Annotated in this window: 101 protein-coding genes and 1 other RNA gene (1 of these 102 cut by a window edge); 92 read left to right on the top strand and 10 right to left on the bottom strand. The window is 45.8% G+C overall.

All coding sequences use genetic code 11. The annotated features are described in order from the left end of the window. Positions 1–72: 72 nt before the first annotated feature. Positions 73–735, bottom strand: coding sequence for a DUF6198 family protein (locus ACO53F_RS01300; RefSeq protein ID WP_485137008.1), 663 nt, complete (start codon positions 733–735; stop codon positions 73–75). 226 nt (positions 736–961) lie between these two features. Between ACO53F_RS01300 and ACO53F_RS01295 the strand changes: the two genes are divergently transcribed. The 7 genes from ACO53F_RS01295 (at position 962) to eno (ending at position 9,055) form a co-directional block, all read left to right on the top strand. Continuing rightward, positions 962–1,432, top strand: coding sequence for an S-ribosylhomocysteine lyase (locus ACO53F_RS01295; protein ID WP_291428612.1), 471 nt, complete (start codon positions 962–964; stop codon positions 1,430–1,432). Positions 1,433–1,820: 388 nt separating this feature from the next. Then, positions 1,821–2,870, top strand: a complete 1,050-nt coding sequence (locus ACO53F_RS01290; protein ID WP_485137007.1) for a sugar-binding transcriptional regulator — start codon at positions 1,821–1,823, stop codon at positions 2,868–2,870. A 26-nt stretch (positions 2,871–2,896) separates the two neighbouring features. Then, entirely contained in the window at positions 2,897–3,898 is a 1,002-nt protein-coding gene (gap, locus tag ACO53F_RS01285; protein ID WP_298077025.1) for a type I glyceraldehyde-3-phosphate dehydrogenase, read from the top strand. 198 nt (positions 3,899–4,096) lie between these two features. Further along, complete coding sequence (locus ACO53F_RS01280; protein WP_070755291.1) at positions 4,097–5,287, top strand: phosphoglycerate kinase; 1,191 nt, start codon at positions 4,097–4,099, stop codon at positions 5,285–5,287. A 75-nt stretch (positions 5,288–5,362) separates the two neighbouring features. Next, on the top strand, positions 5,363–6,118 hold the full coding sequence (tpiA, locus tag ACO53F_RS01275) for a triose-phosphate isomerase (RefSeq protein WP_485137006.1): 756 nt from the start codon (positions 5,363–5,365) through the stop codon (positions 6,116–6,118). Then, complete coding sequence (gene gpmI, locus ACO53F_RS01270; RefSeq protein WP_306485983.1) at positions 6,118–7,647, top strand: 2,3-bisphosphoglycerate-independent phosphoglycerate mutase; 1,530 nt, start codon at positions 6,118–6,120, stop codon at positions 7,645–7,647. The genes tpiA and gpmI overlap by 1 nt, the downstream gene beginning before the upstream one ends. A gap of 109 nt (positions 7,648–7,756) precedes the next feature. Continuing rightward, on the top strand, positions 7,757–9,055 hold the full coding sequence (eno, locus tag ACO53F_RS01265; RefSeq protein ID WP_298077023.1) for a phosphopyruvate hydratase: 1,299 nt from the start codon (positions 7,757–7,759) through the stop codon (positions 9,053–9,055). A gap of 135 nt (positions 9,056–9,190) precedes the next feature. Here eno and ACO53F_RS01260 read toward each other — a convergent pair whose 3' ends face one another. Then, positions 9,191–9,754, bottom strand: coding sequence for a hypothetical protein (locus ACO53F_RS01260; protein WP_485137005.1), 564 nt, complete (start codon positions 9,752–9,754; stop codon positions 9,191–9,193). Positions 9,755–10,143: 389 nt separating this feature from the next. Between ACO53F_RS01260 and ACO53F_RS01255 the strand changes: the two genes are divergently transcribed. From ACO53F_RS01255 to nusB, 10 genes are all read left to right on the top strand, one after another. Beyond that, positions 10,144–10,929, top strand: a complete 786-nt coding sequence (locus ACO53F_RS01255; protein WP_485137004.1) for a sulfite exporter TauE/SafE family protein — start codon at positions 10,144–10,146, stop codon at positions 10,927–10,929. 67 nt (positions 10,930–10,996) lie between these two features. Then, positions 10,997–11,233, top strand: a complete 237-nt coding sequence (gene secG, locus ACO53F_RS01250; protein ID WP_083316232.1) for a preprotein translocase subunit SecG — start codon at positions 10,997–10,999, stop codon at positions 11,231–11,233. A 67-nt stretch (positions 11,234–11,300) separates the two neighbouring features. Next, on the top strand, positions 11,301–12,047 hold the full coding sequence (locus ACO53F_RS01245; RefSeq protein ID WP_485137003.1) for an alpha/beta hydrolase: 747 nt from the start codon (positions 11,301–11,303) through the stop codon (positions 12,045–12,047). Positions 12,048–12,086: 39 nt separating this feature from the next. After that, on the top strand, positions 12,087–14,684 hold the full coding sequence (rnr, locus tag ACO53F_RS01240; RefSeq protein ID WP_485137002.1) for a ribonuclease R: 2,598 nt from the start codon (positions 12,087–12,089) through the stop codon (positions 14,682–14,684). A 23-nt stretch (positions 14,685–14,707) separates the two neighbouring features. Then, positions 14,708–15,160: an SsrA-binding protein SmpB gene (gene smpB, locus ACO53F_RS01235; protein ID WP_268444934.1), complete on the top strand. Its 453-nt coding sequence runs from the start codon at positions 14,708–14,710 to the stop codon at positions 15,158–15,160. A 185-nt stretch (positions 15,161–15,345) separates the two neighbouring features. Continuing rightward, positions 15,346–15,561: a DNA-directed RNA polymerase subunit epsilon gene (locus ACO53F_RS01230; RefSeq protein ID WP_023390973.1), complete on the top strand. Its 216-nt coding sequence runs from the start codon at positions 15,346–15,348 to the stop codon at positions 15,559–15,561. Position 15,562: 1 nt separating this feature from the next. Continuing rightward, positions 15,563–17,281, top strand: coding sequence for a ribonuclease J1 (gene rnjA / locus ACO53F_RS01225; protein WP_070755307.1), 1,719 nt, complete (start codon positions 15,563–15,565; stop codon positions 17,279–17,281). 43 nt (positions 17,282–17,324) lie between these two features. Next, entirely contained in the window at positions 17,325–18,392 is a 1,068-nt protein-coding gene (locus tag ACO53F_RS01220) for a M24 family metallopeptidase (protein ID WP_485137001.1), read from the top strand. A gap of 22 nt (positions 18,393–18,414) precedes the next feature. Continuing rightward, complete coding sequence (locus tag ACO53F_RS01215; RefSeq protein WP_298078154.1) at positions 18,415–18,834, top strand: Asp23/Gls24 family envelope stress response protein; 420 nt, start codon at positions 18,415–18,417, stop codon at positions 18,832–18,834. A 10-nt stretch (positions 18,835–18,844) separates the two neighbouring features. Beyond that, positions 18,845–19,279 carry a transcription antitermination factor NusB gene (nusB, locus tag ACO53F_RS01210; RefSeq protein ID WP_485137000.1) on the top strand — a complete coding sequence of 145 codons (435 nt, stop codon included), beginning with the start codon at positions 18,845–18,847 and terminating at the stop codon, positions 19,277–19,279. A gap of 19 nt (positions 19,280–19,298) precedes the next feature. Here the strand turns inward: nusB and pdxR are convergent, their stop codons facing one another. Beyond that, positions 19,299–20,702, bottom strand: a complete 1,404-nt coding sequence (gene pdxR / locus ACO53F_RS01205; protein ID WP_485136999.1) for a MocR-like pyridoxine biosynthesis transcription factor PdxR — start codon at positions 20,700–20,702, stop codon at positions 19,299–19,301. 95 nt (positions 20,703–20,797) lie between these two features. Between pdxR and ACO53F_RS01200 the strand changes: the two genes are divergently transcribed. The 7 genes from ACO53F_RS01200 to sufB all read left to right on the top strand — a co-directional run bounded on the left by ACO53F_RS01200 (position 20,798) and on the right by sufB (position 27,548). Further along, positions 20,798–21,619 carry a bifunctional hydroxymethylpyrimidine kinase/phosphomethylpyrimidine kinase gene (locus ACO53F_RS01200; protein ID WP_485136998.1) on the top strand — a complete coding sequence of 274 codons (822 nt, stop codon included), beginning with the start codon at positions 20,798–20,800 and terminating at the stop codon, positions 21,617–21,619. Then, on the top strand, positions 21,616–22,179 hold the full coding sequence (locus ACO53F_RS01195) for an ECF transporter S component (RefSeq protein WP_298078159.1): 564 nt from the start codon (positions 21,616–21,618) through the stop codon (positions 22,177–22,179). The genes ACO53F_RS01200 and ACO53F_RS01195 overlap by 4 nt, the downstream gene beginning before the upstream one ends. A gap of 144 nt (positions 22,180–22,323) precedes the next feature. Beyond that, positions 22,324–23,094, top strand: a complete 771-nt coding sequence (sufC, locus tag ACO53F_RS01190) for a Fe-S cluster assembly ATPase SufC (protein ID WP_311465086.1) — start codon at positions 22,324–22,326, stop codon at positions 23,092–23,094. 8 nt (positions 23,095–23,102) lie between these two features. Further along, positions 23,103–24,410 (top strand): Fe-S cluster assembly protein SufD, encoded by a 1,308-nt coding sequence (gene sufD / locus ACO53F_RS01185; protein ID WP_485136997.1) that lies wholly within the window; start codon positions 23,103–23,105, stop codon positions 24,408–24,410. 29 nt (positions 24,411–24,439) lie between these two features. Further along, positions 24,440–25,660, top strand: coding sequence for a SufS family cysteine desulfurase (locus ACO53F_RS01180; protein ID WP_485136996.1), 1,221 nt, complete (start codon positions 24,440–24,442; stop codon positions 25,658–25,660). Then, positions 25,657–26,148 (top strand): Fe-S cluster assembly sulfur transfer protein SufU, encoded by a 492-nt coding sequence (sufU, locus tag ACO53F_RS01175; protein WP_485136995.1) that lies wholly within the window; start codon positions 25,657–25,659, stop codon positions 26,146–26,148. Before ACO53F_RS01180 ends, sufU begins: the two co-directional genes overlap by 4 nt. Before the next feature lie 5 nt (positions 26,149–26,153). Then, positions 26,154–27,548: a Fe-S cluster assembly protein SufB gene (sufB, locus tag ACO53F_RS01170; RefSeq protein ID WP_485136994.1), complete on the top strand. Its 1,395-nt coding sequence runs from the start codon at positions 26,154–26,156 to the stop codon at positions 27,546–27,548. A gap of 125 nt (positions 27,549–27,673) precedes the next feature. Here the strand turns inward: sufB and ACO53F_RS01165 are convergent, their stop codons facing one another. Next, positions 27,674–28,246, bottom strand: coding sequence for a hypothetical protein (locus ACO53F_RS01165; RefSeq protein ID WP_303886191.1), 573 nt, complete (start codon positions 28,244–28,246; stop codon positions 27,674–27,676). Between the two features lie 17 nt (positions 28,247–28,263). Then, on the bottom strand, positions 28,264–28,851 hold the full coding sequence (locus ACO53F_RS01160; protein WP_485136993.1) for a hypothetical protein: 588 nt from the start codon (positions 28,849–28,851) through the stop codon (positions 28,264–28,266). A 349-nt stretch (positions 28,852–29,200) separates the two neighbouring features. Here ACO53F_RS01160 and ACO53F_RS01155 point away from each other — a divergent pair, with 349 nt between their 5' ends. From ACO53F_RS01155 to brnQ, 25 genes are all read left to right on the top strand, one after another. After that, positions 29,201–30,958, top strand: a complete 1,758-nt coding sequence (locus ACO53F_RS01155; protein ID WP_485136992.1) for a DUF1002 domain-containing protein — start codon at positions 29,201–29,203, stop codon at positions 30,956–30,958. A 208-nt stretch (positions 30,959–31,166) separates the two neighbouring features. Then, the gene (locus ACO53F_RS01150) at positions 31,167–32,885 is read left to right on the top strand and encodes a septation ring formation regulator EzrA (protein ID WP_485136991.1); all 1,719 of its coding nucleotides are present in this window, start codon (positions 31,167–31,169) and stop codon (positions 32,883–32,885) included. A gap of 78 nt (positions 32,886–32,963) precedes the next feature. Then, on the top strand, positions 32,964–34,115 hold the full coding sequence (locus ACO53F_RS01145; RefSeq protein WP_485136990.1) for a cysteine desulfurase family protein: 1,152 nt from the start codon (positions 32,964–32,966) through the stop codon (positions 34,113–34,115). Continuing rightward, positions 34,112–35,326 carry a tRNA uracil 4-sulfurtransferase ThiI gene (thiI, locus tag ACO53F_RS01140; protein WP_485136989.1) on the top strand — a complete coding sequence of 405 codons (1,215 nt, stop codon included), beginning with the start codon at positions 34,112–34,114 and terminating at the stop codon, positions 35,324–35,326. Before ACO53F_RS01145 ends, thiI begins: the two co-directional genes overlap by 4 nt. 230 nt (positions 35,327–35,556) lie before the next feature. Further along, positions 35,557–35,790 (top strand): DUF1146 family protein, encoded by a 234-nt coding sequence (locus tag ACO53F_RS01135; protein WP_023390954.1) that lies wholly within the window; start codon positions 35,557–35,559, stop codon positions 35,788–35,790. A 61-nt stretch (positions 35,791–35,851) separates the two neighbouring features. Next, complete coding sequence (gene murA, locus ACO53F_RS01130) at positions 35,852–37,153, top strand: UDP-N-acetylglucosamine 1-carboxyvinyltransferase (protein ID WP_485136988.1); 1,302 nt, start codon at positions 35,852–35,854, stop codon at positions 37,151–37,153. Between the two features lie 13 nt (positions 37,154–37,166). Continuing rightward, positions 37,167–38,231 carry a rod shape-determining protein MreB gene (mreB, locus tag ACO53F_RS01125; RefSeq protein ID WP_485136987.1) on the top strand — a complete coding sequence of 355 codons (1,065 nt, stop codon included), beginning with the start codon at positions 37,167–37,169 and terminating at the stop codon, positions 38,229–38,231. 12 nt (positions 38,232–38,243) lie between these two features. Then, positions 38,244–38,444 (top strand): DNA-directed RNA polymerase subunit beta, encoded by a 201-nt coding sequence (locus tag ACO53F_RS01120; RefSeq protein ID WP_485136986.1) that lies wholly within the window; start codon positions 38,244–38,246, stop codon positions 38,442–38,444. A gap of 145 nt (positions 38,445–38,589) precedes the next feature. Further along, a complete protein-coding gene (locus ACO53F_RS01115) occupies positions 38,590–38,967 on the top strand; it encodes a hypothetical protein (protein WP_485136985.1) in 378 nt (125 codons plus the stop codon). Positions 38,968–39,148: 181 nt separating this feature from the next. After that, positions 39,149–39,580, top strand: a complete 432-nt coding sequence (gene mraZ / locus ACO53F_RS01110; protein ID WP_070755665.1) for a division/cell wall cluster transcriptional repressor MraZ — start codon at positions 39,149–39,151, stop codon at positions 39,578–39,580. A 13-nt stretch (positions 39,581–39,593) separates the two neighbouring features. Then, positions 39,594–40,535, top strand: a complete 942-nt coding sequence (rsmH, locus tag ACO53F_RS01105; protein WP_485136984.1) for a 16S rRNA (cytosine(1402)-N(4))-methyltransferase RsmH — start codon at positions 39,594–39,596, stop codon at positions 40,533–40,535. A gap of 39 nt (positions 40,536–40,574) precedes the next feature. Then, positions 40,575–41,036, top strand: coding sequence for a hypothetical protein (locus ACO53F_RS01100; RefSeq protein ID WP_485136983.1), 462 nt, complete (start codon positions 40,575–40,577; stop codon positions 41,034–41,036). Continuing rightward, complete coding sequence (locus ACO53F_RS01095) at positions 41,033–42,730, top strand: peptidoglycan D,D-transpeptidase FtsI family protein (RefSeq protein WP_485136982.1); 1,698 nt, start codon at positions 41,033–41,035, stop codon at positions 42,728–42,730. The genes ACO53F_RS01100 and ACO53F_RS01095 overlap by 4 nt, the downstream gene beginning before the upstream one ends. Positions 42,731–42,749: 19 nt before the next feature. Next, positions 42,750–44,240, top strand: a complete 1,491-nt coding sequence (locus ACO53F_RS01090; protein ID WP_485136981.1) for a UDP-N-acetylmuramoyl-L-alanyl-D-glutamate--2,6-diaminopimelate ligase — start codon at positions 42,750–42,752, stop codon at positions 44,238–44,240. 38 nt (positions 44,241–44,278) lie between these two features. Beyond that, positions 44,279–45,229 carry a phospho-N-acetylmuramoyl-pentapeptide-transferase gene (mraY, locus tag ACO53F_RS01085; RefSeq protein WP_485136980.1) on the top strand — a complete coding sequence of 317 codons (951 nt, stop codon included), beginning with the start codon at positions 44,279–44,281 and terminating at the stop codon, positions 45,227–45,229. Between the two features lie 21 nt (positions 45,230–45,250). Continuing rightward, positions 45,251–46,642, top strand: coding sequence for a UDP-N-acetylmuramoyl-L-alanine--D-glutamate ligase (gene murD / locus ACO53F_RS01080; protein ID WP_485136979.1), 1,392 nt, complete (start codon positions 45,251–45,253; stop codon positions 46,640–46,642). 17 nt (positions 46,643–46,659) lie between these two features. Then, entirely contained in the window at positions 46,660–47,772 is a 1,113-nt protein-coding gene (gene murG / locus ACO53F_RS01075; RefSeq protein ID WP_485136978.1) for an undecaprenyldiphospho-muramoylpentapeptide beta-N-acetylglucosaminyltransferase, read from the top strand. A 32-nt stretch (positions 47,773–47,804) separates the two neighbouring features. Continuing rightward, positions 47,805–48,983: a cell division protein FtsQ/DivIB gene (locus ACO53F_RS01070; protein WP_485136977.1), complete on the top strand. Its 1,179-nt coding sequence runs from the start codon at positions 47,805–47,807 to the stop codon at positions 48,981–48,983. 263 nt (positions 48,984–49,246) lie between these two features. Continuing rightward, positions 49,247–50,722, top strand: coding sequence for a cell division protein FtsA (gene ftsA / locus ACO53F_RS01065; RefSeq protein WP_485136976.1), 1,476 nt, complete (start codon positions 49,247–49,249; stop codon positions 50,720–50,722). A gap of 19 nt (positions 50,723–50,741) precedes the next feature. After that, a complete protein-coding gene (ftsZ, locus tag ACO53F_RS01060) occupies positions 50,742–52,025 on the top strand; it encodes a cell division protein FtsZ (RefSeq protein WP_485136975.1) in 1,284 nt (427 codons plus the stop codon). A gap of 117 nt (positions 52,026–52,142) precedes the next feature. After that, the gene (locus ACO53F_RS01055) at positions 52,143–52,397 is read left to right on the top strand and encodes a YggT family protein (protein ID WP_485136974.1); all 255 of its coding nucleotides are present in this window, start codon (positions 52,143–52,145) and stop codon (positions 52,395–52,397) included. A 4-nt stretch (positions 52,398–52,401) separates the two neighbouring features. Beyond that, positions 52,402–53,184, top strand: a complete 783-nt coding sequence (locus tag ACO53F_RS01050; protein ID WP_485136973.1) for a YlmH family RNA-binding protein — start codon at positions 52,402–52,404, stop codon at positions 53,182–53,184. Between the two features lie 31 nt (positions 53,185–53,215). After that, complete coding sequence (locus ACO53F_RS01045) at positions 53,216–53,902, top strand: DivIVA domain-containing protein (protein WP_303824952.1); 687 nt, start codon at positions 53,216–53,218, stop codon at positions 53,900–53,902. A gap of 257 nt (positions 53,903–54,159) precedes the next feature. After that, positions 54,160–56,943, top strand: a complete 2,784-nt coding sequence (gene ileS, locus ACO53F_RS01040; RefSeq protein WP_485136972.1) for an isoleucine--tRNA ligase — start codon at positions 54,160–54,162, stop codon at positions 56,941–56,943. 65 nt (positions 56,944–57,008) lie between these two features. Then, positions 57,009–58,346: a branched-chain amino acid transport system II carrier protein gene (gene brnQ, locus ACO53F_RS01035; RefSeq protein ID WP_485136971.1), complete on the top strand. Its 1,338-nt coding sequence runs from the start codon at positions 57,009–57,011 to the stop codon at positions 58,344–58,346. Positions 58,347–58,422: 76 nt separating this feature from the next. Here the strand turns inward: brnQ and ssrS are convergent. After that, a non-coding RNA gene (ssrS, locus tag ACO53F_RS01030) (6S RNA) lies at positions 58,423–58,612 on the bottom strand. Positions 58,613–58,659: 47 nt separating this feature from the next. Beyond that, positions 58,660–59,934, bottom strand: coding sequence for a replication-associated recombination protein A (locus tag ACO53F_RS01025; RefSeq protein WP_485136970.1), 1,275 nt, complete (start codon positions 59,932–59,934; stop codon positions 58,660–58,662). 151 nt (positions 59,935–60,085) lie between these two features. Here ACO53F_RS01025 and ACO53F_RS01020 point away from each other — a divergent pair, with 151 nt between their 5' ends. The 11 genes from ACO53F_RS01020 (at position 60,086) to ACO53F_RS00970 (ending at position 73,887) form a co-directional block, all read left to right on the top strand. Beyond that, on the top strand, positions 60,086–61,246 hold the full coding sequence (locus tag ACO53F_RS01020; RefSeq protein WP_485136969.1) for a cysteine desulfurase family protein: 1,161 nt from the start codon (positions 60,086–60,088) through the stop codon (positions 61,244–61,246). 19 nt (positions 61,247–61,265) lie between these two features. Beyond that, a complete protein-coding gene (locus ACO53F_RS01015; protein WP_023390931.1) occupies positions 61,266–61,601 on the top strand; it encodes a hypothetical protein in 336 nt (111 codons plus the stop codon). A 121-nt stretch (positions 61,602–61,722) separates the two neighbouring features. Next, the gene (mnmA, locus tag ACO53F_RS01010) at positions 61,723–62,850 is read left to right on the top strand and encodes a tRNA 2-thiouridine(34) synthase MnmA (RefSeq protein ID WP_485136968.1); all 1,128 of its coding nucleotides are present in this window, start codon (positions 61,723–61,725) and stop codon (positions 62,848–62,850) included. Then, entirely contained in the window at positions 62,843–63,259 is a 417-nt protein-coding gene (locus ACO53F_RS01005; protein WP_485136967.1) for a GNAT family N-acetyltransferase, read from the top strand. Before mnmA ends, ACO53F_RS01005 begins: the two co-directional genes overlap by 8 nt. Before the next feature lie 35 nt (positions 63,260–63,294). Continuing rightward, entirely contained in the window at positions 63,295–65,814 is a 2,520-nt protein-coding gene (gene recD2, locus ACO53F_RS01000; RefSeq protein ID WP_485136966.1) for an SF1B family DNA helicase RecD2, read from the top strand. 137 nt (positions 65,815–65,951) lie between these two features. Further along, complete coding sequence (locus ACO53F_RS00995) at positions 65,952–66,554, top strand: superoxide dismutase (RefSeq protein WP_298078205.1); 603 nt, start codon at positions 65,952–65,954, stop codon at positions 66,552–66,554. A gap of 398 nt (positions 66,555–66,952) precedes the next feature. Beyond that, positions 66,953–69,382, top strand: a complete 2,430-nt coding sequence (locus ACO53F_RS00990; RefSeq protein ID WP_485136965.1) for a hypothetical protein — start codon at positions 66,953–66,955, stop codon at positions 69,380–69,382. Beyond that, a complete protein-coding gene (locus ACO53F_RS00985; RefSeq protein WP_485136964.1) occupies positions 69,379–70,227 on the top strand; it encodes an ABC transporter ATP-binding protein in 849 nt (282 codons plus the stop codon). Before ACO53F_RS00990 ends, ACO53F_RS00985 begins: the two co-directional genes overlap by 4 nt. Positions 70,228–70,357: 130 nt before the next feature. Beyond that, entirely contained in the window at positions 70,358–71,479 is a 1,122-nt protein-coding gene (gene dinB / locus ACO53F_RS00980) for a DNA polymerase IV (RefSeq protein ID WP_070755346.1), read from the top strand. An 80-nt stretch (positions 71,480–71,559) separates the two neighbouring features. Then, positions 71,560–72,870: a DRTGG domain-containing protein gene (locus ACO53F_RS00975; RefSeq protein WP_023390923.1), complete on the top strand. Its 1,311-nt coding sequence runs from the start codon at positions 71,560–71,562 to the stop codon at positions 72,868–72,870. Positions 72,871–72,900: 30 nt separating this feature from the next. Further along, positions 72,901–73,887, top strand: coding sequence for a DHH family phosphoesterase (locus ACO53F_RS00970; RefSeq protein ID WP_485136963.1), 987 nt, complete (start codon positions 72,901–72,903; stop codon positions 73,885–73,887). A 232-nt stretch (positions 73,888–74,119) separates the two neighbouring features. Here ACO53F_RS00970 and zwf read toward each other — a convergent pair whose 3' ends face one another. Continuing rightward, complete coding sequence (gene zwf, locus ACO53F_RS00965; RefSeq protein WP_485136962.1) at positions 74,120–75,553, bottom strand: glucose-6-phosphate dehydrogenase; 1,434 nt, start codon at positions 75,551–75,553, stop codon at positions 74,120–74,122. A gap of 203 nt (positions 75,554–75,756) precedes the next feature. Here zwf and ACO53F_RS00960 point away from each other — a divergent pair, with 203 nt between their 5' ends. From ACO53F_RS00960 to recA, 3 genes are all read left to right on the top strand, one after another. Continuing rightward, positions 75,757–76,458 carry a YwaF family protein gene (locus ACO53F_RS00960; protein WP_485136961.1) on the top strand — a complete coding sequence of 234 codons (702 nt, stop codon included), beginning with the start codon at positions 75,757–75,759 and terminating at the stop codon, positions 76,456–76,458. A gap of 210 nt (positions 76,459–76,668) precedes the next feature. Beyond that, positions 76,669–77,823 carry a molybdopterin-binding protein gene (locus tag ACO53F_RS00955; protein ID WP_485136960.1) on the top strand — a complete coding sequence of 385 codons (1,155 nt, stop codon included), beginning with the start codon at positions 76,669–76,671 and terminating at the stop codon, positions 77,821–77,823. A gap of 96 nt (positions 77,824–77,919) precedes the next feature. Then, the gene (gene recA / locus ACO53F_RS00950) at positions 77,920–78,966 is read left to right on the top strand and encodes a recombinase RecA (RefSeq protein ID WP_070755352.1); all 1,047 of its coding nucleotides are present in this window, start codon (positions 77,920–77,922) and stop codon (positions 78,964–78,966) included. Positions 78,967–79,052: 86 nt separating this feature from the next. On the opposite strand, the gene ACO53F_RS00945 is transcribed toward recA, so the two are convergent. Continuing rightward, entirely contained in the window at positions 79,053–81,818 is a 2,766-nt protein-coding gene (locus ACO53F_RS00945; protein WP_485136959.1) for a YfhO family protein, read from the bottom strand. 182 nt (positions 81,819–82,000) lie between these two features. Between ACO53F_RS00945 and ACO53F_RS00940 the strand changes: the two genes are divergently transcribed. From ACO53F_RS00940 to ACO53F_RS00905, 8 genes are all read left to right on the top strand, one after another. After that, positions 82,001–84,106, top strand: coding sequence for a peptidoglycan D,D-transpeptidase FtsI family protein (locus tag ACO53F_RS00940; RefSeq protein ID WP_485136958.1), 2,106 nt, complete (start codon positions 82,001–82,003; stop codon positions 84,104–84,106). Between the two features lie 197 nt (positions 84,107–84,303). Next, positions 84,304–84,756: a flavodoxin gene (locus ACO53F_RS00935; protein WP_070755354.1), complete on the top strand. Its 453-nt coding sequence runs from the start codon at positions 84,304–84,306 to the stop codon at positions 84,754–84,756. Between the two features lie 27 nt (positions 84,757–84,783). Next, on the top strand, positions 84,784–86,025 hold the full coding sequence (locus ACO53F_RS00930) for an aminopeptidase (protein ID WP_023390912.1): 1,242 nt from the start codon (positions 84,784–84,786) through the stop codon (positions 86,023–86,025). A 19-nt stretch (positions 86,026–86,044) separates the two neighbouring features. Next, entirely contained in the window at positions 86,045–86,296 is a 252-nt protein-coding gene (locus ACO53F_RS00925; protein WP_023390911.1) for a hypothetical protein, read from the top strand. A gap of 39 nt (positions 86,297–86,335) precedes the next feature. Beyond that, on the top strand, positions 86,336–87,208 hold the full coding sequence (galU, locus tag ACO53F_RS00920; protein ID WP_291429099.1) for a UTP--glucose-1-phosphate uridylyltransferase GalU: 873 nt from the start codon (positions 86,336–86,338) through the stop codon (positions 87,206–87,208). 277 nt (positions 87,209–87,485) lie between these two features. Beyond that, the gene (gene galE / locus ACO53F_RS00915) at positions 87,486–88,514 is read left to right on the top strand and encodes a UDP-glucose 4-epimerase GalE (RefSeq protein ID WP_485136957.1); all 1,029 of its coding nucleotides are present in this window, start codon (positions 87,486–87,488) and stop codon (positions 88,512–88,514) included. A 14-nt stretch (positions 88,515–88,528) separates the two neighbouring features. Then, positions 88,529–89,473 carry an LCP family glycopolymer transferase gene (locus tag ACO53F_RS00910; RefSeq protein ID WP_485136956.1) on the top strand — a complete coding sequence of 315 codons (945 nt, stop codon included), beginning with the start codon at positions 88,529–88,531 and terminating at the stop codon, positions 89,471–89,473. Positions 89,474–89,486: 13 nt separating this feature from the next. Further along, complete coding sequence (locus tag ACO53F_RS00905) at positions 89,487–90,878, top strand: LCP family glycopolymer transferase (RefSeq protein ID WP_485136955.1); 1,392 nt, start codon at positions 89,487–89,489, stop codon at positions 90,876–90,878. Positions 90,879–91,019: 141 nt separating this feature from the next. Here the strand turns inward: ACO53F_RS00905 and ACO53F_RS00900 are convergent, their stop codons facing one another. Next, positions 91,020–91,367, bottom strand: a complete 348-nt coding sequence (locus ACO53F_RS00900) for a hypothetical protein (RefSeq protein ID WP_298078223.1) — start codon at positions 91,365–91,367, stop codon at positions 91,020–91,022. 190 nt (positions 91,368–91,557) lie between these two features. Here ACO53F_RS00900 and ACO53F_RS00895 point away from each other — a divergent pair, with 190 nt between their 5' ends. The 21 genes from ACO53F_RS00895 to ACO53F_RS00795 all read left to right on the top strand — a co-directional run. Next, complete coding sequence (locus ACO53F_RS00895) at positions 91,558–91,878, top strand: hypothetical protein (protein ID WP_454922956.1); 321 nt, start codon at positions 91,558–91,560, stop codon at positions 91,876–91,878. Then, complete coding sequence (locus ACO53F_RS00890) at positions 91,868–93,850, top strand: V-type ATP synthase subunit I (RefSeq protein ID WP_485136954.1); 1,983 nt, start codon at positions 91,868–91,870, stop codon at positions 93,848–93,850. Before ACO53F_RS00895 ends, ACO53F_RS00890 begins: the two co-directional genes overlap by 11 nt. Positions 93,851–93,854: 4 nt before the next feature. Beyond that, entirely contained in the window at positions 93,855–94,334 is a 480-nt protein-coding gene (locus ACO53F_RS00885) for a V-type ATP synthase subunit K (protein ID WP_070755362.1), read from the top strand. Positions 94,335–94,356: 22 nt separating this feature from the next. Further along, positions 94,357–94,935 (top strand): V-type ATP synthase subunit E family protein, encoded by a 579-nt coding sequence (locus tag ACO53F_RS00880; protein WP_485136953.1) that lies wholly within the window; start codon positions 94,357–94,359, stop codon positions 94,933–94,935. 15 nt (positions 94,936–94,950) lie between these two features. After that, a complete protein-coding gene (locus tag ACO53F_RS00875) occupies positions 94,951–95,964 on the top strand; it encodes a V-type ATPase subunit (RefSeq protein WP_485136952.1) in 1,014 nt (337 codons plus the stop codon). Further along, positions 95,954–96,274 carry a V-type ATP synthase subunit F gene (locus tag ACO53F_RS00870; protein ID WP_485136951.1) on the top strand — a complete coding sequence of 107 codons (321 nt, stop codon included), beginning with the start codon at positions 95,954–95,956 and terminating at the stop codon, positions 96,272–96,274. The genes ACO53F_RS00875 and ACO53F_RS00870 overlap by 11 nt, the downstream gene beginning before the upstream one ends. Positions 96,275–96,287: 13 nt before the next feature. Beyond that, positions 96,288–98,075 carry a V-type ATP synthase subunit A gene (locus ACO53F_RS00865; protein WP_485136950.1) on the top strand — a complete coding sequence of 596 codons (1,788 nt, stop codon included), beginning with the start codon at positions 96,288–96,290 and terminating at the stop codon, positions 98,073–98,075. Then, positions 98,062–99,444 carry a V-type ATP synthase subunit B gene (locus ACO53F_RS00860; RefSeq protein ID WP_023390898.1) on the top strand — a complete coding sequence of 461 codons (1,383 nt, stop codon included), beginning with the start codon at positions 98,062–98,064 and terminating at the stop codon, positions 99,442–99,444. Before ACO53F_RS00865 ends, ACO53F_RS00860 begins: the two co-directional genes overlap by 14 nt. 11 nt (positions 99,445–99,455) lie before the next feature. Beyond that, positions 99,456–100,079, top strand: a complete 624-nt coding sequence (locus tag ACO53F_RS00855) for a V-type ATP synthase subunit D (protein WP_314062828.1) — start codon at positions 99,456–99,458, stop codon at positions 100,077–100,079. Between the two features lie 164 nt (positions 100,080–100,243). Further along, the gene (racE, locus tag ACO53F_RS00850; protein ID WP_485136949.1) at positions 100,244–101,095 is read left to right on the top strand and encodes a glutamate racemase; all 852 of its coding nucleotides are present in this window, start codon (positions 100,244–100,246) and stop codon (positions 101,093–101,095) included. Beyond that, positions 101,067–101,669 (top strand): XTP/dITP diphosphatase, encoded by a 603-nt coding sequence (locus tag ACO53F_RS00845; protein ID WP_485136948.1) that lies wholly within the window; start codon positions 101,067–101,069, stop codon positions 101,667–101,669. Before racE ends, ACO53F_RS00845 begins: the two co-directional genes overlap by 29 nt. Then, a complete protein-coding gene (locus ACO53F_RS00840) occupies positions 101,666–102,220 on the top strand; it encodes a YfcE family phosphodiesterase (RefSeq protein ID WP_485136947.1) in 555 nt (184 codons plus the stop codon). The genes ACO53F_RS00845 and ACO53F_RS00840 overlap by 4 nt, the downstream gene beginning before the upstream one ends. Beyond that, positions 102,201–102,698 carry a cyclic-di-AMP-binding protein CbpB gene (gene cbpB, locus ACO53F_RS00835; RefSeq protein WP_298078239.1) on the top strand — a complete coding sequence of 166 codons (498 nt, stop codon included), beginning with the start codon at positions 102,201–102,203 and terminating at the stop codon, positions 102,696–102,698. The genes ACO53F_RS00840 and cbpB overlap by 20 nt, the downstream gene beginning before the upstream one ends. A gap of 21 nt (positions 102,699–102,719) precedes the next feature. Further along, positions 102,720–103,532 carry a mechanosensitive ion channel family protein gene (locus ACO53F_RS00830; RefSeq protein WP_485136946.1) on the top strand — a complete coding sequence of 271 codons (813 nt, stop codon included), beginning with the start codon at positions 102,720–102,722 and terminating at the stop codon, positions 103,530–103,532. Positions 103,533–103,609: 77 nt separating this feature from the next. Then, positions 103,610–104,158, top strand: coding sequence for a DUF948 domain-containing protein (locus ACO53F_RS00825; RefSeq protein ID WP_485136945.1), 549 nt, complete (start codon positions 103,610–103,612; stop codon positions 104,156–104,158). 10 nt (positions 104,159–104,168) lie between these two features. Then, positions 104,169–104,591, top strand: coding sequence for a YtxH domain-containing protein (locus tag ACO53F_RS00820; RefSeq protein WP_485136944.1), 423 nt, complete (start codon positions 104,169–104,171; stop codon positions 104,589–104,591). Between the two features lie 183 nt (positions 104,592–104,774). Further along, on the top strand, positions 104,775–105,518 hold the full coding sequence (locus ACO53F_RS00815; protein ID WP_485136943.1) for an MIP/aquaporin family protein: 744 nt from the start codon (positions 104,775–104,777) through the stop codon (positions 105,516–105,518). 147 nt (positions 105,519–105,665) lie between these two features. Beyond that, the gene (locus ACO53F_RS00810) at positions 105,666–106,934 is read left to right on the top strand and encodes a tetratricopeptide repeat protein (protein ID WP_485136942.1); all 1,269 of its coding nucleotides are present in this window, start codon (positions 105,666–105,668) and stop codon (positions 106,932–106,934) included. Between the two features lie 28 nt (positions 106,935–106,962). Continuing rightward, a complete protein-coding gene (locus ACO53F_RS00805; RefSeq protein WP_023390887.1) occupies positions 106,963–107,514 on the top strand; it encodes a YpiB family protein in 552 nt (183 codons plus the stop codon). Beyond that, the gene (locus ACO53F_RS00800) at positions 107,498–108,748 is read left to right on the top strand and encodes a CCA tRNA nucleotidyltransferase (RefSeq protein WP_485136941.1); all 1,251 of its coding nucleotides are present in this window, start codon (positions 107,498–107,500) and stop codon (positions 108,746–108,748) included. The genes ACO53F_RS00805 and ACO53F_RS00800 overlap by 17 nt, the downstream gene beginning before the upstream one ends. Next, on the top strand, positions 108,738–109,979 hold the beginning of the coding sequence (locus ACO53F_RS00795; protein WP_485136940.1) for an exonuclease domain-containing protein. Its footprint extends 1,245 nt past the window's final position; 1,242 of the gene's 2,487 nt are visible here — the first part of the coding sequence; the start codon lies at positions 108,738–108,740; the stop codon falls past the right edge of the window. The genes ACO53F_RS00800 and ACO53F_RS00795 overlap by 11 nt, the downstream gene beginning before the upstream one ends.

Below are 109,979 nucleotides of genomic sequence, written 5' to 3'. Positions count from 1 at the left end.
TCCTTTGGTTAGTCGTTCTTTTATTTATTGTCTAACTTTTTGGGGTCAGTACAAAGGATGGCTTTTGACATTTTAATCTCTAAAATAATGAGGCAAACTAGCGAAGACGCGTTTGTCGGCCCAACCAATCCAGGCGCCTTGGCAGAGCAGGGCGGCGATGGTGCCTAGGTTAACGGCATAGAGATGGCCGGAGAGGGTGAACATAATAATCAGCATGGCAATTGGGATGCTAAAGGTTAGGAGTTGCGCATGTACCGGGTTGCCATTGCAGAACTTGAAGCGGATGGTGTTAGTCAATTCATCGAGAGGATGAATAATCCAATTGACCCGTTGATAGATGGAAATGGCAATAGCAATCAGGAAGATTCCGGTGATATTCAAGACCAAGCGTAACCAAACCGGCAGACCAGGCAAGCCCAGCCAGCCCATACCTTGCACAAAAAATTGGACCAAGACGCTGAAAGGGAAGATGAAGACAAAATTTCCTATAATTAGAGGAATATCTATTTTCTTATCAATGATAATGTTCAGAATAATGCCTAGCAAGGCATTGCAGAGCAAGACGGTACCCAGTTGAATAGGAAAATAGTTAGAAATATTGACGGAGGCAGCAGTCCACATGGAAGAACCCATATTCATGGAGATGGTCAGGGCGTTGCCAAAGGTATTGAGTAAGATTGAGATAGATAGGTAATAAATTCTTTCCTGGAGAGTGAGTGGGCGGGGTTGAGACATTATTTAAAGTTCCTTTCTTGATTTCACAACCCTATTATTCTAGCATAATTCCCCCAATTTGCCTATCAGGAAATCCTCAAGCAGACGGGTTGAAGTTAGGACGCAAAATACCTATAATAGTAACTAGAAATGACCCGTATTTTATAGGAAGAAAAACTTCCTCGCTCCCTAAAAAGGGACTGACAAACGGATTTCTGGCTAAAGAAAGATAGAAAGAAGGAATACTATGGCACAAGTAGAAAGTTTTACCCTAGATCATAATGCCGTTAAGGCGCCTTATGTCCGCCTAGCTGGCACGGAGCGCCACGAATCTGGAGCCCTCTTGCAAAAATATGACATGCGTTTCTTGCAGCCTAACCAAGATGCAATCCCTACAGGAGCCCTCCATACTCTGGAACACTATTTGGCCATTAACTTACGCGATGAGTTGGAAGGGGTCGTGGATATCTCGCCAATGGGTTGCCGTACTGGCTATTACATGGTGATTTGGAATGAACACACGCCAGCAGAAGTGGCTCAAGCGCTAGCCAATGTTTTGAAGAAGGTTCAAGGCTTTACTGATATTCCGGCAGCCACCGCTAAGGAATGTGGGAACTACAAGGATCATTCTCTCTGGGGCGCCAAAGAATATGCCCGTTTGGTCTTAGAACAAGGTATTAGCACGGATCCTTTTGTTCGTGACCAAGTAATCCGTTAATTTATATCAAAAAGGACAGGTCTAGGCCTGTCCTTTTTATCTACTCCAATATAGGAATCAAAAAAATGTTGCCGACAGGAAAGATAGGGTAAGGTCTAGGTCCTAGTATGAGAGAGTAGGTCGTTAGCTTGCCATCCCTAGCCTGTTATAGGACACAAAAGGCGATGGTAGCGATATTTTCATGAAAGCATTTCCTATCAGTTGGTCGTTTTCCGACCATTTGAAACAAGATGAAAATTACATGAGAAATATAAATGTATGCGGTTTAACATTTGCATTATAGGAATAAGAATGGTATCATTAAAGAGGTTAGAGAAGGAGCAATTCTTCTTGAGACGGGAGTCTGAGAAGCTTTGCATGGTCAATCTTTGACCAAAGGAGGCAGATGATGCGAGATATGTTTTCTTTGATTGAGAAAGTCGTCCCGCAAGTCGGCCAAGAATTAGTACAGCGATTGCGCATAATGAAGACCTTGGCCCAACATCCCGAGCGGATTGGTCGTAAGACCCTAGCAGAGGAAGTGGCCCTATCAGAGCGTAGCTTGCGAACCTTGATGGATAGCTTGAGGTCTCAGGGCTTGGTGGATGTCAAGCAGTCGGGGATTCGGCTAACGCCTATTGGCTTAGATGTTTTGGAAGCCATGGAGCAAGCCTTAGACGATCACCATGAGTTCTTCGAGCTGGCTCAAGGAGTCAAGGAGAAGCTAGGACTGCAAGAAGTCTGGATTGTCAAAGGTGATGCCGATATCGACCCTAAGGTTGGGAGCCGACTAGGACGCAAGGTAGCAGAGTTTCTGGCCTTGAACCTAGAATCAGGACGTCAAGTGCTAGCCATGACCGGGGGAACTACCCTGGCTCAAGTAGCCCAAGAATTCACACCTCAGTTGGGAGAAGATAGAGACCTAGTCTTTGTACCTGCTCGTGGCGGGGTTGGGGGTTCTTATGACATTCAAGCCAACAATATTGGGGGCTTGATGGCTAAACAGACGGATGGTCAGTTTGTGCCACTCTTTATCCCTGAGAATATCGGGGAGCAAGTTTCGCAAGTACTACTCAACAATCCTTCTATACGTCATGCTGTTGAATTAAGTAAGACAGCCAATGTGCTCTTGTTATCGGTCGGTAATGCCAATGTGATGGCAGAACGACATGATTTAACGGCGGATCAGAAGCGATTATTGAAGGACCAAGATGCGGTTGGAGAAGCCTTCGGGGTATTTTTCAATCAAAGCGGCCAGGAGGTCTTACGTTTACCGAGATTTGGGATTCAATTCCAGTCTTTGCGTGAGGTGCCTCTCTTGATTACCGTAGTAGGCGGCGCTAGCAAGGCCCGCGCTGTAGAGGCTTACTACAAACTTATCCAACATCATGGCGTTCTAATCTGTGATGAAGGAATCGCAAACATGGTTTTAAGTGGGGCTAATACCCCGTTAAAATAAATTTTTCCTTAAGGAGGAAGTCAAATATGACAGTAAAAGTAGGTATTAACGGTTTTGGACGTATCGGTCGTTTAGCATTCCGTCGTATCCAAGATGTAGAAGGTTTGGAAGTTGTAGCAATCAACGACTTAACTGATGCTAAACAATTAGCACACTTATTAAAATATGACTCAACTCAAGGTCGTTTCAACGGTGAAGTTGAAGTATTAGACGGTGCTTTCCGTGTGAACGGTAAAGAAGTTAAAGTTTTAGCTAACCGTAATCCTGAAGAATTACCTTGGGGTGAATTAGGTGTAGATATCGTGCTTGAATGTACTGGTTTCTTCACTTCAAAAGAAAAAGCTGAATTACACTTAAAAGCTGGTGCTAAACGTGTAGTTATCTCAGCTCCTGGTGGTAACGACGTACCAACAGTTGTTTACAACGTTAACCACAACATCTTAACTGGGGATGAAACAGTAATCTCTGGTGCTTCATGTACTACTAACTGCTTGGCTCCAATGGCTAAAGCTTTACAAGACAACTTCGGCGTTGTAGAAGGTTTAATGACTACTATCCACGCTTACACTGGTGACCAAAACACCTTGGATGCTCCACACCCTAAAGGTGACTTGCGTCGTGCTCGCGCAGCAGCTGCAAACATCGTACCTAACACAACTGGTGCTGCTAAAGCTATCGGCTTAGTAATCCCAGAATTGAACGGTAAATTAGACGGGGCTGCACAACGTGTTCCTGTACCAACTGGTTCTTTAACTGAATTAGTAACTGTTTTAGAAAAACCTGTAACTGCTGAAGAAGTTAACGCAGCTATGAAAGCAGCAGCTAACGAATCTTACGGTTACACTGAAGATCCACTCGTATCTTCTGACATCGTAGGGATCACTTACGGTTCATTATTTGACGCAACTCAAACCAAAGTAATGACTGTAGGCGACAAACAATTAGTTAAGACTGTATCTTGGTATGACAACGAAATGTCATACACTGCTCAATTAATTCGTACCTTAGCTTACTTCGCAAGCTTATAATCATAAGTTTCATATACGAATGTCGAGCTTAGTCGCATGACACTCTAGGCGGGGAAGTGACAAGCTTCCTCGCCTTTTGTTTATTATCACCGCTTTGGTGTTGAGGTCAGTTGCATCAGCAGGTTGACCCATCGCCAGGAAGAGTCACAGCTGTCAATTGATAACAGCACCAAATCGCATGCCCAAGGAGGTTTTTATATGGCAAAAAAAATCGTAACAGATTTAGATGTAGCAGGTAAAAAGGTATTAGTTCGGGTGGACTTCAACGTTCCAATGAAAGACGGCGTCATCACCGACGACAACCGGATTGTTCAAGCTTTGCCAACTATCCAATACTTAATCGATAACAAAGCAAAACTCATCCTCTTCTCTCACTTAGGCAAAGTTAAAACTGAAGAAGACAAGGCTTCTAAGTCTTTAGCTCCAGTTGCAAAACGTTTAGGTGAATTATTAGGTAAGGAAGTAACTTTCGTGCCAGAAACCCGTGGGGCAGCTTTAGAAGCAGCTATTGACGGTTTAGCTGAAGGCGATGTCTTAGTATTCGAAAACACTCGTTTTGAAGACATCGACGGTAAAAAAGAATCTAAAAATGACCCAGAATTGGGCAAATACTGGGCAAGCTTGGGTGACCTCTTCGTCAACGATGCCTTTGGGACAGCTCACCGTTCCCACGCATCTAATGTTGGGGTGGCAAGCCACTTGGAAACTGCCGCTGGTTTCTTGATGGATAAGGAAATCAAGTTCATTGGTGGCGCGGTTGACAATCCAAAACGTCCATTTGTTGCAATCTTAGGTGGAGCTAAGGTCTCCGATAAGATTGGGGTTATTGAAAACCTCCTCGACAAGGCTGACAAAGTCTTAATCGGTGGTGGGATGGCTTACACCTTCTTCAAAGCAAAAGGCTACGAAGTAGGGCTTTCGCTCTTAGAAGCTGATCGCGTAGAATTAGCTAAAGAAATCATGGCCAAGGCTGGCGACAAATTAGTATTGCCAATTGACAACAAGGTGGCGCCAGAATTTAGCAATGATGCACCAATTACAGTGGTACCTTCAGATGCTATTCCAGCAGATCAAGAAGGTTTAGACATCGGTCCAGCGACTGTTAAACTCTTCTCTGACTACTTACAAGATGCTAAGACCGTTGTATGGAACGGGCCAATGGGTGTCTTCGAGTTCTCTAACTTTGCTGGCGGGACCATTGGGGTCTGCGAAGCAATTGCGCACCTTGAAGGGGCAACCACTATTATCGGTGGGGGGGACTCTGCGGCAGCCGCAGCTCAATTAGGCTATGCTGATAAGTTCACTCACATCTCAACTGGTGGGGGCGCGTCCTTAGAATACCTCGAAGGTAAGGAATTACCAGGGGTTGCTTCTATCTCAGATAAATAAGAATTCAATCAATCTGTGAAGGCCGGGGCTTCTTTCTAAGCCTCGGGGCCTTCCATAATCCTTAGGAGGATACTAATGAGAAAACCAATTATTGCAGGTAACTGGAAAATGAACAAAACCAACGAAGAAGCGAAAGCCTTCGTTGAGGCGGTTAAAGGTAAATTACCTTCCGCAGATCTTGTTGAAGCAGTTGTAGGCGTTCCAGCCTTAGTGGCTTCTGACGTTAAAGCAAGCTTAGCTGGGTCAGACTTAGGTTTGGCAGTACAAAACTGCTACTTCGAAGATGCAGGTGCCTTTACAGGTGAAACTAGCCCAGCATCACTCAAAGCATTAGGTGTTGACTATGTTATCATTGGTCACTCAGAACGTCGTGAATACTTCCATGAGACAGACCAAGATGTTAACAAGAAGGGCTTAGCAATCTTCCGCAACGGCATGGTGCCAATTATCTGCTGTGGTGAAACTTTAGAACAATACGAAGCAGGTCAAGCAGAAGAAGTTGTTGAAAAACAAGTAACAGCTGCTTTGGCAGGTTTCTCGGAAGATCAAGTGAAAGCTTCTGTGATCGCTTATGAACCAATTTGGGCGATTGGGACTGGTAAATCCGCGACCAAAGAAGATGCACAAAAAATGTGTGCAGCGGTTCGTTCAGTCGTAGCTAAGAACTTTGGTCAAGCAGCAGCAGACGCTGTACGTGTGCAATATGGTGGCTCAGTTAAACCAGAGAACGTGGCAGAATACATGTCATGTCCAGATGTTGACGGTGCCTTAGTCGGCGGTGCTTCTTTAGTACCAGAATCATTCTTAGCGTTATTAGAAGGTGTGAAATAATGTCAAAAGCTCCTGTAGCCTTAATCATCTTGGACGGCTTCGCTATTCGCGACGAAGTATTCGGGAATGCCGTTAAAGCAGCCAAGAAACCAAACTTTGACCGTTACTGGGAAACTTACCCTCATAACCAACTCAAAGCTAGCGGCGAAGACGTGGGCTTGCCAGATGGCCAAATGGGTAACTCCGAAGTAGGTCACTTGAACATTGGGGCAGGGCGTATTGTATATCAATCCCTAACCCGTATTAACATTTCCATTCGTGAAGGCCAATTCTACGAAATTCCTGAATTGGTTGAAGCGGTGAAAGCAGCCAAAGAATCAGGTAAAGCTCTTCATTTGATGGGCTTAATCTCTGACGGTGGGGTTCACTCTCACTATGAGCATCTCTTCGCCCTCTTGCGTTTAGCTAAGCAATATGGCCTTGAAAAAGTCTATGTTCACGGCTTCTTAGATGGTCGTGACGTGGCGCCATCTTCAGGTTTAGACTTCGTTAAGAAGACCGAAGAAGTCTTTGGTGAAGTCGGCGTAGGTCGCTTCGCAACCATTTCTGGTCGTTACTATGCTATGGACCGTGACAAGCGTTGGGAACGGGTGCAACTGGCTTATGACGCTATGGTTCACGGTAAAGGCGCTCAATTTGACTCTGCTGTGGCAGGGATTGAAGCTTCCTATAAGGAAGAAGTTTACGATGAGTTTGTTGTGCCATTTGTGGTCACTGAAGGTGGTCAACCAGTAGCTGAAATTGAATCTGGCGACTCTGTTGTCTTCTTCAACTTCCGTCCAGACCGGGCTATCCAATTAGGGACTGCCTTGTCTAACCCAGCTTTCGAAGGTTTCGACCGCGGCGACTATCCAAAAGACCTCAAGTTTGTGACCTTCACTGTATACAGCGATGATGTCTTAGCTGAGATTGCCTTCAAGAAGGAAGACCTCAAAAACACTATCGGTGAAGTCCTAGCCAATAATGGCAAACAACAATTACGGATTGCAGAAACTGAGAAATATCCTCACGTTACCTTCTTCATGAGTGGTGGCCGTCACGAGGAATTCCAAGGTGAAGATCGGATCTTGATCCCATCTCCTAAGGTCGCAACCTATGACCTCAAGCCAGAAATGTCTGCTTATGAAGTCAAGGATGCCTTAGTAGCTGCCATCAATGAAGATAAGTTGGATGCCATCATCCTTAACTTCGCTAACCCTGACATGGTAGGTCACTCTGGTATGTTAGAACCAACTGTCAAAGCCATTGAAGCGGTTGACGAGTGCTTAGGCGAAGTCGTTGACTTAATCTTAGCCAAAGGCGGTTCTGCCATCATTACAGCCGACCACGGGAACTCTGACGAAGTGGTGACTTTAGACGGTCAACCAATGACTGCCCACACAACTAACCCAGTGCCAGTTATTGTAACCAAGCCAGGAGTGGAACTTCGTTCAGGTGGCCGTTTGGCTGACTTGGCCCCAACCATGTTGGATTTATTAGGGGTTGCGCAACCGGTAGAAATGACCGGGGAATCCCTCATTAAGAAATAGGTTAAAAAGCAAGAAAATCTTTGCATTTTGCCACGAAAATCACTAAAATAGATAGTGGCAATACTCTTAAGTAATTAAGAGGCTAATCAACTTTAAAGGAGAGAACAATATGCCATACATTACAGACGTTTATGCTCGTGAAGTCCTCGACTCTCGCGGTAACCCAACCATCGAAGTAGATGTTTACACTGAAAGTGGTGCCTTCGGTCGTGGGATGGTTCCATCAGGTGCGTCAACTGGTGAATATGAAGCAGTTGAATTGCGTGATGGCGACAAATCACGTTACTTAGGTAAAGGGGTTTCTAAAGCAGTTGACAACGTGAACAACGTCATCGCTGACGCTTTGTTAGGCTACGATGTTTTAGAACAAAACGCCATCGACAAATTGATGATTGAATTAGACGGGACTCCTAACAAAGGGAAACTCGGTGCTAATGCAATCTTAGGTGTATCGATTGCTGTTGCTCGCGCTGCTGCTGACTACTTAAACGTTCCACTTTACAAATACTTAGGTGGCTTCAATACGAAAGTATTACCAACACCAATGATGAACATTGTCAATGGTGGTTCTCACTCTGACGCGCCAATCGCTTTCCAAGAGTTCATGATCTTGCCAGTAGGCGCACCAAGCTTCAAAGAAGCACTTCGTTGGGGGGCAGAAATCTTCCACGAATTGAAATCTATCTTACACAAACGTGGTTTAGTAACTGCTGTTGGTGACGAAGGTGGTTTCGCTCCTAACTTTGAAGGGACTGAAGATGGCGTAGAAACTATCTTAGAAGCTATCAAGAACGTTGGTTTGGAACCAGGTAAAGATGTATTCTTAGGTTTCGACTGTGCAGCTTCTGAATTCTACGAAGATGGCGTATACGACTACACTAAGTTCGAAGGCGACAAAGGTGCAAAACGTACTTCTGCTGAACAAGTAGACTACTTGGAAGAATTGGTTAACAAATACCCAATCATCACCATTGAAGACGGTATGGACGAAAACGACTGGGATGGTTGGAAATTATTGACTGACCGTTTAGGTTCTAAAGTTCAATTAGTAGGTGACGACTTGTTCGTAACTAACACTGCTAAATTGTCTGAAGGGATCGAAAAAGGGATTGGTAACTCAATCTTAATCAAGGTTAACCAAATCGGTACCTTGACTGAGACCTTCGATGCAATCGAAATGGCTCAAAAAGCTGGTTACACTGCAGTAGTATCTCACCGTTCAGGTGAAACTGAAGACTCAACCATCTCTGATATCGCTGTAGCAACTAACGCTGGCCAAATCAAGACTGGTTCATTGTCACGTACTGACCGTATCGCTAAGTACAACCAATTGCTCCGTATCGAAGACGAATTAGGCGAAGTAGCTCGCTACGACGGCTTGAAGTCTTTCTACAACTTAGGTAAATAATTCTTAAGTAAGCTTGAGACTAGGGCGTATGTCCTAGTCTCTTTTTTGTTGACTTAGGGATTGGCGACTCACTAGATAGAGGACAAGCAAGCAGCCAGCTCCAGACCTAGTGTCTGAAACTGGCTGCTTAAGTGCTTAGTTGTAGTAGTAAGAAGTGTTGTAGTTGTAGTCGTATTGATTGTAATGACCGTAGTTATAGTCATAATCATTGCTGTAGTAATAGTTGTAATTGTAATCATAGTTATAATCGTAGTTTTGACTATAGTCATAGCTGTAATCGTAGTTGTTGTCATGACTACTATTGTTGGAAGGTGCGTCTTCTGAATGGCTTTCGCTTGATTGGTAATCGTATGATTCTAGCTCATCGTCTTCGAAAACTGGACGTGGTTGGGAGACAGCGGGTGGAAGAGTTGCGGTAGTCATTACTTGACTGTCTTCAGGAGCCACAACAATAGGATCGAGTGGCTTGTAACCATTGGCCATCGTGTTTTTTGGTTTGGTCTCTTGGTTAGAGAAGCGAGGAACAAAACCTGGTAAGCCTTGGCTTGGTCTTGGTGGTAAAGTGGCAGTCGTCATCACTTGGTTGTCCAGGGGGTCTAAGACTAATGGGGGGAGTGCGCTAGCTTGGACATTAGCAGTAGCCAAAGCACAAGCAGCAAGAGTTGATAGCCCTAAAAAGCTAATAAGGGATTTTTTCATAGGATTCTCTCCTTTATATTTTGATGGACTGAGTATAGCATGATTGAAATCTATTGTAAACGTAAAAACTAAAGAAAATAATAAAATAGAAAACCTAATATATGTATATAAACAATAAAAATAGCAAGGTTTAAAAAGGTAGTTTTTGATACCTGAAGGATTGTAAAACTTGAATATCTCGAATTTTAAGTATAAAACTAATTATTAGAATTCAATGTGTAGGTATTTTATTTTAAATATAACCGATACAATATTTAGTCGTACGTTTTTCTAAGGATTTACTTTATAAAATAGCGGTACAATCTAGTTCTTTACTTGTGCAAAATAGCTGATAATTGTGTAAAATAGAAGTGGCGAGAAGTGATGAGGTCAGAGGAGCGCGAATAAGTGTGAGCGGAATAGGAGTACTATATTTTCTGATTATTGTAGTTGCCAATGCCGTAGGTAGCGTGTCGGGTATGGGCGGTGGTGTCATTATCAAACCGGTTTTGGACTTTGTAGGCCATGATTCGGTAGTGGCTATCTCTTTTTATTCGACGGTGGCAGTCTTTACTATGTCTTTGGTATCGACCATACGTCAAGTTCAAGCGGGACGTAAAATCCAGTGGCAGCAAGTAGCCTATCTGGCTTTAGGGTCAGTTTTGGGCGGCTACCTGGGTAATCAAACTTTTGAGTTTTTGCTTAAAAGAGTAGCGCAGGCCAGTCAGGTTACCCTGATTCAAATCGCAGTAACAGTGGTGCTATTAGTTTTTGCCATGGTTTACACGCGCTACGAAAATTTACATTGGTCCAAGCAAGGGGCACTCTGGTATAGTGCTGTAGGTTTATGTTTGGGATTTTTTGCCAGTCTATTAGGAATCGGCGGAGGACCTATTAATGTTTCCTTGCTTATGCTTGTTTTCGCTATGCCAATCAAGGAAGCAACCGTCTATTCTATTGCTACTATTTTTTGTTCCCAGTTAACCAAGTTGGTGACCATTGCCTGGGGGGCAGGTTTTGCTCGTTATGACCTATCGATTTTGGCATATATCGTACCAGCGGCTATCGTGGGTGGCTTACTAGGAGCACGGATGTCACGACTTCTATCCGATCAAGCTGTTCGCCGGGTCTTTCAATGGGTGGTCTTGCTAGTCATAGGGATTAATCTCTATAATGCCTTTCAATTATGGCATTAGGAGTTGTTAGCTTGCCTAATATGTGGTATTATAAGGGGTAGAGATTTTCGAAAAAGGAGGAAGTACCTTGTCAGAAGTATTGACTGTTGCCTTAGTCATCGTATCAATTATTCTAATTATGTTGGTCATTATGCAACCATCTAAAAGTAATGCAGCAAGCTCATTGTCAGGTGGTAGTGCCGAGAACCAAATGAGTAAGACCAAGGCCCGTGGTTTTGAGGCTTTTCTCATTCGCTCAACCGTGGTGTTTGGCGTCTTGTTCTTTGTGTTAGCCTTAGCACTTGCTTATTTCTCTTCTAAATAAGTTGCTTAAGTTTTAGATCTCTGACCTTAGACTCAGAGGTCTTTTTTCTTGAAAAGGAGGAATGATTATGCCCCTCTCTAAGGGTGCCTATTATATAGAAGCTCCGGGAGCTAGGCTTGGTATCATTCTCTGCCACGCCTACACAGGCAGCACGGCTGATGTAAGGCCTCAGGCTGGGCTACTGAATCGTCAAGGCTATGGCGTACTCTGTCCCCTATTTACAGGGCATGGGACGACAGATATCCAAGATATCTTGAATGCTGGACCTGAAATCTGGTGGCAAGACTTACAAGAGGCTCTAGCCTTTATGAAAGAACGCTACGAAAAAGTCCTGGTCTTCGGCCTATCTATGGGTGGAGTTATGGCCATGCGCGCCCTATGTGAGGCGGATAGTCAACTTCTTGGTGGGGGCGTCTTTAATTCGCCAGTAATTAGTCGGGATGGCCTACATTTAGAAAATCGCTTCATTGCCTTTGCCCGCTACTTGGCAGAAAAGCGAGGTGATTTGCCTGACTATTTACAAACAGAAGAAGCAGTTCGGACTGCCCACCGGCAACAGGTAGCGGACATTCAGTCTTTCGCTCGTGGTTTTGAAGACCAACTCGCTTCGATTGAACTACCTATTTACATTGTTCAATCGGCCCAAGATGAATTAGTAGACCCAGAGGCGGTCTATGACTTATTGGAGGCGCTGGAATCAGCTAAAATCACTTTCCACTGGTGTGAAGAGAACACCCATGTTATTACCACTAACCGCAATCGGTCAGACTTCGAAGCTAGCCTATTGCAATTTATCCAAGCATTTGATAACTAAAAAAATTTAATTTAAAACAAAGGAGGTGCATGAGACGCTATGAGTGCACTCACAAGCATTGAAAAAAGAATTTTATCCTATTTGAAGGATCAAGAAGCGGGGGCAACCGTGACGAGCCAATCCTTGGCCAAAGCCCTCAATTACGGCGGTACTAAGATGTATAAGAAACTGGTGCGTGCCATTAATTATTTAGAAAATATCGGAGAGTTAGAGCAGACCAAACGAGGTCATTATCGACTTAACTCCAAGGCTACCAGGACAGTAGTGGGAACCTATCGAGCCAATGCCCAAGGTTTTGGTTTTGTCACCTATGCCGAAGACCAACCTGATTTCTTCGTTCCTCGAGGCCGCGCCCTGAACGCCATGCAAGGGGACACGGTAGAAGTAGAAGTCCTGAAATTGGCTAATCCTCAAACTGGTAAAGGCTCTGAAGTTCAAGTCTTGCGCGTAATTGAACGCGCAGTGAGCCAGTTGGTTGGAGAATTCGTCGCTTACCCAAGCCAAGTTCGTCAGGAACGTCAGGCTCTGGGCTATGTCTTACCACAAGGTGATTACAGTGATGCCGTCCGGGTTGAAATCGATCCAGCTGGGATTCAGCCTGCTGACCATTCTATTTGTATCGTTAAGATCAGTCAGTATCCGACAGCAGAAGCGCCTCACATTTTACGAGGCCTAGTAGCTAAGGAAATTGGTCACCGGGATGAGCCCGGTGTGGATATCTTATCCGTTCTCTATCAATTCGGAATTCCTCATGAATTCCCAGAGGCAGTGAAAGAAGCGGCTGAGGCAGTGCCTCAGACCTTATCAGCTCAGGACCTTGCCAATCGGGAAGATTTGCGACAAGAGGTCATTCTGACGATTGACGGGGCAGATGCCAAGGACTTAGATGATGCCATCTCGCTTGACCGCCTAGAGAATGGCGATTATGTCCTAGGTGTTCATATTGCTGACGTATCCTATTATGTAGAAGAGGGGTCTGCCTTAGATTTGGAAGCTTACCAGCGCGGAACTTCTGTCTATTTAACTGACCGAGTCGTGCCAATGTTGCCACAGCGCTTGTCCAATGGGATTTGTTCCCTGCATCCTCATGAAGATCGCTTGACCCTATCTTGTCAAATGGTCATAGATAGCCAGGGACAGGTTAAATCCCATCGTATCTTCCGCTCAGTTATCCATTCTTCTTACCGCATGACCTATGATGATGTCAATGCTATCTTAGAAGGGGATGAGGCACTGCGTCAAAAATATGCGCCAATCGTGGATCTTTTAGAAGATATGAGCCAGCTCCATCATCTGCTCGAAGCCAAACGAATTAAGCGAGGTGCGCTGGATTTTGATGCGCCAGAAGCCAAGGTCTTGGTCGATAACCAAGGTCATCCGCTGGATATTCAATTGCGGGAACGTGGCTTAGCTGAACGTTTGATTGAATCCTTTATGTTGGCAGCTAATGAGACGGTGGCTAAACACTATATGACTCGCGACTATCCTATGATTTATCGGGTCCATGAGCAACCTGATTCAGAACGTATGCAACGATTCGCTGAGTTCATTACCGCTTTTGGTATTGTCCTCAGAGGTAAGGTAGAAACGATTGCGCCTAAGCAACTGCAACAAGCTCTTAAGCAAGTTGATGGGCAAGACTTTGAACAGGCTGTTTCCACTATGATGTTGCGTTCTATGAAACAAGCCCGCTATAGTGAAGAAGCCCTTGGTCACTATGGGTTAGCAACGGCTGAGTATACCCACTTTACTTCGCCTATCCGGCGCTATCCAGATCTGATTGTTCATCGCCTTATTCATCGTTATCTGGATAAGAAACCAAGTCATCAGGATAAGGCTCGTATTTTTGACCAGTTGCCAGGCATTGCTGACCAAAGTTCTAAAATGGAGCGTCGAGCAATTGATGCCGAGCGTGATGTGACTGCTATGAAGAAAGCTGAATACATGCTAGATAAAATCGGGCAAGAATTTGAAGGAGTCATCTCTTCGGTGACCTCATTTGGTATCTTTGTTGCCTTACCTAACACAGTTGAAGGTTTGATTAGTCTTAAGGACTTGACGGGCGACTACTATGAGTTCGATCAGGCCCATCTATTGCTAGTAGGGCAAAGAACAGGTCGAATCTTCCGGATTGGTCAGAAGGTTAAAGTACGTTTGGAAGCTGTGAATGTTGGCGAACGAGAAATTGATTTTAGCTTGCTTGAAGCTGAACCAGTGACTGGCTTAGATGTAGACTTAGTCCTACAACGTAGCAAACAAGCTAAGGTTGCTAATAAGTCGGCGAAAGGCAAGCATCAAGACAGACAGCGCAAAGACGAGTCAGCTAGAGCTTCCGCTAAGAAGAAGCGTGTGACTAAAGAAGGCAAGGCATCTGGCAATAAGGCTGGAGCAGGCAAGTCCAAGGGCTCAAAAGCCAATAAAGGTCGTCAAGAGGACAAGGGCAAAGCCAAATCTAAGTCTGCTAGCAAGCGTCATCGCAAGGAACTGTCTGAGCATCAAAGCAAGGATAGCCGTCAGGCTAAGAAGCAGTCTTTTGCAAGTGACAAGGCTAGCAAAAAATCAGCTAAGTCTACGGAAAGTAAATTTAAGCAATTTAAGATTAAACGCAAGCAACCTCAGGCTAACCGCCTAGGTTAGCTCCTGCGGAAAAGAGGTGACTGATGTCGCAAGATAAGCCTTTAGCTCAGAATCGCAAGGCGCGTCATGATTATGAGATTCTTGAAACCTATGAAGCGGGTATGGTCTTAACCGGGACAGAGATTAAGTCCATTCGCAAGGGCAAGATGAACCTTAAGGATGGCTTTATCTCCATTCGTGATGGGGAGGCTTGGCTTAAGCAGGTCCATATCAGCCCCTACGATCATGGTAATATTTTTAACCATGACCCAGAGCGGGATCGTAAGCTCTTGCTTCATAAGAAAGAGATTCAGACTCTACATCGCGAAGTCCAACAAAACCGGATGACCCTGGTACCACTGAAGGTTTATCTGGTAAGGGGCCGGGCCAAATTACTCTTTGGCCTTGCGCGTGGTAAGAACAAGTATGATAAGCGTCATGCCCTCAAGGATCAACAGGCCAAACGGGATATTGACCGCGCCCTTAAAATCAGATAAGCAACTGGGACCATGGGTCCCAGTTTTTTTGTGCCCATTGTCTTGTAAAGAGCTAGGTCGATAAGCTTTTATGTAAAAAAATGGTTACCATACTTTCCTATTAAGAGGGGATTGTGGTAGAATAAGATTGATAGAGTCTGCCTCGCTCAGGAGGCAACTAGATAGAGAAAGGAAGTTATTAATCAATGATTTTTAAAGTAACATATCAACCCAATACCCAACAAGTTCCTACTCGGGAAAATACCCAAACCCTTTATGTAGAAGCTGCTAGCAAAGGGGAAGCACGGGAATTGATTGCTAAGTATACACCATACAATGTGGAGTTCGTCCAAGAATTATCACCTGCTCATTTAGCTTATGAGCAAGAGTCCAACCCGGACTTCGAAGTGTCGGTGTTCTAGTATGGCAGTTAATTTAAAGAATAACGAAACCGGCGTCTTCGCCCTAGGGGGCTTAGGCGAAATCGGGAAGAACATGTATGGTGTACAGTTCCAAGACGAAATCATCTTACTAGATTGTGGGGTTATGTTCCCGGAAGATGATTTGCTAGGGATTGATTACGTAATTCCTGATTTTTCTTACATTATGCAAAACCAGAGTAAGGTCAAAGCCCTGATTATTAGTCACGGTCACGAAGACCACATCGGGGGTATTCCCTTCCTCCTGCAACAAATCAATGTGCCTATCTATGCCGGTAAACTAGCGGCTTCGCTGATTCGCAATAAGTTGCAAGAACGCGGACTTCTGCGTCAAGCTGAAATTCACGAAATTGATGAAGATGCGGTCATCCGTTTCCGCAAGACAACGGTAAGTTTCTATTTAACAACCCACAGTATTCCTGAAGCCTACGGGGTGGTCGTTAAGACACCTCCAGGCAATATCGTCTTTACAGGTGACTATAAGTTCGACTTCACTCCTGTAGGTAAGCCAGCAGACTTACACCGCATGGCTAAAATCGGGGAAGAGGGCGTCTTAGTCCTTTTAGGGGATTCCACAAACTCAGAAATTCCAACCTTTACCAAGTCGGAACAAGTGGTGGGACAATCTATTAAAAACATTATTCAGAAGGTAGAAGGCCGGGTTATCTTTGCAACCTTCGCTTCTAACGTTTCGCGTCTCCAACAAGTGGTCGAAACGGCCCAAGAAACAGGGCGTAAGATTGCTGTCTTCGGTCGTAGTATGGAATCGGCTATTAAGACAGGGCGGGAACTAGGCTATATCAAAGATGATGATGAGCTCTTTGTAGAGCAACGTGATCTCAACCGGGTGCCGGCTGAGCAACTCATCATTCTCTGTACCGGTTCACAAGGGGAACCGATGGCGGCCCTAAGTCGTATCGCCAACGGGACTCACCGTCAAATTCAAGTTCAACCTAACGATACAGTCATCTTCTCAAGTTCACCAATTCCTGGTAATACCATGAGTGTTAACCGAGTGATCAACCAACTCTGTGAAGTTGGGGCCCATGTGATTCATGGTAAGGTTAACAACATCCACACATCTGGTCACGGTGGTCAGCAAGAGCAATTACTGATGATGCGCCTCATGAAGCCTAAGTACTTTATGCCAGTCCACGGTGAATTCCGTATGCAAAGTATTCAAGCTGGCCTAGCCCAACAAACAGGGATTCCTAAGGAAAACTGCTTTGTTATGGAAAATGGTCAGATGCTAGCCGTAACCGCTGATAGTGCTCGGATTGCGGGCAAGTTTACGGCAAATAGCATCTATGTGGATGGGAGCGGCATTGGCGATATCGGACATGTCGTGATCCGCGACCGTCGTAACCTATCAGAAGATGGTTTAGTGGTGATTTCTGCCACTTTAGACTATGAAAACAAGCAGTTGGTTAGCGGACCTGACATTATGTCGCGTGGTTTTATCTACATGCGAGAGTCCAGCGACCTAATTCACTCCTTGCAGTCTAGCCTCAAGTCAGCCATTAACCGTGGCCTTAACGAAAATGGCAATAACGTGAGCGAACGCCTGATTCGCGAAATGATTATGGACACTATCGTGCCTCTAATTTATGAACGGACCGAACGTTCTCCAATGATTATGCCGGTCTTGTTGGACATCAATAAGGGTGTCCGCCGTCGAAAACAGCGAACCGAACAAGACTAAGCAAAGTCTAGACAGATAAGCTTATTAGAAAAGAGGAATGTTTATGTCACGTATTGAAAAAGTAAGAGCTCAGCTCGCTGCACAAGGATTAGATGCCTTGGTAGTGACTAACTTAAAAAATATTCGCTACTTAGCTAATTTTACAGGGACGACTGCGGCCTTGGTTATTACATCAGATCAAGCCATTTTCGTAACTGATTTCCGTTATGTGCAGCAAGCAAGTAAGCAAGCACCAGATTTTACCTTGTTACAAAACAAGAAGGAAATCTTCGCTGAAATTAATGACTTCTTAGTTGCTAATCAGATTCAAAAAGTCGGGATTGAAGCGGATGAAATGAACGTTTCTACTTATCTTCGCATTAAGGATTTTTTTGGTCCAGAAGTGGTACCAACTCAGGGCTTAATTGAGAAAATCCGCGAAATTAAGGACGCAGATGAATTGGCAACCATGAAGAAGGCCTGCGAAATTACGGACCAAGCCTTCAGTCATATTCTGACTTTCATTAAGCCTGGTGTCACTGAGATTGAGGTGGCTAACGAATTAGAACGTTACCTCAAAACCTTAGGAGCTAGTGCCATGTCCTTTGATACCATTGTAGCCAGCGGCTTACGTTCAGCAATGCCTCACGGGGTGGCTTCCGATAAGGTTATTGAAGAAGGCGATGTAGTCACCTTAGACTTCGGTTGCTACTATCAAGGCTATTCTTCCGACATGACCCGTACCATTGCGGTTGGTTCAATCGATCCAAAACTGGAAGAAATTTACCATATTGTGTTGGAGGCCCATAACTTGGTTAACCAAAAGGCTAAAGCCGGTATGACCGGGGCTGAATTGGATGCTATCGCGCGTGACTACATCAGTGAAAAAGGTTATGGCCAATACTTCGGCCATAGTTTGGGTCACGGTGTTGGTTTGGACATTCATGAAGCGCCAGGCGTTAATGCCAAAAATGACCAACCAGTGGAAGTTGGTATGGTCATTACCAATGAGCCCGGTATTTATATCGAAGGCTTAGGTGGTGTGCGGATTGAAGACGACTTAGTAGTTCATCCAGACCATGTAGAATTGCTCAACCGCAGTCCAAAAGAATTGATTATTTTAGAAGTTTAAACCTAAAAAGGAGGAAGCCCAGATGACCCAAGAAAACAGTCATTTTGAACCACAAACGGTGGCACCCTTAGGGGAAATTAACATCACTACTGGTGTCCTTGAAGCTATTGCAGCTAAAGCTGTAAGTGAAGTAGAAGGTGTCTACCAACTCCACAAGTCTTTCCAAACAGAGGTAGGTGGATTCTTTGGTATGAATCCTGATCGGGTTGGTGCTCGTGTTCGCCGCGACGATTCAGAAATTGCCATTGATGTTAAAATCGACCTTAAATACGGCTATTCTGTACCTGAAGTTGCCATGAAGGTTCAACAAAAAGTTAAGGAACAAATCTTCTTCATGACGGATTTAGTTGTTCAAGAAGTCAATGTCCATGTCGCTAGCATCCAAACGGAAGCTAGTCAGCCTGTGGATTATCTCCACTTAGATGAAACTGATGGTGAGTAGTGTGACCAAGATGAGTAATCGACACCAAGTTCGGGAGAAGGCTGTTCAGACCATCTTCCAACTTATCCGGCCTCAAGTGCCCGTAAGCTTAGACCAAGCTTGTGCCTTCGCTCTTGAAGCAGGTAACGACCCTGAAGCTGGCTTTGAAGGCTCTGATGCCTACTTGGACCGCCTGGTTCAGGGTGTCAACCAAACAGCTGAGGAGCTAGACCAACGTATTAGTCACTATCTATCTGAAGACTGGACTTTGGATCGCTTAGCGCGGATTGACCTAGCTATTTTGCGACTTGCCTTCTACGAACTTCTCTATGTGAGTGAGGACGAAGTGCCAAGCAAGGTAGCTGTCAATGAAGCAGTAGAACTAGCTAAGACCTTTAGTGATGACAAATCGAAGCAATTTATTAATGGTGTACTAGCAGGTCTTCTAAAAGACCTTAAGAACTAAACATAAAAAGACCACCAAACTAAGATTTGGTGGTCTTTTTATGTTGTCTCAGAGCTTGGTAGAGGTCGCTAATGAGCGTATCCACCTCATCCATTGGAAGGCCAGAAAAACTCAGGAAGATTTGTTGGTCGAAGCCAGTCTGGGCTTGGATAGAGAAGTCGGCTAACGTCTTAAGGCGAATACCCTCTTGAGCCAGTTGGGCTTGAAAAGGCTGGCTATGGAAAGCAAAACTCGGTTGAATTAATAGGTGGAGACCTGCATCAAGGCCAATTAGTTGGGCTTGGGGATCTTGCTTTTCAATGGCGTGAATCAGCCTATCACGCTTGCGTTTGTAGAAGCTCCGGGCTCGATTAAGATGGCGTTCTAAGTGACCTTGCTGGATAAAATCGTGAATAGCATACTGAGAGATGGTATTCAAGTTGACTGCAAATTGCTTTTCCTTCTGATAGAAAAGAGATAGAAGGGTTGCTGGCAATACCATATAGCTGATGCGGAGGCCAGGACTGAGAATGCGGGACAGGCTGCCCATATAGATTACTTGATTTCCTTGGTCTAATTGTGCCAGAGAGGGGACAGGTCGGCCAGTATATTTAAATTGGCTATCGTAGTCATCTTCAATAATCCAGCGATTAGGACTCTGCCTAGCCCAGTCTAAGATAGCTTGGCGACGGGGTAGAGGCATAACTGATCCGGTCGGAAATTGATGGGTAGGAGTGACGCTAAGGATGTCTAACTGGTCCAGTGGCGCTTCTTCGATAGCTAGCCCTAGTTGATCAAGTGGGCAGGCTTGAACCTGCCAGCCCATTTCTTTCAAAAATGGTAGCTGAGCGTGGTAGCCGGGATCTTCAATCCCAATTCGACGCTTAGGGGAAAGGAGTTGGACTAAAATCTGAAAGAGGGCCTGAGCATTAGGGCCTAGGATGAGTTGGTCTGGTTGACATGGAACGCCACGTTCATTGGCTAGATAGCTTGCCAAACTACTTCTAAGTGGCGCTAAGCCTTGAACAGAACTAGGCCCAAGCAAGTCAGGGGACTGTGAGTCAAATCGCTGAGTATAAAGTCTACGGAAAATTTCAAAGGGGAAGAGACTGGGGTCGGTTTCGGCCTTGGTTAAGTCATAGCGCCAACTAGGGCTAGGACTAGTGGTTAGGCTGGCTTGTTCCGAGGTCAGTTGGACTTGGAAACGCACATCGGCTACGAAGTAACCTTGACGTGGTCTGGTTTCTAGGTAGCCTTCGAGGCTTAATTGGTCGTAGGCATTAATGACGGTATTGAGGCTGATGCCTAAATCCTTGGCCAATTGGCGCTTGCTTGGGAGCTTTTGATGGGCAACTAAGTGGCCGGAATGGATTTGATTTTTAATAGCTTGATAAAGTTGACTATAGAGCGCTTCTTTCTTGTTTGAGTCGAGATGAATAAGCATAGAGTCCTCCAAGTGGTACTAGTCATTTGTAAGAAACTGGCACTATTAATGGTACCAGAAATAGGGTATGATAACAAGCAGAGGGAGGGAATTGAATGGCAAGTATTTTGGTAGTGAATGATATTCCTGGCACAGGCCAGGTGGCTGGTTTAACGAATTTGGCTGTATTGAATGCAGCTGGTTACGAGGTGACCCTCCTGCCTACAGTTTACTTAACCCACCATACCGGACGTTGGCCAGTCTACCGCGAGAGTTTGGATGCAGCCTTTTCCGCCTCTTTAATGGCTTGGCGACAGGTCAAGTTCCAGGCTATTGTGACCGGATATTTTGGCAATGCCAACCAGATTCACCAATTTGTTAACTGGTATAAACACTACCAAGCTGACACCTTTTTGGTGGTGGACCCCATCATGGGAGATCGTGGTCAGCTTTATACTGGGCTGGATCAGAATTATGTTGCGGCTATGCAAGAACTGGTTGCCTTAGCCGATTATGCCCTGCCGAATTTGACGGAGGCCTATCTCTTGGCTGGTCTAGATGCTGAGTTAGTTAAAACTCAGGAAGATAAGCAAGCTCTAGAGACTTTGGCTAATCTTGAATATAAGCAAAAGTCTTGGGTCATCACAGGGATTGAAGTGGATGACAAGATTGGGGTGGCTTTTGAGTCTAATCAAGAGGCTTGGACTCAGCGCCAAAATTGCCATTTGTTTGGCACGGGGGACTTCTTCACATCTTGTTTCCTGGCCTGCCAGGTAGGTGGCTTATCTCTAGAAGCGACATGCCAATGGTGTGTTGATTTAGTTGGACGGGCCGTAGAAAACCAAGGATTAGACCGAGCTCTAAGTCGCCAGGAGCTTTATTATCAGCCTTATTTACCTTTTATCAGCAAAACCTTAAGAAAAGAGGACTCATTATGAATCAAACAAAAACAGCCTTTCACCGTCGCTTAGTAGGCTATATCGAAATTGGGTTATTCGCAGCACTTATCGTTCTTGCGATTACTTATTTAAAAATCCAGATGCCGGGTAGAACTATGGTTCATGTCGGCAATGCCTTAGTTGTTTTGTCCGTCTTACTACTAGGCTTCAAGCGTGGTTCTATTGCTTCCTTTTTAGGTCTTTTCATCTTCGATGTGTTCAATGGCTTTGCTGCTTCTGTCGCCTTTACGCTTTTGGAAGCCGGCCTGGTTCTTGTCACGGTTAATGCAGTCTACACCTATGTATTTAAGAAACGTGACACGCGCTTTAACCTTGTTGCGGTTTCCGTTGTGGCTGGTTTAGTCAAGATTGTCAGTCGGCCAGTCTCCATTGTGGCGCAACAATTGGTTTTAGGATCTAGTTGGAATGCGGCCATGGCAAGAGTAGTCGAGAAGATGCCCGCCACCTTCTTCACTGCCATCGTAACGGCTATTTTAGTAGGGATTCTCTACTATCCAATGAAGCGTGTGATTGAACGTTTCCATCCAATTGGCGAATAGTGATTATGCTGAAGCTGGTTTTACCAGCTTCTTTTTTCTTGTTTAAATAAATGCACAAAAATCACAAAAGAAAGCGCATGAATTGCGTCTCAAGGCAAATAACGGTAGAATAAAGGAGACTATAAGGAAGGAATAGGTGACGATATGCCAGTATTAGAAATCAAGGATTTACATGTGGCCATTGAAGGCAAGGAAATCCTTAAAGGGGTTAACTTGACCCTCAAAACAGGAGAAATTCATGCGGTTATGGGACCAAACGGGACTGGGAAGTCCACCCTAGCGGCGGCCATTATGGGTAACCCTGCCTATCAAGTAACCCAAGGTGAGATTCTCTTAGATGGTGAAGATGTCTTGGAGATGGAAGTAGATGAGCGTGCCCGTGCTGGTCTTTTCTTGGCGGTGCAATATCCAAGCGAGATTCCAGGCGTTACCAACGCTGAGTTTATGCGCGCAGCTATTAACTCTCGGCGGGATGATAATAACAAGATGGGCGTCCGCGAATTCATCAAGAAATTGGATGAGAAGATGGCTCTCTTAGATATGCCAGAAGAAATGGCCGAACGCTATCTCAACGAAGGCTTTTCAGGTGGGGAGAAGAAACGTAATGAAATCCTACAATGCCTCATGATTGAACCTAGCTTTGCTATTTTGGATGAAATCGACTCTGGTCTCGATATTGATGCCCTTAAGGTGGTATCAAAGGGCGTCAACGCCATGCGGGGTGAAGGTTTTGGTTCCCTGATTATCACCCACTATCAAAGATTACTCAATTACATCACGCCCGATGTGGTCCACATTATGATGGAAGGGCGCGTGGTAATGACAGGCGATGCCGAATTAGCTAAACGCTTGGAGGCGGAAGGTTATAAGGGTATTAGTGAAGAATTAGGTCTTCACTACGACGAGAAAGCCTAGGTGATAGCATGACTAGCAAACATTATTTAGACCAGATGCAGGCTTTGGCTACTTTTGCCACCCTGCCTGACTGGTTCCGCGCTATTCAAAATCAAGCACATTCAGTCTGGCAGGATTTGCAGTTACCAGTGATTGAGCGGGTTAAGTATCATCGTTGGCCCCTCCTATCCCAAGAAGTAGTAGCGCCACAGACCTTAGAGGAACCGCTACTCTATGGTCTAGATGCAGCTTTAGCTGAGCAAGACCACCTGAGTGGGCAGATTGTGCATGTGGGTAATCATACTCTAGTGGAAAGTTTGGATCAAGACCTAGTCGATCAAGGGATAATCGTGACAGATTTGTTCCAGGCTCTTGCAGATTATCCTGATCTAGTTAAGGAACATCTCTTTTCGGTGATTGGTGCCCATGAAGACCAAATTGAAGCTTATCATACGGCATTCATGAATGGAGGGCTCTTCATCTATGTACCAAGAAATGTAGCTGTGACTTTGCCGCTTGAAGCTCTCTTGGTTCAAGACAGTCGCTATGATCAAGCCTTCAATAAACATGTACTGATTGTGCTTGAACAGGGGGCAAGTTTAGATTATGTGGAGCGCTTAGAAACTTATGGTGATAAACCAAACTCTGCCACCTATTTTGTTGAAGTGGTAGTTAAGGATGGCGCACAGATTAAGTATTCAGCTGTCGATACCCTAGGGGCCAAAAGCCATGCCTATATTAAGCGTTACGCCCAAACGGCACGCGACGCCAAAATTGATTGGGCCATCGGTGAACTTAATGACGGTAATGTCATCTTAGACTTAGACACCTACCTCAATGGTGATGGTTCTGAATCTCAAGTGCAGATTGTCGGTATTTCAACTGGCAAGCAAATCCAGGGCATTGATTCTAAGGTGGTCAACCGCGGTAATCATTCTGTCGGGAATATTCTGCAACATGGGGTTATCTTGGACCGGGCAACCTTGACCTTCAACGGGATTGGATTGATTGAAAAATACGCCAAGGGTGCTGACGCTCAGCAGGAAAGCCGAGTGCTCATGTTATCTGAGAAGGCTCGAGGCGATGCCAACCCTATCCTTTTAATTGAAGAATTTGAAGTGACTGCAGGACACGCGGCTTCTGTAGGTCAAGTAGATGAAGAACAACTCTATTACCTGATGAGCCGAGGCTTAAGCCGAGAAGCTGCTGAGTACTTAGTAGTACGAGGTTTTCTAGGCCCAGTTATTGTGCAAATGCCTTCGGCTGAAATTAGACGCCGGTTAGTAGAAATTATAGACCGTAAATTAAGTGGGTTAGAAGGTGGCCAGGAAGGCTAAACCTATTAAACACGGAAGGAGATTGTAAGATGCCAGCAGAGATTACTAGCCCATCGCCATGGGCTAAGGACTTTCCCATTCTCAAGCAAAAGGTCCATGGTCAAGACTTGATTTATTTTGATAATGCGGCGACCAGTCAGAAGCCACAGCTTGTCTTGGATCGCTTGGCTGATTACTATCTCCAAGACAATGCCAATATCCATCGTGGGGTCCATAGCCTGGCCAACCGAGCCACTCACGACTATGAAGCAGCCCGCCAGAGAGTAGCTGACTTCATGGGTGCCAAGCCGCAAGAAATTATTTTTACCAGTGGGACTACTGCGAGTTTGAATTTTTTGGCAGACCGTTGGATAGGACCAAGTTTACAGCCAGGAGACCAAGTTGGAGTGACCTACCTAGAACATCATTCCAATCTAGTGCCTTGGCAAGCCCTAGCTCAAGAGAAGGGGGCCGCACTCCAGTATCTCCCCTTGACGGAGGATCACCACTTGGATTTAGTGGCCCTGGAAGCTAGTGACTGGTCCAAGCTCAAGGTCATTACCATCCATCATGTCTCCAATGTCTTGGGCATTTCTCAGGACTTGACTACTTTAACAGCCTGGGCTAAACCACGAGGCATTAAGGTCATTGTTGATGGTGCTCAGGCGGTTGCCCATTTGCCAGTAGATGTGGAAAGCCTAGGAGTCGATGCCTACTGTTGGAGTGGTCATAAGCTCTACGGTCCGACTGGAATTGGCATTTGCTACCTCAAGCAAGAACATCATGACACTTGCCGGCCATTTTTCTATGGCGGTGAAATGGTCCATCAAGTAGGAGATTACCAAACAGACTATGCAGTCGCCCCACAGAAATTCGAAGGGGGAACGCCGCCTATTGCTCAAGCTATTGGTTTGGCAGCTGCCATTGAATGGTTGTCTGCTATCGGATGGCAAGCGATTGAAACCCATGAGAGTCATCTGATGCTAGAACTAGTAAGAGGCTTACAGGCCATTCCAGGTCTGGAAGTCTATGGCCATGGGCATGGTATTGTGACCTTCAATATTGCGGGTGTCCATCCCCATGATGCGGCGACAGCTTATGACTTAGAGGGCATTGCCCTGCGAGCAGGCCACCATTGTGCCCAGCCTTTAATGCGCCGCTTAGGTCAGGCAGCGACTCTGCGGGCCAGTGTGGCACTCTATAATGATGCGCAAGAAGTCGCACGTTTTATCGAAGTTACCAAAGCAGTGAAGGAGTTTTTCTGTCCATGAGTTTAAATCAATTAAATCTACTCTATCGCCAAGTCATTTTGGACCATGGGCAACATCCCCGTCATTTTGGTAAGTTAGACCATGCCAGTCAGGAAGTGGAACTATTCAATCCTACTTGTGGTGATGCCATTGTCTTGTCCTTAAAAATTGAAGATGACCGCATCCTTGATTTGGCCTTTAGTGGCCAAGGTTGTACCATTAGTATGGCTTCTGCCAGTATGATGTGCGAGGCTTTGTTGGGCAAACCAAAGGATCAAGCCCTAGCCATGATTGCGACTTTTCAAGCCTTGGTTGGTGGACCAGGACAAGTGGACGACCGTTGGGAGCAAGCGCTAGGTGATGCGGCCCTCTTAGAAGGCGTTAAGGCCTTTCCGGCCCGTTATAAGTGTGCCATTCTGGCCTGGAAAGCCCTAGGGCTGGGATTAGATCAAGACACAAGCTTGGATGAGGGCTTAAGCCGCCATAACCAAGCACAAGAAAGCGAGTGAAGATAATGAGTGACGTACCTGTTGTTAACGACTATGCCTATGGCTTTCACGATGATGCCGAAATTATCTTTTCTACGGGTAAAGGTCTGAACGAAGACGTTATTCGGACTATTTCCAAGGAAAAAGGGGAGCCTGAATGGATGTTAGACTACCGTCTGCGTTCACTTAAGGTCTTCCGTGATAGTAAGTTGCCTGACTGGGGGCCTGACCTGTCAGCACTAGATTTTGATGATATTATATATTACCAGAAGGCCATGGATCGTCCTGCCCGTTCCTGGGATGATGTGCCTGAAGAGATTAAGGAGACCTTTGAACGTATTGGGATTCCCCAGGCTGAACGCGAGTATCTAGCGGGTGCTGCGGTTCAATATGAATCGGAAGCAGTTTACCATAATATGAAGGCCGAGTTTGAAAAATTAGGCATTGTTTTTACTGACACGGACTCTGGTTTACGCGAATACCCAGAGATCTTCAAGGAACATTTTGGGACAGTGGTGCCACCAACCGATAACTTTGAGGCCGCGCTTAATAGTGCTGCTTGGAGTGGGGGGACCTTTATCTATGTTCCAAAAGGGGTCAAGTGTGACATTCCACTTCAAACCTATTTCCGCATTAATAATGAGGGGACAGGACAGTTTGAGCGGACCTTGATTATTGTGGACGAGGGCGCCAGCATCCACTATGTGGAAGGCTGTACGGCACCAACCTACTCGACAGCTTCGCTACATGCAGCCATTGTGGAAATTATTGTCAAAAAAGACGCCTATTGCCGTTATACCACCATTCAAAACTGGTCTAACAACGTCTATAACCTAGTGACCAAGCGGGCCCATGCCCATGCGGGGGCAACTATGGAGTGGATTGATGGAAACTTAGGCGCTCATACAACCATGAAGTATCCAAGTGTCTATCTTCAAGGAGAAGGGGCGCGGGGGACCATGCTTTCCATTGCCTTTGCCGGTAAGAACCAAAAGCAAGACACGGGTGCTAAGATGATTCACAATGCCCCCAACACCTCTAGTTCCATTGTGTCTAAATCCATCGCCAAGGATGGGGGAGAGGTTAACTACCGCGGGCAAGTGACCTTTGCTAAGAATTCCAAGCGTTCCATTTCGCATATTGAATGTGACACCATTATTATGGATCAGGCTTCAAAATCGGATACCATTCCGTTCAACGAGATTCATAATGGCCAAGTCTCCTTGGAACACGAAGCTAAAGTCTCCAAGATTTCGGAGGAACAACTCTTCTACTTGATGAGTCGTGGCCTGTCTGAATCAGAAGCGACGGAAATGATTATCATGGGCTTTGTTGAGCCTTTTACTAAGGAATTACCGATGGAATATGCGGTTGAGCTCAACCGCCTCATTAGTTATGAAATGGAAGGCTCTGTTGGCTAGACAGGGGCTATCAACATAAGTAAAAAACACCCCGTGACTTAGGATGATGCCAAGTCACGGGGTTTCTTATAAATAAAAATCCTCATTGGCTAGCGTGATACTAGCAATGAGGATTTTTAAATAAATTATTTTGGTGTCCAAGTTTTAAGAATTTCTTCTAAGGCATCCATGTCTTTTGGTGCCCCTTCAACCGCTAAGTAGTAGACTGAATCAGGGTCAGACTCAGGGGTGAAGAAAATGAGACGCAAGGTTTTATCCTTAAATTGTGCCTCAACACCGACTACGTCTTTATAGCTAGATGGATAGCCTTTGACTGCACCTAAGGTGAGTTTTTCATGATCGGGCATGGTGGCATAGGTAGCCATGCGGTCGGTCGCAAAAACATAAGGTTTAGGTAATTTACTGAAGACAGGGTGGTTTTCAACCCCTTGATAAGGTTGCATCTTATCCAATGTGACCACCGTAAAAGCGTCTTTAGAAGACCATTGGAGTTGGCTAGATGAGTGTTCTCCAAGTTCATTGAATTTGACAAAGTCTGAAGGAATCGTGAGATAGCCGAGTGTGTCACTACCGACTTTCTGACTTAAATCAAGTTTAGTAGTGGCTTGGCCACTAGATGATTCTTCGGCCAAGACAGTTTGAGGTGCAAGCACGACCAAACTAGCCAAAAGACATAAAAAGGTTAAAAATCGTTTCATTGTGTGGCTCCTCCTTCTTAAGGTTTCTTACTAGACCAGGTTTTAGCAATGTCACCGAATGAGGAAAGGCTCTCTGAATTAGGGCCGTCCATGCCAATTAGGTAGACATAGTTGCTATCATTTTTATCGGTGAAATAGACACTGCCAATAGCACTGGAATCCTTATAGCTAACTAGGTAGTAGCCATCAGGTAGATTGTCGAAACCTGCAGGTCCGGATTGAAAGGTAAGTTCTTTATCAGGTAGGCGATAAACAACTTCTTTCATGATAATCCAAGCTGGAAGAGTTAACTTAGCCAATGACTGAGGCTTACTTTGAATATAATCTGTCGCATTCAGTCTCATTAAGCTAATCGATGTGTTGGTAGATTTATTGACGAATGACAGACCACTAGCGCTTTGGTCACCAGTTTCGTTCGCTTCGTAGCCCTCAGGAAGGGTTAAGTAGCCAACCGTATCGTTGCCGACAACTTGGGTGCCAGCCGTTGCTGTGCTTGAAGTTTGACTAGATGTGCTAGCGTTAGACTCAGCGAGAATGGCAACAGGCTGCCAGAGGGTAGTGGCTAGCAGTCCTAAGGCTACAAGCCGACTGAGTTTTTTGTTCATGAAAATCATCCTTTCATTGTCAGAGGGAGAGCCTCTTAACTTAGGGGGACAAGTTTGTAAGGTTGCCACCTATGCTATTAGTATAGCACTTCTACTAGGGGCATTCAAGAAAGGCTAGTTTCAGAAAAATACTAAAGATAAGGCTTTAGCGGCATAATAAAAGGTACTAAGCGTGTATTTGTGCGCTTTTAGGCTTTACATTAGGCCCGAATGATTTGTGAAGGTTTCGGGCTAAATGTTAAGAAACCTTGAAATTTGAAAGACAAATGTGGTAATTCATCGTACTCAAGGAGTCAGTGTGTTACAATATACTTAGACCAAATTCTCTAGATTTAGGAGTGAGGAAACTATGAAGAAATCAACTAAATGCCTTGTTGCCTTAATGGCAGCTCTTGCTGTGGCACCTAATGTGGCCTATTTAAGCCAACCGACATCAGAACTAGTTTCTGCGGTAGAACAAGCTCAACAACAAAAATTATTGTCTCTGGGGGCATCGTTGAACCCTCAACAACAAGAACAAACCAAGAACCTCTTGGGTGCTAAGGACTTTAGCGCAGCCAATACGCTTATGGTAGATGGTAATACCATCAACCAATATCTACATGATGGCTCTAATGCTAGCACTACTGTTTATTCTAGTGCTTATATTGAACAACAAGCGGCTGGTTATGGGGTACAAGTTCAAATTGTGACACCTCAAAACATTACTTTAGTCAGCGCTACGACTTATCAGAACGCAGCTATTACTTCTGGTGCCAAGGATGTGCTGATTCGTATTGCTACCGTTAGTCCTGTAACGGGTGAGGGGGCATTGGCAGGGGTCTATGCCTTGCTTGCTAAGTCAGGTGTTAAAGTAGATGAGAAAGCTGTTAAGGTAGCTGAGAAAGAAATCAAGGTAGTCGAAGTTGTCAAGAAAGAAGATAAATTAGACGATACTAAGGCTAACCAAATTATTTCTGAAATCAAAAAAGAAGTCACCAACCAACAAGCCAACCAAGGGGTAAACGTGGATACCCAAGTGGCACAAACCATTGTTAACCAAGTAATCAATAACACCACTGTTAATAACAATACGACAATCAATAACAACACCACTAACAATAACACGACCGTTAATATTTCTGACTCAACTAAGGAAGAGTTAGTAAAATTAGCGGAAGAATACGCTAAGACAGAGGCAGCTAAGTCTAAAGATACCATCCAACAGTTAGAAAAATCTGTAGACAATAGCCTCAATGCACCTTGGAAGGAAGTCCTCAACAGCTTAGACGAAGCTAGCGTACCAAGCAAGGAAGAAATCTTAAATGCGGAACGCAAGGATTACTCTGACCAAGCTGTTTACAACCCAATTCTGCCTGCAATGTTTAAGAAATTCTATGAACGTGTGCAAAATGGCGAGCCAGTTTATGATATTTACTCTCATACCTTCGTTCTAGAAAAATTCTTGCCAGATATGAAGCCTGAAGAGAAGCAGGCCCTTAACCAATTGCGGGTTTATCTCTATCAATACACCAACACTTTGGACAAAGATCGTAAGGAAGCTTTGGGTAACGACTACACCAGTGTGAAACAACGTTGGACTGCTCAACTTAATGCGGCTGAAGCGGTGGGGAACCAAGCAGATGTCAAGAGTCTAACAGATAAGTTTGCCCTGGCAACGGGTTATGCTAATGAAGTATATGCCTACGAATTCGTTCAAGATGGTAGCAAGATTACTGCTTTTCCTCGAGTGGACTTAGTAACCCATGTGTCAACAGCTGATCACCTCTTCTATGATACAGCGTCTGGCCAAGTTAGCGTAGGGATTGAGCCAAATGTGACGCCTGTAGCCAATGGACTCTTCAGCTTCCAAAATGCTTACGGTGTTGACGTCAAGCCAAGCGCTGATTTAACGATTAACTTGCCAAAAGACTTTAAGATTCCAGGTTATAATGGAGATAATCAACCAAGTAACTCCAACAACCAAGAGTCGCAAGCTTCTGGGCAAAATCCAGCTGACACTTCGACAGCTCCCGCTAATCAGGACCAAAACCAACCAGCACCAGCACAACCAGGTACAGAATCCAGTGAAGCAGGCCAACCTGCAAATGACGGTCAAAATCCGTAAGACATAGCTCGATAAAAGAGCCCCTTGGCAAGCCAGAAAGGCAGTGCCAAGGGGCTTTAATTGCTTTAGATATTTCAATTGTTACATTTAATGCTCAAATCTAACTTTCTGCTTTAAAATCCCCGCTATTAGTGGTATAATCGAAAATGATTATTTAGGCATTTTTCTCGTTGAGGCCTAAAAATGGACATAAGGAGGAGCGAACACATTGCAATTTACAGGTATATTACTATTAATTATTTTGGTTTGTGTGCTTGGTTACTTTGCCTATTACTTCTACCGAAATAAAAATACGCAAAGCATCCGAGAACTTGAAGCAAGAAAAGAGGAGATGATGGCGATACCGATTGCCAATCAACTCTTCCTCCTTAAGAATATGAGCCTATCAGGTCAAACAAAACGCAAGTACGAGAGCTTGGTTAACCAGTGGCAATCCATTACCAACTTCCAGTTTGTAGAGATTGAATCTGCCTTGGTTGGGGCGCAACAATATGCGGACCAACTGAATTTTGTGCGGACTGGCCGGACTATTGCTCAAGCACGTCAGTTGATTGATGAAACCATGGATAAGGTGCAAGACCTCCATCAAGACTTGTCCGATCTTCTGCAGGTAGAAGTTGACAACAATGAGTTGAATGCGGCTTTACATGAGCGTTATAATTCAGCCCGTAAGAATGTCATGAACCACAGTTTTGATTATGGTCCTGCCATTGAGACCTTGGAGAAGAACCTCCAGTATTTGGAACTCAACTTCACCAAATACAATGAGTACACTGAAAATGGTGACCATCTTGAAGCGCGTGACATGCTCAAGACCATTGATGCTGACATGACTAGCCTTGAAGATATCCTGGAACGTATTCCGTCAATGTACGACAAGATTAAGAATGAATACGAAGACTCCTTGGATGACTTGCGTGAAGGCTATCAGAAGATGGTAGACAGTCGCTTTGACTTTGATGGCGTAGCCATTCTAGAAAAAGTGGACGAAATTCAAGAAAAATTGAATGATGCCAAGAATGAAATTAAAAATGCCGATTTATCAGAGGCTAAGACTTTGATGGATAAGGCTGAACGTGATATCAAGTCGCTCTATGATTTAATGGAGACTGAAATCGAAGCTAAAGACTACGTCAACAAGAACATCCAAAGCCTTCGCCGTAAAATCGATGAAGTAGCTGAAAATGGGCGATATGCTGGCATCGAAGTAGACCGCATCGCGCAAAGCTATATTCTCCATGAGAATGAAGTGGATCAAATTGCTGATTTAAGCGATCAAATCCGTCATGAATATAACCGATTCAAAGACTTGGTAGCTGAGACTGAAGGGTCTGCAGTGGTATACACCCAAGCTGAAGGGCGCATTAAGAAAATTCGCAAGCGTATCGAAGAAATTGATGAGCAAGTATTGGCAATCACTAACAAAATTGCTCAACTCAATACGCGTGAGAAGGATGCCAAGACTAACTTGGATGACTATGAATTAGCTCTACGTAATATTAAGCGTCGGATTGAGAAAAGTCATCTGCCTGGTCTCAGTGATTCCTTCTACGATCAGTTCTATCGTGTAACTGACCAAATTGAGCACTTGGCTAAGCAACTCAACCGAGTTCGTATTGATATGGATGAAATTGAAAGTTTAGAAGACGAGTTAGAGCGTCACCTTGCTGCACTGGAAGAAATGACAGAGTCAGTGGTAGATAGTGCTATGTTGACCGAATATATGATTCAACAAAGCAACCGATTCCGCTATGACTATCCTGAAGTGGATGCAGCAATCAAAGAGGCTCAATACCTCTTCCATCGGGAATTTAAGTATCAAGAAGCCTTAGCGATTATTGAGAAAACCCTGAGACGAGTTGACCCAGATGCGCCGACTCAAGTGCGTCGTATGTACCACCAAGAAAAGCGGAGCAGCCAATTTTAAGTTTACTAGGTGAAATAGTTTAGAGACAAAAGGCCCAAGACACTTGCTGTCGGGCCTTTTTGTAAGAGGAGGAAAGCGATGATTTATCTGGATAACGCCGCAACTACCCGGATTCATCCCCAAGTCTTGGCTACCTATAGCCAGGTGGCTCAAGAATTTTTTGCTAATCCGTCGAGTGCTCATGGCCTAGGGCGTAAGAGTCGACAACTTTTGGAACAGGCTCGTACCCAAGTTGGTCAACTATTAGGTTATCGTCCACAGGAAATCTACTTTACTAGTTCAGGCACTGAGGCCAATAATTGGGTCTTTCAACGGATTGTAAGCCAGGCCCACAAACGTCGGCCTGAGGCTAAGCTGGTTTTGGTCAGTCCCATTGAGCATCCTGCAGTCTTAAGACAACGAGACTACATCGAAAGCCAGGGCTTGACTTGGGGCACTTTGCCAGTAACTGATCAAGGACAAGTAGATTTGGAAGCTTTCCAGGCTAAGTTAGGACCAGAAGTTTTGTTGGTTTCCACCATGGCTGTCAATAATGAGATGGGGGCTTGCCAGCCTTTGGAGCAGATGGCGCAAATCTTGGCTGACTATCCACATATTATCTGGCACGTCGATGGGGTTCAGGCAGTTACGACCGAATTGTCTCGAATTCAAGAGGCTAGAATTGATTGTTTAAGCTTGTCCAGTCACAAATTTCATGCGCCACGCGGTGTAGGGATTTTGGCTTGTCGCCAGCGCGTGGATTTGGTTCCCCTCATGATGGGAGGCGGTCAGGAGCAGGGGCAAAGGTCAGGAACGGAAAATTTAGCTGCGATTGTGGCGACCGCTAAGGCCCTACGTCTAGCCCAAGCCGAACAAGCCCAGACGCGTTCGCGCCTTAAGACCTATCGCCAACAACTAGCTCAAGCCTTAGAAGCGCAGGGGTGGGTTATCTTTGCCCAAGATACGGCAGCGCCTCACATTCTGTGTGCAGCTCTTCCAGGAATTCCCGGCGAGGTCTTGCTCAATGCCTTCGAGGCCCAAGGCATCTATGTGTCAACTACCAGTGCTTGTTCCAGTCGAGTAAAATCTGACCATCACAGTTTGGCTGCCATGGGTGTACCCCAAAACTTAGCCCAGTCCGCCTTACGCTTTAGCCTCGCAGCGGATAACAGTGATCAGGATATTGAAAAATGTCTAGTAGCCATTCCAAAAATTAGCCAACAATTTGAGAAAACACGAGGAAAATCATGAGTCAAAAACAAATTCTCATTCATTACGGCGAACTCTCAACTAAGGGTCGCAATAAAAAAATGTTTATTAATAAATTAGCTGAGCATATCCGTTACCGTACCCAGGATTTAGAACGCATTAAGATTGTACCTGAATACGACTTTATGCATTTGATTTGGCAAGAAACTCCTTACCAAACAGTGATTGAGCGGCTTGAGACAGTACCAGGTATTTCGCGCTTCGAGCCAGTCTATCGAGTGGACAAGGATCTGGACGCAATCAAAGCTCAAGCACTGGCCTTGTTTGAAGAAGTGAAGCCAGCTGCTGGCAGTTCTTTTAGAGTTTTAGCCAAACGTTCTGATAAGACCTTTGCCTACGACACCATGGATCTACAGAGAGAAGTGGGCACCTGCCTAGGTTTAGCTTATCCAGATTTAGAAGTAGACTTCAAGACTCCAGATTACAAATTAACAATCAGTATCCAAAAGGCTGGCGCCTACTTAAGCCTCTTGTCTTATAAAGGGGTAGGGGGATTGCCTTATGGGGCTAGCGGCCGCGCCTTACTCATGCTATCCGGGGGGATTGATTCTCCTGTGGCAGGCTATCAGATGATGAAGCGTGGTTTGGAAATCGAAGCAGTTCATTTTGCCAGCCCACCTTATACGGGCCCGCAAGCTCTGGAAAAGACCAAAAAATTAACGGCTCAATTGGCTCAATATGGTCGAAGCTTGACTTATCATTGTGTGCCTTTTACTGAAATTCAAGAAGAAATTAAGGATAAGGTCCACGATGATTTTTCCATGACTATTATGCGTCGTATGATGCTTCGGGTCATGGAGGCGCTAGTGAATCGTCAACAAGCTGATGCTATTGTGACGGGAGAATCCTTAGGGCAAGTAGCCTCTCAGACACTGAAGAGTATGCGGGCCATCAACCAAGTAACTTCCGTGCCGATTTTGCGGCCCTTAATTGCAGTAGATAAGAACGATATTATTGCCCAAGCGGAAGCCATTGGGACCTATGAGATTTCCAATGAGCCTTTTGAAGATTGCTGTACGGTCTTTGCCCCTAAATCACCACGTACTAAGCCAAAATTGACGTCTGTAATGGAGTTAGAAGCTCTCTTAGATGTGGAAGGATTAGTTGAGCGAGCGGTTGCAGGGACCCAAACTGAAGTTATTGGCGCAGATTACGGCAAGGTAAGTAGCCCAGATTTTAGTCACTTATTATAGATTGTTTGATTGCAGCCTGATGGTTTTGACTTCCAGGCTGTGATTTTTATCTCTAGGTCATAAAATCGGATTGTAAGCTAATAGAAACCTTGCCAGTCTAGCCTTAATCAGGAAAAGTAGTCTTTGAGAAATGGGTCAGAATCATGACAAATTCAAGATAAGGAGATTAACTATTTCTTTTTCCCTAGAACTTATGTTATCATAGTCTTGGACTTGAAGGAGTGATAGACATGCAGACGAGTGTATATGGTATGGCAGTACTATGTCTTCGTCTTATCATCCTAGGGATGAGTCTCCTCATTTTCCGGGGTGTGAACTGGAACCAGCTCATGCGCCAGAATGCTAAGCAAGGGGCCTATGCTGTTTATGTTATGGTCAGCCTTGCAGTGGGGCACTTAGTCGGGTCGTTTATGATTGAAATGACGGAATCCTTACAGAACTTATTGTTAGGTTTCCTTAAATAAGAGAGTGTATCCCTATTTGTTCGCTCCAAAACGAATAGGCGTAAGAATAGGAGAATTTTTGATGGAAGAGATTATTGTTCAAGGTGGTAATCGATTAGAAGGTGTAGTCAAAGTTGAAGGAGCTAAAAATGCGGTCTTGCCAATCTTGGCGGCGGCTATTTTAGCAGAAACAGGCAAGGTTTATTTATCTAATGTGCCTGTTTTATCAGACGTCTTTACCCTTAACAACTTACTGACGGCAATTAACGTAAGCAATAAATTTGATCAAGAAAACAATGAAATGACTTTAGACGCAACCGGTCCTGTGTCAACCACAGCTGATTATGACTTTGTCAGCAAGATGCGGGCATCGATTGTTGTGATGGGGCCACTCTTAGCACGCTTTGGTCATGCACGAGTGGCAATGCCAGGTGGCTGTGCTATCGGGACTCGTCCTATTGACCTCCATCTCAAGGGTTTTGAAGCTTTGGGGGCAAAAATTACACGCGCAGCAGGCTATGTTGAAGCGCAGGCTGATAAGTTAGTGGGTGCGCGTATCTACTTGGACTTCCCAAGTGTGGGCGCGACTGAAAATATTATGATGGCGGCTGTCTTGGCAGAAGGCACTACTATTTTAGAAAACGTAGCGCGTGAGCCGGAAATTGTGGATTTAGCTAACTTCTTAAACCGTATGGGTGCTGACATTGTCGGTGCTGGGACGGAAACAATTAAGATTCATGGGGTCAAAGCCCTACATGGCACCTCCCATGATGTGATTCCAGACCGGATTGAAGCAGGTACCTTTATGGTGGCGGCTGCTGTCACCCAAGGCGATGTCTTAGTTGAAGGGGCTGTGTCAGAACACAACATGCCGTTGATTAGCAAATTGCGTGAAATGGGCGTTGTATTCCACGAGTATCAAAATGGATTACGGGTCATTGGGCCTAAGACTTTGCAGCCAACAGATGTTAAGACCTTGCCATATCCTGGCTTCCCAACCGATATGCAGGCACAAATGTCTATCGCCCAACTCTTAGCTGAAGGCTCAAGCTCCTTGACCGAAACAGTCTTTGAGAACCGCTTTATGCACTTTGAAGAGTTGCGCCGGATGAATGCCCACTTTACCATTGATCGCCAAAATGTGGTCATGGAAGGTCCTACCCAATTCTATGGTGCTAGCGTTAAGGCCACCGATTTACGTGCAGCTGCAGCCTTAATTATTGCAGGTTTGACGGCTGAAGGAGTAACTCGTGTGTCTGAATTGAAGTATCTAGATCGTGGCTACTTCCGATTCCATGAGAAACTCAAAGCCTTAGGTGCTAATATTGACCGGGTTAATAGTGCTCAAGTAGTAACGCCACAAAAGACTACGACTCTTGCATAGAGGAGGGTCTTAAATGGCTAAGAACGTCGGAATAGACTTAGGAACAACAAATGTTTTAGTGAATTTATACGGTAAAGGGATTATCCTGAATGAGCCTTCTGTCGTAGCCATTGATACGCGTAGCCAAGAAGTCATTGCTATTGGCCATGAAGCCTATGAAATGATGGGCCGGACACCTGAATCCATTCAGGTTATTCAACCACTAAAGGGTGGCGTCATTGCCGATTTTGATATCGCAGAAGCCATGCTTATGCTCTTTATGCAACGTTTGAACCTAACCTCTTGGTTTGCTAAACCCAATGTTTTAATTTGTGCCCCATCAAAGGTAAGCGAGATTGAACGCCTAGCCTTAATTGAAACTGTCGAACGGGCAGGTGGAGGGCGTATCTACTTAGAGGAAGAACCAAAGGTAGCCGGTGTAGGTGCTGGTATTGACCCATTGAGCTCATCGGGTAGTATGGTCATTGATATTGGTGGTGGAACGAGTGACTTTGCAGTCATTTCCGCTGGTGAGGTAATTGCCAGTGAATCCATTAAATTGGCTGGCGATGACTTAGATCTAGCCATCATTCAATATCTCAAAGACAATTTCCACATTCTGGTTGGTGAACGTTCAGCCGAAAGCCTAAAGAAGGCGGTCGCGTCTGCTGTTCTCTTACCGGAGGAAGAAGTAGAAACCTATGATGTAAAGGGACGCGACCTCTTGACCGGCTTGCCTAAGTCAGTGAATGTCGATTCTAATATGATTTGTCAGGCTATTCGACCAATCTTGATTGAGATTGCCCGAGTAGCTAAGCGAGTCTTAGAAACAATCCCGCCTGAGATGGCCGCTGATGTCATGGAGAAGGGTATTCTCCTTACAGGTGGTGGTGCTTTGATGTATCACATGGATACCTTCTTAACTGATTTTCTCAAGGTGAGTGTCTTAAAGGCAGAACAACCCATGAACTGTGTGGCGATCGGGTCAGGCTTGATGCTAGATTTGATTCTCTCAGGTAAATTAGAACGTACCAACCCGACATGGCGACAAAGACTGAAGCGTCGACTTCAGCGTATCAAACGTCGTATCTTCGGGTAGAAAGGAGTCCTTATGGCAGAAAAACTTATGAAAAAATCTGTCTGGGCCACTGTTGGCAAGACTTTATTACGGGTCATTATGTACCTGCTCTTACTTTTCTTGTTTTTTGTCATCGGGCTAATTATTGGCTATGCCATAATTGGCAAGGGCAACTTCTGGGAAGTGCTGAGCCAAGATACTTGGCGTCATATTATTGATTTAGTCTTCAAATAGGACAGACGTCTACTCCAACGGAGTAGGCGTTTTTTATATTTGCGAGACTAGATTAAAGACTATTTTTCAAGCTTTGAGGCTTGCGGCTAGGGATAGGCAAGGGCAGGATTACGTGCTATAATAAGGGGAATGAGGGGGTGAAGTCGTGTATCCATTTGATTGGCGGGAAGTACTATTATATTTATTACCAATTGTATATGTCATTTTGTTTGATCGCTTTTTCCGCGAAGCCATGGCTTCTTTTACCTTCTACAAGTTTTCTCTCGCTGAAATGCTCCTCCCTATGTGGTGGGTCTTGATTCATGGCTTCAGTAGCTTTATCTTTGGCTTCAGTCTGGGGCTTTTGACCCTCTATCTGACCTTGATTATTTTAGTAGTCCACCTCTACGACTATATTCGACAGATTGAAGTTTTCAGTTACCGTCGCTACCTTCACCAGGCTAGTCGAGTTGTCTTCCTATCCTTTTCTAGCATGCTATTAGGGCTGATGCTTCTTCGTATTGCTAGCTTGTGGCTACTCTAGGGAAAATCTCCCACCTTTCCACCACTCATCCCCACCTAGGGAAAACCTTGATATAATAAGTTTTTTAAGCGCCGCTAGTTTTCTAGTGGGCTTTTTTTTATGAATTTTATAAGAATAGGTGGTGAAAAGTGGTGGGATGTGGTAGAATATGGGTAAGCTATCATGGGAGGTGTATGCAATCGTGTTAATTGGAGAATTTCAACATAATATTGATGCCAAAGGGCGATTGACTATGCCTGCTAAATTTAGGCCTGAATTAGGTGGCCAATTCGTGGTTACCCGGGGCTTGGATGGCTGCTTGTTCGGTTACCCTATGGAAAACTGGGCCGTGCAAGAAGAAAAATTAAAGAAACTCAACCTTATGAAAAAAGATGCTCGGCAATTCGCCCGCTTCTTCTACTCAGCTGCCACTGAAGTAGAAATTGACAAGCAGGGTCGGATTAACTTGCCGCAGACGCTTCTTGACTACGCTAAGATTGATAAGGAATGCCGTGTCATCGGTGTTTCTGATCGTATCGAAATTTGGAGCAGCGAACGTTGGGATGAATTTGTCGGTGACGCCGAAGAAAATTATGAAGCAATTGCTGAAGGTATGATGGATTTTGACCTGTGATGGAGTGAAGACAATGGAATTTAAACATGAGACGGTGCTCTTGCATGAAACCGTTGATGGTTTGGATATCAAGCCAGACGGCGTCTATGTTGATTGCACCTTAGGGGGCGCTGGTCATGCCCAGTATTTACTGGACCAACTAGGACCTCAAGGGCATCTCTATGCCTTCGACCAGGATATGACGGCCATTAACAATGCCAAACTTAAATTGGCTGACTATGTTGAAAAAGGCCAAGTCACCTTTATTCACCAAAATTTCCGTCATTTGAAGCAGGCTTTAGAAGAACTTGGTATTGACCAAGTGGACGGAATTTACTATGACCTAGGAGTGTCTTCGCCGCAACTTGATGTGGCCGAGCGTGGCTTTAGTTACGGTCAAGAGGCCCGTCTAGATATGCGGATGAACCAAGAACAGACCTTAAGTGCCTATGAAGTCGTCAATGACTGGCCTTATGAAGACTTGGTACATATTCTCTATCGTTATGGGGAAGAAAAATTTGCCAAGCGTATTGCACGTGTTATTGAAGAAAGACGTGCTCAGCGACCTATCGAGACAACGACTGAATTAGCAGAAATTGTCAAAACGGCTATTCCTGCTGCTACCCGTCGTACAGGTGGGCATCCAGCAAAACGTAGTTTCCAGGCTATTCGAATTGCTGTCAACGATGAGTTGGGGGCGGTTGAAGATTCACTGGAGCAGGCGCTGACCCTTCTGAAACCAGAAGGGCGTATTAGCGTCATTACCTTCCATTCCTTGGAAGATCGCTTAGTTAAGCAATTATTCAAAGAAGTAAGCCAAGGACCAGAAGTGCCTCGGGGCTTACCCGTTTTGCCTGGCCAGATGCAGGCGCCTTTTGCCTTGGTCAATCGCAAACCGATTGTGGCAAGTCCAGAAGAATTAGAGGCTAACAATCGTTCGCGGAGTGCTAAGTTGCGCATTCTCCGCAAGAATTAATAGAAAAGCAAGAATTAGAGAAAGAAAGAAGGGATACCATTGGCTGAAACAGTAACAAGCGAACAATATTTTAAGCGCAGTTCTCAGACTCGTTACCGCCAAGTGGCAAGCCCAGAGCCGCCTTTAGCGACCGGTGCGGCAATTGATGACAGTCCAGCATTAGGTGCGCCTGATTTAGTCAGTCGTCCTAGAGTGGGTAGCCAAACTAAAAGCAGAGTGGGTTCTTTGAGACTCAGTCGTTATGAGGTTTTCTTGCTCATGTTAACCTTTTTGGTTGTGGTGGGGAGTGTCTTTGTTAATCTCATTATGCAGTCCAAGACTCAATCTATTCAACGTTCTAGCCAAGAGATGATGCAACAAACCTTAGAGCTACAGAAACAGACAGATGTCATGCGTGACCAAATGACGGAACAATATAAATACGATAACATAAAACAAGCGGCTGAAAAGCAAGGAATGAAGGTCCGCCAAGATAGTGTGAAGGATTTGACTAAGCCATGAGTCAACCAAATAATCAAATGATTCAACGCAATCTCAGATTCTTGGCAATCCTCCTTGCTGGATTAGCAAGTATCGCGATTTTTCGTTTCACCCAAATTAGCCTTTTCAAAACAAGTAATGGGCAGGATTTAGCTGCCTACCATGAAACAGGGACCAAGAGAAGTAGTATTACCGAGGCAAGGCGGGGGAGTATCTTTGACCAACAAGGGAACCCTATTGCAATGGATACTACTTCTTATTCTCTTTTTGCGGTGCTTCGTAGCGATTGGGGCGACACTAACCTTGTCAAAGACCCTGATGTGACGGCCAAAGCTTTGGCCAAGCATTTGGGCTTAGATCGGGATAAGATTTTAGCTCAACTGACTCAAAACAATGTCTACCAAGTAGAGTTTGGGAATGCTGGTCAACATTTGTCATCTGAAACTAAAAAGGCGATTGAAGCCGAAAATCTACCAGGCTTAGTTTTTGTCAGCGAAACGACACGTAAATATGTGAATGATGTCTATGCATCTCACCTGATTGGCTATGCGACGGCAGCGGCTAAGGAAGAAGATCAACCTTTAAGTGCTCAAGTCCTAGAGGGTAAACTGGGGCTAGAAGCTGCCTATAATGTCAGTCTTAGCGGTCAAGATGGCAACCAGTCGTCGACTCGTCAATTAATTGGCAAGGATTTACATCTAACCTTAGACTCACGTCTACAAAACAAATTGGAAGAATTAATGACCCAATACCAAATGACTTACCAACCGGAAGCTTTGCAAGCCTATTTGGTGGAAGCCAAAACTGGTAAGCTAGTAGCGGCTTCTCAACGTCCAAGCTTTAACCTCAATAGTCGCGAAGGCATTGAGGCAGAATGGAAGAACTTGATGGTGGAGGAAGCCTATGAACCAGGTTCAACTATTAAGATTTTGACCATGTCAGTGGCTTATGATCGCCAACTCTATAAGCCTGGTGAGCTCTATCAATCAGGCTCCATACAAGTTTACGACCAAGTGGTAAAGGACTATAACAAAGTAGGGTGGGGGCAGATTAGTTTTGAAGAAGGCTTGGCGCGTTCCAGTAACGTGGCCATGGTCAATCTTGTTAACCGCATGGGCGACCAAGAGTGGGTAAAGAAGTTAGGTGACTTTGGCTTTGGCAAAGGTACTGATTTCGGTCTGGAAAATGAAACAACTGGTAACTTCCAATTTGATAACCCAGTTTCACGAATTATGAGTGGCTTTGGCCAAGGTTTCTCCGCTACGCCTATCCAACTCTTACAAGCCTATAGTAGTATAGGAAATCAGGGCCAAATGCTGAAAGTCCAAGTGGTTCAAGGATTGGATTCAGCAGGTGAATTCCAAACCCGTGTCTTAGGTAAGCCAATTTCCAAGGAAGCAGCCAATCATGTTCTCCAACTTATGGTGGACACGGTTGAGAAGCCCTATGGGACCGCAGTCTCCTTCCGTAACCCATATGTAAAGGTTGCGGCTAAGACAGGGACCGCCCAAATCGCGGATCCTAATGGTTCAGGCTATCTAACGGGAGCAAATGACTACTATCACTCAGTAGTAACTTTCTTCCCAGCAGATAACCCTAAATACATGCTCTATATGGCCATGAAGCGGCCGCAACAAGATCACGGGCTTCTTGGATCGCAGATTTTAGGTAAACTCTTTAATGACTATATCGAATATATTATGGTGAAACCATAAGAAGAAAGAAGGACATAGGATGCAAGTAGAAGACTTACTAAGAGCAGTTCCTAGCGGTCAATTGTATGGCCCAGAAATCAAAGGGGAAATCACGCAACTAGTTAACGATACACGTAACTTAGTGCCTGGTTGTGCCTTTGTTGCCATTAAGGGCCTACAATTTGACGGCCACACTGCTGTGGAACAAGTAGCAGCAGCTGGGGCTAAACTTATGGTGGTAGAAGTCCTGCCTGAAGATTGGCAAGATTACCCACTAAGCTTTTTCTTGGTTCCTTCAACTTTCCGAGCACAAGCCTTGTTAGCTAATCAGTTTTTTGGTCGACCTACCGAGCATCTTAATGTGGTGGCAGTCACCGGGACTAATGGTAAAACAACCATTTCTAGTCTTATCAGTGATTTGCTCATGCAATTAGGGCATAAGACAGGGCTCATTGGGACCCTACATTATAAGGTGGATCAGACTTATTATCCGTCCATCAACACGACGCCAAATGCCTTGGCTCTTCAGCAATTATTTGCTGAAATGGTATCGGTAGGCTGTCAGGATGCTCTAATTGAAGCCTCTTCTCATGCCTTAGCCTTGGGACGACTTTGGGCGACGGATATTGACTGTGCCATCTTCACTAACTTAACTCGGGAACACTTGGATTTCCATAAAACCATGGAAGGCTATGCCTACGCTAAGTCCTTGCTTTTTGCCCAACTAGGACAAAAGTTTGAAGGCGATGGTCCAAGGCTTGCTATCATCAATGCGGATGATCCTTATGCTTCAATTATGATGCAAGCAACGTCAGCGGATGTTTTGACTTATAGTCTTGAAGATCCTAAAGCTAGCGTATATGCTGACCAACTAGCAGTTAAGGATGGTAACCAAACCTTCAGACTGCATTACCGAAATCAGACCTATCAAGTTGTGAGCCCTATGCTTGGCGCCTACAACGTAGCTAACTTTATGGCGGCCTTTCTTTGCTTGGTAGACTATTACCATGTCCAACCTCAAACAGTGGTTGATCTAATGCTCAGCTTTGGTGGGGTTGAGGGCCGGATGCAAAGACTCGATTTAGGACAAGATTTCCAAGTGGTGGTTGACTTTGCTCACACGCCAGATGCCATTGAACGTGTGCTCCAAGAGTTAAAGGCTCAGGAGCCTAAACGCCTAGTTACCATTATTGGACACAGTGGCGGTAATCGTGATAGTGGGGCACGCCCGGAAATTGGGGACAAGGTCTTTGAATATTCGGATTGGGTGATTTTCACGGCCGATAATCCACGACATGAACCTGTGACAAAAATTTGTGCTGAGTTAATTGGAAATCACGATGAAGTGCCTTATACGGTCATTGAAGATCGCAAGGCGGCTATTGACTATGTGATTTCTCAGGCGCAAGCAGGAGATTTATTGGTCTTTGCCGGCAAGGGGAGTGAGCCCTACCAGATTATTGGTGATGACAAGTTACCTTATGATGAAGTAACAGAAATTGAAGCGGCTGTTACCCGCCACTTTGGTTAGGAAGGCCGAAAAAATAGTAAACAGAGAGGAAGAGTGAGATGGAATTACTATTGCCAATGGCCGTGAGTTTTGCAATCACGGTAATCATTATGCCGTTCTTTATCGGCTACTTTAACTATCGAAAGATTGGACAGACAACCCGTGAAGAAGGTCCTAAGTGGCATGAAGTCAAGACGGGGACACCGACCATGGGTGGAACAGTCTTTATCATGGCCATTTTAGTCACCCTTTTAGGGTCCGCTGCTCTCTTGCGACTCTTAGACGGCGGTGTCTGGATGCTCTTGTTGACTTTCTTGCTATTCGGTGGGATTGGCTTTATCGATGACTTTATTAGTATCTTCCGCCATCAAAATGAAGGTTTGACGCCACGTCAAAAATTCTTAACCCAATTGATTTTTTCTGGTATTATCGTTTTAATTGGTCTTTTGAATAAGGTGCAATTAGCCTTCAACCTAGGCCCAATTCTTATCAGTAATGCCCTTGTGATTGGTATTTTCGCCTTTATCTGGATTACAGGTTTCTCCAACGCAGTCAACTTAACAGATGGTTTGGATGGTTTAGCAACAGGCTTAAATATTTTTGCTTATGGTGTTTATGGGGCCATGGCACTTAAGAGCAAGCAAACCTCCTTAGCCTTGATTTGTTTGGTGGTAGTAGGTGCATTAATTGGCTTTTTGTATTATAATAAAAAGCCGGCCAAGATTTTCATGGGGGACGTTGGTTCCTTGGCTTTAGGCGCTGGTTTAGCGGTGATTTCGCTCTTAGTAAACAATCCTTGGAGCTTACTCTTAGTTGGCATCGTCTTTGTAGTAGAAACTGCCAGCGTCATGTTACAAGTAGCGTCCTTCAAGCTAACTGGTAAACGAATTTTCAAGATGAGCCCAATTCACCATCACTTTGAAATGAGTGGTTGGAGTGAACAAAAAGTTGTGACCGTATTTTGGCTCGTTGGCCTCTTAGCAGGGTTAGGCTATTATTTCATATTCTAATCAGATAAGGTGTGGAGTTTAATGGGACAAATGGGTCAAGATTTAAAAAATAAAAAAGTGCTAGTAATGGGTTATGCTATGACAGGACGCTCTGTCGTTGAATACCTCTTAACTCAAGGGGCACAAGTAACCTTAAATGACCGGGGAAATCTTCTAGAAGATTCGTCGGTCCATTTGCTTATGGACAGAGGTGTTAAGGTGGTAGGTGGCGGACATCCGCTAGAACTCTTAGACCAGGACTTTGATTTTATGGTCAAAAACCCTGGGATACCATATCATGTGCCTCTAATTGAAGAAGCTCAAAAAAGAGGCTTGCCTATCTATACAGATATTGAGCTAGCTTCATGGATTGCACCATGTCCTTTTGTGGCCGTGACGGGAAGTAATGGTAAGACCACTACGACGAGTTGGATTCATCAAATGCTAGCACACCGACCACATGGTCAGGCGCGTTTAGCAGGCAATATTGGGGTGCCGTCACTTGTAACGGCCAACCAAGCAAGCCCTGATGATGTAATCGTCATGGAAGTATCCAGCTTCCAATTGATGGGCACCGAGAAGTTCCGACCAAGTATTGCAGTTATGACCAATCTGACCTCAGCCCATTTGGATTACCATGGGAGTCAGGAAGGTTACGAGGCGGCTAAATTCAAACTAGTAGCTAATCAGACGGCGGCCGATTTTTGGGTCTATAATGTGACAGATCCAACCCTTCGTGCGCATGCCAATCAGGTTAAAGCCCAGCAGGTGCCATTTAGTCATTTGCCAGCCAGCCCTGAAGTGCAGGCCCAGGGTGCCTATCGCCAAGGGGATGCTCTATATTTCCGCGGTGAGGAAGTAGCCAAAGTGTCACAAATTGGCGTGCCTGGTGATCATAACGTTCAAAATGCCCTGGCAGCAATTGCAGTGGCCAAGTTACTAGGCGTCTCCAACCAAGCTATTCAAGCGGAGTTGAGTGCCTATGCTGGCATGCCTCACCGCTTGCAACCTATTGCTAAATCAGCGGGTCGTATCTTCTACAATGACTCTAAGTCAACCAACATGGTAGCAGCTACTACTGCTCTTAAGAGCTTTACTCAACCAATCCGCTATATCGGTGGTGGCCTAGATCGAGGCAATGAATTCGATGATTTAATCCCCCACTTAGAGCATGTTGTAGAGGCCTTTCTCTATGGGGAAAGTAAAGAAAAAATGGCTAGAGCTTTCCGACAAGCTGGAGTGCCAGCTATTCATCTTTATGAAAACTTAGACCAAGCGAGTTTGGCTGCCTATGAGGCTGCTCAAGCAGGAGAAGTGGTCTTATTCTCACCTTCATGCGCAAGTTGGGATCAATTCGCTAACTTTGAGGTGCGGGGTCAGCATTTTGTGGACTTGATCCAGTCTTATCTGGCTGAAAAACCTTATAAGGACTAAAAGGGAGGTAGTCTAGCATGACTGAAATTAAACGTATCGTACTTTCAGGTGGCGGAACAGGTGGACATATCTATCCAGCTCTCGCCCTCTATCAAGTCATTAAAGCCAAATATCCGGAGGTAGAGTGCCTCTATGTTGGTAGTAAGAAGGGCTTGGAGGCAGATATTGTCGCAAAAGAAGGCCTAGCCTTTCAATCAGTTGAGATCCAGGGTTTAAAACGTTCTTTATCTCTTGAAAACCTTAAGACAGCTTGGCTTATGTTAACCAGTGTCCACAAGGCTAAAAAGATCTTACGGGACTTTAAGCCAGATGTGGTGATTGGGACAGGAGGTTATGTCTGTGCACCAGTCCTCTATGCAGCTAGCCGTCTAGGTATTCCAAGTTTAATTCATGAACAAAATAGTGTAGCAGGTGTTACCAATAAATTCCTTAGCCGTTTCGTCAATCGGATTGCGACTTGCTTTGAAGAAGTGAAAAGTGACTTTAAGGGGCAAGAAAGCAAGATTATTTTAACTGGGAATCCGCGTGGCCAAGAAGTTGTGGCTACACCTAAAATGGACACCATCCTTTCAGAACAATTCCAGTTAGATGATCAAGTGCCAACTGTCTTAGTATTTGGGGGGAGCCGTGGTGCGCCAGCTATCAACCAGGCGGCCGTTGAAGCCATTCCGTCTTTTGCTGGACAAGACTACCAAGTTATTGTGGCAACAGGGCGAGTGCATTATGATGAATTGCGACAAAGCCTCAAGGAAGAGCTGCCAGCTAACGTCCGTCTAGTGCCTTATATCGACAATATGCCAAGTCTCTTGCGCCAAATTAAGCTAGTAGTCGGTAGAAGTGGGGCAACTAGCTTAACGGAATTAACGGCATTAGGCTTGCCAAGCATTCTGGTGCCTAGTCCTTATGTTACCAACAATCACCAGGAGCATAATGCTATGGCCCTTGTGGACCATGGGGCGGCTCGCATGATTAAACAAGCTGATTTGACTGCGAATAGACTAGTGGAGACCATCCAGGAACTGATGGCTGACCCAGAAAACCTAGAAAAAATGGCTCAATCAGCCTATGAATTAGGGATTCGTGACGCCTCAGATCGCTTGGTACAAGTTTTAGAAGAAATCTGTAAGTAAGAAAAATAGAATCTAGAGAGAGGAGGGAAGTAATGGCTAATTATCGTCTGGATCAGCGTAGTCGCTATCAAGAAGATTATCAGGAGAACCGTCAAACGCTCAACCAACGTCGCCAACCTAGCCGGCAAAGAAGTCAGGGCAATTACCGCTTAGATGCGAATGGACAACCTGTTATGCGCCCTAATCAGGATCGTCAGCGTCCTCATACTTATCAGGAAGCGCCCTATGACTATGAAGAAGCGCAAGGAGTTCCTAATCAGCCTGACTTTTCAGGCAGACGCCAGGGCAATCATCGTATTAAGCCCAAGCCGACTCAATCAAGTCAAGCCTGGACGGACTATGAAGAGAATTATGAGACCCGACTTATGACTAAGCCCAGAGCGGGTAACTATCGACAAACTCCTCATCACACTTCCCTCCCTAATCAAGAAAAAATAAGTAAGGAATTTGGACAAGCACGTTGGCCTAAGGGCAAGATGAAGCTATTTTCCGTCTTCGTTGTCTTAGTTTTAAGTTTGGCAGTAGTGGGTTATCGACTCTTGCCAACACATTATGTCAATGCTGTTCAGATTGTTGGAAACCAGCGAGTGGATGGTGAAGCCATTGTCGCCGCCTCAGGTATTCGCGATTTTGACCGAGTCAAAGACATCATGGCTAAGCGCAAGTCGATTGAACAAGCCATTATGAAGGAGAATCCACTTGTCAGCAAGGTGACCTTACGTCGTCCTAATATGCAGAGTCTCCAACTAGAGATTGAAGAACATGCTATTGTAGCCAAAATTAAATCAGGAAACCAATGGATTGCAGTTTTAGATAATGGGACTTGGGGTGATTTTAGTGCCAGTGTGGCAGCTAAAGAAGCGGTCAACCTAGACCAATTGCCAGAACTCTTGGTTCAGGCCCCATCAGGTCGAGTAACAGAGTTGACAAGCATGTTGAAACAAACCCCGCCTGATATTCTCAGTCAAATTGAAAGTCTCAAGCTAGGTCAAGAGGCTAGCAAGAATAGTGCCTTTGAAGCTAAGATGCGGGATGGCAACCTGGTTAAGGCAGTATTACCAACCTTCAATCTTAAGATGACTTTCTACAATCAAATGCTTAAAGAATTAGGTGATAAGAAGGGGACACTTAATCTGGAAGTGGGAGCCTACTTTACGCCATTTACAGGCCAACAACGGCCAGTAAGGGTCCAGTCTGGACAACAACCTTAATAGACAAATAGAAGCGAGGACTTAGTCCTCGCTTTTACTATATGCCCGTCTTCATAGTGTCCCGATAGCTAGTATGGGAAGGCTTTACTATGTGAAAAAGAACAAACAGAGACAAATAAGGGAAAAATCTATATTAATTCTTTGTGACAGGCATTATTTCGCTTCATATCAAGGCCAGTATGTGATAGAATTATAGGGAGAGATTATATCTCATCCAGGGAGTCCAAGGTTCCCTGTGAGAGGACAAAGGAGGGCTAACGCTTGTGAGAACCCCAGAAATTTTTGTTAGTTTAGATATTGGGACTACCTCAATTAAAGTGGTTGTAGCTGAGCACATGAATGGCCAAGTCAATATTATCGGCGTAGGTAATGAAAAATCACGTGGCTTAAGCCGTGGCGTGATTGTTGATATTGATGAAACGGTCTATTCCATTCAACAGGCCATTGCGCAAGCAGAGCAAAAAGCACAAGTTAAAATAAATGATGTCATTGTCGGCGTACCAAGTAACAAGCTGATGATTGATAACTGTCACGGCATGATTGCTGTTTCCAGTGATACTCGTGAGATTACCGAAAAAGATGTTAATAATGTCATTATGGCTGCTAAGGTGCGGTCTGTTCCACCTGAACGGGAAATTATTTCCATCATTCCAGAAGAATTTATTGTGGACGGTTTTACCGGTATTCGCGATCCTCAAGGTATGATTGGGGTTCGGCTAGAACTCTACGCACGCTTGATTACAGGTCCTAAGACCATCATCCACAACATTCGTCGTTGTGTGGAGAAGGCTGGACTCAACATTACGGAATTAGTGGTACAACCTCAAGCTATTGCAGAAGTAGCCCTAACGCCTGATGAACGTGAATTTGGGACCATCATCGTAGATATGGGTGGGGGCCAAACCAGTGCCTCAATTATTTATGACAACCAATTGAAGTATTCCTTCGTTGACCAGGAAGGTGGCGACTTCGTCACTAAGGATATTTCCTTAATCCTTAATACTTCCTTAGAAAATGCAGAACGGATTAAACGTGAGTTTGGTTATGCGGTCTCTCGTCAGACTTCTGAAGAAGAATACTTCCCAGTGGAGACAGTTGGGCGTAAGGAACCTGTTCGCGTAGATGAACGCTATTTATCAGAAATTATTGAAGCCCGTTTGGCGCAAATCTTTGAGACAGTTCGAGATGACTTGGAAGGGGTCGATGCCCTCGACTTACCAGGCGGTTTCGTTCTGACTGGTGGAGCGGCTTCCTTACCAGGCGTCTTAGAACTAGCCCAAGAGTATTTTGGTCCTAAGGTTCGCCTCTATATTCCAGAGCAAATGGGTATGCGGAACCCAGTCTTTACGACAGCTATTGGCATGGTAGAATATGCAGCAGGCTTAGATGTTGTGCATCGCATTGCGCAAGGAACTTATCAAGCAGCTAGTGCACCACGTCAAGATCGTGGGTTTGAGCGGCCTTATCAAGAGACTGCATCACAGGATGTAACAAACCAGCCAATGATGCCACCTCGTCAGCAAGCGCCTCGCCGTCCGGTAAGACCAGAGCGTCAACGGACGGTAGCAGAGCCAGTATCAGATTATGATGCATACTCCAACCTTGGAGGCTATGCTGCTGAAGAAAGCAACTATGTTCCAGAACCAGAGGCAGGCGTTAATTATGATAACCCAGTCCCTGTTGTAGGAAATGGCATTATCAGTAAAATCCAAGCATTTTTCAGAACATTTTTCGATTGAGATTCAGGAGGAACGATTTATGGAATTAGCATTTGATTCAATTAACGGCCGTGACGGCGCCGTTATCAAAGTCATCGGGGTCGGTGGGGCCGGCGGTAATGCCGTTAACCGTATGATCGCTGAAGGCGTCCAAGGGGTAGAGTTTATTGTAGCCAATACAGATACTCAAGCTCTCAAAGGCTCACAAGCAGAAACTAAGATTCAATTAGGTCCTAAGGTAACCAAGGGCTTAGGGGCAGGTTCAGTCCCTGAAGTAGGTCTTAAGGCTGCTGAAGAAAGCGAAGAACAAATCCGTACAGTACTTGAAGGCGCAGACTTAGTCTTCGTAACAGCTGGTATGGGTGGGGGGACCGGTACGGGTGCTGCCCCAATCGTAGCGCGCATTGCCAAAGAATTAGGCGCCTTAACAGTGGGTGTCGTGACACGTCCATTCACCTTTGAAGGTCCTAAACGTGGTCGTTACGCTGCTGAAGGTCTTAAGAACTTGAAGGAAAACGTGGACACCTTGGTGACCATCTCTAACAACCGTCTCTTAGAAATCGTTGACCGTAAGACACCAATGTTAGAAGCTTTCTCTGAAGCGGATAACGTTTTACGTCAAGGGGTTCAAGGGATTTCTGACTTGATTACTGCACCAGGTTACGTCAACTTGGACTTTGCTGATGTGAAGACCGTCATGAAAGACCAAGGGACTGCCCTCATGGGTATTGGGGTGGCTTCTGGTGAAAACCGTACTGCTGAAGCAACTAAGAAGGCTATTTCTTCTCCACTCTTGGAAGTTTCAATCGATGGGGCTGAACAAATCCTCTTGAACATTACCGGTGGTTCTGACTTAACCCTCTTTGAAGCTCAAGATGCCAGCGAAATCGTGGCCAACGCTTCAACTAGCGATGTAAACATCATCTTCGGTACTTCTATCAACGAAAACCTAGGCGATGAGGTAGTAGTTACGGTTATCGCAACTGGGATTGATACTGAGAAGAATGCGCCTAGCAAGATGGCTCAACGCCCAGCGCGCAACAATTACAATGCAGCGCCTGCAAGCAATGCGCCAGAGCCAAGCCAACCAGCAGTGTCACCAAGCAATGACATTGAATTAGCACCACGCGGTCGCGAGAGCGAACGTGACTTATTCAGCGACTGGGATATCCGTCGTGAACAAAGCACTCGTGAGTCTGCTCATGACATGCCACAGCGGACTTTCCAACGTTCAAGTGACGTTAGCCGAAATCGTCAAGTTGACACAACGGAAGATAACGAACTTGATACACCACCATTCTTCCGCAAACGCCATCGTGGCTAGTTTAATCAACTAGTTGTTGGCAAGCACCATGGGCACGCAAGTCTACGCTTCTGGGCGCTAGCTGGCGTGCCTATGGTCGTTATTGAAGAAGAAATCAAGTAAAGAGGTAGAGCCATTATGCTGATACAATTTATTTCTTGGGCCTTTACGGCTTATGAGACCCTCATTCTTATCTGGGCTATCATGTCCTGGTTCCCTGATGCCCGTTACAGTGAATTGGGACAGTGGGTTGGGAGACTAGTTGAGCCTTATGTTGAGCTCTTTGATCGCTTTATCCCTCCAATAGGGAACGTTAGTCTTTCGGCCTTTGCGGCACTTGCGGTTCTCCATTTAGTGCGTAATTTTCTCTTTCGTCTCTTGATTGGGGTGTAATCCCATGAAAGAGGGCATTTATCAACATTATCGTAAAGAAGAACAGGCCTTCATTGACTATGTGCTAGAACAGATGGCTTATGCGGCTAGTCGCTATTGTCCGGTCACTAGTTACTTTGTGACTCCGCGTGAGGCCCTGATTGCCCAGCAACTGGCTAATGGACAGGATGAAGTTCAATTAGCCTGCCAAGGTGGCTTGCCAGGAGCTGAACGTCAAAGACTGGTTTTTTATCCCCAGTATTATGATTTAGAAACTAGCGACTTCCAGATTCAAGCCCTGAAGATTCACTTTCCGCAGAAATTTGCCAATATAAGACATGGGTCTATCCTAGGTTCTCTCCTAGGGGCTGGCTTAGAACGCAATCGAATTGGTGATATCATCACGGATGGTCAAGACTGGCAAGTGCTAGTGGATGCCAAGATTGCGCCCTATGTTTGTCAGAATGTGACTAAGATAGGAAATGTCGGAGTAAGGCTTGAGAATATAGAGCCTGATCAGCTTCTGACGCCACAAGTCCTCTGGGAAGACCAGACGGTCATTACAACGTCATTAAGGCTTGACACTATGCTGAGTAAAGTCTATAATTTTTCTAGACAGCGTGCAAAAGAAGCCGTCTTAGGGGGCTTGGTCAAGGTCAATTATTTAGAAATTAATCGACCGGATTTTGAGCTAGAGGCAGGCGATTTTGTTTCGCTTAGGAAGTTTGGACGTTTTCAAATTGATGCCGAAGAGGGGTTGACTCGTAAAGACAATATTCGTCTTAAGGTCAAAGTCCTAGTCGTCTAAAGAAGAGAGCAAGAACAAAGGAGTGTGTGACATGCCAATTACACCAAATGATATTTTAACCAAAGACTTTGATCGCGAATTCAGAGGTTACGCCAGAGAGGAAGTCAATGAATTTCTAGATGAAGTTGTCGTTGATTACGAACGTGCTTTGGATCAAGTGACTGCCCTTAAACGCCAGTTAGCGGAAGCTGATGAGAAAATCAAAAATTTTGAGAAATTGCAAGAATCCTTGAATAGCTCAATCTTGATTGCTAACGAAGCCGCTGAACGCCTTAAACAAAATGCCCGCAAGGAAGCTGAACTCATTATTTATGAGGCAGAACGTGAGTCTGATCGCATCATTGCTAATGCACATGATACCGTCAACCACTTGGCTAATGAAGTAGAACTCTTACGTCATAATGGACGCAACCTCCAATTCGAAATGCAACGCATGTTGACTCAACAATTGGATTTAATTAAGTCTCAAACATTTGAACAGGAAATTGCTTTTGCAACACCTGCGACAGAAGATAGTCAAGCTGAAGAACGTAGTTCTGAGCGCGTGGCTGCCTTAGAACAAGAAGTGGAGACACAAGTTACATCTGACGTTGAAGAATTCGTACATGAAACTCAAGGTGACGTAGAAGCTAAGGCGGCACCTGACAAGGATGACCAAGCTTCTGTTGAAAGTATCTTGGGCCAAACCATCAAAATTGAATTACCAGAAATGATGTAAGACCACTATCTTCACTACACATCCCCAGCGATCTAGGAAGGGTGCAAGCCTAGAGTTCCCTGTAGAGTAGATAATCAGCTTACTTATAATGCCCGGTGAACCAAAGTAGCCGGTGCCGCTTAAAGAGCGTTATCATGTAAGAGAATTTGTATGACTACAAATAAAATTGGGTGGTACCACGTTGCGACGTCCCGTTGAGGGGCGTCTTTTTATATTTTTTTTGTAGTTAATACTGTCAAGAAAGGAATATTGCCAATATGAAACTAAAAGAGACCCTCAACCTCGGTCAAACCGATTTCGCCATGCGGGCGAATTTGCCAACAAAAGAAGTTATCCTACAAAAAGAGTGGGAAGATGCGGATCTTTATCAACAAATCCAAGCTAAGAATGCTGACAAGCCGACTTATGTTCTCCACGATGGGCCTCCATATGCCAACGGGAAAATCCACATGGGCCATGCCCTCAATAAGATTAGTAAGGATATCATCATTCGCTCTAAATCCATGTCTGGCTTCCGGTCGCCTTATGTACCAGGTTGGGACACACATGGTCTGCCAATCGAATCTGCCCTGACTAAGCAAGAAGGGGTTGACCGCAAGTCCATGTCTGTGGTCGAATTCCGCAAACTCTGTCAAGAATATGCCCTACGCCAAGTAGAAGGCCAAAAAGCTGACTTCAAACGCTTAGGTGTGACAGGTGAATGGGACAATCCTTACTTGACCCTAGCTCCTGAATACGAAGCGGCACAAATCCGTATTTTCGGCCAAATGGCGGCAAAAGGCTATATCTACAAAGGCTTGAAGCCAATCTATTGGTCACCATCGAGTGAATCGTCCTTAGCAGAAGCCGAAGTCGAATATGCAGATGTAACCTCTCCTTCTATCTACGTGGCTTTCAAGGTCAAGGACGGCAAAGGCATTGTGCCTGAAAATGCTGAGTTCGTAATCTGGACTACCACGCCTTGGACTTTACCAGCTAACTTAGGGATTTCAGTGAGCCCTGTGGCTAGCTATGTTCAAGTCAAAGTGGGAGACCGTCATTTCATCGTAGCCCAAGACTTGCTGGAGTCCTTAGCTCAAACCCTCAACTGGGAAGATTACCAAGTAGAAGCGCACTATCAAGGGAAGGACTTTGACCGACTCACTGCTTGGCATCCTTTCTATGAACGGGAGTCCCTACTCATGGTGGGAGATCACGTAACCCTAGATGCAGGGACTGGTTTGGTACATACTGCTCCTGGTCACGGGGAAGATGACTACCATGTTGGTAAAGCCTATGGTTTAGATATTCTGTCCCCATTGGATAACCAAGGTCACTATACTCATGAAGCTCCTGGCCTTGAAGGTGTCTTCTATGCAAAAGGCAACAAACTAGTAGTGGAATTACTCAAGGAAAAGGGTGCCCTGCTGTCTTATTCTGAATTTGTCCACAGTTACCCGCATGACTGGCGGACTAAAAAACCTGTTATTTATCGGGCGACACCACAATGGTTTGCTTCTATTGATAAATTCCGTGAAGAATTGCTTGAAGCAATTGAAACACAAGTTAAATGGTACCACCCATCAGGCCAGCCACGTATCTACAACATGATTCGTGACCGGGGTGACTGGGTCATCTCTCGTCAACGTGCATGGGGTGTGCCACTCCCTATCTTCTATGCTGAAAATGGGGAAGCTATCTTAACAGCTGAAACCATTGAACATGTGGCAAGCTTATTTGAAACACACGGTTCTAATGTCTGGTTCGAACGTGAGGCTAAGGACCTCTTGCCTGAAGGCTTCACGCATCCTGCTAGCCCAAATGGTAAATTCACCAAGGAAACTGACATCATGGACGTATGGTTCGACTCTGGGACCTCTTATGCAGGGGTTTTAGAAGCCAGAGATTATCTGACTTTCCCAGCAGACCTCTACTTGGAAGGGTCTGACCAATACCGTGGTTGGTTCAACTCAAGCTTTACCACTTCGGTTGCTGCTAAGGGCGTACCGCCATATAAGGCAGTGCTGTCTCAAGGCTTCGTCTTAGACGGCAAAGGCAACAAGATGAGTAAGTCATTAGGTAACGTAATTGTGCCGGAAGAAGTCATGAATGAGCTTGGAGCTGACATTATCCGCCTATGGGTTCTCAGTGTGGACTCAGAATCAGATGTACGGATTTCTAAGGATATCCTCAAGCAAATTGCTGAGGCTTACCGTAAAATCCGGAATACCATCCGCTTCATGCTAAGCCACGTGTCAGACTTTGACCCAAGCAAGGACACTGTAGCTTTTGAAGACTTACGTCCAGTTGATCAATACATGACAGCTAAGTTCAAGCTCTTTGTCAACGACCTTTTAAGTGCCTACGATAAGTTTGAATTTGCTAGCATCTATAAGAAGGTCATCAACTTCATGACGGTTGACTTGTCTGCCTTCTACTTGGATTTCGCTAAGGACGTACTCTATATCGAAGCGCCAGATAGCTTACCTCGTCGTCAAATGCAAACCGTCATCTACGGCATCTTGCGTGACCTCTTGCCACTCTTAACTCCAGTCCTCTTGCATACCATGGAAGAAGCTTGGAAGGAATTGCCAGGGGTTGAAGGCTTTGTTCAGTTAGCAGAATTCCCTCAAGCAGTAGATGGGACCGCTTATCAAGCCCTGGTGGATCAGTGGAAACTCTTCTTCCATGTCCAACAAGGGGTTCAAAAAGCCTTAGAGGAAGCGAAAAATGCAGAACAAGATCCAATCAAGAAATCTTTTGAAGCAGCAGTAACCCTCTATGTCAATGAAGAACAAGCCAAGGCTTTGAAGGCCTTGAGTCAAGATTTAGATCAATTACTCATTGTCTCTCATCTAGACTTAGTGACCACACCGGCACCAGATCACGCCTTAGTCTTAGACGATTATGCAGTTTCTGTTAGCCGCGCTCAAGGGCATGTCTGTGAACGATGCCGGGCAGTCCGTCCAGAAGTAGGAACGATTGCGGAGGCTCCAACCCTTTGCCATCGTTGCCACCAGATTGTTAAGACACATTACCCTGCTTACTTTGAAGCAGAATAATAATATAGTAAGTAAGAGCAACATTCCTTTCGGATGTTGCTTTTGCTTGAAATGGAGCATGATAAATGAACAAAAAACTTCAGTCTAAAGACGCCCTGTATTTAGGTTCCATGCTGTTTGGGATGTTATTTGGGGCAGGAAACCTTATTTTCCCAGTTCACTTAGGACAAGAAAGTGGCGCTCAGGTAGGACCAGCTGTGGTTGGACTCTTGATTTCAGCTATCGGCTTGCCTTTCCTGACCATTCTCGCTATGGGAATGTCTAAGAGTAAGAGTGTAACCGAACTAGCCAGCCGTGTCGGCAAAAAGTTCAGTGTGATTTTTACGGTTTTGCTCTATCTGGTAATTGGCCCTTTATTTGCGGTGCCACGCTTGGCAAGTACATCTTATACTATTGGGGTAGCCCCCTTTATCGAATCGAGTCACCAAGGACAAGGACTTCTAATCTATTCCCTCATCTTCTTCCTAGTAGCGGGCTTTCTGTCCTTGAATCCGGGCAAGATTTTGGATTATATTGGCAAAATTCTTAACCCTGCCTTTTTACTGGTTTTAGGACTACTTTTGACCCTGACAGTTCTCAATCCGATGGGGCAAGCTGGGCAAATGATGGCCCAGGGGCGCTATGCTCAACAAGCAATGGCAACAGGCTTTCTGGAGGGGTATCAGACCCTGGATGTGCTAGCGGCTCTAGCTTTTGGGATTGTCATGGTTCAAGCTATGAATCGTTTAGGGATTCAGGAGCCAGGTGAGCTGGCTAGAGGTATGGTCAAATCCGGCGCCATTAGTATCGTCTTAATGGGGCTAATTTATGGCCTCTTGGCCTATGCTGGGGCGACATCCTTGGGGCACTTCTCCATGAGTGCCAATGGTGGGATTGCGCTAGCTCAGATTGCTAATCACTATCTCGGTTCAGCAGGCAGTATCCTTTTGGCCTTAATTGTTATTCTGGCCTGCCTTAAGACTGGGGTAGGGCTCCTGACGGCTTTTTCAGAGGCAATGGTGGATCTATTTCCTAGTCTGGATTACAAGCATTACTTACTAGCGGTTAGCCTCTTGGCTACCCTTATCGCTAATGCCGGTTTAACTCAAATTATTGCTTGGGCAGTTCCGGTGCTCATGTTTCTCTATCCTTTGGCCATTGTCCTAGTCATGGTCACCTTACTGTGCCGAGGTCGGGCAATCGACAGCCTTTACTACCAATGGGCTATGGCACTGACAGGGATAGTGGCGCTAATCGATGGCATTCAAGCCATGCCAGAGCTAGCTTGGCTACTACCATTGAAAGCATTAGCCTCTACATTCTCTACTTATTTGCCCCTGAGTGGCCAGAGCCTAGGTTGGATTGTACCTAGTTTGTTGGGTTTGGCTATTGCACATTGGCAAGTGAGACGAAAAGTATCGTAAAATCATAAGTGAAAGAGCTTGGGCTTGCCCAAGCTCTTTTTCTATATAAAAAAGAGGGCAGGAACCATAGTTCCTACCCAAATCCGTTAGTGCCGTTTGGTCATATAGATGTTTTGAACCCGCAATCTAAGCAGGTGGGCACCTAACGCCTAACCGCTGACTACCAAGTGAAAAGGCCTGTCATAAGTCAGTCGAGTTGGTTCCCTATATCTAAAGAAAAATGTTCGGTCAACACAGTGTATATGTCACGTACACCACAGATCTTCTATACTTTTATTATAGCACGACTTGCTAAATTTGCAAGTAAGCGCTCTTATTTTTTGAGGATTTCTTTAACTTTTTGGTAGTAGTGAGCCAAGGCTTCTTCATACTTACCACTAGGGTCTGCTTGGAAGAACTGGTGATGAGCTAACTCCTTAGGCAAATATTCTTGAGCTACGATATGACCAGGATAGTCGTGGGGATAGCGGTAGTCAAGTCCTCGACCCAACTTGTCAGCGCCTTGATAGTGGCTGTCCCGCAAATGGTCTGGGACAGGGGCGACTTGTCCTTGGTCAATCGCAGCCATAGCAGACTTGATAGCACGATAGCTAGTATTGGATTTTGGACTCAAGGCTAGGTCGATGACCGCAAAACCTAAGGGAATGCTGGCTTCTGGCAGGCCTAGCTTTTCAGCGGCTTGAATGGCCGCAACCGTTCTTTGCGTGGCAGCTGGGTGGCCTAGACCAATATCCTCATAGGCAATCACTAGCAGGCGACGGCAGGCAACCGTCAGCTCGCCGGCAGTCAGTAATATGGCTAGGTAATAAAGGGCAGCGTCGACATCACTGCCGCGGATGGATTTTTGTAGGGCGGAGATGACGTCGTAGTGGGCGTCACCATTCTTATCATGTTGAAGTCGGCGACGTCGCAAGCAATCACTGGCCACTGCCATGTCGATGATAATTTGCCCATTTTGGTCCGGTTCAGTTGACAGGACTGCCAGCTCTAAGGCGTTAAGGCTGGTCCGAATATCACCGCCCGAAACTTGGGCAAAATGTTCCAAAACGCCATCCTGGACTTGTACAGGGTACTTACCGAGCCCACGTTCTTGATCGTCTAAGGCCCGAGTCAAACCAAGGCAAACCTGCTCAGGGCTGAGGGGCTTGAGTTCAAAAATTTGCACCCGACTTCTAATGGCGGGGTTGATGGCGATATAGGGGTTCTCGGTAGTCGCCCCAATCAGAATAATCCGACCACTCTCCAGATGTGGTAGCAGGAAATCCTGTTTGGTGGTGTTTAATCGGTGAATTTCATCCAAGAGTAAGATAAGGGTGCCAGAAAATTTGGCTTCTTCTACTACTTGTTCCAGTTCTTTCTTACCATCGGTGGCCGCATTCAGGGTTCGGAAGGCATAACGGGTCGAGCCTGCAATAGCGCTGGCAATGGAAGTTTTGCCAATGCCGGGCGGTCCGTATAGAATCATGGAAGTCAGGCGTTTGGCTTGCACCATGCGCTGGATAATCTTACCAGGGCCAACAAGGTGCTCCTGACCAAGAATATCTTCCAGTTGACGTGGACGCATGCGATAGGCGAGTGGTTGGAGCATGGGAGGCCTCCTTTCGTTCAGTTATCTGCCTATTCATCATACCGCAAAAGACCTAATGACACAAATCTTCTGACCAAACTTATGGATAGGCGAAAGGCTGGGAGTGTGCTATAATAAGAAAGAAAGTCTAGTCTGAGAGGAGGAGGCCAAGATGGCTATTTATCTTGATTATGCGGCGACAACACCTGTTCGTCCGGAAGTTGTCCAAGCTATCACAAGCTCCTTATCCCAACTTTATGGGAATCCCTCTAGCACTTATCAATTGGGCAAGTCTGCCAAGTATGCGCTCAAACAGGCTCGTGAGACCATTGCTCAGGATTTGGGCTTAGCCTCAGGGTCTTGCCTCTACTTCACGTCAGGAGCGACAGAAGCTAATAACTGGGCTATCTGGTCTCAGGCTCAAAGTGCTCTTGCAGTGGGGAAAGCGCCTCACTTGGTGGCTTTGGCTGTAGAACATCCCTCTGTGGATTTAGCTCTCAAGCGTTTAGAAGAACAGGGCTGGACCATTTCCTGGATTCAACCCCAAGATGGGGGCAGTGACCAAGACCTGATTGACCAATTTCTAGCGGCTAGTCAGGAAGATACTAGTGGCTGGGTAGCCATGGCGGTCAACAATGAAGTAGGCGCCATTTACCCCATTCCTGGCTTGGCACAAGAAGCTCGTCAGCGCGGTTATTTTTTCCATGTTGACTTGGTTCAAGGGATTACCAAACTGCCTTGGCAACTAGACCAGATAGCCACTTCTTGGAGCCTATCGGGCCATAAGCTGGGTGGGCCTAAAGGAATCGGCTTACTCTACTTCCAAGCATGGCAAGATCAACCAGGGCTGCAACCTTACTTGATAGGTGGCGGGCAAGAAGCTGGTATGCGAGCTGGAACTGAGAATCTAGCCTATATTCAGGGCTTGGCTCAAGCTATCCATCTATCTCTAGCAGAAGCGGAGCAGCGACAAGCGCATTTGGCAAACTTGGAAGCTTACTTCTTGGAGGAGCTAACTCGAGCAGGAATTGATTATCAAGTCAACCGACCGCAGGCGCATCATTTGCCAGGCTTCCTTAATCTCTGGCTCAAAGGCCTCAAGGCTAGTCAGGTCCTAATCCATTTAGATTTGGCTAAGATTTATGTTTCGGCTGGGTCAGCCTGTTCGGCAGGTAGTCTAGAACCTAGTCGAGTCCTTAAGGGTTACTATCCTGACCAGGAAGACCGGCAGCGTGAAAGTATTCGTCTGACCATGGGGTTGGACGTGACGCAAGCAGACTTAGACCAAGTGGTCAAACAACTTGGCCTCTTAAAAGCAAGACAACAAAAGTAAACAAGAAAGGCGATGAATTATGGCATTCACCAAACAAGCAACCTTAAAAGGTTTTAACCGTACCTTCGAAATCAACCCAGCCTGCAAACCTTATACTTTGCGGGACAATGGCTTTACCGAGTCAACTGGCGGTAACTTCCAATACAAACGTCCTCTAGACAGCCACCACCGTGATGGCTTGGTGCTCAAGGTCTTGGTTAACAAGGACTTGAAGACCCTCAAAATCTCAACCGTAAATAACAAGGGTTTAACTGCTGTCGATGTGACCAAGTTAGCTCATAATGAAATGGTTGTAGAGAAGATTAACTTTATCTTTGACGGTTTCGTTGAGCGTAACGTTTTAACTGAAGTCTAGCCTAAGTGGGGAGAACGAGAGAGTGCTTTCGTTCTCTTCTTCTGTTATCAATTAAGCACATATGTCAGGATGCTCTGCCTTCCACGGAGTTATCCATAGAGAGAAAGAAAGGAAAAGAACAATGTCAACAAATGGAAAACGTGTCGTTTTGGGTATGAGCGGAGGCGTAGATTCTTCTGTCGCTGCCTTGCTACTCAAGGAGCAGGGCTATGAAGTCATCGGCCTCTTCATGAAAAACTGGGACGATACTGACGAAAATGGTCACTGTACAGCGACTGAAGACTACCAAGACGTAGTCAAAGTCGCGGAGAAAATTGGAATTCCCTATTATTCTGTTAACTTCGAGAAAGAATATTGGGACCGGGTCTTTGAATATTTCTTACGCGAATATCGGGCGGGGCGTACGCCTAACCCAGATGTGATGTGTAACAAGGAAGTCAAATTCAAGGCCTTCCTAGATTATGCTATGGAATTAGGGGCAGACTATATTGCCATGGGGCACTATGCTCGTTCGGAGCGCGATGAAAATGGAGTAGTCCACCTCTTGCGTGGCCTAGATAATAATAAGGACCAAACCTACTTCCTTAGTCAACTCTCCCAAGCCCAACTCCAGAAGGCGCTCTTCCCTTTGGGCCATTTGCAGAAGTCTGAAGTTCGTGCCTTAGCAGAAGAGGCCGGCTTGGCGACTGCCAAGAAGAAGGATTCAACCGGTGTCTGCTTCATTGGAGAACGGGATTTCAATGAATTTCTTTCCAACTACCTACCCAATAAACCGGGTAAAATGGTGACCCTAGATGGCCAAGTCAAGGGCAAGCACATGGGGCTTATGTACTATACTATTGGCCAACGTCAAGGCTTAGGGATTGGTGGCGGTGGCACTAGCAATGAACCTTGGTTTGTCATTGGTAAGGATCAAACCACGCAAACCCTCTATGTAGGTCAGGGCTTCCATCATCCAAATCTCTATTCAGACTATCTGACGGCTAGTGAAGTATCCTTTACAGCGCCTAATTTGTCGGATGTGCCAGAAGAATTCCGATGCACGGCCAAGTTCCGCTACCGCCAACAAGATATTGGAGTGACGGTTAAGCTCAGCCAAGATAAGACACAGGCGACTGTTATTTTTGATGAACCAGTCCGGGCCATTACACCGGGGCAGGCAGTGGTCTTCTATGATGGCCAAGAGTGTCTGGGTGGCGGGCTGATTGATGCGGCCTACAAAGATGGGGTGCAACGCCAATATGTCTAAGGAGCAACTTCGTTGGACTGAGGCTATTCCGACTGTCCAAGACTATCTTGATTTGCGGATTGCTACAGGCTTGGGGGCTAAACCCCCTCAAGAAGTGGCTGAACGCGCGCTAGCTAATTCCCTCTATATGATTTGCGCCTACCAGGGTCAGCGGCTGGTTTGTTTTGCCCGGATTGCTGGGGACGGTGCCTTATCTTATATGATCAATTCGGTCATGGTGGCACCTGATTTCCAAGGTCAAGGTCTGGGTAAGGCCCTGATGCAAGCTGTCACTGACTGGCTCATAGCGAATGCGGATCCGTCTGCTTATGTCTGCTTGATGGCTAAGGAACCAGCCGACCGACTCTATCAGCAATTTGGTTTTCAAGTTATTCCAGGCAATATTGGGATGCGCTGGTTTAAGCCCTAAGTCTCATCACCTAGCCTTAAGAAAGGAGGCCGCTTATGGCTGAGCAAATACGTTTGATTGGCGAAGTTGAATCGGTCTTTTTCGAAAACCCACAGAACCTTTATAAGGTGCTACGGGTTAAGGTGCTAGAGACGGACAACGACCTAATAAGCGAGGACTATGTTACTTGTACGGGTCAATTTGCAGCCTTGCATCTCGATACGGCCTATGAATTCTTTGGCCAAGTGACCGTGCATCCACGTTATGGCGAGCAATTTGCGGTTAGTCGCTACCAACAAGTAGCGCCAACTTCTGAAGCGGGACTAGTAGAATTTCTTTCTAGTGCCCGCTTCACGGGGATTGGTAAAACTCTAGCCCAAAGGATCGTGGATCAGTTGGGGCTAGAAGCTATTGATTTAATCTTACAAGATCCAGACTGCCTCAAATCAGTCAAAGGCTTAACGCCAGACAAACGCCAAGTACTAGCCCAAACCTTGCGCCAACACCAGGGAACTGAACGCATCTTCTTGCAGCTAACAGAGTGGGGTTTTGGACCTAAGCTGGCGGATAAAATTTATCAGACCTTCAAGGATCAAACGCTGGCCACGATTGAGAATAATCCCTACGCCCTAGTGGCCAAGGTAGAAGGGGTTGGTTTCAATAAGGCTGATGCCCTAGCTGAACAACTTGGTATTGAGGCTGACGCTGTCACACGTTTGGTGGCGGGACTCTACACGGCCGTATCCGAAGTTTGCTTGCGGTCAGGAGACACCTATGTCCAGCGGCCACGTTTGCTGGCACTTGCTACCAAGATTCTAGAACGTAGTCGGTCTTTTCTGATTGAGGAAGAGCGATTAGTAGAAGCCTTGGACTTGGCTATCTTGGAAGGGACGCTCTATTCCTTGGACCAAGGCATTATGTTGCCAAGTCTTTATCATGCCGAGATGGGAATCGTAGGTCGCATCAGCGACTTCTTCCAGTATGAAGAAGTGGAGACTTTCAGCAAGACAGAAATTGAAGACAAGCTGGATCAAGTAGCCCGTGAGACGGGAATCGACTATGATGAAACTCAACGCCAGGCCATGATTCTAGCCATGCAATCGCCACTTTCCGTGATTACGGGTGGTCCAGGTACGGGGAAGACGACCTTGATACGTGGAATTTTGACGCTCCACCGCCTCTTGCATGGCTATCATCAGGGCGATGTGACCAATCCTTATCAGACTGGCCCCGTCTTGTTAGCCGCCCCAACAGGTCGAGCAGCCAAGCGTATGCAGGAAATGACGGATATACCGGCTTCCACCATCCACCGGCTGATTGGGTTCAATCGTGAGACCACAGTGGAGGGCTTTGATCCGACGCCACTGGAAGGTCAGCTACTGGTAGTGGATGAAATGTCTATGGTGGATACTTGGTTGATGAATTGGCTTTGGATGGCCATTGGCTACCGAATTCAAGTTATTCTGGTAGGGGATAAGCATCAATTGCCTTCGGTCGGGCCAGGTAAAGTCTTTTCAGACTTGATTGAGTCTGGGGTGATTCCTACTATTAGTCTGACTAAGATTTATCGCCAAGCCCAAGATAGTTCCATTATTCAACTAGCCCATCAGATTCGCCAGGGACGCCTACCGCAGAACCTTATGGAAAGACAGCCTGACCGCTCCTTTATCCCTTGTAAGACCCAGCAGGTAGCTCAAGTGGTGGAACAGGTGGTAGGCCACGCCTTGACGAGGGGCTTTGATGCCAATACCCTGCAAGTTCTGGCACCAATGTATAAGGGGCCTGCTGGTATTACCGCCCTTAACCAACTCTTGCAAGGACTCTTCAATCCGCCTAGCCGCAAGAAACCTCAACTAGAGTATTTCGACCAAATTTTTCGTCTGGGGGATAAGGTGCTTCAGTTGGTCAACAATGCAGAGGAAGGCGTCTATAATGGGGACATCGGGAAAATCGTCGGTGTCTTCTCAGCACAGGCGTCTAGCAGTGGGAGCGAAGAGGTCGTGGTGGCTTTTGATGACGATAAGGAACTGACCTATCGACGGTCAGATTTTGATCAGTTGACTTTGGCCTACTGTTGTTCAGTCCACAAATCCCAGGGGAGCGAGTATCCGCTAGTTATACTGCCTCTGGTCGATGCCTACTATCGTATGTTGCGCCAGGACTTGCTTTACACAGCTGTCACCCGAGCGCAAGCGAGTTTGGTTTTGGTGGGGGACCCGGACGCTTATGTCCAAGCGGTTAGTCAGAATCGTGATCCACGCCGTACCAACCTGAAGGACCTGCTAGAAATTAAATTAGCTGGGCTGACGCATGGAGAGAAGGTAGAGCAAGAGCTAGCGTCAGGAGAGAGCCAAGTTTTAGGCCTAGATGCTGGAAAAGCTGAAGTTAGTGTAACAGATCAGGCCTCGCCTCAAGCTAGTCCTGCGGCAAGTTTTTCGCTTGCGGTGCAATCAAGAGACTGGGCACCTAAGCAGCAAGAGATCTTCCGCTTAAGCCAGGATTTGATAGAACAAATTGATCCCATGATTGGCATGGAGGGAATCAGCCCTTACGACTTTGAGAGTCAAACTTGCTAAAGTCCTTTATTCTTAGCGAATAAGGGGCTTTTTTCATGCTTTGAGTTTGTGAAATAAACGCTACCAAGTGCAAAATAATTGTCTATTCTACTGAGCATGATATAATCTAGGTATACTATATCCGAGGAGGAATGACCATGTCATTTACATTACCAGCCTTGCCATACGCCTATGATGCGCTTGAACCAGCTTTTGACGCGCGCACCATGGAAATTCACCACACCAAGCACCACCAAACCTATGTTAACAACTTGAATGCAGCCTTAGAAGGTCACGCAGACTTGGCAGCTAAGTCTATCGAAGACTTAGTCGCTAACCTTAAGGATTTGCCTGAAAGCATCCAAACAGCGGTCCGTAACAATGGTGGGGGTCACTTCAACCACAGCTTCTTCTGGGAAAGCCTACAAGCACCAAGTTCAGAAGCAGCTATTCCTGCTGGGCTTAAGTCTCGCTTAGAAGCAGACTTTGGTTCTGTTGAAGCCTTCAAAGAAGCTTTCGCTAAGGCAGCTGCGACTCGCTTTGGTTCTGGTTGGGCTTGGCTTGTAGACCGTGACGGTCACTTAGAAGTCCTATCTACTGCTAATCAAGACACACCATTAGAATTGGGGCTTAAGCCACTTTTAGGTTTAGATGTGTGGGAACATGCTTACTACCTCCACTATCAAAACCGTCGTCCAGACTATATCCAAGCCTTTTTCTCAGTAGTTAACTGGGATAAGGTAGCATCACGTTTGGGCTAATATTGGACTAGCGCATAGAGAAGCTGAGACTTAAGTCTCAGCTTTTTTGTATTTAAGAGGTCACTTGATAGTGATGGTCGTTGTTAAAGTAAAGGTGACTAGGAAAATTATTTAACCTATTTTATAGAAAACTGTAGATTAGCCTATAAGAATTTAAGTGTGCAATAGATTTAGAGACTGGATTAAGGAGAATAAGTAGAGGTATTCAAAGATAGAAGCATTTAGGGTATAAGCTATTCTAATAAATACTTCAATTACGAACATTGGCTTAACAAACAATAGATTTTATTCAAGTGGGATAAAATTATCTTGAAAGTAAGCGGGAAATCGGATACAATCTAACTAATATTTAATGTTTTTTTAATCTATACCTATTTTAGCCTTGAGGAGGTCGCAAAATGTTCAAACTAGAGCTTAGGCACTTTTTAAAGAATCATCGCTTTGTCTACTTACTCTTAATCTTGCCACTTGTGACCATGCTAGGGCTAGGACTATATCGTGGACAGGTTAGTCATGACCTAAGGCATCAAGAGCGACAACAGGCCAATCGTTTGGCTTCGGATTTGAACTGGTCCATCTCCAACATGCAAAGGCAGGGAGTATCAGAGGAAAATCCACTTTTAGTTAGCTTGAAGGAAGCAGAAAAGTCACGTTTTGATTACAGTGTGGCGGCCTATTATGAAGAATGGGATCGAGTGAACCAGGACAAGCTTTCTATATGGCGAACCCTATTAGCTCTCAATAATCAGGGTAAGGAGTTATTGAGTATCTCGCGTCAACAGATTGAAGCAGAATTACCTGTTATCGAATGGCAGGTCAATTACCAAATCGGTTGCTTGGATGTCAAGACAACGCGAGAATCCAGTTATCTAATGACACAACTCTCTCCTTATTTGTTGGGAATTCCACTGCTTTTGTTGTTCTCCTATTTGGTAGGGTTACCACTCCTAAGAGATTTATTCGCTAATCAGCAGGCTTTTCTCAAAACTTTACCTGTACCTTATAGTCGCTTGCTAAGCCGACGCTTAGGTGTATTCTTGTGCCTAGGACTAGGCTATGGTTTGTCGATGGCAGTTGGGTGGGCTATCTATCATGTTCTTTTTGACCAACTTCCCCTTACGGCTTTACTTCATTATCCTATGGCACCTGGTTGGCCCCTGTGGCAGGGGATCTTGGCTCTCTATCTATTCTGGTTAGGGCTGGTAATTCTTTTCTGGCTTATTTTGCTACTTATTAATCGATGGGTGCAAGAGCTTTTATTAGTTTGGCTAGGTCTAGGTGTGTCGGTTACTTTATTAGCTGAGTTTAGTCGCCTCTTTGACTTCTATCCTTTTTATTCTATTTTTAGCTACTGGGATATTAATGGTTTTGTTTTACACCAGTCAAGCCTAGAAATCTTCTATACAGCGGTTATTCTTTTCGGTCTCTTACTTGGTATCTGGCGGGTGATAGTAACCCTATCCTATGCAGTACTTAAACGTGGTCGAGCGCGTCGCCGTTACGACTTATCTTCTAGCCGTTTCCAAACAAGTTTTGAATGGCTGAAGCTATTAAGAGGTCACCTTTGGTGGCAAATTTGCTTGTGCATCTTGGCCTTTTTCCTCTATTATGGAGTTTCACAGGGGATTCAGTACCACCAATTACAAGCAGCTAACATTGCGCAAAAATCTGAGTTGCTTAAGATTAATCTGAGTGATTATCGTCAGGCCTATCCAACAGAAGAACTTTATCAGGCAGCGCTAGCAAGTTTTCAACGCCAAGAAGCTCTTGTTGAGGAACTTAAACAAGGGAAAACCAAGTTAGCCACGGAAATGGAGTACGATGAACTGAAAGAGGATGTTGACTTCCTACAAGGCAAAGGTGATAGAACTTTATTGCCAATCCGTGACTGGATTTTTATGCCGAATGCTTACATCAATTATCAGTTAGCCGAGTGGAAACGAAATTATGGGATTGATTTTCAGCTGCCTGGTGGTCCATATTGGACGCTCTATATTCCAAATTATGAGCAATCACCAAGAAGTGGTGAGGACCAGCCACCACTTTCGATTGATATTGCGGTCTTTGAATCCTATCTAGCGCGTGTCAGCAAGCCTATGAAATCTTATTCTGCACTAGGAATAGTCGGTAACTTATTTGAAGAGCGTCTCTATTTAGGACTCTGGGTTATTTTAGTAATCTTCCTAGTAGCGCCTACTGTGCTAGATAAAGAAACCGGACGCTGGCGATTCCAGGCAACCTTGCCTCTAGCAAGGGTGCATCTCCTTAAGTTGCGTCGACGCTTAAGCCTTCAACAAGTGTTTCTACTAATGCTAGGGTCAGTAATCTTACTTGCCTTGACTGGTAGTTTAATAGCAGGTTTAGGCCATATTCAGTTACCTCAGGTCAGATATTTAGTAGATGGCCAACAGCGTGGTGGTTTGATTGGTCAGCGCTTGCGTGTGCCAAGTACTCATCAATTTTTTGAGATAATGCCTAGCTGGTATTACTATCTAGAGGCTTTTGCGCTGTTTGTTGCAGTTACTTACTTTATTAATAGCCTTTGCCATTTTGTTGCTAGATGGGTTAAGTCGACTGCAATCTATATTAGTTTAGTCGCTGGAATCTTAGGTATTGGTTATGGGGCAACTCTCTTATTGCCGAGTCTGGCACAGGCTATGAGTCCCTTCCGTTATTTGGATTTAGCCCCGGTATTGGACGGACGCCTCTCTGTTTCTTTAGGTCAAGGTCTTTTGACTCATTGGACTGGCCTAGTAGTCTGTGGTCTTGCAGGCTGGTTTTTGAATAGGTGCTTGCATTGTACTCTGAAAGGACGTGACCGTATATGATTGAAGTGAAAAATCTGAGCCTTGCCTATGGCAGTAAAGCGATTTTGAAGCAAGTAAATTTTCAAATTGAGGCCGGGGAAGTAGTAGGCTTAGTGGGACCTAATGGTGCAGGTAAAACGACTTTACTGTCAGCCTTAACGGGCTTATTGCCATATTCGGAGGGACAAGTAAAGGTAGCTGGTCTTTACATGCCAGCAGGTAAAGAACTTTATCGTAAGATTGGTTTCATGCAAGATAATAGTGTTCTCTATCCACAGCTAACGGGCTACGACCACCTTCAGTACATAGCCTTAGCCCAGGGATTCTCCAAAGAGAGCATTATTGAAACGGCTGAACGAGTAGGAATGATAGGGTATTTAGATCAAGCGGTGGGGACTTATTCCTTGGGAATGAAACAACACTTGCTCTTTGCCTGTGCTATTCTCCACCGTCCACAAGTACTTTTTCTGGATGAACCATACAATGGTTTAGATCCTACTAGCCTGATTCGGATTCGAGAGTTAGTGATGCAACTTAATCGCGAAAAGGGGATGACGGTATTGATTTCTTCGCATAATCTTGACGAAATCGACCGAATGACTCGTCGAATTCTATTTGTTAAAGAAGGCCAAATTATTGAACGCACTTTGGCCCAAAGTGAAACGAGTGACTATGTGATAACTGTTCAAGAAAAGTTAGCCGATGATTGGACTCGCCGCTTATCGGATCATAGCTTTCTTGTATCTGCCTCCCAACTGAGCCAAGCTTTAGGTGGTTTGGAAGGAGCGGGATTGACTCTGATAGGAGTTGAGCCTCGCCAGTTTGGCAGTGAACAGGTCTACCGTGAACTTTTCCAAGTGAACTGATGATAAAAAGGCAAGCAAGCTATCTAGCTGCTTGCCTTTTATTGCTATCTGGGGCAAGCTCACCACTTGAAAACACGAACAAATTTTCGTATACTAGAGGAGAAGTATGACAGGGGAGAGGAGGGGCATCATGCGCTATGGGATTTTAGAGTTTAAGGATCCGGTGCCGGACACATCACGTAAGATACTGCATGTGGATATGGATGCCTTCTATGCCAATGTCGAGGCGCGGGATAATCCAGCGATTGCTCACAAACCTATTGTGATTGCCAAGCATCCTAAGTTAACCGGAGGTCGGGGAATCGTCTCCACTTGCAACTATAAGGCGCGCGAATATGGTATTCATTCGGCTATGACGGCTGCTGAAGCCTTCAAACGCTGTCCCCATGCGGTCTTTATCGCGGGCGATTGGTCCCACTATCAGGAAGTGTCTCAGCAGATTCGGGCGATTTTTGCCCAGTACACGGACTTGATTGAGCCCATGTCCCTGGACGAGGCCTATCTGGATGTGACCCATAATAAGCTGGGCATCCAAAGTGCGACCTACTTAGCCCAGCGTATTCAAGCTCAGATTAAGGCAGAACTCAACCTAACCTGTTCGATTGGGGTGTCCTATAATAAGTTCCTAGCCAAAATTGCCTCTGACTACCGTAAGCCCTTTGGCATTACGGTGGTAACACCTGATCAAGCCTTGGAATTTTTAGATGACCTACCCATTGATAAGTTCTATGGGGTAGGGCGGCAGTCAGTACCTTATTTTCACCAGAGGGGGATTATGACAGGGGCGGATTTGCGAGCAATTGAATTAGAAGACCTGATTGAACATTTTGGTAAAATGGGCAAATCCCTCTACTACAAGGTGCGCGGTGTCCATGATGCGCCGGTCCAGCCCCATCGTGAGCGCAAGTCCATTGGCAAGGAGACTACCTTTATTCAGTTTCTGGCGGAAGAAGAGGGGGTTCTAGATGCCTTGACCCAGCTGACTAAGCGGGTGGTGGCAATCTTAAAGGCCAAGAATTTCCACGCCCAGACCGTGACGCTTAAGATTCGCTATGATGATTTCGAGACCTTAACGCGTCAACTATCCTTGGGCTCTCCTAGCCAAGATGTAGAGGTGATTAGTCAGGCAGTGCAGGAACTCTGGGAGCTGCACGGTCATTTGCATAAGACTGTCCGCCTACTGGGAGTCTCTACAGCTGGGTTAATCCAGCTCGATAAGGTCAATACGCAATTATCTTTTGAAAAAATGTAAAACAGGTCTGTTACTTTTTAAAATAACTGTTATAATATGAAGTATAACAGTTATTTTGTGTCTAAAGAGAAGGTGACTATATGGCAACCAAACATGATCTGATTATCCAATACATTGAGTCCCTCCCCATCGGGGATAAAATCTCGGTTCGAGGGATTGCCAAGCATCTCAAGATGAGTGAAGGAACGGCCTACCGGGCTATTAAGGACGCCGAAGTACTAGGGATTGTCTCGACCATTGAGCGTGTTGGGACTATCCGCATTGAGAAGAAGCAAAAATATTCACCGGAAATGCTAACCTTTGGTGAAGTGGTGCAGATTATTGAAGGGGAGGTCCAAGGTGGCAGCCAAGGACTGACCCAGCACCTGTCTAAATTCATCATTGGGGCCATGACCAAGGACGCCATGGAGCGTTACTTTACCGACGATTCCCTGATTATTGTGGGGAACCGGGAAGACGTCCAACTCTTTGCCTTGGAAAAGGGCGTGGCGGTACTCATTACCGGGGGCTTCAAGGCTAGTGACCAGGTCATTAGTTTAGCCAATGAACGTAATTTGCCAGTGATTTCCACCACCTTCGATACCTTTACGGTAGCGACCATCATCAACCGGTCCATGGCGGACCAGATGATTAAGAAGGAAATCATGACCATTCGGGATATCTACACACCACTATCCCAGGTGCCACTTCTAGCGCCAAGTGATTCAGTAGCTGACTTCAATCGCTTGATGGAAGAAACAGGCCAGGAACGTTTTCCTGTCTGCTATAACCAACGTCTGATTGGGGTTGTGGCTGCTAAGGACGTCCAAGGTAAGCAAGAATCCATTCAGCTGGAGCGGGTCATGACCAAGAATCCGGTGACTGTCAAGACTCATATGTCGGTGGCTAGTGTCTCGCACAAGATGATTTGGCAGGATATTGAGATGATCCCAGTGGTGGAAGATAACCTTCAACTGCTTGGGGTGGTGACGCGTGAGGAAGTCTCCAAGGCCATTCAAGTGGTCCAACAGCAACCGCAAATGGTTCATACTTTTGAGGAAGACATTACGGCCCAGTTAGAAGTGGCCAGTGAAGTGACGGACTATGATTTCCAAGCCTTCGTACAACCCCAAATGATTGGCAACTTCGGGACGATTTCCTATGGGGTTCTTACTGAACTGATTGCCCAAGTGACGGATCGCAAGGTCTTTGAGTTGACTCATCTCAACAGTGTTATCGAGAAGATTGACCTTCATTATTTCAACCTCATCCAAATCGGCAATGAAATTCAATTTAAGGGCCATGTCTTCAACCACAACCGTCGGGCGGCCCTAACCCAGGTGGATGTTTTCCACGAGAATAGTCTGGTGGCCAAGGCCATTATTACCAGCCAAATGATTGAACGTAACTAAGTTTAGCGAGTAAGGAAGTAGAAAACTACTATGTATATTGAACATCACGAGGCGCAAGCCCTCATCCAATTGATTCAAGCAGCCCAAACCATTATTATTCACCGCCATGTGAGGCCAGATCCGGATGCCATCGGCTCCCAATTAGGACTCAAGTCTCTGATTGAATCCACTTTCCCTGACAAACGCGTCTTAGCGGCGGGCACGACGACTCAAGGGCTCAAGTGGATTGGCTCCATGGACAAGGTGGCAGCTGCCGACTACCAAGGTGCCCTGGTTATTGTCTGTGATACCGCCAACCAACCTCGGATTGACGGCGATCATTATGACAAGGGTGCGACTTTGGTCAAAATTGACCACCATCCTCCTGTTGATGACTACGGGCAACTTCAAATTGTCCATCCGATTGCCAGTTCCACCTGCGAAATCATTGCTGAAATCAGTCGCCACCTAGGTGACCAGCTACCTATGCAGGATCAAGCAGCGCGCCTGCTCTATACTGGTATGGTGTCTGATACGGCTCGTTTCCTCTATGAGTCTACCACCTCGCGGACCTTGGAAGTCGCGGCTTGGCTCAAGCAATATGACTTCTCATCCTTTGAGATTAGTGATCGTTTTATGCGACTGAGTTTTGAAGAAGCCAAATTCCAAGGCCATATCTTTGAGACCATGTCCATTAATGAAGCAGGTGTCGCCTGGGTGACCATTAGCCAAGAAGATATTAAGACATTTGGCATCAGCGAAGAGCAAACCCAGATTGCGGTAACCTTGCCGGGGCGTATCGAAGGTGTCCTGTCTTGGGTCATTTTCGTTCAACAAGAAGGCAATGGTGATCACTATCGTTGCCGTATTCGTTCCAAAGGGCCTGTCATCAACGGGATTGCAGCCAATCATGATGGCGGTGGCCATCCCATGGCTAGTGGCGCTAATGCCCACAGTTTAGCTGAGCGACAAGCCATTGTAGAAGAGTTAACCCAAGCTGTTCTAGCATATCGCCAAGAGCTTGAGCAAGAAGTTTAACATGATGAAGAAAACCCATTATATCATATATGATATAATGGGTTATTTGTGTCTGGAAAGTCGGAGCTAGTGGCCTACTCTGCCGAGTGGACCACTGGCACATCAAGAAAGTGGCAGATTTCCCTCAAAAAGTCACAAATGTCCAGAGCTAGTGGTCCACTCGGCGGAGTGGACCACTGGCTCAAAGACAGCAAAAAAAGAGTTTAGGCTCAGGTCCTAAACTCTTTTCATCTTATTTAAGGAGCCATTCAAAGCCGTCGCGGGCTAAGAGGTCATCGCCTTCTTGAGGGCCATGACTGCCAGCTGGATACTGGGCTAGTGGTGTCTCAGTATCGGCAGTCCAATAGGCTTGAATATTATCCAAGAATTTCCAGGCAGCAGCTACTTCACACCATTGAGTGAAGTGTTCGCGATCGCCTTGGCTAGCTTCGAAAATTAAGCGGGCGTAGTCATCTGGACTTTCTGCCAATTCTTCTGAATTGTAGCGGAAGCTGAGTGGCACGCGGTGGCTATCCTGGCTGTAGCCAATGGCTTTGGTGTTGAGCCAGAGGGTATAGCCCAGGTCAGGGGCGATTTCAATACGGAGCTGGTCGCCTTCCAAGCCGTCTTGAGTCGGATGATAGAGGACATCCACCATAGTTGCCTTCTGATTGAGACGCTTGCCGGTCCGCAGATAGAAAGGAACACCTTCCCATTCTGGCAAATCTAGCATCACTTTTGCAGCAAAATAGGTCTCAGTACGGGAAGCAGGATCTACGCCGTCTTCTTCCAGATAGCCCTTGAGGTCGCCTTGGGCGCTGTATTGGCCACGAACTACACAAGCTTGGCATTCTTGAGCGTCAGCATAGTGATGTAGGTTGGCTAGGCTACGATATTTAGCTGCCTGAATATCTGCTGTTTGGTTGGAGGTAGGTTCTGCCATGGTCAGCAGGGCAAGCAGTTGGAGCATGTGGTTTTGAACCATGTCGCGGCTAGCGCCAGAGTGGTCGTAATAGCCAGCTCGTTCTTCAACCCCCACCATTTCAGGAAGGGAAATTTGGATGCTGGCGATATAATCCTTGTTCCAGGTATGACGGAAAAGTTGGTTGTGGAAACGCAAGTGGTAGAGGGCTTGAACCAGTTCTTTACCCAGATAGTGGTCAATGCGATAGATTTGCGATTCATCGAAGGCCACATTGAGTTTGTCTTGCAATTCTTGGGCAGAAGCTAGGTCATGCCCAAATGGTTTTTCGATAATGAGGCGGTTAAATCCTGATCCCAAAAGACCTTGCGATTTAATGTGCTCGGCAATAATTGGGAAGAAGGTAGGCGACATGGACAGATAGAAGAGGCGGTTACCTTGGGTTTGGTAAGTAGCATCGAGCCGGTCCGCTAATTGCTTGAGTTGGTCATAGTGTTCGGTATTTTGAACATCGTGGGATAGGTAATAGAAGTGGGAGGCGAATTCCTGAACGTGGTCAGGGCTAAGAGCCTGAGCGCCTACACTGTCTACAATGACTTGACGGAAATGCTCATCAGACCATTGACGACGGGCAGTCCCAATCAAAGCAAAATTCTGAGATAGGCGGCCACTGCGATAGAGTTGGTAAATAGCAGGGTAGAGCTTGCGAAAAGCCAAGTCACCCGTAGCCCCAAAGAGGGTTAAAAGGATAGGTTGTTCTTTCATGGGATACCTCCAATTCATTCACTTGTATTATAACCTATCAGTCCTGGATTAGACAATGTAGGTGCTTGGATCAAGCAACTTTTTTGTGGCCAAGTTCCTCTTGCGAGAAAAGGGTGGACTGGGTATAATAAAGGAACACATGGCTCAGAGACCTGTGACATTATATGATTAGCAAGATCATGTTATAAGGAGGCCTTTCGCCTATGAAAGATTTTTTGACAACTACTCAGTCCGCGCCGCCCGCCATTTCCTTGGGCTGGTTCTTGGTCATTGTCGGACTTTTGGTCGTGCTCGGTTGGACTAGCTTACGAAAATATCGCGATCCTGCCTATGTTAAGACCTTCCGAATTATGCAAATTATCCAGTTGACGGTTCTCTATACTTGGTACGTGGTTTATTCCCTGCCTATATCAAATAGTTTGCCACTTTATCATTGTCGTCTAGCAATGTTTGCCTTGGTTCTATGGCCGGGCAAATCGCGTTTCAAGCAATATTTCGCCTTGCTAGGGGCTAGTGGTGCCTTCTTTGCCTTGGTCTATCCGGTTTTCGACCCCTATGATTTCCCGCATGTTACCAGCTTTTCTTTCTTAGTCGGTCACTATGCCTTGTGGGTCAATGCCCTCATCTACCTCTTCAAAAATTACCAACCTAATCTACTCAAGCGCTGGCAGCTTGCAGCCATTACCTTTGCGCTGAATGCTGGTTTAGTGCTGGTTAATATGCTGACAGGTGGTAATTATGGCTTGCTCAGTGAACCGCCTTTTATTAAGGGGAGTCCACTCTGGGTGATTTATTTGGCAGTAAGCCTGGTGCTAATTGCGGCCCTGATTTTAGCAGACTTCTTAGTGGCCAACTGGAAGGCCAAACAAGCCTTAAGACCTCAGGAAATTTATCTTGAAAACTAAGTTTCAAGCACCTAGTTAGCTAGGTGCTTTTTATATGGCTTTAGAAGGGTTTGATTGGCTGACTTATAAAATTTGTATAAAGCCTTAAACCTTAAGTAATCCCACTAGCCTAAGGCTTAAGAGATGGTCTATAATAGAAGAAGTGAAAAAGTCCTACTAAAAAAAATGCGATAGCTAGGCTTTTGGTCTATATATATAAGGAGGGGTATGATGAAGGCAGAACTTATTTCAGTCGGGACAGAACTTTTGATGGGTTATGTGGTCAACAGTAATGCGAGTGATATTGCTAAGCAATTATTAGCCATTGGTATCGGCACCTATTATCAGCAGACAGTAGGGGATAACTGGGAGCGTATTACCCAAGCCTTAGCACTAGCGCATTCGCGTTCAGACTTGGTCATTTTAACTGGTGGTCTGGGTCCTACTCATGATGATATTACCAAGCAAGTAGTGGCGGCCTTTGTTGGGACGACCTTGGAAGAGGATCCGCGCCAACTGGCTAAGTTAAACCAGCATTTAGCTCATGAGGGGCGGGAATGTGCGCCAATTGACTTGCTGCAGGTTCTTACTTTGAAAGGGGGAAAGGCCCTGTGGAATGCCTATGGCTTAGCATGTGGTTCTGTCTACCAACATGAAGGGGTGACCTACATTCTCTTGCCGGGCCCTCCCTTTGAAATGAATCAAATGCTCAAGCAAGAGGTCCTACCAGATTTAGCTAAACAGATAGGCAAGCAAGAAGCCATGGAGTCGCTCTATCTTAATTTCTTTGGTATTGGGGAATCCAAACTAGCCCAAATTTTGGCTCAACCAATTGCAGAGCAAAGCAATCCTACCCTAGGTCTCTATGCCAAGCCGCGTCATATCGCGGTACGTTTAACGGCCAATGCTGCGACCTCTCAAGGCGCTCATGCCCTTAACCAGGCCTTGGCTCAGGAGCTTATTGGCTTGGCTGGCGATTATTATATGGGGCAGGGGGAAGACTTTGATTTCGCGGGCTATGTCTTAGAAAAAATGGCTAATCAAGGTCTGCGACTAGTAAGTCTAGAAGGCTTTACCTATGGTCAACTAGCTAGTCGTCTACGCCAGCAAGATCCTGAGGCGGCTGTCTACCAGCGAGGCTATATTCAAGAAGTGACTGAAGCCAACCTAGAAACTAGCTTAGCCTCTCTCAGTCAAGACTTAGGACAAGACACTTTCTGCTTAGTCAACTATCAGCTAGATCAGGAAGAGGCAATGTTGATCTTGGTCACACCTTCAGGCCAACGCCTAGAGCGACCGGTCTACTTAGGCCAGCGACCTTACGAGGTTCAGGCTAGCATTGTCGTCTATGAAGGCTTAAGCCTCTTGAATAAGCAGGTGAGCTAAAACAAAAGAATCAGAACAAATGTTCTTGTTTTGCTTGCTTTTTGTCGAGATTTTAGGTAAACTATAGAAGAGTTAAGAAAGAGGAGATGTTAAAGAATGAATGAAGATCGCAAAAAAGCCCTAGATAAGGCCCTAAAAGATATTGAAAAAAGCTTTGGTAAGGGCTCTATCATGCGTCTGGGTGAAAAAGTCGACACCAAAATTTCGACCATTCCGTCAGGTTCCCTGGCTTTAGATATTGCCTTAGGGGTAGGTGGCTATCCACGAGGCCGAATTATTGAATGTTATGGTCCAGAGTCTTCTGGTAAGACTACTGTGGCCCTCCATGCCATTGCCGAAGTACAAAAACAAGGGGGCTTGGCTGCCTTCATTGATGCTGAGCATGCCTTGGATCCAGATTATGCTGCTGCTTTAGGGGTTAACATTGATGAGTTACTCTTATCCCAACCAGATACAGGTGAACAAGGTTTGGCTATCGCCGATGCCTTGGTAACATCAGGGGCGGTTGACATCATTGTCATTGACTCGGTTGCAGCCTTGGTACCACGCGCTGAAATCGATGGGGAGATGGGGGATGCCCATGTCGGCTTACAAGCTCGTCTCATGTCCCAAGCGCTTCGTAAATTATCCGGTAATGTCAACAAGACCAAAACCATCTGCTTCTTCATCAACCAATTGCGTGAAAAAGTAGGGATTATGTTCGGGAACCCTGAGACAACACCAGGTGGACGTGCCCTCAAATTCTACTCAACGGTTCGTTTAGAAGTGCGTAAGGCTGAGTTGATTAAGAACGGTAGCGAAGTGATTGGTAGCCGTGCAAAAATCAAGGTTGTTAAGAACAAAGTGGCGCCACCATTTAAGGAAGCCCTAGTGGACATTGTCTATGGTAAAGGGATTTCTAAGGTGGGTGAGCTAGTCGATATGGCAGCTGATTTGGATATTGTCAATAAGGCAGGCTCTTGGTACTCCTACGGCGAGGCTCGTATTGGGCAAGGTCGTGAAGCTGCTAAACAATACCTCTTAGACAACCCAGAAGTACAAGCAGAAATCGAAGCTCGTGTTCGGGCTCACTATAAGATTGGCGAAGCACCTGAGACTAACGAAGAAGCTCAAGTGGCTTTAGGTGGACTTTTCCAAGAATAAGATAAAAGTATGTGGCCGGATGTCTTCCAGCCATATTTTTTCACAGACAAATAAAAAGTCCGCCAAATGGCGGACTTTTTAAATAGTTAGACGCTAGCAATTTCCAATGGTTTGCGGTACTTTTTAAGCCAAGTCTGGTCTAAGACGAAGGCAGCAATACCTAAGAGACTGACAGCCAAGCCAATCCATACAGGCATTGGGAAGTAGTGAAGGGTAATGGTGTGGTCGCCCTTCTTAATTGGAATAGCGAGTAGGGTGTCATTCAAGACTGAGATGCCTTGGACAGGTTGGCCATTATCCGTAATGCGCCAGTGCTTGTCGTAAGGGATGGTGAAGAGCAGATAGCCTTCTTCTTGTTCTGTATTAATGGTACCCGTAATCTTATTGTGCTTGAAGCTAGTTACTTTAAAGAGATGGTCCTGCTTGCTAGCAATCATCGCATCATAGCGCGCCTTATCAAACTCGTAGAGTTTTGGTAGGTTAGCTTTCAATTCTGGTTTTTCAAGACGAACCCTGAGTTCTTGATTATCCTGAATTTTCTTGTAGGACGCATTAGTGATTTGGCGATAGGAGAAGGTCCCATAGAAGTGGTAGGCTTCGCTGTTAAGATCCAGCTTGGTCTTCTCACCATCATATTGGCTAGGAAGGGTGAAGTAGTAAGGATTTTCGCTAGTTGTATTGAAGCGGAAGCTGAAGTAATGAGGGGCTTTTGGCTTGGTTGGATCATCGCTGTTAGCTTCGCTATTGCGTGAATAGGTCAGATAATCCCCGTCACCTCGGTTGGTGATGGTGACATTGACAGGAGCTTCTTCCTTGATCTCATGCTCAGTAAAGTAAGGCTTGCCGCTTCCCTTATAGTCCACGAGGCTGAGTAGGTATTCTTGGTTTTGAATAGGTTGATGGTTGACTAATGGGTCGGTAAGGACCGTCAATTGGCTTGAAACTTCAATCCCCAAGCCCAGACGCTCAGTATTCTCATGCACCACATAACGCGGTTGGCTATCAATGGTTGGGTAGGCTTGAATATCCAAATCAGTAGCTATTTGATAAAGTTTATACTGGTCAGGCAAGGTGTTGGCTGCCGTATCTTTGGAAGGATCCAAGAGATAGCGGATATTGAAAAGATCATCCGTGAAGAGGGTCCCGTTACTATACTCTACAACCCCAGAAGTCTGAGGAAGTCCCAAATAGCCAAAGAGCTTAGGCGCGTTGGCATCAATGGTAGAACCAAAGTGGTTCATGCCATTGAAATGGGTGTACATGGCCTCGTTTTTAGAACGCTGATAGGTGGTATGAATCCGATAGAAATCATCCGACGGGGACCGAAGCCCAGTAAGAGATTTATCTAAAATCGCGACATAGTCGTTAAACTTAGAAAGTTGAACATAACTTAATTCTTGCAGAATCAAGGCACCATTAGTGAAAATCTCGCAGGCCACAACCGCTAGTAAGGCTACTTGCATGAGCTTAGGCTGAAGAAATTCGAAGTGAAGAACTAAAATAATCAAAAGGGCAAAAATTAAGCTTAAGAGCAAGTTAGCTTCAATCTTGGTTGCGCCTAGGTTATTAAAGTCGATATTGATGGCATTGAGCTTGAGAAACTTATACTCGGCCATGCGACCGTAATAATAGTAGGTATAGACCGTGACACCTACAATCATCAGGATGCTTTGCCAGTAGGCCAAGGTCTGACGACGATTTTGGAAGGCTTTGAGGGCCAAAATAATGAGGAAGAAGGTGGTCAAGAAGGAGAAGCGGAAGTGGTACCAGATTGGGAACTGGCCACCATGCCATAAACGGTCAAAAATCTTGAAGTGGAATCCTAAATAAAAAGGAATCAAGACCACAATGGCCGCAATTTTTTCTTGCCAACGAATCTTGCGGATGAAGAAGTAGTAGACTACGAAGAGACTGACTAAGATAGAAGAGTAGAGGTTTGGCGAACCTTTCTTAATCTCGTCGAAAACGAAGGAACCAAGGAAAAGTTTGGAACCAATAGCCTCTAGATTATGGGCCACATCCCAATTCCAGTCGGTCTTGGTGTGGGTTGCTTTACTGCTTAGCAAGGCCATGAAGGTGGGGATCAACATCATGGCACTAATGGCAGCTCCCATCAGGGACTGGATGACGAAGTCACTATAGTGTTGGATAAAGGATTTAATGGTCACCTTAGGGAACTTCTCGAAGATGACATAGCCGGCATAGAAGGCTAGGAAGATACACATCATAAAGCCAATGTAGTAGTTGGAAATTAGGCTGACGGCCAACATGATGACATAGAGCTTACTGCGACGTTGAGTCATGATGCGGTCTAGACCTAGGGCAATCAGTGGCAGGAAGACTAAGACGTCGAACCACATGATGTTGAGCATATAGGTAAAGGTATAGCTCATTAAGGCATAGGCATTAGCAAAGAGGCTACTCATGACAGTATTTGTCTGATACTTCTTACGCGCAAAGTAGAAGAAGGTCAGGCTGGCTCCGGCTAATTTGAGATAGGTCAAGAGGGTGACGCCGACAGCTAGATGTTGCTCATCGAAGAGGAGCAAGACTAGGTTAAAGGGACTCATAAGATAATAAGCCCAAACCCCAATCATTTCCCCCCCATAGCCTTTTTGGAAACTGTAGAGGAATTGCTCTGGCGTCTGAGTCAGAGTCTGCCGGAAGAGACTGAAGAAGTCGATGTACTGTTGGCCCAAGTCGATAGTTAGCATGGAATTGGAGCCAAAAGGCGCAAATCCTTTGAAAAGGGCCAAACCAAGTAGAATGAGTGTGGTTAAGCCCAGGTTTAATAGATATGGTTTGTAGCGTACGAAGCGTTGCAACGCGCGCTGGTTCACGTGCTGGTTCATATATACCTCCAATGATTTATTGCATTCCCACTTATTCTACCAAATTTTAAGCCTAATAGCATCCTCTAAACAACTAGATTTTTAGCTTTTTTTATGGATTTATGATGAACTATTATCTTTTGCTGGATTCTTTTGGTATAATAGAGAAGCTTAGAATATTATGAAGGGAATGGAGTGCTGAAATGCCACGTTATAAGTTAAAGAAACCGAAGAATAAATCCCATATTCCCTTTCGTTTGAACCTTCTATTAATGATTTCCTTTTTATGTTTTGCGGCCCTTTTCGTACGCTTGGGCTATATCCAACTCTATAATGGGCAAATGTTCAAACGAATGGTTGAACGGACCGAGTCCACTACTTCGACAGGTTCTGTGCCACGAGGGATGATTTACGATAGCAATGGGAAAATCCTAGTCGGCAACCAGCCAGAACGCGCAATCCTTTATACGCGGGATAGTGACTCTAAAGTACAAGCCAAGGATATTGTTGCAGTTGCACGTCGATTAGCTTCTTTAGTTGATGTTCCAACGCAAGAAGTAACCGAGCGGGACCGGAAAGATTATTTCGTTGTGACTAACCCTGATACCGTCAATGGCCGTTTAACAGCTGAACAACGCAAATTAGCGGGTTCAGAAGCCTATGAGGCTCAACTAGCAGCTGTAACTGAAGATGATATTCAATATTCAGAGTCCGAACTTAAGATAATTGCCCTTTTCAAACGCATGAACAGTGCCTTCTCGCTGTCAACAGTAACTGTTAAGAATAAAAATGTGACGCCTGATGAAGTTGCACGGGTTAGTGAACACTTGGGTGAGTTACCAGGCATTCAAGTTGGGACTGACTGGCAACGGGTCTATCCGCAAGGAGAAATGATGCGTTCTATTCTGGGACAAGTTTCCTCGGAACAACGGGGCTTGCCAAGCGAACTGGCTCCTATGTACTTGGCGCGTGGCTATGCCATGAATGACCGGGTAGGGATTAGTTACTTGGAGCAACAATATGAAGATGTCTTACATGGTGCCAAGTCGGTATCTAAGATTGTCACCGACTCTTCAGATGATGTCTTAGCCAAGCAAAAGGTCTATGAAGGATCTAAGGGTGATAACCTGGTCATGACCATGGACATCGATTTCCAGAAAAAACTGGAAGAGATTGCCGAAAGCTCGCTTAAGAAAATTGAAAACCGTGGTTTCAACGACCGGGTCTACATAGCCGTGCTTAACCCTAATAATGGGGATGTTTTAGCTCTGGTTGGTAAACGATTCAAATACAACCAAGCGACCGACTCTTATGATTATGAAACCATCGAAGATGATACCTTGGGAACCCTCAATACTTCTTATGGGATGGGGTCTTCGGTAAAGCCCGCCATGGTGGCTATGGGTTACATGTCGGGTGCGCTCAGCCTAGATAATAATACCATCTTGGATGAACCGATGAAGTTCCAGGCCTCTGCTGAGAAGAGTTCTGTCTTCAACCGTTATGGCCAAGTCAATATCAATGATATCGAAGCCTTACAAAAGTCTTCTAACATCTATATGATTAAGACCGCTATGAAGATGGGTGGTCAAAATGAATATACCAAGGACGGTAAGTTGGACATTGATCCTAAAACCTTGGATACCATGCGTGAATACTTTGCCGAGTTTGGTTTAGGAACTAAGACAGGGATTGACATTCCAAGTGAATCAGTGGGGTATCTGCCACAGTCTGAACAACTGGTTAACATCTTGGACTTGTCTTATGGGCAGTTTGACTTGTATACGCCACTGCAATTAGTTCAATATGCTAGTGTCATTGCCAACGGTGGGGTTCGTTATGCGCCACGTTTGGTTAAGGAAATCCGCAATACAGATGCCAATGGTCACTTAGGTGGAGTAGAAACGACGATTGAACCTAAGGTCATGAACGTGGTGCCCGTAGAAAAAGCTGTTATGGACCGGATTCATGAAGGGATGTACCAAGTTTCCCATACGATGGACGGGACAGCTCATTACCTCTTCATGGACTACCCAATTAAAGTCGGTTCTAAGACAGGGACGGCCGAAGCCTTCTATGCTGGACCTATTCAATACGCGGCTAATAATCCAGTGGTTAACGCCACTTATATCGGTTATGCGCCTTATGATAAGCCTGAGATTGCGGTGAGCGTGGTCTTACCCTATCTACCAGCAGATGCAACCGGTCGTGATTCCACCCGAATTGCCCGGGACGTGATGAATGCTTATTTTGAAACGAGAGAAGCTACACGCTCAACGATTGAAAGCTATAAGCCAAATCAACCATAAGTGTGAGGGGCTGGAACTTAAGTTCCAGCCTCTTTTTGGACTTTAAGTACTATTAGTTTACTCGTAAGAAACAAAAAATAGGTGTCTACTTGTTAACTATTTTTGTAAGCTCTATAAAAAATGAGTGCTAGCGTATATTTTTGTGCCTAACTTTGTTATAATAAGAGAGTAGTATTGAGATGAAGGAGGCGGGTTAGTTGCCACAAGCATTAATTATTTATGCAAGCTTGACCGGAAACACTGAAGCCTGTGCAGATATTCTGGCAGAAGCCCTAGAAGGACACGGGGTTGAGGTCACCCTGCATGATGTCATGCAAGCCGAGGCAGCAGACTTTGAAGACTATGACTGCTGTATCGCGGGAGCCTATACCTATGGCGTGGACGGTGTCTTGCCTGATGAAATGTTAGACTTTTCTGAAGACTTAGGGCAATTAGATTTATCAGGTAAGGTCTTTGGGGTCTTTGGTTCTGGGGACGAGTTCTATGAAGTCTTCTGTGGGGCAGTTGATACCCTGGAAGAACAATTCAAGAAAGCAGGCGCTCGTCAAGCTGGCGCCAGCGTCAAGGTCAACCTCTACCCGGAAGATGAGGCCGTGACCGAATTAGAACGTCTGGCGCAAGATTTAGCCGACGCTTTAGCTGACAATTAAGATTAAGATAGATACAAGGAGAAACTTATGACTTTAGCGAATTTTGATGAATTATTAGCCAAATATGCCCATCTCTTAATTAAAAAGGGCTTGAACGTAGGGACGGGAGATTATGTCCACATCAATACCGATGTTAACCAAATTCAATTGACTCACCTCTTGGTCAAGCAAGCCTATGAAGCAGGGGCAGCCCATGTTGCCGTAGACTTCTCAGACGACACCTTGACTCGCCTCAAATACGAACATGAAAGCACAGAAACCTTGTGCGAGGTACCTGACTATGCTGTAGCTAAGGCAGAATACTTTTTGGAAAAACGTGCTAAGCGCCTTGCCTTACGCTCAACTGACCCTAACAACCTATCTGGTTTAGACGCTCAGAAAATTAGTGCGTCACAACGTGCCTTGCGTTCAGCTATTGCCCATGTGTCAACCGCTATCCAAGCGAATGAAGTGAGTTGGTTGGTAGCGGCAGGGGCTGCACCAGCTTGGGCGGCAGTCGTCTTTCCTGACTTAGGCTCAAGTCAAGAGCAAGTAGATGCATTATGGGAAGCCATCTTTAAAGCTAACCGTATCTATGCCGACGATCCAATCGCGGCTTGGGATCAACACGTTGAAACCTTAGATCAAAAAGCTAAGTTCTTGAACGATACACAATTTGATGCCCTTCACTATACTGGTCCAGGGACTGACTTAGTCTTGGGCTTACCTAAGAACCATGTCTGGGAAAGTGCGGGCTCCCTTAACCGTAAAGGTGAAATCTTCATTGCTAACATGCCAACTGAAGAAGTCTTCACAGCACCTGATTTCCGTCGCGCTGAAGGCTATGTTTCGAGCTCTAAGCCATTGGCTTACGGTGGGACGGTTATCGAAGGCATGAAGTTTACCTTCAAGGACGGCCAAATTGTGGAAGTGTCAGCTGAAAAAGGGGAAGAAACGCTCAAGCGTCTTGTAGAAGAAAACGAAGGGGCGCGTGGCCTAGGGGAAGTTGCCCTGGTTGCTCACAAAACGCCAATTTCTCAATCAGGTATTACCTTCTTCAATACCCTCTTCGACGAAAATGCCTCCAACCACTTAGCAATCGGGCAAGCCTATGCAACCTCGGTACAAGGTGGGACTGACATGAGTCAAGAAGAATTGGCACAAGCAGGTCTCAACCGATCCATTGTCCACGTGGACTTTATGATTGGGAATGAGCACATGGATATTGATGGGATTAAGGCAGATGGGACTCGTGTCCCTATCTTCCGTAAGGGCGAATGGGCCTACTAAGCTAGAGAGGATGTAAAAGATGCCGACACACGATGCAAGCCAAGACCTCAGCCGTAAAATTAATCGGCGCCTGACCCGTAGTGGTTGGGTCTATATGCTAGGCCTAGTGGCTTTCCTCTTTGTAGCCATCTACGCCTTCAATCAACTCTTTCAATTGCCGATGAAGAAGAAGACGGCTGAAATTGAAAGTCTCAATAGTCGTATCGAAGAAATGGAGTCGCGCTTAGAACAGGTAGAGGCGAGTCTCTCCATTGAAGTACCTTCAGAATAGGCCTTAGGCCATTAAACTTCATGAAAAGGAGCAAGGGAAATGGTAAAAGTTAAGAAAGCTGTCATTCCGGCCGCAGGTTATGGGACGCGCTTCCTGCCAGCTACCAAGGCTATGGCTAAGGAAATGTTACCGATTGTGGATAAACCAACCATTCAATTTATTGTGGAAGAAGCCATTGAAGCAGGGATTGAAGATATCCTAATCGTCACTGGTAAGAGCAAACGTCCCATTGAAGACCACTTCGATTCCAACATTGAATTGGAAGAACACCTACGTAAGCAAGGTAAGGATGATTTGCTGGAATTGGTTAAGCCAACCAATGTCAACCTTTTCTTCGTTCGCCAATCTTATCCTAAGGGCTTGGGTCATGCCATTCTGCAAGCCAAAGCCTTTGTGGGCAATGAGCCCTTTGTGGTCATGCTAGGGGATGACATTATGCAGGGTCAGGAGCCCCTAACTAAGCAATTGATTGATGTCTATGAGAAGACACATGCCTCTAATATCGCAGTCATGGAAGTGCCTCATGAAGAGACGTCTAAGTACGGGATTATCGCACCTGAGCGTGAGCTAGAAGATGGGATTTACAATGTAGAATACTTTGTAGAAAAACCTAAGCCAGAGGATGCCCCAAGTGACCTAGCCATTATTGGGCGCTACTTGTTGACTCCTGAGATTTTTGACATCTTAGAAAATCAAGCACCGGGTGCAGGTGGTGAAATCCAGTTGACCGATGCCATTGATACCCTCAACAAGACCCAAAGAGTCTTTGCTAAACGTTTTGATGGCAAACGTTACGATATTGGTAATAAGTTAGGTTTCTTGGAAATGAGTATTGAGTATGGGCTCAAGCACCCAGAAATCAAAGAGGGTCTCCGTGACTATCTCTTAAACATTGCTGAGAATTTAGAATAATTAGATTAAGAGGTTGAAAGCGTGCTTTCAGCCTCTTTTCTTATGTCGGCTTTGGAGCCAGGGGGAAGCTAAGGATGGGATGTAAATAAATGTCGCAATAATTATCACAACATTTTAAAGTTGCTCATAAACCCTTTCGTAGCTTGAAAGATAAGAGCGTTACTATCTGGTAACTAAATCTAAAAAAACGATAAAATTCTGATTTAGGACTCTCTCTTGGCCTTAAAATGTGCTATAATGAGACTGTTCAATAAAAATATGTAATAGGGGTGTTCCTATGGCAATTCTCGTAACAGGCGGAGCAGGTTATATCGGTAGTCATACCGTCGTGGAATTATTAGCTGCTGGCCATGAAGTTGTAATTGTTGATAATTTTTCTAATTCTAAACCAGAAGTATTAAATCGTATTCGCCAAATCTCAGGTAAGGACTTTGCTTTTTATCAAGTGGATGTTTTAGACAAGGACGCCATGCGCCAAGTCTTCAAGGAAAATGATATTCAAGCAGTCATTCATTTCTCAGGCTATAAGGCAGTTGGGGAATCCGTTGCGGAGCCAATTAAGTACTATCACAATAACGTAGGTGGTGCCATCGCCTTAGTGGAAGTTATGAATGAATTTGGCGTGAAGAATATCGTCTTCTCTAGTTCGGCAACCGTTTATGGCCTTAATAATCCATCGCCTTTAACCGAAGATATGCCGACTCATACTGCTAACAGCCCTTATGGCTCAACCATGGTCATGAAAGAGCAGATTTTCCGTGACTTAGCTGTTTCTGATCCAGACTGGTCCATTACTATCTTGCGCTACTTTAACCCAATTGGGGCCCATGCCTCTGGCCGTATTGGTGAAGACCCTCAGGGAATTCCTAATAACTTGATGCCTTATATTACCCAGGTAGCGGTTGGTAAATTGCCTGCTCTTAGTGTCTTTGGGAATGACTACCCAACGCCTGATGGGACTGGGGTTCGCGACTATATTCACGTAGTAGACTTATCACTCGGTCACCTCAAGGCCTTAGACCGTAACTTGACGGTCAAAGGGGTTGAAACCTATAACCTAGGGACTGGCGAAGGCTACAGTGTCTTGGACTTAATCAAGGCCTTTGAAGAAGCTAATGGTATTAAGGTCAATTACAAGATTGTCGATCGCCGTCCGGGTGATGTGGCAACCTGCTATTCTGATGCTAGCCGGGCTAACCAACTCTTGGGTTGGTACGCTCAACGGAACTTGGTCGATATGTGCCGGGATTCCTGGAAATGGCAGCAAGAAAATCCGCAGGGTTATGACGTGTCCTCTCAAGCTTAAGATGGAGGACTGTTTTGAAAGAAAGACGTACAAAACGGTCAATCCCTTCATCCTATTATGAATATGACGATCGCAACTATCGGCGTAGTCGCCTATTGGTGCTGATTGTCTTCTTCTTGATGGTTATTGGAGTAGTTTGTTTCTTCTATGTAAGTTTTGTATTACGAAATATTAGTTCAGCCTATGAGCCTTTGGTTGAAGTGGCAAGTAGCCCAGCTAATGCTGAATCGAGCTTACCAGAGCGTATTCGAGAGCGTAAACCACTCACACTCTTGTGGCTAGGTGTGGATGATAATGAATCGGGACGTTTGGTCTCAGAGGAGACACGTTTGATTAGCCTCAGTCTGCTGGAAGTAGGGCAAGGAGAGAGCACCCGCCTACAGATTCCGAGTGAATCTACGCTTAAGGAAGGGGCTAGTCTACCAGCTGGTAAATTAGGTCAAGTTTTCATGATGAAACCATTACAATCAATTGAAAAAGCAACACATGAGTTGCTTAATGTGCCGATTGATTATACAATAGAAGTCAGGTTTTCTAAGCTTCGTCCCCTAATTGATCGATTGGGTGGCGTTACCTTAGTGCCTAAGCAAGATTTTGTCTTGGAAAATCGTCTCCTGACCAAGGGCCAAGAGGTGAAATTGACAGGGCGTGAAGTCTATGTTTATTTGGCTCGTCAGACGGATGAGACCTCTCTCAGTCAAGGCCAAAGACAAATGGATGTCTTAGAAGGAATTATCAATCACCTAGCTAATTGGCAGAAAGTGCCAAGTTTAGACCAGGAAGTTGCTCTTCTGCAAGAAGCCATCCGGACAGATATGACTTTTGATGAATTTCTGGACTTGTTCCGGGCGGGTTACTTCAGTCAAATGACGGAAGCCCCTATGTCAATTGTCAACCTAGACGCTGATAGCCAGCATGTCTTGCTCCAACAGTTACAAGAGAAGTTGGAAAATAATTAAGGAATGTGATGGAATGACTAATAAAGTAAAACAATCGCGTAGCGAGCTGCACGGTTCTAAGAAGAAAAAATGGGGATTAAGTCGCTGGTTTCTCATTATCTTCTTTTTAGTGCTCCTTGCAGGTGCTGCTCATGCAGTCAGAATACTATGGACAATGAACAACGCTGCTGATCAAGTCAGTCAAAATTCGACTGAAATAGGGAAGAGTGGAACCGTAGATGTGAAGAAAATCCGACCTAAGGAAGCTTCTATTGAAACCGGCGATCCGATTAATATTCTTTTACTAGGGACAGACGATGATGGTCGTGGACGTGACACTAGCAAGGGCTATGTAGGGCGTTCGGACTCCATGATTATTTTGTCCTTGAATCCAAAGACTCGTACCACTAAGATGCTCAGCATCCCGCGGGATGTTTACACCGATATTCAGGGTCATGGACAAGATAAGATTAACCATGCCTTTGCCTTCGGTGGCGTCGACTTAACCATTGATACCGTGCAAAACTTCCTCAATGTGCCAATTGACTACTATGCCGTGGTCAATATGCAAGGTTTGGAACAGTTAATCGATGCTGTAGGTGGGATTGATGTCACGAGCCCAATTACCTTTACCTATCAAGAATCAAGCTTCGTAGCAGGCGAAACCAAGCATGTCGATGGTTGGAATGCTATGAACTTTGCTCGGATGCGCTATGATGATCCTGAAGGGGAGACAGGGCGCCAAAACCGGCAAAAACTGGTGATCAAGGCCTTGGTTGATAAGCTCTCCAATGTTGGGGCGATTGCCAACTACCCGCAATTGCTGGAAGTTGTGGCTAAAAATGTTCAAACCAACCTAGACCTCAAGCAAGCTCTTAATATCTATCAGAAATACTCGCCAGCCCTCCAAAATATCACCGCTATTCGCTTTGAAAATTTGGAAGATTTGATTTTGGATGAAATCTATTACTACTATGCGCCACTCTCATCCCGCCTTAAGGTGGCCAATGAGTTGCGTTTGAATTCAGGCTTAACACCAATTAGTGCTAGTCAACTCCATGATCCTCTTGGGGATACAGGAGGAACAACCACTGCGACGGTTTCCAAGACTTCTAAGTTGATTATCAACCAATATCCAACTGGCTTTACAGCAGAGGAACTGCAACAAGTATCCCAAACGCAAGATAATGCGCAGAACTTCCGGCAGAATGAGTATTACAATCCAGTAGCACCAGCCACTGAATATTATTATGAAGAGCCGGTAGCACCACAACCAGTTCAACCGGATCCTGTCCAACCGACAGTTCCGCCAGAAAATACTGAGCAACCAACACAACCAGTTCAACCAACACAACCAGTTCAACCGGTCACGCCACCAGCGCAAGGATCGGGTAATGGTCAGGGAACACCAGGAACAGGTCAATAAAGTATTTTTATGCCCCGTCTATGACGAGGCTTTTTTTTATCCTTGTATACAAAAAAGACGACTCAGGAGTGAGACGTCTAAGAGAGTGTAGCTGCTTCATCAGCCCCAAAACCATGGCAGTGGCTTGAGGTGGGTCAAGGGTTATTTTACACGGAGAATTTGCTGGCTATCCAAGAGGAAATCCAGGCCGGAGTCGCAGGCCATAAAACGGAAGTGGCCATTGCTTAAGAGGCCAGTGACATAAACACGGCGTTGGCCCAGTTGGATTTTGCCGGTCTTATCATAATATTCGTAGGTGAGCGTCAAGGCTTCTTGACTAACATAATGTTGGTGTAGACGCTCCAGAACATGGTCCATAGGCATAATAAAAGTTTGGACATTAGCATCTGAAGTCGGCGCTTGGAAGAATGGTTGTAACAATTGGCGAGTTGCCTTGGAGACATTGCTGAAGAGGGCGGGCATTGCTTTAGTATTTAATGAGAGTTCCATGGGGGTCATCCTTTCTATGCGAAATAATGTTCTTGCGAACACCTGTTCTATACCTCTAGTATACGAACATGCGTTCATGATGTCAAGCATTTTTTTCAAGGTATGGAATAAGGAACGATTTTGCTATAAAAAACGGGATTGTTTTGGTATAATAGTAGGCGTATCCGAGTTATAGGAGGTGCAATTAAGTGTGAATACAACCATGAAAGAAATGCAGGCTATCGAGCGTGAAGCCGAAGCTTTAAGACGTGACTATCAAGAACAAGTAACTGCCTTAGGTCAAGTAGGTGAGGAAGAGTTGGCAGAGGTAATCGCCCAATTCGACCAAGTGACCCAAGCTCTAGTGGCAGAAGAAGAAGCCCAGTTAGAAGCACGCTATCAAGTCGCTCAAGAAGAATTAGCTTCAACCCAAGAGGCAACTCAAGCCTTGGTTGAGCAAGTCTTGGCTGGCCAGCGTGAACACTGGCTCCAACACATTTTGACAAAGGTGGTAGACAATTATGGCCGTTAGTCCAATGCAGAAGATTACCTTGGTGACAAGCAAGGCCCTTCTGCCGGAATTACTGACTGTCCTTCAAGAAGATGGCCAGGTCCATCTCAATAACCTCAAGGTATTGGACGATTGGCAAGACCTTGAAGCCAGTGAGCGAGGGACGTCTAAGCGGGAAGACGAGGCGGAAGCCGTCAATCTACTTCCCCAGCTTCAGAAACGTCAGGAAAAGGTGCAAAAGGCACTGACCCTCTATCAACAGCATTTGCCTAAGAAGGGTCTCGTAGCCTCTCTAACCGAGGGACTGCCAGAATTGACCTTCCAAGAATTGGAAGCCCAAGGACGTCAGTTCAATGAACAATTAGCTGTTAACCGAGCAAGTCAGCTCAATAAGCGACTCAAGGATTTAGAAAAAGAAGCTCAGACCTTGCAGGCTGATTTGGCCCTCTTGACCCAATGGCAAAAGCTAGATGTCTTACCTCAAGGAGGGCAAGACCATCAAGTGGTCAATGTGGCAATAGGGACCGTGCCGGCAGATAGTATTGATCGTTACTACAAGGCTTTGGCAGCTTTGCCAGACTTAGTGGTTAAGCGAGTCTTCAGCAATCCCCAGGAAGTAGGGGTTGTGGTCTTTAGTCAGAAATTAAGCAGTCAAGCAGACTTCTTGGATAGTTTGGCACCTGCTTCCTTCCAGGCATTAGAGTATCCTTTTGAGCGCCTGCCTCAGGAGCAACTGCCATTGACCTCTGAACGACTCAAGACAGTGCAAGAAACTATCCAAGCCATTCGCCAAGAGTTGACCCAGTCTCAAGAGACGGTAGACCAACTCAAAGTTCAATTAGATTACTTAGCCAATCATAGTTTGCGTGAAGCAGCGAGTCAAAACGCTGGTTTGACTGAACATTTAGCGGCGGTTGAAGGTTGGACGGAAACACGCGCGACGGCGCATTTACAAGAGACTCTTAAGCAAGCTTTCAAAGGCTTAGTCGTTATGAAAGTTGCTGAAGCCAAGGATGAAGAGCTAGACCAAGTACCAATTAAATTACGCAACCATCCTCTAGTGGCACCTTTTGAATCGGTGACCCGGATGTATGCCTTGCCTAAGTATAATGAAGTCGACCCAACGCCTTTCTTGGCTCCATTCTATTGGACCTTCTTCGGGATGATGGTCGCCGACTTGGGCTATGGTTTGCTGGTTATGTTAGCAACCGCCATCGGTCTTTGGTTGATTAAGGGACGAGAAAGCCTAAGAACAACCTGTAAGTTCTACTTCTCTCTAGGCTTATCCACTGCTATCTGGGGGGCTATTTACGGGTCAGCCTTTGGGTTTAATCTACCATTTAAATTGATTGATACCAATACAGATGTCACGACCATCTTGCTGATTTCTGTTGGGTTAGGGTTCCTGCAAATCATGACTGGACTCTTCCTCAATACCTATCAGAAAGCAAAACGACGTGACTTCCATGAAGCTTACGCTAATGGCTTGGCTTGGATTTTCATTTTGCTAGGCTTAGTCGCTATGATTCTGGGGCCAATGATTCCAGGTGCAGCTTGGTTAGGCACGGTCGGTCAAATCCTGGCGATTGTCAATGCCATTGGGATTGTCCTCAGCTCCGTCATCAAGGCTAAGAGCCTAGGTGGACTGGGTTCAGGTCTCTACAATCTCTATGGGATTTCTGGTTACATTGGGGACTTTGACTCTTATACACGTCTTATGGCCTTGGGCTTGTCAGGCGGGAGTATCGGGGCGGCCTTTAACACCATTGTGGCCTTTTTACCTGTGTGGGCGCGCTTTAGTATTGGGCTCTTGCTCTTTGTGCTCTTGCACGGCCTTAACATCTTCCTGTCCATGCTGTCAGGATATGTCCATGGCGCTCGTTTGATGTTCGTCGAATTCTTCGGTAAGTTCTACGAAGGCGGCGGTCAGCCATTCCAGCCCCTGGCACCAGTCAATCAAAACGTTCAAACAAAAGTAAAATCGGAGGAATAATTACATGGAACATTTAGCTGCTTACTTTACAGAATACGGGGGCGCCTTCTTTGCTGGCTTAGCCATCGCTATCGCTGTTATCTTTAGTGGAATGGGCTCTTCACGTGGGGTCGGGACTGCCGGTCAAGCCGCAGCCGCTTTATTGAAAGAAGAACCAGATAAATTCGCCCAAGCCTTAATCTTACAACTCTTGCCTGGTACCCAAGGCCTTTATGGCTTCGTTATCGGCTTCTTCATCCTCTTGCGTATGTCTGCTGGGGTTAGCCTAGCAACTGGTTTGGCTTATGTTTTCGTAGCCTTGCCAGTAGGGGTAGTGGGTTACTTCTCTGCTAAGTACCAAGGGAATGTGGCGACTGCAGGTCTTCAAATCTTAGCAAAACGTCCTGAACATGTCATGAAAGGGGTCATCTTAGCGGCCATGGTAGAAACCTACGCGATTTTGGCCTTCGTTGTATCCTTCATGCTCTTAACCAACGTTCAATAGACGCTGGGGAGGAGGTCCTAATATGAGTGAAATGGAATCCTTGCGTCAAGCTATCTTGGCGCAGGTGACAGAAGAAGGAGAGGCCTTGCTCAGACGGGCGCGTCATGAACACCATGACTTGCTAGAAAAGGCTGAAGCACAAGCAATGGCGGAACGTGATCGCCATCGCCAACAGGCCTTGAATCAGGTGCGTAGTCGCTACCAACAACAATTACAACAAGTAGATTATCAGAAACGTCAAGCTAAATTGACTGCCAAACAAAAAGTCTTAACAGAACTTTTCACTGAAGCTTTGGCTCGGATGGAAGCCTGGGACAGCCAGCAAATCTGGCAGTTCATGGAACCTATCCTCAACCAATTTACTGGCCAAGCCTTTGAATTAGCGCTAGGTGAAGACACACAAGCTAAGTTCAGCCAAGACCAATTGGATCAACTACAAGCACGTTATCCAGATATGGCTCTGCGGGTGCCTTTGCGCCATGAAACGGGCTTTGTCATCACCCTGGGTCGGATTGAATACAACTATCTCTTCCGCGAATTGTTAACCGCTATCTATGAAGAGGAAGGCTATCAAATTGCCAATCAAATTTTTGCTGACTAAAAAGGAGGCTAGGACATGACGTTTCATGACTATTCTCAACTGAATACAGCCATTAGTGTCAAGGAACAAAGCTTCCTCAGTCGGGCTAACCTAGTCCAACTGTTGAATGCTGTTGATGATGAACAGCTCGCTCTTTATCTAGAAGGCACACCTTACAGTGTTCCTTTGGCCGAGATTCGGCAACACGATGTCTTAGACCAAACCATTATGAAGGCGCTGGCGGCGGACTATGATTTTGCTTACCAGCAATGCCCAGACCCAAATCTGGTCAATGTTTTTGGGCTTAAGTATGTCTATCATAACCTTAAGCTTTTCCTGAAAATGCGGGCCATTGGTCGTGACTTGTCACATCTTTTGATTCCTATTGGCCCCTATCCTTTGGAGGCGCTCAAGCATTTGAGCCTGACCCTAGAGTCTGACCTATGCGATCCCTTAATTGTGGAAGAAGTGGCTCAGACTTGGTCAGAGTATAAGGATTATGAAAACACGGTCGCCATTGATATGGGGATGGATTCAGCCTATTTCCGTCATTTGCGGGTCATTGCTGATCAAAGCGACTTGCCGCTCTTACAAGAATTAGTGGATGCCAAGATTGACTTTTTCAATGCCATTACGGCCTTACGAGCCTTGGCTCAAGACAAGCCAAACAGTTTTGCCTATCAATTGATGTCTCGTAAGGGGACCAAGCGACCTAAGGAAATGTTGCATTTGGCTAAAGACGGTCAGCTAGCAAGTTGGTTTAATGCCTTTAATGCCTTGCCCTATACCAAGGTTTTTGATTCCTATGTCCAAGCTATGCAATCAGGCAAGATTCAAGCCAGTCAGATGGAACAACTTCAAGATCTCTACTTGACGCACTTAGTCAATAGTGCCTCCCTAGATGCCTTGTCTGGCGGACAGATTTTGCGTTATTTGAATGGGCGTGAGATGGAAGCAGTCAATCTGCGTTTGATTCTCCTTGGTCGAGCCAATGGCATTGCCAAAGAAGCCATCGAAGAAAGGATGCGACTGGGTTATCATGACAACTAAATCTTACAAAATTGCCGTAGTCGGCAACCATGATGCCATTCTGCCTTTTCAAATGATTGGGTTTGACATTTATCCTGTCCGCCAAGTAGAGGTACTGGGTCGCTTATTGGCGCAGCTAGCTAAGGATAACTACGGCATTATTTACCTGACAGAAGATTATGCTCAAGAAATTCCAGAAGTTCTGGCATATTACCAAGGACTCGTGACACCGGCTGTTATTCTGATTCCAACCCATAAGGGGAGCCTAGGGATCGGCAAGCAACAGATTCAAGACAATGTTGAAAAAGCAGTCGGCCAAAATATCTTGTAAAGGAGGGGTTTGCTTGAAAGAAGGAAAAATTATTAAAGTATCAGGCCCTTTAGTGGTCGCTGATGGAATGGAAGAAGCCAATATTCAAGACATTTGCCGTGTTGGGCATCTGGGCTTAATTGGTGAAATTATCGAGATGCGGGGCGACCAAGCCTCCATCCAAGTCTATGAAGAAACGTCGGGCTTAGGCCCAGGTGAACCAGTGGCTTCAACTGGTTTGCCCCTGTCTGTTGAGCTAGGTCCTGGTATGATGTCTCAGATGTTTGACGGGATTCAACGGCCCCTAGAACGTTTCCGTAGCCAAACAGAAAGTGACTATCTTATTCGTGGGGTAGCTCTTCCTGTCTTAGACCGTGAACGCAGCTGGCATTTTATCCCTCAAGTTCAAGTAGGGGAAGCTGTTAAAGCCGGTCAAATTCTAGGTTATGTTCAAGAAACAGATTTAATCCAGCACCGTATCATGGTACCGAATGGCATTTCAGGGCGCTTGACAGCCATTGAAGAGGGTGATTATCGGGTAACAGACACCGTCTACCAAATTGAAGGTAAAGACGGCCAAGTCTTCCAAGGCACCTTGATGCAAAAGTGGCCTGTTCGTAAGGGGCGGCCTTTTGCCCGTAAGCTGATTCCGGTCGAACCGATGATTACGGGTCAGCGGGTAATCGATACCTTCTTCCCTGTAACCAAAGGGGGAGCAGCGGCTGTTCCAGGACCATTCGGGGCCGGTAAAACAGTGGTGCAACACCAAATCGCTAAGTTTGCTAACGTGGACATCGTCGTTTATGTTGGTTGCGGTGAACGTGGGAATGAGATGACGGACGTCTTGAACGAATTCCCTGAATTGATTGATCCAGCGAGTGGTAAGTCCATCATGGAACGGACCATTCTGATTGCCAATACCTCCAACATGCCGGTGGCGGCGCGTGAGGCCTCTATTTATACAGGGATTACCATTGCCGAATACTTCCGTGACATGGGGTATTCCGTTGCCATTATGGCGGACTCAACCTCTCGTTGGGCTGAAGCTCTGCGGGAAATGTCCGGTCGTCTGGAAGAAATGCCAGGGGATGAAGGCTACCCAGCTTACCTAGGGAGCCGAATCGCAGAATACTATGAACGGGCAGGTCGTGTAGAGGTCTTAGGATCTGGCTTAGAAGGGACTATCACCGCTATTGGGGCCGTTTCGCCACCAGGTGGGGATATTTCCGAGCCAGTTACCCAAAATACCTTACGTATTGTTAAAGTCTTCTGGGGCTTGGATGCAGGATTGGCGCAACGTCGTCACTTCCCATCTATTAACTGGTTGAACTCTTATTCACTCTATAGTGATGAAGTGGGTCAATATATTGACCAAACACAGCAAGTCGATTGGGCAGCTAAGGTCACCAAGGCTATGAACCTGCTCCAAGAAGAGAGTGAATTGGAAGAAATCGTGCGTTTAGTTGGGGTAGATTCTCTATCACCAAAAGACCGCATGACCCTCAATACGGCGCGGATGATTCGGGAAGATTTCTTGCAACAGAACGCTTTTGATGAAGTCGATACCTATACATCTTTTGCTAAGCAATATGCTATGTTGACCAACATTCTGCGCTTCCACGAAGCGGCGCAAGAAGCCTTAGTTTTAGGTGCTTATTTCCATGAAATCATGTCCGGTACCGTTGATTTACGGGACCGTATTGCCCGGAGTAAGTTTATTCCTGAAACGGAGCTAGATCGTATTAAGGCTCTAGCCCAAGAAATTGACTCAAGCATCCATCAAATCTTAGCCCAAGGAGGTGAACTCGATGGCAGTCATTAAAGAATACCGCACGGTCAGTGAAGTAGTAGGCCCCTTAATGTTGGTTGAAGACGTCCAAGGAGTTCGCTTTAACGAACTGGTGGAAATCCGCCTACATAATGGTGAGTTCCGCCAAGGGCAAGTCTTGGAAGTCCAAGAAGACAAAGCCTTGGTCCAACTCTTTGAAGGTTCGGCTGGTATTAACCTAGCTAGCGCCAAGGTCCGCTTTACTGGTAAGCCCCTGCATTTAGGGGTTTCGGAAGACATGGTCGGCCGTGTCTTCAACGGGATGGGGGAAGCTATCGACGGTGGCCCAGACCTCATTCCTGAGCAGTACCTCGATATTGATGGTCAAGCCATTAACCCGGTTGCGCGGGACTATCCGGATGAATTTATTCAGACGGGGATTTCGGCTATTGACCACCTCAACACCTTGGTTCGGGGACAGAAATTACCTGTCTTCTCAGGTTCAGGTCTGCCTCATAAGGAGTTAGCTGCACAGATTGCCCGTCAAGCAACCGTACTTAACTCAGATGAAAACTTCGCCGTAGTCTTTGCTGCTATGGGGATTACCTTTGAAGAAGCAGAATTCTTTATGAATGACCTGCGTGAAACAGGTGCTATGGACCGTTCCGTTCTCTTTATCAACTTAGCCAATGACCCAGCCATCGAACGGATTGCAACGCCTCGGATTGCCCTGACGACAGCAGAATACTTGGCTTATGAGAAGGATATGCACGTTCTGGTTATTATGACCGACATGACCAACTACTGCGAAGCCTTGCGTGAAGTCTCAGCAGCACGTCGGGAAGTGCCAGGTCGTCGTGGTTACCCGGGTTATCTCTATACTAACCTGTCTACCCTCTACGAGCGTGCTGGTCGGATTATTGGTAAGAAGGGTTCTGTTACCCAAATTCCAATCCTGACCATGCCAGAAGATGACATTACCCATCCAATTCCTGACTTGACCGGTTATATCACCGAAGGTCAAATTATTCTGTCACGGGACCTCTATAATAGTGGTTACCGGCCACCAATTAACGTCCTCCCATCCCTGTCCCGTCTTAAAGATAAGGGGTCAGGTGAAGGTAAGACCCGTTACGACCATGCGCCAACCATGAACCAGCTCTTTGCAGCTTATGCGACTGGTAAGCAGGCTAAGGAATTAGCTGTCGTTTTAGGGGAGTCGGCCCTGTCCGATGTGGACCGTAAATACATTGAGTTCACCAACCGTTTTGAAGAAGAGTATATCAACCAAGGTTTCTATACTAACCGTTCAATTCAAGAGACCTTAGACTTGGGTTGGGAATTGCTTTCTATCTTGCCACGGACAGAACTCAAGCGGATTAAGGATGATATGTTGGATACCTTCCTTAAACCAGCAGAATAGGGGGATGGAAGATGGCGCGCTTAGATGTCAAACCGACCCGGATGGAACTTAATAACCTCAAGGATCGTCTGAAAATCGCCAGTCGTGGCCACAAGCTCCTCAAGGATAAGCGGGATGAATTGATGAGACAGTTCATTGAATTAATCCGGCAGAACAACCAACTTCGTCAGAAGGTGGAAGGGAACTTAGTTGAAGGCATGCAAGACTTCGTATTGGCTAAGTCTCTAGAGAGTGATGCTATGGTGCAGGAACTCTTTGCCGTACCATCCAAGGAAGTGGCCCTAGAAATTCGTCAGGACTCCATCATGAGTGTGGCGGTGCCTAAGCTCTTTGCAGATGTCAAGGAAGCGGCCAATGCCAGCGAAGTACCTTACTCCTATGTCGGGTCCAACAGCGAAATGGACCAGGCTATTGGCTCGATTACGGCCTCCCTAGACGACCTCTTGAAGTTAGCGGAAATTGAGAAAACTTGCCAACTCATGGCTGATGAGATTGAAAAAACACGTCGCCGTGTTAATGGTTTAGAGTATCAGATTATTCCGCAGTTAGAAGAGACTATTTACTATATCGAAATGAAGCTTGAAGAAGCCGAACGGGCCAACCTGATTCGGATGATGAAAGTGAAAAATATGTAAGCCTAAGAGGCTGGGAAGCATCCCAGCCTCTTTTGTCGTGTGTAGACTTGGACACATATTTTTAAAGATTTCCTTATCGCCAGAGGTCATCCATTTAGTTTGATGGGTATTTGTGATAGAATAGAAGTAAGCGTATTAGAAAGTCTAGTTAAGGAATGAATGTCATGAAAGATTTACCAATTGGCTTTATCGATTCAGGTTATGGGGGCCTGACAGTGGTCAAGCAAAGCCTCAAGCAATTGCCCAATGAATCCATTATTTATTTGGGGGACAATGCCCGTTGTCCTTACGGCCCACGATCCATGGAAGAGGTTAAAGACTACATTTGGCAGTTAAGCCGTTTCTTGCTTAAAAAAGGCATTAAGATGCTAGTCATTGCCTGCAATACCGGGACAGCGGCAGCCTTGGAAGAGATTCGCCAGACCTTGGATATTCCAGTGGTCGGGGTCATTCATCCTGGTAGCCGGGCCGCCATTGAGCGGACAGAGAATAACCATATCGGAGTTATCGGGACCCAGGGGACCATTGCAAGTAACCTTTATGAACGGGTCATGAAGGATAAGGCAGACTATCTGCAGGTTACGAGTGTGCCCTGCCCAAGCTTTGTCCAATTAGTAGAAAATCACCAGCTTAATAGCCCTCTGGCCTGGCAACAGGTTAGAGAAAGCTTAAGTGCCTTTGACCAGACAGGGATTGACACTCTGGTCATGGGCTGCACCCATTATCCCCACCTCAAGCCGCTGATTCAGGCGGTCATGGGTCAAGGGGTCACCTTGATTGATTCAGGGGTAGAGACCTTGAATGAGGTCAGCATGCTCTTAGACTATTTTGGTTTGAGTCGCAGTGCCAAAGACGCGCAGATTCAGCCAGCAAGCCAGCATTTCTATACGACAGGGGATGCAAAGCAATTCGCCCAGTTCGTGACTGCATGGTTGGAACAAGCAGAGCCAAGTATCGTTCAGTGCCAAATTGAAGGAGATGAGATTCTTGAAGTTAGTCATCGCGACGCAGAATAAAGGCAAAGTAGCAGAATTTGAACGTCTTTTGGGGCCTAAGGGCATTGAAGTTGTCTCGCTTTTAGACTATCCTGATCTACCAGATGTTGAAGAGACGGGGGATAGCTTTGAAGCCAATGCCCGACTTAAGGCAGAAAGCATTGCTAAACTATTGAATTTACCAGTCTTGGCGGATGATTCAGGTCTAGTCGTACCTTATCTAAATGGTGCGCCCGGCATCTATTCGGCTCGCTATGCCGGCCAACCCAAGTCTGACAAGGCCAATATTGACAAGCTCTTGCGGGAGATGAGTCAAGCCAGTGGGGACCAACGCCAGGCTTACTTCGTCACTTGCTTAGTGTTGGCCTCGCCTGACCACGACAGTCATGTCGTAGAAGGGCGGGCCTACGGGACCATTGCGCTGGAGCCAAGTGGAGAATCGGGCTTTGGCTACGATCCAGTTTTCTATGTGGACCAAGAAGGGGCTACCTTTGCCCAAATCCCACTAAGTCGTAAAAACCAAATCAGCCATCGGGCCAATGCCATTAAGGCCCTCCTGGCTAGCCTACCTGAATGGCTTGAGGTGACAGCATGAAAATTTTATTAATGAGTGACAATCATGGCCGTTGGCCTAAAGTCCATGAATTAGTGGAATATTACCGGCCACAAGTTGATCTTATTCTGCATTGTGGAGACTCAGAGTTTGCCCCTGATGATCCCGTCTGGGAAAAGGTAGATGCGGTGGTAACCGGCAATAATGACTATGACCCAGAATATCCGGATGAATTGGTCATTAATACTCGCCAAGGGCGTATTTTCCTGACTCATGGCCATTTCCACAATGTCTACTTTAATAGCAAACGGATGGTCAAGGCAGCTCATGACAATCATTGCCAGTTTGCCTTCCACGGCCATACCCATGTGGCCTATGCCAAGATTGAGGATGGCGTTTTGCTCTGCAATCCGGGTAGCCTTAACTACTCACGGGGCTCCTTACCTTATCGGACCTATGCCATCCTAACTTTTGAACCCCAAACTATTAAAGTTGAGTTCTACGATGATGAAAAACATCGCTTGGATCAGTTGACCCAAGTTTTTGATCGAAATTTACTTGAGGAGGCTGGATATGATACATCCCAAAATTGAAGCCTTAGTTGCTAGCAACATGCTGGATTTCATGATTCCAGCTGATAATGTCGCCAATGTGATTGATCAACACACCCTTAGTACGGGGCTCTTAATTCTAACCCAGTCCAACTACACCATGATTCCGGTTTTGTCGGCCGAGTCTAAGTTGATGGGGGTCATCTCCATGTCCATGATTATCAAAGCCGTCATGACTGTTGACGCCATTGAAATGGAGCGTCTGGACGAGCTTAAGGTTCGCGATGTGATGCTGTGTCAACCGGTTCGGGTTCAAGCTAATTGCAATTTAGCAGAGGTGCTCAACTACTTAATTGATCAGAACTTTGTCTGTGTGGTGGATGGGGATAACCGTTTCTTAGGCATTATTACTCGTAAGAATGTCATGCAGCGTCTAACCCATCTTCTGCATTTGACTTCCAATCCTGGAGAGGTGGCTCGCCTTATTAAGCTTTTTGAGACTGCTGAGGCAGTGGTCTAGCAAAGGGGGCAGACAGCGACAGTGGATGTCTTCAACCAAATTAGTCATTTAGCCTGGCCGGAAATTCTCAACCGGCTCTGGCAATTCATCCTAGTAACGGTCATCTTTTGGCTGGGGAGAGGCTTGGTCAATCGCTTTTTCGAATCCAGATTGCGCCACAAGGTCTTTCAGGTAGCACCTAAGACTTCACCTCAAAGACTCCAGACCATTTGGACCATTACTAAGAATGCCATTAACTATGCCTTTTATTTCTTCTATGTCTATGCTGTTTTAGCTATCCTAGGCTTTCCAGTTTCAACCTTAGTAGCCGGGGCCGGGATTGCCGGGGTAGCCGTCGGGTTAGGGGTCAAGGATTTCATTACCGATGTGGTCAATGGCTTCTTCATTATTTTGGAGGGCCAATACGAAGTAGGCGAAGAAGTCAAAATTGGTGACATTCGAGGCAAGGTCCAGACCGTGGGAATTCGGACGACCATTATCCAGGGAACTAGTGGCAATCGCTACTACATTCCAAATGGGGATATTAGTATTGTCAATAACCTTAGTCGGGAGAACCGCCAAATCGTCATTGATTTACCCATTACGGACCAGACCCAGCTGGAAGACTTGGCTCATCAGGTTCAAGTTATAACGGAGGGGCTGAGCCAGGACTATGCAGAGGATTTAACAGCTGAACCGGTCATTACCGGTGTGGTCAATGATACGACCACGGGGAAATTTCATTATCAGATTTCCTTCTATGTGACCAACGGTGCTCAGGGGCGGTTGACAGGGGCCTTTTATTTCCGCTATTTGACTCAGCTTCAACAGGCTGGGATTCATCTCTTGGATTAAGTGCTTACCTTGTTCTCCTCTTAGAATCGTGGTATGATAAGAACAGTAAAGTTTAACGTGAAAGGATTTGAGGCAGAATGGAATGGACAAGCATTGCGGCCTTGATTGCGGCGCTAGCCTTTGCGCTATTAGTCCTCTTTCTGTGTTGGACCTTAATTGGTTTCAACAAAATCATGAAAGAAGTTAAGCAAACGGTGGTCGAGGTCAATGATTCCATTAAAATCATTACCAAAGATGTGGACCAACTCTCAATTGAAGTGGAAGGACTTCTTAATAAGTCCAATAGCTTGGTTGATGATCTGAATGGCAAGTTAGCTCAAACTGACCCGCTCTTCAAGGCCGTAGGCGATTTGGGGACTTCAGTCAGTGGCGTACAGGCTTCTACTCGTAAGGTGACCCAATCCTTCAAGGCAGGCCACTTCTTAAAACGTGTGACGCCTTTTGGCAACCGTAAGCAAGAAGCAGAAGCTAAGGCGCCAGCAGCAGCAACGGGTGTCAAACCAACGTCGCCTAAGAGTGAAACTAGCAAGCCTAAGGCTGCGTCTAAGGCGACAGGATCACAGTTGGATTACCTAATCCAGAAGAAACCGTCACACACGGCGGGCGAAATTACACTAAAGAAATGAGGTATGTAGCATGTCAAGAAAATCAGGATTTTTTGCAGGTTTAGTATGGGGGAGCCTTGTAGGGGCTGCCGTAGCCCTCTTGTATGCCCCAAAGGCAGGGAAAGAATTGCGGGAGGACTTGACTGAGCGTGCTCATGAATACAAGGACTTAGCAGGTGAACGTTTTGTTGAATATCGCGACCTGGCCTTAGAACGGGCAGGGGAGTACCGTGATTTAGCAGTCGAAAAAGGGGTTAACTTCTATGATGCGGCTAACAGCAAGACAGAAGAAATCCGTGTTAACTTAGCCAAATCTGCCCAAGAACTCAAGGACCAATTAGTACATGCTGCCTTCCCATCACATCAAGAGGAAGTAGCGGAAGATGCTGAGACGGTTATCACAGAGTTCAAGGAAGCCTTAGAACAACAAGCTAATCAAGCAGAAGAAGCCTAAAAATCTTAACTGGAAACGGAAATACCGTTTCCAGTTTTTTGATGGGCAAAAGTCCTGATAAGAAAGCGTTTTGAAATATAAAATGGCAATTGAAAGCCCCCCTGACATATGGTACACTTAGCAAAGGAATAATCCATCAGCACCAGACGGTGCGATTTTCATTATTAAAAGGAGTTATGTAATATGTCATTAGGCGTACGTTTATTTGCAGAATTTTTAGCCACTGCCATGTTAATCATCTTAGGTAACGGGGCTGTTGCCAACGTTGATTTAAAAGGTACCAAAGCGGGGAGTGGTGAAGGGGCTCACGGTTGGAACCTGATTGCAATCGGTTATGGTTTTGCGGTTATGATGCCAGCTATGATCTTCGGTCACGTCAGCGGTAACCACATTAACCCAGCTTTCACTCTCGGTTTGGCTATCAACGGTAACTTCCCATGGGCAGAAGTTGTGCCTTACATTGGGGCTCAATTCTTAGGGGCTATGTTCGGTCAACTCTTAGTAGTGGCAATGTACAAGCCTTACTATGATCAAACAACCAACCAAGCGCATATCTTGGGGACTTTCTCAACAGCTAACGCTGCTAAAAGTCACTTGAATGGCTTTGTCGGCGAATTTATTGGCTCTTTCATCCTCTTCTTCGCAGCAGTAGGGATTACCAAAGGGCAAATGTTCGCTAACAACCCAGGTTTGGCTCACTTAGCGCTTGGTTTCTTGGTATGGGCTTTGGTTATCGCAGTCGGTGGGCCAACCGGTCCAGCCCTCAACCCAGCTCGTGACTTAGGTCCGCGTTTGGTTCACCAATTCTTACCACTTAAGAACAAAGGGGACTCTAACTGGTCTTACGCCTGGGTACCAGTGCTTGCGCCAATCTGTGCTGCCATTTTAGCAGTCTTTGTCTTCAACACTTTCTTCTTAGTTAAATAAAGACCTTTTTAGAGGCTGGGATCATCCCAGCCTCTTTGCTTGTCTAGTAATCAGTCAACCTTAGTTGGTTGCTTACTTAAGCACTCTTTACCTAGCTGGGAGTGACTCCCGTTAGGCTTCGTGGTATAATGAAGGTGGAGGTGTCTTATGAGTGAATTAAGCCGTTGGATTGAAGCCTGTGAGGAATGTCAATCCCTAGACCAAGTCAATAGTGTCTTAGAAGGAGCACTCCTAGAGGCACCAGATGATAGCCAAACCTATCAGGGTCTGCTAGATTTATCGGATTACTTTGCTAAGCGGGGCTATCGAGAGTGGCAAGTCTGGCTCTTAGACCAGCTTTATCAGCTAACCCATAAGAAAAAGGTTGCCTACTATCTGGCCAAGGCCTGCTTCCAGCTGGCCGATTATCCCAGTGCCTATGAATGGTTGAGCCGGGCCAAGACAGACCAAGCCGTCTTTCTTGTCCAATGGTTAGAGGCTCAGATTCTCTTTGAACTGGGGCAAGTAAAGGCCTGCCAGAAGGTATTACAGGACTTAATTCAAACCTATCCGACTCGATTTGAGCCCTATCAACTCTTAGCTCAGGCCAAGATTGAAGAGGGGGACTATAGCAAGGCTAAGGACTACTATCAAGTCTTGCTAGGCTACTTTTCAGATAAGGTGGATCGAGCCTTGATTCGACAACGGCTTCTGGCTTTAGCTTTAGAAGACGAGATGATTCAGCTAGAATGGATTCAATCCCTAGTAAGTTGGGAAGACCTGCCACTGGTTAGTGCGGAAGATTACTACCTCTTAGCCTTGGCCTATCAAAAGGCGGGGCATCTGGCTCTTGCTTATGAGGCTGCTCAACAAGCCCTTGCCCTGGACTCAGATTCCGTGGACATCCACTACTTAGTGGCAGAATTGGCTTTGGGCCTGGGACACCAGACTAGCTTGAGGGAGAACCTTGACTGGCTCTTTGAAGTGACTCTGGCAGATGATGGACGCATGGCGGATTATCTGGCCTTATGTCAGGCGATTGACTATCTGACGCCGGCTATTAAGGACAAGTTAATGGATGCCTATCTGCTCCAGGAAGATGAAGATTTGACCTATGCCATCGCCACCTATCTGATTGCTTGGTTAGCTCAGCATGAGGATGCCCAGGCAGCCTTAGAGGTCTTAGATACTCTGGCGCCAGACTTTCCAGATCCCGAGTATCTGTCTTGTCTCTATGCACCACTCTATGCGGACCTAGGCCAGCGGGAGCAGGCTCAAGCAGCCTATCAAGAGGCCTTAGACCTGATGGCGGGAGACCGGGATTTTTGGTTACAGGCCCGTCAGTATTTTGTGGCTTGGGGCTTAGACCGAGAAGTCGCTACTTTAGACCGGATTTTGGCGGAAGCAGACCATGACTCTCAGGATATAGAGGAGTAAAGATAAGTCTCAGAAAGGAGGAGACACGGTGATTAATAAGCATCAACGTAAACGTCAGTTTATTGCTTGGCTCTTGCAGCATTATCGGCATGCCAACCCAACGGTTAACTACTTTTTAGAGTTTTTAATGGTTCAGCCTGATTATATTCAATATGTTGAGTTCTCGGATCAAGTCGAATATGCCAGTCACGGTGTCTATATCTCCTATGTGGAGCAGACGGCGGTGCCTTTCCGTTACTATAAGGAAGGCAAATCCTACAGTTCTTGTGAGCAGGCTTTCCATGACCTGAGACTCAATGCTCAAGGGGCTCAACCCGTCACTTTTTATATAGAACTCAATATTCCTGACTATATTGCGACCCTCTACCGTTATGATCTCTTTACTCAGCCGGATTATTTACCTGAGGATAGTGCCTTTTTGGATCAATTGGAAATGGGACTGACTCAGGTTACCCGCCAAGTCAGACGCAAGCAATTGAAGGAACAGGTCGACCTAGCTTTAGATCAGGGAGCTTTTGATATCGTCAATCAACTATTAAATCAACTGGAGGAACTAGAAGGGCATGACCAAGACTATTAATCTCAATAATCCCTTGTTTCAGACGGCCATGCCCCTCCTAGAAGCCATTGAGTCTCATGGTTATGAGGCTTATTTTGTTGGCGGTTGCGTGCGTGATGCCCTCTTAGGCAAGGAAATTCACGATATCGATATTGCGACCAGTGCGACACCGGATGAAATCCAGGGGATTTTTCCGGTCACTTTTGAAGTGGGCAAGAAGCACGGGACCATTGTAGTGGTCTACAGGAAAGAAAACTATGAAATTACCACCTTCCGAACGGAGGGGACCTATAGCGATCGGCGCCGGCCTGACCAGGTTAACTTTGTTCGCAATTTACGCGAGGACACCTTGAGACGGGACTTCACCATTAATGCCTTGGCTTTGGACCGCTTAGGCAGGGTCTATGACTACCATGGTGGGGAGCAGGATCTAGGAGCCGGTATTATCCGTGCTGTCGGGACTGCCCTGGAACGTTTCGATGAAGATGCTCTACGCATGATGCGGGCCCTGCGCTTTGCCAGTCAGTTAGGCTTTGAGATTGAGTCCCAGACCTTTGAGGCCATTGGTCAACTTGCTCCTAACTTATCTTATGTGTCCATTGAGCGCATTCGGATTGAACTCAGCAAGCTCATGCAAGGTGATTATCTAGGGACAAGCTATAAAGCCTTGACTGACTCCGGCCTTTGCGCTTATTTATTGGGCATGGAGCAAGTAGATGCCTTAGCCGTCTGGCAGAAGGTCTATGAGACCCTAGCGGCTCAAATTGCTGCAGGGCTAGCGCGAGACGAACGTTTGGTTTGGTGGGCCTTAGTTAAGGCCATGGGCTTGAATTCAGCTCAGACGCGAGCCTTTTTGCGTGACTGGAAGCACAGCAATCCCTTCATTAAGGACGTCAGCGACTTATTAGACTTGGACCAAGCCTTTGCAGCAGGCCCACTGGATGCCTGGCAACTTTATCAGATGCCAGCCCATGTTTTGGCTATTTACGAGACCTATGCCTACCATCAAGCCTGGTTGACTCACCCTAATCAACTGACCCAAGCTAAGGCCCAATTGCCGCTTGCCAGTCGGTCGGATTTGGCCATTAATGGGCAAAAGGTCATGGAGGCGCTAGGCTTAAGCCGAGGCAATGCCGGACTAGGTCGCCTACTTTTGGAGCTAGAGCGTCAGGTCGTCATGGGGGATTTGGCTAATGACCCAGCCGGCCTCTTGGCCCAAGCTCAAGCGTTAGGAGCTGATTATCTTGAAAGCTAAAGGACTAAGAATTGCGGTTGTCGATTTAGAGACAACGGGCTCTCACCTAGATCAAGGTGATCAAATTATCCAAATTGGGGCTGTTCTGATTGAAGATGGACAAGTCCTAGCCCAACACAGTATGTTACTCAATCCTGAGCGAGACATTCCCACTCATATTACGGCCATCACAGGCATTCAACCAGACCAGGTCCAGGATGCGCCGACCTTTAGCCAAGTGGCAGGTCTCTGGTATGAGCGACTCAAAGACTGTTTCTTTGTGGCGCACAATCTAGGATTTGACTTGACCTTTTTGCAGGCCAAGTTTGCCGAACAAGGCTTGGACTTTCAGCCACCTGCCTTGGACACTGTCCAGTTAGCTAAAATCTTCCTGCCACAGGCACCGGGGTTTAACTTGCAGGATTTGAGCCAGTTCTTTGGCTTGAACTTCCAAGACGCCCATGATGCCTTGGGGGATGCCCGGATGACGGCCCATTTGTTGGATGTTTTGGCTCATCAGGCAGCGGATTTAGACTATGGGACTAAATTGGCCTTGCAAGCAATTTTTAAGGCTTTGCCCTATCAAGCCAACCAATTTCTCAACCAAGCTAGTAGCTTTTATTGCCAAGTAAGTTGGCCAGAGGGGCAGGGCGACAGCCAATCCCAAGCTAGTCATGCAAGCCTAATTAGCGCCAAGCAAAGAACGGCGGTAGCCTATTGGCAAGAAGCCGGTCAGGATAAATCACCCTTAGTGCTAGAAGCTCACGCCCGTCAGGACCATCAAGGCTTGGCACTGGCGCTACTCCATGCTTGGCGCCAAGAAGGGGACAAGGCCCTGCTAGTTTTAGAAAATGAGGGGCAAATCAGCCATTGGCAAGCCCTGTGGCAAGAAGTCAGCAGTCAGGAGGCGGGCATTTACCGACCATCCTATCAGTTTGTCGATATGGCCTCGGTTTACCAATTCTGCCATGAATTTGATTTAAGCCGGGCCAACCAACAGGAGCTTACCGTTTTAGCGGCTGCCTTGGTCTGGTTGACTAGCAGCCAGTTTGGCTGTTTGGATGAATTGAACTCTGAACTGGATATTAGTCAGATCATGCGGCGCTATGATTTTGTGGCTAAGCCGGGCAAGAAGGTGGGCTATCACCGTTACCTGGAGGGGCTTAAAGCCAAAGACTTAGTTTTGATGAGCCAAAAAGACTGGCTGTCCTTAAAGCAAGTCGCAGATAGCCCGCTGGCCTTTCTGGGGCAT

Source organism: Abiotrophia sp., assembly GCF_057275535.1.
Note: the sequence above shows the minus strand (reverse complement) of the source record. Positions and strands in the feature narration are given on the sequence as shown.

Bases quoted from the DNA above. Each gene is read 5' to 3' on its own strand.
- ACO53F_RS01300 (WP_485137008.1), bottom strand. From the start codon at position 735: ATGTCTCAACCCCGCCCACTCACTCTCCAGGAAAGAATTTATTACCTA.
- ACO53F_RS01295 (WP_291428612.1), top strand. From the start codon at position 962: ATGGCACAAGTAGAAAGTTTTACCCTAGATCATAATGCCGTTAAGGCG.
- ACO53F_RS01290 (WP_485137007.1), top strand. From the start codon at position 1,821: ATGCGAGATATGTTTTCTTTGATTGAGAAAGTCGTCCCGCAAGTCGGC.
- gap (WP_298077025.1), top strand. From the start codon at position 2,897: ATGACAGTAAAAGTAGGTATTAACGGTTTTGGACGTATCGGTCGTTTA.
- ACO53F_RS01280 (WP_070755291.1), top strand. From the start codon at position 4,097: ATGGCAAAAAAAATCGTAACAGATTTAGATGTAGCAGGTAAAAAGGTA.
- tpiA (WP_485137006.1), top strand. From the start codon at position 5,363: ATGAGAAAACCAATTATTGCAGGTAACTGGAAAATGAACAAAACCAAC.
- gpmI (WP_306485983.1), top strand. From the start codon at position 6,118: ATGTCAAAAGCTCCTGTAGCCTTAATCATCTTGGACGGCTTCGCTATT.
- eno (WP_298077023.1), top strand. From the start codon at position 7,757: ATGCCATACATTACAGACGTTTATGCTCGTGAAGTCCTCGACTCTCGC.
- ACO53F_RS01260 (WP_485137005.1), bottom strand. From the start codon at position 9,754: ATGAAAAAATCCCTTATTAGCTTTTTAGGGCTATCAACTCTTGCTGCT.
- ACO53F_RS01245 (WP_485137003.1), top strand. From the start codon at position 11,301: ATGCCCCTCTCTAAGGGTGCCTATTATATAGAAGCTCCGGGAGCTAGG.
- rnr (WP_485137002.1), top strand. From the start codon at position 12,087: ATGAGTGCACTCACAAGCATTGAAAAAAGAATTTTATCCTATTTGAAG.
- smpB (WP_268444934.1), top strand. From the start codon at position 14,708: ATGTCGCAAGATAAGCCTTTAGCTCAGAATCGCAAGGCGCGTCATGAT.
- ACO53F_RS01230 (WP_023390973.1), top strand. From the start codon at position 15,346: ATGATTTTTAAAGTAACATATCAACCCAATACCCAACAAGTTCCTACT.
- rnjA (WP_070755307.1), top strand. From the start codon at position 15,563: ATGGCAGTTAATTTAAAGAATAACGAAACCGGCGTCTTCGCCCTAGGG.
- ACO53F_RS01220 (WP_485137001.1), top strand. From the start codon at position 17,325: ATGTCACGTATTGAAAAAGTAAGAGCTCAGCTCGCTGCACAAGGATTA.
- ACO53F_RS01215 (WP_298078154.1), top strand. From the start codon at position 18,415: ATGACCCAAGAAAACAGTCATTTTGAACCACAAACGGTGGCACCCTTA.
- nusB (WP_485137000.1), top strand. From the start codon at position 18,845: ATGAGTAATCGACACCAAGTTCGGGAGAAGGCTGTTCAGACCATCTTC.
- pdxR (WP_485136999.1), bottom strand. From the start codon at position 20,702: ATGCTTATTCATCTCGACTCAAACAAGAAAGAAGCGCTCTATAGTCAA.
- ACO53F_RS01200 (WP_485136998.1), top strand. From the start codon at position 20,798: ATGGCAAGTATTTTGGTAGTGAATGATATTCCTGGCACAGGCCAGGTG.
- ACO53F_RS01195 (WP_298078159.1), top strand. From the start codon at position 21,616: ATGAATCAAACAAAAACAGCCTTTCACCGTCGCTTAGTAGGCTATATC.
- sufC (WP_311465086.1), top strand. From the start codon at position 22,324: ATGCCAGTATTAGAAATCAAGGATTTACATGTGGCCATTGAAGGCAAG.
- sufD (WP_485136997.1), top strand. From the start codon at position 23,103: ATGACTAGCAAACATTATTTAGACCAGATGCAGGCTTTGGCTACTTTT.
- ACO53F_RS01180 (WP_485136996.1), top strand. From the start codon at position 24,440: ATGCCAGCAGAGATTACTAGCCCATCGCCATGGGCTAAGGACTTTCCC.
- sufU (WP_485136995.1), top strand. From the start codon at position 25,657: ATGAGTTTAAATCAATTAAATCTACTCTATCGCCAAGTCATTTTGGAC.
- sufB (WP_485136994.1), top strand. From the start codon at position 26,154: ATGAGTGACGTACCTGTTGTTAACGACTATGCCTATGGCTTTCACGAT.
- ACO53F_RS01165 (WP_303886191.1), bottom strand. From the start codon at position 28,246: ATGAAACGATTTTTAACCTTTTTATGTCTTTTGGCTAGTTTGGTCGTG.
- ACO53F_RS01160 (WP_485136993.1), bottom strand. From the start codon at position 28,851: ATGAACAAAAAACTCAGTCGGCTTGTAGCCTTAGGACTGCTAGCCACT.
- ACO53F_RS01155 (WP_485136992.1), top strand. From the start codon at position 29,201: ATGAAGAAATCAACTAAATGCCTTGTTGCCTTAATGGCAGCTCTTGCT.
- ACO53F_RS01145 (WP_485136990.1), top strand. From the start codon at position 32,964: ATGATTTATCTGGATAACGCCGCAACTACCCGGATTCATCCCCAAGTC.
- thiI (WP_485136989.1), top strand. From the start codon at position 34,112: ATGAGTCAAAAACAAATTCTCATTCATTACGGCGAACTCTCAACTAAG.
- ACO53F_RS01135 (WP_023390954.1), top strand. From the start codon at position 35,557: ATGCAGACGAGTGTATATGGTATGGCAGTACTATGTCTTCGTCTTATC.
- murA (WP_485136988.1), top strand. From the start codon at position 35,852: ATGGAAGAGATTATTGTTCAAGGTGGTAATCGATTAGAAGGTGTAGTC.
- mreB (WP_485136987.1), top strand. From the start codon at position 37,167: ATGGCTAAGAACGTCGGAATAGACTTAGGAACAACAAATGTTTTAGTG.
- ACO53F_RS01120 (WP_485136986.1), top strand. From the start codon at position 38,244: ATGGCAGAAAAACTTATGAAAAAATCTGTCTGGGCCACTGTTGGCAAG.
- rsmH (WP_485136984.1), top strand. From the start codon at position 39,594: ATGGAATTTAAACATGAGACGGTGCTCTTGCATGAAACCGTTGATGGT.
- ACO53F_RS01095 (WP_485136982.1), top strand. From the start codon at position 41,033: ATGAGTCAACCAAATAATCAAATGATTCAACGCAATCTCAGATTCTTG.
- ACO53F_RS01090 (WP_485136981.1), top strand. From the start codon at position 42,750: ATGCAAGTAGAAGACTTACTAAGAGCAGTTCCTAGCGGTCAATTGTAT.
- mraY (WP_485136980.1), top strand. From the start codon at position 44,279: ATGGAATTACTATTGCCAATGGCCGTGAGTTTTGCAATCACGGTAATC.
- murD (WP_485136979.1), top strand. From the start codon at position 45,251: ATGGGACAAATGGGTCAAGATTTAAAAAATAAAAAAGTGCTAGTAATG.
- murG (WP_485136978.1), top strand. From the start codon at position 46,660: ATGACTGAAATTAAACGTATCGTACTTTCAGGTGGCGGAACAGGTGGA.
- ACO53F_RS01070 (WP_485136977.1), top strand. From the start codon at position 47,805: ATGGCTAATTATCGTCTGGATCAGCGTAGTCGCTATCAAGAAGATTAT.
- ftsZ (WP_485136975.1), top strand. From the start codon at position 50,742: ATGGAATTAGCATTTGATTCAATTAACGGCCGTGACGGCGCCGTTATC.
- ACO53F_RS01055 (WP_485136974.1), top strand. From the start codon at position 52,143: ATGCTGATACAATTTATTTCTTGGGCCTTTACGGCTTATGAGACCCTC.
- ACO53F_RS01050 (WP_485136973.1), top strand. From the start codon at position 52,402: ATGAAAGAGGGCATTTATCAACATTATCGTAAAGAAGAACAGGCCTTC.
- ACO53F_RS01045 (WP_303824952.1), top strand. From the start codon at position 53,216: ATGCCAATTACACCAAATGATATTTTAACCAAAGACTTTGATCGCGAA.
- ileS (WP_485136972.1), top strand. From the start codon at position 54,160: ATGAAACTAAAAGAGACCCTCAACCTCGGTCAAACCGATTTCGCCATG.
- brnQ (WP_485136971.1), top strand. From the start codon at position 57,009: ATGAACAAAAAACTTCAGTCTAAAGACGCCCTGTATTTAGGTTCCATG.
- ACO53F_RS01025 (WP_485136970.1), bottom strand. From the start codon at position 59,934: ATGCTCCAACCACTCGCCTATCGCATGCGTCCACGTCAACTGGAAGAT.
- ACO53F_RS01020 (WP_485136969.1), top strand. From the start codon at position 60,086: ATGGCTATTTATCTTGATTATGCGGCGACAACACCTGTTCGTCCGGAA.
- ACO53F_RS01015 (WP_023390931.1), top strand. From the start codon at position 61,266: ATGGCATTCACCAAACAAGCAACCTTAAAAGGTTTTAACCGTACCTTC.
- mnmA (WP_485136968.1), top strand. From the start codon at position 61,723: ATGTCAACAAATGGAAAACGTGTCGTTTTGGGTATGAGCGGAGGCGTA.
- ACO53F_RS01005 (WP_485136967.1), top strand. From the start codon at position 62,843: ATGTCTAAGGAGCAACTTCGTTGGACTGAGGCTATTCCGACTGTCCAA.
- recD2 (WP_485136966.1), top strand. From the start codon at position 63,295: ATGGCTGAGCAAATACGTTTGATTGGCGAAGTTGAATCGGTCTTTTTC.
- ACO53F_RS00995 (WP_298078205.1), top strand. From the start codon at position 65,952: ATGTCATTTACATTACCAGCCTTGCCATACGCCTATGATGCGCTTGAA.
- ACO53F_RS00990 (WP_485136965.1), top strand. From the start codon at position 66,953: ATGTTCAAACTAGAGCTTAGGCACTTTTTAAAGAATCATCGCTTTGTC.
- ACO53F_RS00985 (WP_485136964.1), top strand. From the start codon at position 69,379: ATGATTGAAGTGAAAAATCTGAGCCTTGCCTATGGCAGTAAAGCGATT.
- dinB (WP_070755346.1), top strand. From the start codon at position 70,358: ATGCGCTATGGGATTTTAGAGTTTAAGGATCCGGTGCCGGACACATCA.
- ACO53F_RS00975 (WP_023390923.1), top strand. From the start codon at position 71,560: ATGGCAACCAAACATGATCTGATTATCCAATACATTGAGTCCCTCCCC.
- ACO53F_RS00970 (WP_485136963.1), top strand. From the start codon at position 72,901: ATGTATATTGAACATCACGAGGCGCAAGCCCTCATCCAATTGATTCAA.
- zwf (WP_485136962.1), bottom strand. From the start codon at position 75,553: ATGAAAGAACAACCTATCCTTTTAACCCTCTTTGGGGCTACGGGTGAC.
- ACO53F_RS00960 (WP_485136961.1), top strand. From the start codon at position 75,757: ATGAAAGATTTTTTGACAACTACTCAGTCCGCGCCGCCCGCCATTTCC.
- ACO53F_RS00955 (WP_485136960.1), top strand. From the start codon at position 76,669: ATGAAGGCAGAACTTATTTCAGTCGGGACAGAACTTTTGATGGGTTAT.
- recA (WP_070755352.1), top strand. From the start codon at position 77,920: ATGAATGAAGATCGCAAAAAAGCCCTAGATAAGGCCCTAAAAGATATT.
- ACO53F_RS00945 (WP_485136959.1), bottom strand. From the start codon at position 81,818: ATGAACCAGCACGTGAACCAGCGCGCGTTGCAACGCTTCGTACGCTAC.
- ACO53F_RS00940 (WP_485136958.1), top strand. From the start codon at position 82,001: ATGCCACGTTATAAGTTAAAGAAACCGAAGAATAAATCCCATATTCCC.
- ACO53F_RS00930 (WP_023390912.1), top strand. From the start codon at position 84,784: ATGACTTTAGCGAATTTTGATGAATTATTAGCCAAATATGCCCATCTC.
- ACO53F_RS00925 (WP_023390911.1), top strand. From the start codon at position 86,045: ATGCCGACACACGATGCAAGCCAAGACCTCAGCCGTAAAATTAATCGG.
- galU (WP_291429099.1), top strand. From the start codon at position 86,336: ATGGTAAAAGTTAAGAAAGCTGTCATTCCGGCCGCAGGTTATGGGACG.
- galE (WP_485136957.1), top strand. From the start codon at position 87,486: ATGGCAATTCTCGTAACAGGCGGAGCAGGTTATATCGGTAGTCATACC.
- ACO53F_RS00905 (WP_485136955.1), top strand. From the start codon at position 89,487: ATGACTAATAAAGTAAAACAATCGCGTAGCGAGCTGCACGGTTCTAAG.
- ACO53F_RS00900 (WP_298078223.1), bottom strand. From the start codon at position 91,367: ATGGAACTCTCATTAAATACTAAAGCAATGCCCGCCCTCTTCAGCAAT.
- ACO53F_RS00890 (WP_485136954.1), top strand. From the start codon at position 91,868: ATGGCCGTTAGTCCAATGCAGAAGATTACCTTGGTGACAAGCAAGGCC.
- ACO53F_RS00885 (WP_070755362.1), top strand. From the start codon at position 93,855: ATGGAACATTTAGCTGCTTACTTTACAGAATACGGGGGCGCCTTCTTT.
- ACO53F_RS00880 (WP_485136953.1), top strand. From the start codon at position 94,357: ATGAGTGAAATGGAATCCTTGCGTCAAGCTATCTTGGCGCAGGTGACA.
- ACO53F_RS00875 (WP_485136952.1), top strand. From the start codon at position 94,951: ATGACGTTTCATGACTATTCTCAACTGAATACAGCCATTAGTGTCAAG.
- ACO53F_RS00870 (WP_485136951.1), top strand. From the start codon at position 95,954: ATGACAACTAAATCTTACAAAATTGCCGTAGTCGGCAACCATGATGCC.
- ACO53F_RS00860 (WP_023390898.1), top strand. From the start codon at position 98,062: ATGGCAGTCATTAAAGAATACCGCACGGTCAGTGAAGTAGTAGGCCCC.
- ACO53F_RS00855 (WP_314062828.1), top strand. From the start codon at position 99,456: ATGGCGCGCTTAGATGTCAAACCGACCCGGATGGAACTTAATAACCTC.
- racE (WP_485136949.1), top strand. From the start codon at position 100,244: ATGAAAGATTTACCAATTGGCTTTATCGATTCAGGTTATGGGGGCCTG.
- ACO53F_RS00840 (WP_485136947.1), top strand. From the start codon at position 101,666: ATGAAAATTTTATTAATGAGTGACAATCATGGCCGTTGGCCTAAAGTC.
- cbpB (WP_298078239.1), top strand. From the start codon at position 102,201: ATGATACATCCCAAAATTGAAGCCTTAGTTGCTAGCAACATGCTGGAT.
- ACO53F_RS00825 (WP_485136945.1), top strand. From the start codon at position 103,610: ATGGAATGGACAAGCATTGCGGCCTTGATTGCGGCGCTAGCCTTTGCG.
- ACO53F_RS00820 (WP_485136944.1), top strand. From the start codon at position 104,169: ATGTCAAGAAAATCAGGATTTTTTGCAGGTTTAGTATGGGGGAGCCTT.
- ACO53F_RS00815 (WP_485136943.1), top strand. From the start codon at position 104,775: ATGTCATTAGGCGTACGTTTATTTGCAGAATTTTTAGCCACTGCCATG.
- ACO53F_RS00810 (WP_485136942.1), top strand. From the start codon at position 105,666: ATGAGTGAATTAAGCCGTTGGATTGAAGCCTGTGAGGAATGTCAATCC.
- ACO53F_RS00800 (WP_485136941.1), top strand. From the start codon at position 107,498: ATGACCAAGACTATTAATCTCAATAATCCCTTGTTTCAGACGGCCATG.